This window comes from Bradyrhizobium sp. Leaf396 (assembly GCF_001424605.1).
In the GTDB taxonomy this organism is placed as follows: Bacteria; Pseudomonadota; Alphaproteobacteria; order Rhizobiales; family Xanthobacteraceae; genus Bradyrhizobium; species Bradyrhizobium japonicum_C.
The window spans coordinates 112,530-207,026 of sequence record NZ_LMQJ01000007.1; the positions used below are offsets into that span (position 1 = coordinate 112,530).

The following is a 94,497-nucleotide window of genomic DNA, read 5'->3' on the forward strand; positions in this document are numbered from 1 at the left end:
GCTCAAGGTTAAGGGCTTGCGCGTTTCGCCATCCCCTTTGACTTACCAGAATTCAAATCCAATCCACCTAAAGAGGATGCCGCGTGCAGGTTCTCGTTCGCGATAACAATGTCGATCAAGCCCTCAAGGCGCTGAAGAAGAAGATGCAGCGCGAGGGCATTTTCCGCGAGATGAAGCTCCGCGGCCATTACGAGAAGCCCTCCGAGAAGAAGGCCCGCGAAAAGGCCGAAGCCGTGCGCCGCGCGCGCAAGCTGGCCCGCAAGAAGCTGCAGCGCGAAGGCCTGCTGCCGATGAAGCCGAAGCCGGTGTTCGGCGCTGGCCCGGGCGGTGATCGCGGCGGTCGTAGCGGCCCGGGTGCAGGTCCGCGCGGACCGCGCTGATTTGCCGAAGCTGTAAGACCTCAGTTTCGATGACGCGGGCCCTTGGCCCGCGTTATTGTTTGTGAGCGGTGCCTTTCTGGGACGGGGCACTACAGATGCGGCACCAGCGCGAGCGAACCGTAGATGGTTTCCCCTTTCCCTCAGCGCGGCTTGGAGCGACGACGCCGGATCTGGCGGCAGACGCTCGTATTGGCCTTGATCGGGAGCACATTGTGCGGCTGCTCCTTCGATCTGGGATCGCTGCTCCCGGAGAAGGACAAGCCGCAGGAGGCGCCCAAGACGGCCGCGCCCGCCGAGAGCGCGGTGAGCGCGGGCAACGTCGCCGAAGCTCAGGCTCACACCGCAAAGGCCCAATCCCTGGCGAAGTCAGGCGAGACCGCGGCAGCGCTCGATGAGTTCAATCGGGCGGTCGGGCTCGACCCCTACAACGCGCAGGCATTCTACGGCCGCGCCCTGATCTATCAGGGCAAGAACCAGCACGACTTCGCCATCGCCGATTTCAGCGCTGCAAGCGGGCTCAACCCGCAGAAGGCCGAGCCGCTGCTCGGCCGCGCCATCAGTTATCTCGCGCTCGGCAAGGTCAAGGAGGCCGCAGCCGATCTGGACGAAGCCTCCGAGGCCGATCCGCACAACGCCCAGGTCTGGACCACGCGCGGACAGGTCTATGAGCGGCTGGGCGACAAGGCCAAGGCGGCGGCGTCCTACGCCAAGGCGGTCGCGCTCCGCCCGCGCGATGATGCCGCCCGCAGCGGCCTTGCCCGCGTTGGCGGCTGACGGATGGCGCAGCGAGCGCAGTCTCAGTCGGGGGTGGCGCTCTTCGGCAGAACCGCGTTGAACATCGACTTCATGCCCGACAGCATCTCGTCGGCGACATTGGTCTTCTTCGGTCGCGGCATGGAGGCCCCCGCATCGGCACGCAAGTCGAGCGGCGGTGCGATGACCGGCACGGGAATATCAGCCGGCGGCGTCACCCGGTTCGGATCCTCATTGCTGATCGAGGCCGTGTAGGGTGGATTGGAGCCACCATTGCCGTAGATCTCAGGTGAGGGTGTCGAGACTGTGATCGGCGGCGGCAGCGGACGGACTGTGGCCGGCTCCATGCTAACGACCCGCGGGGCCTCCGGCGTGCGGACGGCTTCCCGCACCGCAGGCTCCGCCGGTCTCTCGGCTGGCTTGGTTTCAGACGTTCTGGTCTCAGGGGACTTGGCCTCGGACCTGCCCTCAGGCGACTTGCGCAGGCGCTCGATCGCAGCACGCACGAGATCGTTGGCATCAGGGGTTGCGGCCGGAGCGGCAGCCGCCGGTGCCGAATTGGCCTCGACCATCGGAGCAGCGGGAACCGCCGGGGCAGATTTGGCAATCACCTTTTCACGGGCGGACGGCTTGGCGCGCGGCCCGGTCTCCGTCGGCGCCACGTCCGGTGCCTTCTCCGCAGCCTTCTCGGCCCCCTTGGGCTCGGCGGCCGGCTGATGATCGGCGGCCGCCTTGTCCGTGACGCTCTTCTCGGAGATGCCCTTGGCCTTGGCGCCGGGAGCGGGGAGGTTGGCGGTATCAGCAGGCTTGCCGTTGTGGCCGGCGTCGGCGGGTGCAACCATCGCCGCGGGCGCATCAGCCGCCGGCTTGGCGTTGATGTAATGATTAACGATGTACGCCCCGATGATCGTCGCGAGCACCGAGGGGAAAATATCCATCGAAATCTTGGCGAGGTATTTCAGCATTCCGACCACTCCCCGCGGGCCTGATGCGGGAACTTTGGGGCATTGTGAGGGATCAACTGCGACGGATCAATGGCAGGCGGGTAACGCCAGCTTACGGCTTTAGCTCAATTTCAAGGAACACGATCTCAGTTGAGGTTTCGTTAAGTACGTCATGCTGGACGCCAGCCTTGCGGAAGTAGGATTTTCCGGCGGAGAGCTGCGCCTTGCCCCGTTCGCCATTGGGCGACACGATCGTCATCTCGCCGGCGACGACGGGAACGATCACATAGTCCATGCCGTGGGTGTGATGTCCGGTCGCGCTGCCGGGCGGAAGGCGCCATTCCGTCACCCGCACCTGCTCGTTGTCGACCTGAACTTCGGACTTGGCTGCAAGCATTGGATCTCTCCTTTCGCGCTTCAGGGCACGAACACCATGAATACGTAGACGGCAAATACCACCATATGGACCAGCCCGAACAGGACATTGGTCCTGCCCGTGCCGAAGGTCAGCATGCTCAGGAAGAAGGTCAGGAGCATGAGCACGCTGCCCTGGGCGTTGAGGCCAAGCTCGAGCTCCTTCTCGAGCGCGTAGGTGGCGAGCCCGACCGCCGGGATGGTCAGCCCGATGGTGGCGAGCGAGGAGCCCAGCGCCAGGTTGATGCTCTTCTGGAGGTCGTTCTTGCGAGCCGCCGACACGGCCGCGACGCCTTCCGGCATCAGGATCAGGAGCGCGACCAGAAGCCCGGCAAAAGCGGGCGGCGCGCCGATCCGGGCCGCGACGGCGTCGACCACCAGCGAGAACTTCTTTGCCAGAAGCACGACCGCCAGCAGCGAGACCAGGAGCAGCACCACGGTAAGGGCGAGCGCCCCGGCCGACCGGTGCACCTCCCCAGCCTCGCCCTCCGCCCGTTCATGAACGAAGTAATCCTTGTGCAGGACGGTCTGAGTGTAGAGAAACACTCCGTACAGCGCGAGCGTGACCACGTCGACGAAGCCGAGCTGAACCGCCGAATAGACCGGACCCGGCGCGGTGGTGGTGTAGTTCGGCAGGATCAGCGTGATGGTCGCAAGCGCAAACAGCACGCTGAGATAGACGTTGGCCCCTGAGAGCTGGAAACCCTGCTCGCGATAGCGCAGGCCGCCGATGAAGATGCAAAGCCCCACGAGGCCGTTGCAGACGATCATGACCACGGCGAAAACGGTGTCGCGGGCGAGCGCCGGGGCAGGCTTGTCGCCCAGCATGATCGTGGTGATCAGCGCGACCTCGATGATGGTCACCGCGAGCGTCAGCACGAGCGTGCCATAGGGTTCGCCGACCCGCTCTGCGATCACTTCGGCATGGTGAACCGCGGCGAACACCGTGCCGAACAGGATGACCAGAAGCACGATGGCAAAGACGAGCCCGCCTAGCGACAGCGTGAACACGTAGTCCGTCGCGGTGACGGCAGCGAACAACAGCACGGCAAGTGCGGGAAACATCCAAGCCGACCGGGGCATCCGATTATGCGCGCTCATCCACCGCTTCCAATTGCCTGGACGAGCAGTAGCAAATCAGGCGCGAGATTCAATGCCAGTGCAGGATCGGCGCGACCGGCAGCAGCGTCAACAGCAGGAACGCGGAATCAGCGCGGCAGAAGGCGGCGAGCGCCCAAATGTAACGTACAAAGAGATTATCAACTGCCGATAAAATCTCTCGCGGTTTCGACCGCACCAAATTGATCGAGATCGTCATGTCCGCCGCCAGCCATGGAAACGAACCGCTTGGGCTCATTGGCGAGTGCGAACAGACGCTCTCCGAACACGATCGAAATGGCAAAATCATTCGTGCCATGCATCACGAGGAGCGGCACCGTGACGCGCGCGATGCGCTCGTCGGAGCGAAACGGATCGCGCATCAAGAGCGGCACCGGAACGTACCAGAACGATGCAGCTGCGATGTCGGCGGTCGATGTATAGGGGGCCTCCAGGATGAGCTTTCCGACGCGACGTTCCGAGGCGAGCGCAACCGCCACGCCCGTCCCGAGCGAAAAGCCCCAGACGGCGATTCGTTCCGCTTCGTAGCGCGCGATGGTGAAGGCATAGGCGGCCTCAGCATCGCGCAGCAGGCCCTGTTCGCTCGGCGCGCCGCTCGAGCCGGCATAGCCGCGATAGGACAGTGCGACGAGGCCGGTGCCGTCGGCGGTCATCGCCTTGAAACGGCTGATCCGGCCGGCGAGGAAATCGCCATTGCCGGGGAAGTAAAGGATCAGGGGACGGCCTGGCTTGGCCGGGACGTGCCAGATGATGACCTTCTCGCCGTCAGACGTGATCAGGACATGCTCTTCCGCTTCCGGAAGGCCCGCGGCATCGGGGGCAGTCCGGCCGACAGGCGGGATCGGAAACAGCATCTCGCGCTGTCGGACGTACAGCACAACGAGACCAGCGAGATAGACGGTCGCGAGCAGGATGGCGGTCCACTTGATGAAGGTCATGACAGGCGGCAGCCTTTCGGCTCACGGCTTGCGATGGCTCCGCAGCAATTTGATGACATCGGGCCGAAGGCTCGCCGGAATATCGCGGCAGCCGCACGCCGCCCTGTGCGCGGCGTGCCAGGCGACGCGCTGCTCGCGCGTCGCTTTGGGCGGCATGGGATGAGACCGGTGCCATTCCTTGTTGATGGCCACGATCCTCGCCTCGCGTTACATCGCCTTGACGATGTTCTCGGTGACCTTCTTGGCGTCACCAAGCAGCATCATGGTGTTGTCGCGATAGAACAACGGATTGTCGATGCCGGCATAGCCCGAAGCGAGCGAGCGCTTGATGAACATCACGGTGCCGGCTTTCCAGACCTGGAGCACGGGCATGCCGTAGATCGGCGAGGACTTGTCTTCCTCAGCGGCCGGGTTGGTGACGTCGTTGGCACCGATCACGAAGGCGATGTCGGCCTGCGCGAATTCGGAGTTGATGTCCTCGAGTTCGAACACTTCGTCATAGGGAACGTTGGCTTCGGCCAGCAGCACGTTCATGTGCCCGGGCATGCGGCCGGCGACCGGGTGAATGGCGTATTTCACCTCGACCCCTTCCTTTTTCAGGACGTCGGCCATCTCGCGCAGCGCGTGCTGGGCCTGCGCCACCGCCATGCCGTAGCCGGGCACGATGATGACCTTGGAGGCGTTCTTCATGATGAACGCCGCATCGTCGGCGGAGCCGAGCTTGGCGGGCTTCTGCTCGCCCGAACCGCCGGCGGCGGCGGCGGTCTCGCCGCCGAAGCCGCCGAGGATGACCGAGATGAAGGAGCGGTTCATCGCGTGGCACATGATGTAGGACAGGATGGCGCCCGAAGAGCCGACCAGCGCGCCGGTGATGATCAGCGCGGAATTGCCGAGCGTGAAGCCGATGCCGGCCGCGGCCCACCCCGAATAGGAGTTCAGCATCGAGATCACGACCGGCATGTCGGCGCCGCCGATCGGGATGATCATGAGGACGCCGAGCGCCAGCGCGATGATGGTGATCATCCAGAAGTCGAAAGCGCCGCCCGTGAGGACGAGACGGACGATGAAGAACACCAGCGCCAGGGCCAATGCGATGTTGATGATGTGGCGGGCGGGCAGAATGATCGGCGCGCCGCTCATGCGCGCGGAAAGCTTCAGGAAGGCGATCACCGAACCTGTGAAGGTCAGCGCACCGATGGCGACGCCGAGCGACATTTCGACCAGACTTGATGCATGAATCGCGCCGGGCTTGCCGATGTCGAACGCTTCGGGCGCGTAGAACGCGCCGGCGGCCACCAGCACCGCAGCCATGCCGACGAGCGAATGGAAGGCAGCGACCAGTTCCGGCATCGAGGTCATCGGCACGCGGCGGGCGATCACCGCGCCGATACCGCCGCCGATCGCAACCGCGAGGATGACCAGCACCCAGGCCATGCCGTCGGCCGGCGGATGGCTCGCCAGCGTTGTGGCGACCGCGATCGCCATGCCGACCATGCCGAACAGATTGCCCTGGCGCGAGGTTGCCGGGCTCGACAGCCCGCGCAGCGACAGGATGAATAGCACCCCCGCCACGAGATACAGAAATGCAGAGAGATTGGCGCTCATCTCAGGTCCCCATTGATCCCTTCAGCCCGAGGTGGCCGCTTACTTCGACTTCTTCTTGTACATCGCCAGCATCCGCTGGGTGACGAGAAAGCCGCCGAAGATGTTCACGCAGGCGAAGATGAGCGCGACGAAGCCGAAGCCGCGCGCCCAGCCCGAGCCGCTCGAAACCATGCCGACGCCGACCGCGAGCAGCGCGCCGACGACGATCACCGAGGAGATCGCGTTGGTCACGCTCATCAGCGGCGTGTGCAGCGCCGGCGTCACCGACCACACCACGAAATAGCCGACGAAGACGGCGAGGACGAAGATCGACAGCCGGAAGATGAAGGGGTCGACGACCTGTGCTGCGTGCTCCATGGCGGGTCTCCTTAAACCTTCGGCTGGAAGTTCGGGTGGATGACGGCGCCGTCTTTCGTGAGCGCGGTGGCCTTGACGAGCTCGTCGTCCCAGTTGACGGCGAGCGCTTTCTCCTTCTTGTCGACCATGGTCTCGATGAAGGAGAACAGATTGCGTGCGTAGAGGCTGGAGGCCGAGGCCGCGACGCGGCCGGCAACGTTGGTATAGCCGACGATCTTGATGCCATCGAGATCGACGACCTCGCCCGCCTTCGCGCCCTCGACATTGCCGCCGCGCTCGACGGCGAGATCGACCAGCACCGAGCCCGGCTTCATCGATTTGACCATCTCGGCGGTAACCAGCTTCGGGGCGGGCCGGCCCGGGATCAGCGCGGTGGTGATGACGATGTCCTGCTTCTTGATGTGCTCGGCGGTGAGCGCGGCCTGCTTGGCCTGGTATTCCTTGGACATCTCCTTGGCATAGCCGCCGGCCGTCTGCGCGTTCTTGAATTCCTCGTCCTCGACGGCGAGGAATTTCGCGCCGAGCGATTCCACTTGCTCCTTCGTCGCGGGCCGCACGTCGGTCGCGGTGACGACGGCGCCGAGACGGCGTGCGGTCGCGATCGCCTGCAGTCCGGCGACGCCGACGCCCATCACGAACACCTTCGCGGCGGGCACGGTGCCGGCCGCCGTCATCATCATGGGGAAGGCGCGGCCGAAGGCCTCGGCACCCTCGATCACGGCGCGATAACCGGCGAGGTTGGCCTGCGAGGACAGCACGTCCATCACCTGCGCACGCGTGATGCGCGGCATCAATTCCATTGCGAAAGCGGAGACGCCGGCATCCGCCATCGCCTTCAGCGCGGCCTCGTTGCCATAGGGATCCATGATGGCGATGACGAGCGCGCCGCGCTTGTACTGCGAAAGCTCGGACGCTTCGGGACGCTTCACCTTGATGATGATGTCGGCGTCCTTCAACGCGTCGGCGCTGACGGTGGCGCCGGCCGCGGTGAATTCGGAATCCGGCAGGCCCGACTTGACACCGGCACCCGGCTCGACGGCAACCTCCGCGCCCAGCGCTTTGAACTTCTTCACCGTATCAGGCGAAGCGGCGACGCGCGGCTCCGACGGATCGATTTCCTTGGCAACGGCAATCTTCATGAGGCCTCCGGCGACGCGGGAAAAAGCGCGCACGCGAACTTAGCGTTACTCCCGCAACGTTGGATACCGGTTTTGGGACCGGCTTGAATGCAAATTTTATGGGCACCGTCGACGCTGGCGGTGCGGCGGTCGACCGATCAGGTGAGGAAGATCGCCATCAGGATCACGATGAGCGCGACCGAGACCGTGCCGTACTTCACCAGCTTGATGAAGCCCTCGTAGGTCTGCTCGTGGGCAACGTAGTCGTTGCCGTCGGCGGTGGTGTAGGCCACTTCGCTATGGTCAGCCATGGATTGTCCCCAGTCGAAAGTCGAATTCCTGGGGTGGATACCTTAAAGATCTGCACAGGGCAACGGCACCGAGGCGGGGTTTTCCCGCAAATCGGGTCATTTAGAATTCCAATTGTCGCGGATCCAGCGCGCCAGAGCGCAGTCGCCTCAGCCAATCGCCTCCAGATCATCGATCATTCCCGAGATGACACTGAGCCCGCCGTCCCAGAATTTCGGATCCTTGGCGTCCAATCCGAACGGGCGCAGCAGCTCGGAATAGTGCTTGGTGCCGCCCGCTGCGAGCATGTCGAGGTAGCGCTCGGCAAAGCCCTCGGCCGCGTTCTCGTAGACGGCGTAAAGCGAGTTCACCAGGCAATCGCCGAACGCATAGGCGTAGACATAGAACGGCGAATGGATGAAGTGCGGGATGTACATCCAGTAGTTCTCGTAGCCCGCCTTGATCTCGATCGCCGGCCCCAGGCTCTCGCCCTGCACGGACAGCCAGATCTCGCCCAGGCGCGTCGCGGTGAGCTCGCCATTCTTGCGTTCGGTATGGACCGCGCGCTCGAACGAATAGAACGCGATCTGCCGCACCACGGTGTTGATCATGTCCTCGACCTTGCCGGCGAGCAGCGCCTGACGCTGCCTGGCGCTCTTGGTCTGTGCGAGGAGACGCTTGAACGTGAGCATCTCTCCGAACACGCTCGCGGTCTCGGCAAGCGTCAACGGCGTGGGTGCCATCAGAGCCCCGTTCTTGGCGGCGAGCACCTGATGGACGCCGTGACCGAGCTCGTGGGCGAGCGTCATCACGTCGCGCGGCTTGCCCTGATAGTTCATGAGGACGTAAGGGTGCGCCGATGGCGTGGTCGGATGCGAGAACGCGCCGGGCACCTTGCCCGGACGCACCGGCGCATCGATCCAGCGATCGGTGAAGAAGCGCTCGGCGATGTCGGCCATTTGGGGCGAGAAGCCGCGATAGGCCGTCAGCACCATATTCCGCGCATCCGGCCAGCCGATGACGTCGGTCGCCGCAAATGGCAGCGGCGCATTGCGGTCCCAATAGGCCAGCCGCTTCTTGCCGAACCACTTCGCCTTCAGCGCGTAATAGCGATGCGACAGCTTCGGATAGGCCGCGCGCACCGATGCGACCAGCGCATCGACAACCTCGCGCTCGACGCGGTTGTTCAGATGGCGGGAATCCGCAACGTCCTTGAAGCCGCGCCAGCGGTCGGAGATGTCCTTGTCCTTGGCCAGGGTGTTGGTGATCAGCGCGAAGGTGCGCTCGTTGGCCTTGAAGGTCTTGGCCAGCGCCTCGGCCGCGCTCTTGCGCTTGGCGCCGTCGCGGTCCTGCAGCAGATTGAGCGTCGGCTCGATCGCGAGCTCCTTGGTGCCGACCTTGAAGCGGAGGCTCGAGATGGTCTGGTCGAACAGCCGGTTGAAGGCGGAATAGCCGGTCTGCGCCTTCTCCAGGAAGAGCTGCTCGAGCTTGTCGTCGAGCTGATACGGCTTCTCCTTGCGCAGATCCTCGATCCACGGACGGTAGTATGCGAGTTCGGCGGCCTGCATCGCGCGGTTCAAAATATCGTCATCGACGCGGTTGAGCTCGAGCGCGAAGAACAGAAGATGCGTCGACGCGGCCGTCAGGCGCTCAGACACGTCGCCGTAAAACTTTGATATTGCGGGGTCCACGCTGTCGCCGGCATGGACGAGGCCGGCATAGGAGCCGAGACGGCCGGCGAGATCCTCAATCGCCTCATAGCGTCGCACGGCCTCGGCGAGCCATTTTCCGCCATCTTCGTTTGCTGTGCCTGAGGCGAGCTTGCCCTTGTAGTCGGTCTCAAAGGCGACGCAGTCGGCATCCAGCTTTTCGAGATCGCGCGCCACTTCCGGCGCATCGATCCCGGAATAGAGATCGGCCAGGTTCCACTCCGGAAGCTTTCCGGTCTTGCTCGCAGGTTTTGCCGGCGAAGACTTGGAGCGCGAAGACTTGGAGAGCGAAGACTTGGAGAGCGAAGACTTGGAGAGCGAAGACTTGGAAAGCAAAGGCTTGGAGGGCGATGCCTTGGTGACAGACTTCTTGCCGACGGATTTCTTCGTGGCAGGCTTGCGGAGTGCAGTCTTTTCAAGAGCAGTCTTGGAGCGCGAAGTCATTGTGTGGGAAACCTGTGTTCAACGAGCACGACGTCGGGCGGGGGCATCAAGGTTTAAGAGTGCGTTAATCGGCTTCGGCCAGAGTGCCCCGATTCGAGACAGATAGTAGTAGCGTGCGGGGAACACCATGGCTGCCAGTATTTTGATCGCCGACGACGACGCTGTAGCCCGCCGGCTGATCGAGAACATGGTGCAGAAATGCGGCTATGAGACGGTCGTCGTGGACTCCGGCGATGCCGCGGTCGCCACCCTCACCGCCCCCGACGCGCCCGCCATCGACGCCGTCATCCTCGATCTCGTGATGCCCGGCCTCGACGGCATGGGCGTATTGGCGAAGATCCGTGAAGCGGGTCTGAGTATCCCCGTGATCGTGCAGACCGCCCATGGCGGAATCGACAACGTGATCTCGGCGATGCGCGCGGGCGCGGCCGATTTCGTCGTCAAGCCGGTCGGCGTGGAGCGCCTCCAGGTGTCGTTGCGCAACGCGCTCAACACCTCCGCGCTCAAGGGCGAATTGCAGCGCATCCGTCACAGCCGCGAAGGCCGGCTGACCTTCTCGGACATCATTACGCGCGCTGAGGCAATGACCCAGGTGATGCGAACTGCACAGAAGGCGGCGAACTCCGCCATCCCCGTGCTGATCGAGGGCGAGTCCGGTGTCGGCAAGGAGATGTTCGCGCGCGCCATCCATGGCAGCGGCGAGCGCAAGGCCAAGCCGTTCGTCGCGGTCAATTGCGGCGCAATTCCCGACAATCTCGTCGAGTCCATCCTGTTCGGCCACGAGAAGGGCGCGTTCACCGGCGCCACCGAGCGGCACATGGGCAAGTTCGTCGAGGCTCATGGCGGCACGCTGTTCCTGGACGAAGTCAGCGAACTGCCGCTGACCGCGCAGGTGAAGCTGCTGCGCGCGCTTCAGGAAGGTGCCGTTGAGGCAGTCGGCGGCCGCAAGCCGGTCAAAGTCGATGTCCGCATCATCTCGGCAACCAATCGCAAGCTGCTGGAGCGGGTGAAACAGGGACATTTCCGCGAAGACCTGTTCTACCGATTGCACGTGTTGCCGCTGACGATCCCCTCGCTGCGCGCGCGGCGTGAGGACATCCCGCATCTGCTCAGGCATTTCCTGGCGCGCTTTGCCGCCGAGGAGAACCGCCCCATCACCGGCATCAGTGGCGAGGCGGTGGCGCATCTCACCCAGCTCGACTGGCCGGGCAACATCCGCCAGCTCGAGAACGCGGTCTACCGTGCCGTGGTGATGAGTGACGGCGACCAGCTCGACCTCGACGATTTTCCCCTGCTTGCCTCGCAGCCGCACGCCACAGCGGACATTCCGACGGCACCGCTGATGATTGAGCCGATTGCTGCGCCTTCCCTCGTATCAGGTAGCGAAATACCCATCGTTCCCCTCCCCGCGGCAGGAACTCTCCCCATGCTGACCGCGACCGGCGACGTCCGCCCGCTGGAGGACATGGAGAACGAGATCATCCGTTTCGCCATCTCGCATTACCGCGGGCAGATGTCCGAAGTCGCCCGCCGTCTCAAGATCGGCCGGTCCACGCTCTACCGCAAACTCGATGAAGCGGGCGTTCCCGGGCATGGCGGCAAAAGCGGCGAAGAGACGCATTGAGCCTGATACAAACGGAGGCTCGCGCGGAGGTGCGGGACCTTTGTAACCCGTTCGCAGCACGACAGAATTCGACTGCGATTTGAACCGTGACCCGGAAGTGACAGACAGAGGGAAAAGCGCGTGGCAGAAGCGCACAATCCGTTGCCAAGAGGCTCCCTTGAAGTCAGTTTGTCGTGAGTTGTCCCGGGTAGCGCTGGCTGCAAAATCGGGGCCTGTATATCGTCTGCGTAGGAATCGTTGCGTGCAGGCGTGCAACTTTCGAGAGGCCGGCGCGGTTTAGCCGAAACTCATTAGGCGATAACGAAGCTGTTCCCCGACGGACAGCTTACCCGAGGGGTGCGACACAATGCGTGACTGTTTGAACCACCGTGTGGGCTTTGACCGTGTCTTGATGACAGTCGCGGCGACCTTCCTCGCGGTGTCGGCCAGCGCGGCTCTGGCGCAGGATCAGGCGCGCAGCAGCGCCGCCGAGCTCGCGATCGAAGCTGCGATCCCGCGCCCCGAGCCGGCCAACGTCCCGCCTCCGACTGCAGCCGACATCAAGCTCGACACCACCGCGACGCTTCAGGACGCGACCAAGGAGCCCGCGAAAACTGAGGCGGCGCCCTCGCCCGAACCCAAGGCTTCGGACGTTGCCACTACGCCTGCCACCGAAGCGCCTAAGAACGATACAGCCAAGACGGAACCGGCAAAGACCGAGCCGGCCAAGGCCGACACCGCAACGACAGCGCCCGCGCCTCCTGCTGCTGCGGCCGCTCCGGCCGCCGAGCCGGTGAAGGCCGCGAGCAGCGTTCCCGCTGCCGACCAGCCGGTTGCCGACAGGCTCAAGGATATCATCGGCGCCAAAACCTCGCGGCACTTCGACCGCAAGAACGAGCGCGCTGCAGTCGAGAAGTTCTACAGCGCACGCGATTTCGCGCCGGTCTGGACCCAGGGCGGTACTCTCACCGCTGCGGCCAAGGGCGTGGTTGCGCGGCTCAAAGACGCGGCCTCCGACGGCCTCAATCCCTCCGACTATCCGGTTCCGGATTTCGCCGCCGCCACGACACCGGATACGCTGGCTGATGCCGAGCTCAAGCTCACCTCCAGCATGTTCGACTATGCACGCCATGCCCAGAGCGGCCGCATGCATTGGTCGCAGGCGAGTGGCGACATTCTCTATCCCGAACATCCGGTCGATCCCAACGAGGTGCTCGCCAAGGTCACGACGGCGGCGGACGCCTCCGCAGCGCTCGAGAGCTACAACCCGCCGCACAAGCTCTACAAGGAGCTGAAGGCGAAGCTGGCCGAGCTGCGCGGCCAGGGCAACGGCCCAGTGATCGAGATCGCCGAGGGCCCGGCGCTGAAATACACCCCGGCCAGCAAGAAGCGGCATGAGATCGTCGTGGAAGATCCGCGCGTGCCGCAGCTGCGCGCCAAGCTCGGCCTGGCCGAGAACGCCGGCGACACCCGCTATGACGCGGCGGTTGCCGAAGCCGTGCGCAAATTCCAGAGCGGCGCCGAGATGAAGGCGACCGGCATCCTCGACGACAAGACGGTCAAGGCGCTCAACACCCCCAAGCGCGACAAGCAGATCGATGTGGTGCTGGTGAACATGGAGCGCTGGCGCTGGCTGCCGCGCGACCTCGGCGCGCCCGCGCTGGGCGACGCTTATGTCATCCTCAACATTCCCGACTTCACGTTGAAGGTGATGCAGCGCGGCCAGCAGGTGTGGACCACTCGCGTCGTCACCGGCAAGCCGGGCAAGCATGCGACCCCGCTCCTCACCGAGACGATGAAGTACATCACGGTCAACCCGACCTGGAACGTGCCGCCGTCGATCGTCTATAACGAGTACCTGCCGGCATTGCAGCAGGACCCGACCGTGCTTCAGCGCATGGGTCTGAGGCTCGAGCAAAACCGCGACGGCTCGGTGCACATCTCGCAGCCACCCGGCGAGGCCAACGCGCTCGGCCGCATACGCTTCAACTTCCCGAACAAGTTCCTGGTCTATCAACACGACACGCCGGACAAGCATTTGTTCGCCAAGGAGGAGCGCGCCTTCAGCCATGGCTGCATGCGCGTGCAGAATCCGGATCAGTACGCCTCCGTCCTGCTCAACATCGTCATGCCGAACGAGAAGTACACGCCGGAGCGCATCCGCAGCATGTACGGCAAGAGCGAGATCGACCTGAAATTCCCGACGCCGATTCCGGTGAACATCACCTATCAGACCGCATTCGTCGATGACGCGGGCAAGCTGCAATTCCGCAAGGACATCTATGGCCGCGACGCCGCCATGATCAACATTCTGAAGAACAGCCGCGGCAAGGACATCGAGAACGTCGTCGCGCACTCGCAGCCGAGCTACTCACGGCCGGCGACGACGCTGCCGGCGGGGGTTGCGGTGGCCAACAATGGCGGCGGCTTCAATGGCAGCGGCTTCGGCTCGTCCGGGCCGAACTTCTTCGAGCGCCTGTTCGGGGCACCAACCCCGGCCGCGCCGCCGGCCCCGGTCGGCCGCCGGCCGCAGCAGCAGCGGGTGTTCACCCGCTGAGGGCGACCCAGCGCACCCACCTCGCGAAATTCGACAATGAAATCAGCGACTCCATCCGCATGGATGGAGTCGCTTAACGTTAACCATTCTCCACCGCGTCCCGCGGCAGCGGGCGTTTTTTTGCCACAGTCAACCGTTTAGGATTGTATTCTGAATTGGTTTGGGGGCGGGAAGGTCAACCTCGAGTTAACCTTCTTGCTTTAAGAAAGCGTTCACCCTCTTTCGCGCTGCTAACGGGGTTGGCGGGAGAGTCCATTTGAACGCTCGTCGACTGGGTGGGCTCATACGTGCTAACTGGTCTCGCACGCCGATTTGCTGTGCTGTCGTTGTCCCATGCGGGCGTGAAGGCCGGATCCCGGATCGGCCTCGCTGCTGCATTGCTGCTTGCGGCCGCCGGCTCGGTTCATGACGCCGCCGCCCTGAACGAGACCAAGACGCTCTCGTTCCACCACACGCATTCCGGCGAAGACCTCACCGTCACCTTCAAACGCGACGGGCGCTACGACGAAGCAGCGCTGAAGCAGCTCAACCACTTCCTGCGCGACTGGCGCACCCAGGAGCAGACGGTCATGGACCGTCGCCTGTTCGACATCCTCTGGGAAGTCTATCGCGACGTCGACGGCAAGCAGCCGATCCAGATCATTTCCTCCTATCGCTCCCCCGCCACCAACGCCATGCTCCGCCGCCGCTCCTCGGGCGTGGCGCGCTCCAGCCAGCATATGCTGGGACATGCGATGGACTTCTATATCCCGGGCGTGCCGCTGGAGCAGATCCGTTTCGCCGGCCTGCGCCTCCAGCGTGGCGGCGTCGGGTTCTATCCGACCTCCGGCTCGCCTTTCGTGCATCTGGACACCGGCAGCGTCCGGCACTGGCCGCGGATGACCCATGACCAGCTCGCCCGCGTCTTCCCGGACGGAAAGACGGTGCATCTGCCGACCGATGGCGTGCCGCTGAAGAATTATGAGCTGGCGAAGGCCGAGATCGAGCGGCGCGGCAGCGGCGACGATGCCGGCAGCAAGCCGAATTTCTTCGCCGCCCTGTTCAAGAGCAAGCCGGCTCCCGCCGCGAGCAGCGACGAGGATGACGAGGGCGCGCCCGCCCCAGCCGCGAAGCCGGCGGCACCGACCGTCGTCGCAGCCGCCGCCAAGCCTGCCGAGCCGGTGCCGACGCCTCGCGCCAAGCCGCAGATCGCCGCCGCACTCCAGCTCGCTTCGGCCGATGCGCAGATCGTTGCGCCGCCCAAGCCGAAGCCCGCGCCCGTGGCTGACAAGCCTGCAACCGGCAAGCTGGAGACCCCTGCCGACATCATCAATGCCCGCGGCTTCTGGGATGATGTCCCGGCTGCGCCGCAGCAGGCTACACCGGCGCAGGTGGCGGCCCTGAAGGCGCGCCAGGCGCTTGCGGCCGCCACCGATCCGCACCCGACCGCGAGCGTCACCAACGCAACTCTGCAGGCGCTGGCTTACGCGCCGGCCGCCTCCCCGGTCGATCGCGCCAACGTCGTCGCGGCATCCGCGCCGATCCCGCGCACCGCCCGCCCCGCGGCGTCCCGCAGCGTCGCTCAGGCAACCGAGATCAACACGGTCGTCGGCAAGAGCATCGACGGCAGGGTCGCGACCGCCACCCGCCTCTCCGCGGCGAAGGGCGAGAGCATCTGGCTCAAGATCGTCATGCTCTCGCCGAGTGCCAGCCACGCGATGTCGGTGACGCTGATGGGCGAGCTCGATACCGCAGCGCTGCGCGGCTTCTTCGTCAAGCCTCATGCCGTGATCGCGATGGGATTTGCCGACGACCCCATGCCGGGCCTGTCCTGCGACAGTTTCTCGGGCAGCGCGACCGCAAAGCTCCAGACGACGTCGTTCGTCGTGCGGACCGCGTCGCTACGCTGATAGAAACGACGATTTCCAGGAAGTCGGTCTGGTGGCCCGGATGGAGCGAAAGCGTAATCCGGGGATGCCGCCCGCGCAGCAAGAGCCCGGATTTCGCTTTCGCTCCATCCGGGCTACGGCAGCGTTGTTGAGACGCGAACGCCTCAGATCATGCCCAGCGCCTGCATGTAGGTCTCGAGGATCGTCTCGGCCTCGGCGCGTTCGTTCGGGTCCTGCTTGCGCAGGCGCACGATGGTGCGCAGCGCCTTGACGTCGTAGCCGTTGCCCTTGCTCTCGGCATAGACGTCGCGGATGTCGTCGGAGATCGCCTTCTTTTCTTCCTCCAGCCGCTCGATACGCTCGATGATGGATTTGAGCTGGTCCTTGGCAAATTTCGTCGCGGGCTCGTCGTCGCGGACGGCGGCGGAGGTGGCCATCTTGTACTCCCAATGGAACTGGCAAAACGAGGTGACGCCGGCATCCCTCACCGCGCGTGCTGGCAGAACCCTTAGGGTTGGCGCCGCCAGCGTTCAAGGCGGCATCGCGCTCGTCCACAGCGCGCCCACACATTCCTGCGGCGGGCGCAAGAAAGCTGTTGTGTGGTGCGACTCAGCAGGCCGCCAGCGCCCCCTCAATGGCCGTGGGGATGGACCTTCTTCATCGCCTCAAGCTGCTCAGGCGTGGCCGCGCCCTGATATTTCGATTTCCAGGTCTCGTAGGGCATGCCGTAGACTGCCTCGCGGCTCTCGTCCTTGCTCAGGGCGACGCCCTGGGCGTCGGCGGCGTCCTTGAGCCAGTTGGACAGGCAGTTGCGGCAGAAACCCGCCAGGTTCATCAGATCGATGTTCTGGACGTCGGTCCGCGCCTGCAAATGATCGACCAGGCGCCGGAAAGCGGCGGCCTCGAGCTCCGTTCTGGTTTTGTCGTCGATTGGCATGGCTGAATTCCTCAAGGCTCGTCCCGATGGTGGTCACCCTTACGGGATCAGGTGGGTGCTGTCACAGATTTTGCCATATCGCGGCGCAAAGGGGCAAAAGCCCGGCTACCGAGCGCCGTCCCGGCCCAACGCCAAATCGTCAATGATCTGGTATAGCTTCCGCGACAATGATTGCCGAATCTCTCCGCTCCCCGCTTCGCCTGCTTGCCCGGTCGGTCCCGGTGCTGGCGGTCGCCTTGCTGTGCCTTAGCGCCAGTCCCGCCTCCGCCGATTTCCGTCTCTGCAACAACACCTCAAGCCGGGTCGGCATTGCGCTCGGCTACAAGGACGCCGAGGGCTGGACCACGGAAGGCTGGTGGAACATCTCCTCGCGTTCCTGTGAGACGCTGCTGCGGGGCACACTCGTCGCGCGTTACTACTACATCTATGCCATCGACTACGACCGCGGCGGCGAATGGTCGGGTCAGGCCTACATGTGCTCGCGGGACAAGGAGTTCACCATCCGCGGCACCGAGGATTGCCTCGCGCGCGGCTATGACCGCACCGGCTATTTCGAGGTCGACACCGGCGAGCAGCGCGCCTGGACGGTGCAGCTGACCGACGCCAACGAGCAGCCGGCACAACAACGTGTACCTGGCTTGCCCGGGCCGGTTGGACCTGGTGGCGGCGTTCCGGGTTTGCCCAATGGTCCGTCCGGTGGTACGCCCCCCGCCGCGCTCCCGCCCGCGCCCTCGCCCCCGTCTGGAAACAAGCCATGAGGCGTCTCCGCCGTATCAAGATTCTCGCAACCCTGGGGCCGGCCTCCTCAGACCTCGCGATGATCCGCCGCCTGTTCGAGGCCGGCGCCGACCTGTTCCGCATCAACATGAGCCACACCTCGCACGACAAGATGCGGGAGCTGGTGGCGACGATCCGCAACGTCGAGAGCAGCTATGGCCGGCCGATCGGCATCCTGGTCGACCTTCAGGGTCCCAAGCTCCGGCTCGGCGCTTTCGCCGAGGGCGCGGTGCAGCTCCAGAACGGCCAGACCTTCACGCTCGATTCCGACAAGACGCCGGGCGATGCCACGCGCGTCCATCTCCCTCATCCGGAAATCCTGGCCGCGCTGCGGCCAGGCCATGCTCTGCTGCTCGACGATGGCAAGGTGCGGCTGATCGCGGAGGAGACCTCGAAGGAGCACGCGGTGACGCGGGTCGTGGTCGGCGGCAGGATGAGCGATCGCAAGGGCGTCAGCCTGCCCGACACGGACCTGCCGGTCTCGGCGATGACGCCGAAGGACCGTGCCGACCTCGAAGCCGCGCTCGTCACCGGCGTCGACTGGATCGCGCTATCGTTCGTCCAGCGCGCCGACGACGTGCTCGAAGCCAAGAAGATGATCCGCGGCCGCGCCGCGGTGATGGCCAAGATCGAGAAGCCGCAGGCGATCGATCGCCTCGCAGACATCATCGAGGCGTCCGACGCGCTGATGGTGGCGCGCGGCGACCTCGGCGTCGAGCTGCCGCTGGAGCGCGTGCCGAGCCTGCAGAAGCAGATGACGCGGATGGCGCGCCGCGCCGGCAAGCCCGTGGTGGTCGCGACCCAGATGCTGGAATCCATGATCCAGTCTCCGGTGCCGACCCGCGCCGAGGTCTCCGACGTCGCCACCGCCGTCTATGAGGGCGCCGACGCCATCATGCTGTCGGCGGAATCGGCGGCCGGCAAATTCCCGGTCGAGGCGGTCTCGACCATGAACCGCATCGGCGAGGAGGTCGAGCGCGACCCCACCTACCGGTCGGTGATCACAGCCCAGCGCCCGGCGCCGGAATCCACCGCAGGCGACGCCATCGCCGATGCCGCGCGGCAGATCGCCGAGACGCTCGATTTGCCGGCCTTGATCTGCTGGACCTCGTCGGGCTCGACCGCCGTGCGCGTGGCGCGCGAACGGCCGAAGCCGCCGATCGTGGCGATCACCCCGAACATCACCGCCGGCCGCAGGCTGGCCGTCGTCTGGGGCGTGCATTGCGTCGTCGCCGAAGATGCCCGCGACCAGGACGACATGGTCGGCCGCGCCGGCCAGATCGCGTTCCGCGACGGCTTCGTCCGCGCCGGTCAGCGCGTCATCATCGTCGCCGGCGTGCCGCTCGGCATCCCCGGCACCACCAACATGGTACGCATCGCCTCGGTCGGCCCCGAGGGCGATGCAAACATGTAGGCCCGCCCGCGCGGCCAAAGCAAAAAGTCGAAAACAACCCCATGCACAGTAGCCGGCCGGAGCCGGCGGACTTGCTCGGATGTCACGAAAAGGCCCGCGTCGGCAATGACGTCGGCGCGATCAGCGCGCCACCTCGCCGCTGAGGCGGTCTTACGCTCCAACCAAAGCCTTGGTCGTCGGCAGCAGCGTCTGCTGCACCACCAAGCCGCGGGCACGGGCATCCATGACGCCGACCGCGCGCAACGCCAGCAGAGTCACCGTCTGCACCGCATCGCGCATCTTGACGGGATCATCGAGATTGTCGGGCGCGAGCGGGCCGACGAGAGCCTCATGCAGGGCGCCGAGCAAGGCGGTGGCGGCGAGCGCGGTGTCCTGGGCCGGCAAATGGCCGGCACGCACGGCCGCGTCGATCCGGCCAGCGATTTCGCCGGCGATCTCGCGCCTGCTGGCCAGCCTGGAGGCGCTGACATCGACATCGACGGGCTCGGCCAGGATGCCCCAGGCCAGCCGGCGCTGCGACAGCGTATGGACCGCCACGGTCGTCACGGCGGCCGCCAGCGCCGAGGAAGGGCCCGGCGCGGCATCGGCCGCCCGCCGGATCGCCGCGAGCTCGTCGCGGGACACCTCGGCAATGAGCTCGGAGATCAGGTCTGCCTTGGATGGGAAATAGCGGTAGACCGTGCCGGCCGCGACATTGGCCCGGACTGCGACCGGCGCGATCTGCACCGCGGCCATGCCGCCTTCTGCCGCCGCCTCCCGCGCCGCCGCCAGAATCGCGCTGCGCCGCGCCGCAAGGCGCTTAACCACTTGATGCGTCCGCCGATAAACCATGGCGCGCTTCCTGTCCCACACGCCAGCCGCACGCCCTGCGGCCGAACGCTTCTCACGTCGAAAGATGCAAATCACCCCGCAAGGACTGAACAACTATTCAGGGTGAATGACAAGATGCAAATGCGTGAAGCGTCATGAGGCGGATTGGGGCGCCAAGCCGTAACAGGCTGCGCGTTCCAGACACTTAAAAAAGAACGCTCTGTGGTTGTATAATCAATAACCACACATCTTACCGCGATCTTAACACGGGTCCGTAACTGTACGGAGGCAATGCAATTCCACGCGCTTACACCCATGCTCGACACGGACTCCCGGACCGCCTGGCAGCTTTTTCACCTCAATTGGCTTCCGATCCTCGGCATGGGAATCCTGCTCGCGCTCGGCCTTCGCGCCACGGGACTGAGGCTCGAGCCGGTCGCCTACGGCGTCGCCCTGGCGATCGCCACGCTGCTGCTTGTGCTCGCCTATGGCTACCGAATCGCGAAAGGCGAGCTTGCGGATCCGAAGCTGGTGTTTTCGCTTGGCACCATCGGACAGGTCATTCTCACCTGCGCAATCGTCGGGCCGCTGAGCTACGTCGCGGGCAAGCTGAACTGGCCGCTCGAGGATCAAGCATTGCTGGCGATCGACCGCACGTTGGGGCTCGATCCGGAACCGATCGCACGCTACGTCAACAACCATCCATGGCTCGCGAGAACCCTCGCGAGCGGCTACGGACTGATCAAGTTTCCGCTGCTCGGCGTTCCCATCGTGCTGGCACTGACGGCACGGTATGTGCGGCTGCAATTGTTCATGCTAGCGATGAGCCTCGCGCTCGCAGTCACGATCGCGATCTCCGCGATCGTGCCGGCGATCGGCACCTATTACGCACTGCAGCTGCCGGCCGCCCATCTGCCGGAGATCAACACCACGGTCTACGCCGGACAGCTGCGGGACATCCTCGCGCTTCGGGACGGCAGCCTGCGTGAACTCCGGCTGTTCTCTCTGTCAGGCATCGTTTCGTTCCCGAGCTTTCACGCGGCATCGGCCGTGCTCTACATCTGGGCCTTGTGGCCGGTACGCGGCATCGGCGGCATCGCAGCCGCACTCAGCCTGCTGATGATCGCAGCAACCCCGGTGATGGGCGCGCACTACATCGTCGACGTCCTTGCCGGCATCGCGCTCGCTATGGCCTCGATCTGGGCCGCGAAGCTTTATCTCGGCCGGAGCCGTGCGGTGCGCGGGTCTGCCACGCCGGCTTCGTCAGCAGCGTGCTGACGTCGCCCCAAAAGCAAAGAGCCCCGCCGAGGACGGGGCTCTCGAAACTGTCAGATCGTGCCGGCCTTACTTCAGGCTGGTCGAGATCGAGGTGAACTTGGTGTTCAGCGTGGTGCCGAGGTTGTTCACGACGGTGATGATCGCCAGCGCGATGCCGGCGGCGATCAGGCCGTATTCAATGGCGGTGGCGCCGGATTCATCCTTCAAGAAACGCGCAACGAGGTTCTTCATAGAGTGCTCCAAATGAGTACACGAGGCTACAACTGATCTGGTCTTTTCGGCTTCCCAGCGCCGCCCGACCATGGAACCGGAACGTAGAGACAAAGAATTTCGCCGCAGTTAATTCGACTGCGTAAACACCGGGCGGTTTGCGAGTATTCGCCCATGGTAAATCGAATTCCAAAACAATCCGTTAAATTGTCGGCAACATGAAACCGGCTGTCGCTGCCGGTTTACCCGAAGTTATGACCGCCCGTGATCCAATGCCGCCCGCAGGGGCCGGCGCGCGATGAGATGAATCATTCATCGCGCATCAGGTGATTGCCTGGGCATGATCTTCTCGGAGGACCGCATGTGCTGACGCGGTCGTCCGGGTCCGGATCATGCTCGATCGCGAACAGCAACAGGACGACGAGCCGGCATGTCTTTATCCCTTGCCAACAGCATCGCGGTGCAGGACCGCGCGCGGGCCCTCGTGCCATTGTGCGCCGGCGCCGGCGCCTACCTGTTCTTCCTTTTCCTCGGCGACACGCTGCTAAGTGACTCCGACTCGTTCTGGCAGATCAAGATCGGGCAATGGATCCTCGACCACAGCGCCATGCCCACCAACGACTTCTATTCGTTCACGCGAGCGGGCGCGCCCTGGATCTCGACGTCTTGGCTGTCGCAGGTCGCATTCGCCTTCTCCCAAGCGCAATGGGGCTGGGCCGGCCCCGTCATTCTGACGGCCGTCGCCTTCGCGCTCGCAATCGCGATCTTCGTCTATCTGCTCGACGTGCAGATCGAGGCGCCGCGCGCGGTGCTGTTCGCGATGCTTGCAGTGCTGCTGTCGCTGCATCACGTGCTGGCGCGTCCCCATATTCTCGCGCTGCCGGTCATGGTGGCGTGGGTCGGGCTGCTCATGGCGACCGCTGACCGCAGGGGCGCCCCCTCCTGGCATCTGCTGCCGTTGATGGCGCTGTGGGCGAACCTCCACGGCGGCTTCGTGCTGGGCCTTGCGCTGATCGGCCCGATCTCGCTGGAGGCGGTCGAGCATGCCGAGAAGGGACGGCGGCTTGCCCTGTTCATGCGCTGGGTGCTGTTCGGAATCGCCGCGCTGATCGCGAGCTGCTTCACGCCGTACGGCTGGCGAACGTTGCAGGGTGCGACCAACATCCTCAGCCTCGGCGAGTTGCTGTCGCTGATCTTCGAATGGATGCCGGCGAACTTCGCCACGTTCACCCCGTTCGAGGGCGCCCTGCTCGCCTTGATCGCATTCGGCTATTATCGCGGCCTGGTGCTGTCGGCCCCCCGGATCTTCCTGATCCTGTTCCTGACCTGGAGCGCGCTGACCCACGTCAGAAGCATCGAAGCCTTTGCGTTCCTCATACCGCTGGTGCTGGCAAAGCCGCTCGGCGCGATGTTTCCGCGCGCGGTCCCCGAGGCGGTCGGCGCCGACCGCTGGCCGGCTCACTACGTCACCGCGCTCGGCGCGCTGATGATCGTGGCGGCAAGCTGGACCTCGACGTCGCTCTACATGGGACACCACCGCTTCACCTTCACGATGACGCAGACGCCGGTTGCGGCAGTCGACCTGCTCGAGCAACGCAAGGCACAGCGCATCTTCAACGCCTACCAGTTCGGCGGCTATCTGATCTCGCGCAATATTCCCGTTTTCGTCGACGGCCGCGCCGAGCTCTATGGCGAGAAGTTCGTGATGGACTTCTTCAAGGCCACCGAGGGCAAGAAGCCCGAGCTGCTGCCGCGCCTCTTGGACGAATACAAGATCGACGCGACGCTCCTGGTCGCGGACGCGCCGGGGCCGCAGATCCTCGACCAACTCAAGGGCTGGAAGCGGATCTATGCGGACGACATCGCCGTGGTCCATGTGCGCGAGGACGGGCAGAGCGCGGGCGGCAGGTCAATGCCCGCTGCCTCGAATTGAGGCGCAGGGCGATGTCGTCCCTCGTGCTACCGACCGAACAAGGATCCGATGCTGCGCCCAACCCTGCGATCGTGCTGACCACCGCCTGGGCGGCGATTGTGATGGCGCTCGGATTTCCCGCGATCAAGACGGGCGTTCTCGACAGCCTGTCGACCGACGACCTGATGCGGCTGGTCGAGGTGCGCGATCTCCTGGCTGGCCAAGGTTGGTTCGACCTGATTCAGTACCGGCTCGACCCGCCGGGACTTGCGATGCACTGGTCACGCGTCGTCGATGCGCCCTTGGCCCTGCTGATTGCGTTGTTTCGTCCTCTCCTCGGCCAACACGCTTCGGAAGCGCTCGTGCTGGTCGCGTGGCCGTCGATGCTGATGGCCGTGGCGCTCTGGCTCTCAGCGACCATCGCAAGTCAGGCAAGCACTCCGGCCGATCGCCCATGGCTACATTTCGCCGCGGTTCTGGTCACGGCCCTGTCGATACCCGCCCTGATCCACTTTCGCGCTGGCGCGATCGATCATCATAGCGTCCAGATCGTGCTGCTGCTCGGCTTCATGCTCTCCATCACCAATCTCGAACACTCTGCAGCCAGGGCGGCTCTGGCCGGAGGTCTCGCGGCGCTGTCGCTGGCAATCGGACTGGAAATGCTGCCTGCGATCGCCGTGGCGAGCGCGGCGGTGATGGGGCTGCTGATCTGGAAGGGCGCCGAGGCCCGGCGCTCCGCCTGCGCCTTCGGAGCCGGCCTCTCTGCGTCGTCGCTGCTGCTGGCACTGCTGCTGCTTCCGATAAACAGTCTCACGCGGCCCGTCTGCGACGCCTTCGGCGGCCCCGTCCTTCTCTTGTCGGCGGGCGGCGGCGCCGCGCTGCTCGCGGTAGCCGGCGTCAGCCATCTCGGCCGCTCCATCTGGACGCGGCTCGGTTCGGCCGCGTTTGCCGGTGCGCTCCTCCTGGGTGCGTTCTCCAGATCCTATCCGAACTGCGTGGCCTCGCCATATGCGCAAGTCGATCCCCTGCTTGTAAGCTTCTGGCTCGATCGGGTCAGCGAGACCATGCCAGTGACGGAGCTGGCGCGGGTGCAACCGCAGAAGCTGCTCGGATACTATGCGTTTCCATTCCTGACGCTCGGCCTGTGCCTCGCGGCGACGATTAGGAACAGACCGCAGACGCGCTTTCTCTGGATCGTTTCGACCTTCACGCTCGCAGCGCTGTTCGGTGTCAGCCTGTGGGAACTGCGCGGCGCCGCCGCTGCCAACATCGTTGCGGCTCCGCTCAGCGTCATGGCAATCTCGGTCTTGCGCACGCGTGCCGCGACCGATTGGGGGCTGGTGCGTGCCGCACTGCTTGTATCGCCAGCCACTCTCGGCGGCGTCGGCTTTGCAGTTTGGCCTGTACTCGCCGGCGGGACGAGTAGCCATGAGATCGCGACGCCTGAGCGCAACGTGTCCTGCCAGACCATCTCCAACGCCGCGCCGCTCGCTGCTCTGACGCCCGGTCGGGTGATGGCGCCGATCGACTCGGGTCCTTCGATCCTGGCAGCGACCGGTCATTTCGTGTTCGCCGGCCCCTACCATCGCAACAACGACGGCAACCTTGCCATGGTGCATGCGATGACGGCGACACCGCAAGCCGCGCGCGCAATACTCACCTCGCGGAAGGTCGATTACATCATCACGTGCAACGGCTCTGCCGATCAGGAGGATCTGGTCCGCATCGCGCCCGAGGGCCTCGCCGCAAGGCTCGGCCGCGATGAGGCGCCAGATTATCTGGAGCGAGTCGAGACCGTGTCTCGAGCCGGCATGACTGTCTGGCGCGTGCGCAAGTGAGGGCGCGAACCGCGCCTGAAGCCGCAGATGGAACGTTTCGCCAAAGACGAGGACCGCCATCGCGGCGCCTGGCTCGTCCGCCGAAACGCGAAGGCGCGCACTATCCGAGGAGGTCGATCAGGAGCAAGGCGGCGCTTGTGAGCAGTCCTGCAATAGGCACCCAGATGGGCACGACGAACACGCCGGCGGGAGGTTCGGATTCTCTCGTCTTGATGCGAAGAAGCGCCAGGTTGACCAGGACGAAGGCCCCGAGCGTCAGGCGTGAGGTCCATTCGGCCAATCCGGTCAAGGGAATGCCAAGGGCGAGGATCAGGATGGCGCCCACGCCGAAGAGGGTTGCAACCATCGGCGCGCCGCTTCTCGCGTTCACCCTTGCGAGAAAGGCCGGAAGGCTGCCTTGGTCCGCAAGCCCGTACAGCACACGTCCGATCATCAGCATGTGAACGATGATTCCATTGACCGTCGCAACGATCGCGATGACGCTCAACACCGAGAGCGGAAGACCGGTCAACCGCTGAAAGACCAGTGCAAGCGGAGCCGAGGAGTGCGCGAGCTCGGCCGGGGGCACCGCGACCACCGCAACCCAGACGACAGTCATGTAGAGGAACGCCGTCACGCCGAGGGTGATGAAGAGCGCCCATGGCAGCGTCCGGGACGGATTCTTCATTTCCTCGGAGATGTTCACGAGGTGCTCGAACCCGATGAATGCGAACACGGCGAGCAGCGACGTCTGTGCGATCCCGGTCCACGCCGCCTTGTCGCTCAGGGGAGCTAGCAGTTCGGGCAGCCGGGAGACCAGGGCGTCGCCCTGAAACAGCCCGGCCCCGACAATGAGGACCAATCCGCCGATCTCCACGACCGTCATCAGGCCGGCGAAGCCGATGGACTGAACCGCGGACAGGCAGGCGACCGCTCCCATCGCAAGCACGACGCCGGCGATGATCCAGGTGGCGGGCAGCGGCAGGAACACGCCGATGTAGCCGGCGCTCCCCACGGTGATGGTCGCGCCGGAAATCGTCGCTGCGGCCACCACGAGCAGCCCCGTGGCACCGCTGAGCCATTTTCGATGAAACGCGGCCTGGACGTAGGCAGCCTCGCTCGCCGCAACCGGCCATCGCGTGCCCAGTTCGGCAAAGCTCCCGGCCGTCACGCCCATCACGACCGCGGCAGCGAGGAACGCCAGGGGCGCATGCATCCCGCTTCGCGCAGCGGCCGCTCCCACCAGGACGTAGATTCCGGCGCCGATCGTCACGCCGAGCCCGTACAGCACGGCGTGCGTCAGCGTGAGCGACCTGATCAGCCTGGTGGACCCGAGCGACGCGGCCTCCTGCATGACCAAGCGTCAATGCGAGAACAGAATCGGGACCGGCGGCTTGGACAGCAGCCCCCTGGTCGCGCCGCCAAGCACGAATTCCCGCCACCTCGGCGTTCCGTACGCGCCCATCACGAGGACGTCGATGCCATGGGAGAACACGTAAGATGTCAGGACCTCGTCGATCACCTTGCCCGCGGCGTCGATCTCGTCGCACACAACCTCGATGCCGTGACGAGCGAGGTTCTTCGCCAGCTCTTCGCCGGAATGCTTGGAATCCAGGGCCTTTTCGTTCGTGACCGTTACGACCCGCACGCTTCCTGCGCTTTCGAGCAAAGGAAGCGCATCGGAAACCGCTCGCGCAGCGGTGCGGCTGAAGTCCCAGGCCACGCAAACAGCATCGAGCTGGAATGGACGCGATCGGGGAGCGGCGGGCAGGATCAGCGTCGGCCTGCCGGATTCGAAGATCACCTCTTCTGCGTACCATCGATCATGGGAGTCCGGCACCGCCATGATCGTGAGATCGCGAAGCCTTGCATAGTCTGCCAGCAGCGCGGCCTCGGTGGCGGTTGCACATTGCTCGAAGATGGTCTCGTGCCGGACGCCGGATTTCGCGGCCGAGGCTTCGAACGCCGCAAGCAGCGCCTTCGCATTCTCGCGGCTCTTGGCGGCCTCGCGCGCAACGAGTGCGGGTATGTCCAGGATGGCATCCCCGAGCAGGCTTGCGCGCACTTCCGCATGGACTTCGCACGAAATGGCCGCGATGTGCGCGTCCAGGACGGCGGCGACCGAAACGGCATCGTCGATCACCGAAACCGGCGTCGGTTCCGGATAGCTCGCCAGGGTCAACAGAATATCCTTGAAAGCCATGTATCCCTCCTTTGACAAGTCGAAGCCTAACGCCGTGGAGGTGCTCTTTCTTGATCGACCGCAACCGATTCAGCCGCAATGGCTGTGGCAAAACGGCCTAGGCCCGAACGGCGACGGCCGGAACAGAAGCGCTCTGCTTCGGCGGTGCTCGCATTGCCGGAAGCAGCCATCCCGATGCCGGCGCAAACGCGCGCTCGCATAACAAAAAACGCGGCGTTCCCGCCGCGTTTTTCAATTCGGTGTGCCGCTGATCGGTTACGCCTGCGGCTGCGGCTCCAGGCCGGGATCCGGATCGGGCCGCGGGCGCGACTTGCCGGCCGGGGGCACGGCGGAGGCGCGCGGCGCGGTGGGCTCGAGCACGGACTCGCGGTTCGGCTTCTTGCCCTTGAGCAGATCGACGATCTCCTCGCCGGTCAGCGTTTCGAATTCGAGCAGGCCCTTGGCGAGTGCTTCGAGGTCGGCGCGCTTCTCGGTGAGAATGCGGGTCGCTTCCTTGTAGCCCTCCTCGACCAGACGCTTGATCTCGGAGTCGATCTTCTGGACGGTCGCCTCGGAGGCGTTCTGCGTCCGCGACACCGACATCCCCAGGAACACCTCGTCCTGGTTCTCGCCGTAGGAGACCGTGCCGAGCTCTTCCGACAGGCCCCAGCGCGTCACCATCATGCGGGCCAGGCGCGTCGCCTGCTCGATGTCGGAAGCAGCGCCCGAGGTCACCTTCTCGCGGCCGAATATCAGCTCTTCGGCGACGCGGCCGCCCATCATGATGGCGAGGCGCGAAGTCATCTGCTCCAGCGACATCGACAACTTGTCGCGCTCCGGCAGCTGCATGACCATGCCGAGCGCACGGCCACGCGGGATGATGGTCGCCTTGTGGATCGGATCGGTCGCGGGAACGTTGAGGCCGACGATGGCGTGACCGCCTTCGTGGTAGGCCGTCAAGAGCTTCTCTTCCTCGGTCATGACGAGCGACTTGCGCTCGGCACCCATCATGACCTTGTCCTTGGCTTCCTCGAACTCGGCCTGCGTCACCATCCGCTTGTTGCGGCGGGCGGCGGTGAGCGCAGCTTCGTTGACGAGGTTCATCAGGTCGGCGCCTGAGAAGCCCGGCGTGCCGCGCGCGATGGTCTTGAGGTTGATATCCGGCGCCAGCGGCACCTTGCGGACGTGAACCTTGAGGATCTGCTCGCGGCCGACGACGTCGGGATTGGGCACCACGACCTGACGGTCGAAGCGACCCGGACGCAGCAGCGCGGGATCGAGCACGTCGGGACGGTTGGTCGCGGCGATCAGGATCACGCCCTCGTTGGCCTCGAAGCCGTCCATCTCGACCAGCAGCTGGTTCAGCGTCTGCTCGCGCTCGTCATTGCCGCCGCCGAGTCCGGCGCCGCGGTGACGACCGACGGCGTCGATTTCGTCGATGAAGATGATGCAGGGCGCGTTCTTCTTGGCCTGCTCGAACATGTCGCGGACGCGGCTCGCGCCGACGCCGACGAACATTTCGACGAAGTCCGAACCGGAGATGGTGAAGAACGGCACGTTGGCCTCACCCGCGACCGCACGCGCGATCAGGGTCTTGCCGGTGCCGGGAGGGCCGACCAGCAGCACGCCGCGCGGAATGCGGCCGCCGAGACGCTGGAATTTGCCGGGGTCGCGCAGAAATTCGACGATCTCCTGCAGGTCCTGCTTGGCTTCGTCGACGCCGGCGACGTCCTCGAAGGTGACGCGGCCATGCGCTTCGGTGAGCATCTTGGCGCGCGACTTGCCGAAGCCCATCGCCTTGCCGGCGCCGCCCTGCATCTGCCGCGACAGGAAGATCCACACGCCGATCAGCGCGATGAAGGGCAGCCAGGAGACCAGGAGCGAGACGAACCAGGGCACGTTGTCGCCCGGCGGCTTCGCAGTGATCTGCACCTTGCTGTCGTAGAGGCGCTTCACCAGCGTCGGATCGTTCGGCGCATAGGTCTGGAAGCTCGAGCCGTTGGTGAAGGTGCCGTGGATGTCCGGCCCCTGGATCACGACGTCGCGCACATTGCCGCGGTCAACCTCGCTCAGGAGCTGGGAGAAGGCGATGTCCTGCGAGGACGCCCGCTGACCCGGATTCTGAAAGAGCGTGAACAACGCCAACAGCAGCAAGACAATGATGACCCAGAGGGCGAAATTGCGCAGATTGGCGTTCATCGATCTTCCTTCGTGGTCGCGCGGATCGCGGCCGTGATCCTTGGGCAGTTGATTTGGTCAATGCGAGGAAATCCCAAGGAATCCTCATCGTTAGACGGATACAATTTAGGTGCCGTCCCGGTCGCTGCCAAGAGAACGAGATGGGACTATTTATCCCATCCTAGAGCGATTCCCGCGGAAATAATGGCGCCCTATGGCGGGTTTTTCCGGCCTGGTTAAGGTGGCCTGACGGCGTGGATGCGAAACCGCCGGTGCCATGATCCGCCGCATTCGCGCTCATCGCCCGGTGCGCCGCCGGGCCGGCGCCGGCGCGATGTGGATACGCCCGCCGGCAAGGCTGATCAAGGCTCCTGCAAGGGTCTGCTTCAGGGCCGGCCGGCCGGCGCGGGCGCGCAGACTTGCGGCCATGGCCTCGTCCAGTGCGGACACCAGGGTTTCGACCTTGCCGAGTTCCGCCGGTCCCTCATGTCCGAGCGCGTCGATGGCCCGCAGCAGAAGCCGCAGCCGGACCTCCTCCGGGAGGGCGGCAAAGGCCGAAGCCTCGAAGCTCCGGACGCCCGCCTGCGGCGCATCGCCGCGATCCCGCAAACGGAGAAAGCGCTCGGCGCCGTCGGCCAGCACCTCGACTGCCGCATTGGCGCGCGCCAGCCTTGCCGCGAGCCGCGCCAGATTTCTGCTGTCGCCGCCCTCGGCGGCGAGAAGCGGCAGCAGCGCGCGCAGCCGCGGCCGGGTGAAGGCGGTGTCCCGGTTGGTGGGGTCGTCGACGAAGCCGACCTTCGCCCGCCTCAAGGTTGCGATCAGCTGCGATTTCGGAACATCGAGCAGCGGGCGCGCCAGGACGATGCCGTCGCGCTCGCTGAGGGGCGCCATGGCCGACAACCCGGCAAGGCCGCTGCCGCGCAGGAGGCGCATCAACAGGGTCTCCGCCTGGTCGTCGCGGGTGTGGGCCGTCAGCACATGGCTCGCACCCGCGGCACGCGCGGCCTCAGCGAGCAGGCGGTAGCGGGCCTCGCGCGCTGCCGCAGGCAGCCCGGTCTTCGGTTTCGCACCGCGCCAGCGCGCGGTCCGGTGCGGCAATCCGAGCTCGGCGGCGAGCCGCTTGACCTCGCGCGCCTCGCGGGCCGCTTCCGGGCGCAGGCCGTGATCGACCGTGACGACGGTGAGTTGTGGACCCCGCGCAAGGCTGCGCTGCCAGCGCGCAGCAAGCCACATCAGCGCGACGGAGTCGGGGCCGCCGGAGACGGCGAGCACCAGCGCCGGCGCAGCTTTCAGGCCGGCGAAAAGCCGCCTCGCCTCGCGCGCTGAGATCGGTGAATTGTCGTCGTCTGACATGACGCGGCCCTGACACTCGCCGACGGACGGTTGCGTGTTTAGCGCAGCGCACTCCGACTTGTCATGCTTGTCATGCCCCTGGAGGTCAGCACTTCACCCGCTTCTGCTCGCGATCGACCGCGGCTTTGACGCCGGCGGAGGCGCGCGGATATTTGCGGCCGACTTCGCCGAAGGCGGCGCAGGCGGCCTCCTTCTCCTTCAGCGCGGCAAGCGACTGGCCGAGCCGCAGCAGCGCATCCGGCGCCTTGGCCGATTTCTCGTATTTGGTGGTGACGGCGAGGAAGGCTTCCGCGGAATCGCGATATTGCTGGCGCTGGAAATAGCTCTCGCCCAGCCAATATTGCGCGTCTCCGATAAGCGGGTCGCTCGGAAATCTCTGCGTGAAGTTCTTCATGGTCTGCTCGGCCAGGGCATAGTCCTTGCGCTGCATGTAGCCGATGCCGAGGTCGAACTCGTCGCGCGGCGTTGCCGACGGCGGCAAGGTGGTCAAGCCGGCGCCGCCGGCCGGCGCCGGATAGCCGGATTGCGCCGGCGGGTAGCCGGGCTGCGCTGCTGACGGCACACCTTGCTGGTAGCGGGGGCTGGTGTTGGCGAGATCGAGCGGCTCGCCGGCATTGCGGCCGCCGGGCGTCCCGCTCGGAGCTCCTGCCGGCATCGGCTGCTGCCCGCCGCCGAGCGCGCGGGGCGCACCGGGCGCATTTGGATTCTGGTTCGGGTCGAACGCATCGCCACGGCGGCGCGTGCCGGGAGCGCCGGGCGCCGGCTGCTCCTGAATGATCGGGGCGGGAGATGCGATCTGCGGCTGCTCGTAGTTCGGCTGCACCGGCGGCTGCCGATGGCCCGGCGCGGCTTGCCCCGGTGCAATCTGGCCCGGCGCGATCTGCGCGGGCGGCATCGCCGCGACGTTGGGCGCCTGTCCGGGGGCGGCCTGCGCGCCGCCTTCGAGCGCCCGCAGCCGCTCCTCGAGTTGCCGGTTGCGGTATTGCAGCTCCTCGTTCTGGCCGGTGAGCTGGCGCAGCCGATTCTCCAGCCGCTCGATCCGCAACTCGGCGTCGCCATCGTCCGACTGCGCAAAGATCGACTGCGCAAACGCGGGCGAGCACAAGGAGAGCAGCGCGACGGTCGCCACGGTACCGCCAAAGACCTTAAATCTGGATGACATCTTGCCCTGACGACAAAAGCGGAATGGCCTGCGACGGAACGTTCGACGCGCCACACATCGAAGTGCAGTACGCCAAAAATGTGACTGGTACAAAGGGGTTTCTGTCACAGAATGCTGAAACGAAACCGGCGCCCGAGAGGGCGCCGGCATCATCCAATTCGAAAGCTGAACGGCGCCTGACTGAACTGCCAGAGACCTGACCGAATATCAGGAGCTCGCGTTCAAGACGGTGACGGCGCGACGGTTCTGCGACCAGCAGGAGATATCGTTACAGACGGCAACCGGCCGCTCCTTGCCATAGGAGATCGTGCGCATGCGGTTCGGATCGATGCCGCGCGAGGCGAGGAACGAGCGCACCGACTGGGCTCTCCGGGCGCCGAGCGCGATGTTGTATTCGCGGGTGCCGCGCTCGTCGGCATGACCTTCAATGGTGAAGCTGTAGCGCGGATAACTCTGGAGCCACTGTGCCTGCTTCTCCAGGGTCACGATCGCCTGCGGGGTCAGATCGGTCTGGTCGCTTTCGAAGAAGACGCGGTCACCCACGTTGACGACGAAATCCTGCTGGCTGCCCGGCGTCGCCGCATTGGCCATCGCATCCGTCGCGGCATTCTTGTTGGCGCAGGCGCCCATCGACAGCGCGACGGCGAGCACCGCGGCCAACTTCAATCCCTGGAGGATACGCATAGGATGTTTCATTCCGGAGCCTCCACGCTCACGTTAGTCCACTGCTGTCCGGTCTACAGGGGGTTGGTTAAGCGAACGTTCCGTCAACCTTGACGGAACCTTGCCGCAGCCAGTCAAATGCCCCCAACCAGCGAAAAGCAACCGTGATGGTTAATGATTTGTAAATGTGGCGCCAAGGTGAAGGCAAGCGGGTTGATGACGAAAACCCCCGTTCCGCCAGGATAGCCTGGCGGCCAGGGCGGCTGAAGTCCCGCTCACAGACCGAGGATTCAGGCCTGCGCGGCTGCGCCGGCAAGGCGAATCGGTCGCGCAGGGGCGATCCGCTGCGTGCTGCGTTCAAACAGCATCCGCCGCTCAAACGCACTCGATCGCATGATGGGGAAACGCGTCAGGATCCTGTCCCGGACCTTAGGGTAATCCGAGGCCATCAGGACCGCCTTCTTCGTCGGCCAGCCTGGAAAGGAACGCGGTTCGGTGAGCGTCTCGGACAGGAACACGCGGCGGTAGAACGCCTGATGATCGGTTCGCACCATCGAGAGCCCGACATCGGCGTTGAAGTGTTCGCAGGCCACGAAGGGAAGCCGCACCGTCAGATAAGGCAGTTCGGGGAAACGCTGCTGCATTTCCGGATCAGCAACGAATCGACATGGGTCGATAAAGACCTCGCCTCGGTCCAGGCGGGGATGCAGCACGTCGCCGAACACCTCGGTCGTGTAGGACATCCGCCATTCGGATGTCAGAACGTGGATGCGGACGGAACTGCAGAGTTCGTTGTCGACGTAGACTCCGAAATTCCAGACGTTGGGCGCGTCGTCGAAACGGTCGGTCACCCGCTGCGATTCCGACGGCGGAATCAGCCCGGCCTGCAAATAGGCCCGGTAACGCATCAGATGGAGGCGATCCTTGTCTTCCGGCGTTTCGATGAGCCGATAATCGAGACGCTCAAACAGCGCGGCTCCGCGTGGAAGAAGCGCCGTCTGCGGTTCGGCCCCGGACTTCATCTATAACCCCTACGCTGCTAGCAACTTCCGCGAGTGAGCGTAGATTAATGGTTCCTTAACGCAATTGCAAAGTGTTAGAATTGTTAGGGTTAACCTTTTGGGCCCGTAAGAACCCGGCAGAGACCTTGAGAAGTCGATGGAGGGTCAGGCGATCGATCGCGCCGAGGCTGCGACGGCCTGATCGTTGCCGCCGCGAACGCCGTAGGAGGCATTGAGTAGCTGACGAATGCGCACGGCCGGGACAGGCCGGCTGAACAGATAACCCTGAGCTTCGGTCACCGTCCCGTCGGCATTGATGAGTTCGAGTTGCTCGTTGGTCTCGATTCCTTCCACCACCACCGACATGCCCAGGTCGGCGGACAGCCGCGCCACACCTCGGAGCAGTGTGAGCGGACGGTCCGAGTCGATGCCTTCAAGGAAGGAGCGGTCGATCTTCACCTTCTGCATCGGGAAGTTGTGCAAGTAGCTGAGGCTGGAATAGCCGGTGCCGAAATCGTCGAGCGAGATGCGAACGCCGAGCGCATGCAATTGCGACAGGATGTCGTGGGTGAGCTGGGTGTTGCGCAGCAGCGAGGACTCTGTGATCTCGATCTCCAGTCGATGCGCCGGCAGGCCCGACACTTCGAGTGCATAGCGGATCTCGCTCAGCACGTCGCGCTGATGGAATTGCTGCGGCGAGAAGTTGACGGCGACGCTGACGCCCTCCGGCCATTTCATGCATTCCATGCAGGCGCGGCGCAGGATCCAGCGGCCGAGATCGACGATGAGGCCCATGTCCTCGGCGACCGGTATGATGTCGACGGGCGAGACCGTGCCGCGCACCGGATGATTCCAGCGCAGCAGGGCCTCGCAGGTGGTGATCTTGCCGGATTTCAGATTGACCAGCGGCTGATAGAACAGCTCGAATTCCTCGTTGGCGAGCGCCTTGCGCAGGTCGAGCTCGAGAATGCGCCGTGCCTCGACGGTCGCCGCCATCTCGTCGCGGAAGAAGCAATAGGTGCCGCGGCCGTCGGCCTTGGCCCGGTACAGCGCCATGTCAGCATTCTTGAGCAGGGTGTCGGCGCTGGTGCCTTCCGGCGAGGTCAGTGCGATGCCGACGCTGGCGCCGATCTCAACCAGGTGATTGTCGATGCGATAGCGCTCGCTCAGGCGCTCGACGATGCGGCGGGCGAGCGCTGCGGCGTCCTCGGGGGCATTGAGGTTCTGCTGGAACACGACGAACTCGTCGCCGCCGAACCGGGCGACGAAATCCTCCGGCCGAAGCATCTCGCGCAGGCGGTTGGCGACGGCGCACAGGAGCTGGTCGCCGCAGGGATGGCCGAGCGTATCGTTGACCTGCTTGAACTGGTCGAGGTCGATGAACAGCAGCGCGGAGAGCTGCTCCGCGTCGTGTGAGACGGCCAACAGGTGCTCGATCTCGTCGCGGAAGCTGACGCGGTTCGGCAGCGCCGTGAGATCGTCGAAGCGGGCCATATGGCTGATCCTGGCCTCTGCCGTGCGCCGCTCCGTAATGTCCTCGAGCAGCACCACCGCACCGCCATCAGCCATCGGTTGGACGGTCCAAGACAGCGAACGGTTCCTTTGTGGATCGGGGTCGGTGGTAATGATCTCCTTCGCGTGCGCGTTTTCGATGTCGGCAATTATCGCCTGGCCGCTCGCGGCCGAGATCGATCGCGCTTCGACGCATGCGGCGACGACATCGCGCGCAGTCGTGCCGTTTTGGGCGAGATCGTCTGGCAGGCTCATCATGGCGGCGAAGCGGTGGTTCATCACCGCGAGCTGACCGTCGATGCGAAACATGCAGAGCCCGTGCGGCATGTTGTTGAGCGCCGTGTCGAACTGGCCGGCGAGTGCGGCCTCGCGTTCGCGTGCGACAACGGCGCGCAAGAAAATCTTGTGCAGATTGCCGGAGAGGCGCATGACCGAGAAGAGGAACGCGGCGCACACGACGGACATCGCGACGTAGTAAGGCGTGCGGTGCAGCGCCAGCGCGATCACGGCCGGTCCAAATATCAAAGTGGCTTGCAGACGAAATATCGACTGTCGTCCATAAGCTCTTCCGGCGCCTCCCGCCACGATTCCCGTTGTGACCGAGAGCGCAATCATGTGAGCGATGGCATCATCGTTGCTCAACAGCGTCGTGGAACACCACAGACCGATCACAGCGGCCTGGATGAGCGCTCCGATCTGATAGCGCTTCTGCCAACGCGCGGCCTGTTCCGCGCTCAGAACCGATTTCTGGGCCTGGTACCGGCTCAGATCGAAGGCGCGTATGGCGCCCGCAAGAATGAGGAGCGGGACAAAGCCCCAGAGCAGCATCTGTCCGGTCTTGAGCGCCGTCAGGGAGGCCGAGAACGCCGAGAAGACAATGCCGGTAAGCACCGTGCCGGGAGCCTCGAACAGCGAATCGGTCAGCGCCGCCGAAATCGTCGGCGAGGCCTGCCCCTGCTCTCCGCTCTGGCTTGCGAACTGCATTTTGGTTTGTACGCGCGTCCTGTTCAGCGCGTAGTCTTACCGAGCCGAGATGAAGCTTTTCTGAGGGAACATCGTTAAAGTCGAGTTGTTTTTCGGCAATGGCGAAGCTATTTCCGCTTACAAATCAAGCAACTAGGCAAGCTCTGCCGGGCACAGGGTGAAGGAAGTGTTGCTGTTCGCGCGGAACGCGAAAAAATCGGCGCGCTTTTTCGAAAACATCGCGCGTCTGAATGCGCGATGTTTCAACTGCGATCGTCAGCCCGACGTCGAGGACAATAGCGGCGACCATGCGGGATCCGAGGCGAAGCCAGGCGTCGGCACCTTCAGCTCGTTGCGTCCCGAAATGTCGACGGTGTACAGCGACGGTCCGCCGTTGCCGCCGGGATCGCGGAAGAACATCAGCACGCGGCCGTTCGGCGAGAAGGTCGGGCCCTCGTTGTGGAAGCCGGAGGTGAGCAGCCGCTCGCCGGAACCGTCCGGCTTCATGACGCCGATCGCGAACTGCCCGCCGCCCTGCCTGGTGAAGGCGATGTAATCGCCCTTCGGCGACCACACCGGCGTCGAATAGCTGGCATTGGTGTCGTCCTTGGAGAAGGAGATGCGCTGCGCCTGCCCGCCGCCCGCCGCCATCACGTAGATCTGCGACCGGCCGCCACGATCGGATTCGAAGCAGATGCGGGTCCCGTCCGGCGAGTAGGACGGCGACGTGTCGATCGCCGGCGTGTCGGTGAGGCGCGTGGTCGAGCGCGAGCGCAGATCCATCACGAACAGGTTGGAATTGCCGCCCTGCTGCAGGCTCATGATGACGCGTTGGCCGTCCGGCGAAAAGCGCGGCGCAAAGGTCATGCCGGGGAAATTGCCGACGATCTCGCGTTGGCCGGTCTCGATGTTGTAGAGATAAACCTTCGGATCACCCTGGCCGAACTCCATGTAGGTGATCTCTTGCGAATTCGGCGAGAAGCGCGGCGTCAGCACGAGGTCGGAGCCGCGGGTCAGGTAGCGCACATTGGCGCCGTCCTGGTCCATCATCGCGAGCCGCTTGACCCGGCGCTCCTTGGGTCCGGTCTCGTCCACGAACACGACGCGGCTGTCGAAATACCCCTTCTCGCCGGTCATCCGCTCGTAGATCTGGTCGGAGATGATGTGGGCGATACGCCGCCAGTATTCCGGCGAGGTGAAATATTGCTGTCCGGTGAGCTGCTGGCCGGAGACCACGTCCCACAGGCGGAATTCGGCCTTGAGGCGGCCGTCCGGCTGCCGCGTCATGCGACCAGTGACGAGGGCCTGAGCGTTGATGGTTTTCCAGTTCTGGAATTGCGGCGCAACGTCCATGTTGCTGATGCGCTCGATGAAGGCGGCCTGGTCGATCGGAGCGAACAGGCCCGAGCGCTTCAGATTGTTGGTGATGACTTGGGTGACGCCGTTGCCGACTTCGCCATCGGAAGGCGATCCCGGCAGAAAATTGGTGATCGCGATCGGGATCGGCTGGAACGCCGTAGGATCGATGCGGATGCGGCCGTCCTGGCCTTGAGCGAAGACCCGCCCGCCTCCGAGCATTGCAAGCCCCGATCCAGCCAGGGTCATGAAGCGGCGGCGGTTGATCGATCGGACGTCATTCATTGCAAAATTCTTTTGTTCGGATGTCACAACATGTCTTTCAGGCCGAAAGTCATCGGGATGAGCTTCCAGCTCTCGTATTGCTGCTTCGGCATGAACGAATAGACCTGACACTGCACGATGGCGCGCTTGGCACTCTCGGCAATGGCCTGAGCAATCGAGCGCGACGGTCCACGCACTGCGACGACAATCGGCTCCGAAGCCAGCGATCCATCGATCTTCATGGGAATGTCGATATCGGCTTCGTACTGGTCGGCGTCCTGCCCGTTGTATGTGGGTGTGAAGCAGCGCTTGACCGCGCCCTGGAAAGCACCGCGCCAGGTCGCGACATTGCTGGCGGCAGTTCCGGTGGCCGCTCCCAGCGAGGCAGACGCATTCAGCGCGGAGCCGGCGAGCTCGTGCCGGGTCGCGGCGCGCTTGTCGAGGTCGCGCTGGATCTGGGCGGGATCGAAGGTGCGCTCCTTCGGCTTGGGCTGCTGCTGAGGGTGCACCGCCGCAACCTTTTGCTCCACGGGCTTGGGCGGCGGCTTCTTGGTCTCAAGCTTCTTCTGGAGCTCAGCGATCGGATCTTCCTTGGCCGGATCAGGCTTCTTTTCCTGCGGCTTCGGCTCTTCCTTCGGCTTCGCCTCGGCGACCGGCTTGGGGGGCTCGGGCTTCTTCTCCACCGGCTTCTCGGCAGGCTTCGGCGGCGGCTCCGGTTGCGAGTTGGTCTTGATCAGCTCCTTCTTCTCGGTGACCTTGCCGACGGCGTCCTCTTCGGGCTTCGCTTCCGCGATCTTCTCGACCTTCGGCTTCGGCTCTTCCTTCTTTCCGGTCTTCTGCCCCGCCATCATCTGCGCCAGCTGATCGGTGGAAATGATATCGACGGGAAGCGACTCCTCCGGCGCGATATAGGCCTTGCTGCTAAAGGTCAGCAGACCCCATCCCAGCACGAGGACGTGGAGAGCAATCGACGCAACGAGTGTCTTGTCGACGTTCACCTTCACCGGCCTAGGACCCCTGATCCGCTTCTGTGACGAGGGCGAGCTTCTTGAAGCCGGCGCCCGAGAGCTGGCCCATCACCTTGGCCACGGTGCCGTAATCCGCCTTCTTGTCGGCGCGCAGATAGATGCGTTCCTCGAGCCCGCCGCGCGCGTCGGTGATCGCCTTCAGCTTGGGGACCAGCTCGTTGATGGCGATCTCGGAGTCGTTGATGAACACCTTGCCCTTGATGTCGACCGAGAGCTGGATCGGCTTCTGATCACTGTTCTCGATGCTCTTGGCCTGGGTCTGCGGCAGATCGAGCGGCACGCCGACCGTCAACATCGGCGCCGACACCATGAAGATGATGAGCAGCACCAGCATGACGTCGACCATGGGCGTGACGTTGATTTCGGCCACGACGGGCTTGCGCCGGCCGCGGCGTCCGCCGCCTCCGGATGAACTTGCGACGTTCATGCCCATGGTCTGGTGCCCAAATTGCCCTTCACACTATACATGCCGTCCGTCAGCCACGCTCGTCGATCTGACGGGACAGGATGGCTGAAAATTCATCGGCGAAACCCTCCAGGCGCTGGGCCTGCCGGTTCACCTCGGAGGTGAACTTATTGTAGAAAATAGTGGCAGGAATGGCGGCGATAAGGCCGACGGCGGTCGCAAACAACGCTTCCGCGATACCGGGAGCGACCACCGCCAAAGAGGTATTTTTCGACGCCGCGATCGACTGGAAGCTCGACATGATGCCCCAGACCGTGCCGAACAGGCCGACGAAGGGGCCGGCGGAGCCGACGGTCGCCAGCACCAGCAGGCGCCGCTCCAGCCGTTCGACCTCGCGTGCGATCGAGACGTTCATCACCTTGTCGATACGCATCTGCAGGCCCGCGACCGAGCGGGCATGGCTCTCGAAAGAACGCTTCCACTCGCGCATCGCGGCCACGAAGCAGGCTGCCATGGAATGCGTGGGCTTGGCCGAGAGCGTTCGATAGAGCTCCTCGATCGACTCGCCGGACCAGAACGCCTGCTCGAACCGGTCCATCGAGCGCCGGGTGCGCGCATAAAGAAAGATCTTGTCGATCGCGATGGCCCAGACCCAGACCGAGCAGGCCAGAAGCCCCAGCATCACCGCTTTCACGATCCAGTGAGCCTGCCAAAACAGCGCAATCAGCGATACGTCGGCGGAGGCAGCAACCGGGAGGGCTGACTGAGCCACGTCGGCCGGATTCATGAGCAGTATCCTCTCAAGGCGATCGTTACCTATTGTCCTCGGCCAGCAAATCGCCGCCGGTGTTCCCCAACCGCCGCGCTAGAACCGGCGCGGCCGGCAAGCCCGCTCAAAGCCTCGTCTTTTTGGGGTGCAGGGCTCGTCCAAAGGCTCGTCCAAAGCCGGTCGCCTGCATTCCCCGCCAAGATGTCAAAACTAAGGGCCTCGACACGGCTTCGGGCGCGACTGTCCACTCTTACCAGAGCCCGGCGTTGGTTAATGCGGGGTTACCGGCGGCGAATTTGGCTCCGGGAAAGGCAGGCAGCGCAGGGAGATGGGGCGGCCCGCTGCCGCCCGGTCATGGGATTTCAGCCCTGCCGTTCGCGCATCAGAAGGAGAGCGTCCGCCCCGGCGCCGGTAGGAACCAGCCAGAGGGCGGAAAATTGTCTGGGAAACTCACCTTTGGCGAGGTCTTTCCATGAGCATCAACCCCAAGACGACCGCCGCGGTCGGCGATCATCCCCTGCATCCCATGCTGATTCCGTTCCCCGTTGCATGCCTGGTCGGCGCACCCATCACCGATCTCGCCTTCATTGGAACCGACGACGCTTTCTGGGCCCGCGCCGCGATGTGGCTGATCGGCGCCGGCATCGTCATGGCGCTGGTTGCCGCCGCCGCCGGCTTTGTGGACTTCTTCGGCGAACCCCGCATCCGCAGTCTCAACGATGCCTGGTACCACATGGTCGGTAACCTTGCGGCAGTTGTGCTGGCCCTCGTCAATTTCTACCTCCGTTACGCACAAGGTGCGGAAGCTGCGATCAAGCCATGGGGCGTGGTGCTGTCCCTGATCGTGGTCGGCATCCTGCTGTTCACGGGGTGGAAGGGCTGGGAAATGGTGTATCGGCATCACGTCGCGGTGCTGGATGCGCCGGGCCAGACCAGCTCGGAGCCCGTCACGCCGCATCATGGCGGCGAAGGTCGCCGCCGCGCGGCCTGAGCGAGCGGCACGTCAGGCCGCCGAGGCGGGCTCGGGGCAGTTGGTCAGCCGCGCAGGATTGCCGACCGCCGTGCAGCCGGCGGGGACGTCCTTGCTCACAAGGGTGCCGGCGCCGATTTTCGCATGAGCGCCGATGCTGATGTCGCCGAGGATGCTGGCGCCCGCACCGATATAGACGCCACAGCCGATGCGGGGCGAGCGCGCCGGCAGTTCGCTGCTGCGGCCGATGCTGACGTTCTGGAGAATGGTGACGTCATCGCCGATGACGGCGCCGGCGCCGATCACGATGCCGGTGGCGTGGTCGAGATAAACGGCGGATCCGATGCTGGCGGCCGGATGAATGCTGACCTGGAGCACGTTCGACGCCTCGTTCTGAAACAGCAGCGCCGCGTCACGATGGTCATGCCGCCAGAGCCAGTTCGAGACGCGCCAGGCCTGCAGCGCGAGGTAACCCTTGTAATGCAGCAGCGGCTGCAGCAGGCCCGCCGCAGCGGGGTCGCTGCGCGAGACGGCCTGCAAGTCTCGTCCGGCGGCTTCGATCAGGTCCGCCTCGCCGCGAAAGGCATCGCTGGCAAAGGATGTGAAGCGCGTGCGTTCGGCGCCGGCGCCGCCGAGCCGCTGCCCGATCAGATCGGCCAGGGCGGCGGCGAAATCGTTATGGGTGAGGATGGCGCCCGCAAGAGCCCGGCCGAAGACAGGATCGGCAATCGTCGCGCGCTGAGCCTCGCCACGGATCGCCTGCCAGACGGCGTCGCTCGCCAGTGTCGCAACTTGCGCCATCGTCGCCTCCGCTCCGCGTGCATCTGTGGCGGCGAATATAGGCGATCCAGGGCGAGGCGCCAGTCTTGCATCCGGGCGAGCTTTCGCTCGCGAGTCGCAGATGGACGAGAATGCCTGCGAACGAGCTCTGTCTGGCATCTTGGCGCTACAAGCCGAACCGCCCGCCTGCGGGTTGCGCAGGCGGGCGGCTCGGGGCCATCAGGACTTTGGGGGCATGCGCCTGAAGGCTTTGAGAGGTGTCAGCCCTGCTGCTGGTCGGTCGGCGGCGGGGTCGGACGCGTCTTGTGCTGCGCCATGAACTGGTCGAACTCTTCCTTGTCCTTGGCGTGACGCAGACGGGTCAGAAAGTCCTTGAACTCACGCTGCTCTTCCTCGAGGCGCTGCAGCGTCTCGGCGCGGTATTCGTCGAAGGCGCGGTTGCCGGAGGACGGCGGGCCGAAGCCAAACCCGAAGCCGCGACGCTCCATGCGGTCGCGCATGCGGTCCATCTTGTACTGCATCTTTTCCATCTTGTTCTGCCAACGATCCGGATGGCTCCAGCACGACATTCTTCTGCTCCCGAGTGTGAAAAAGAGAAGGGCAAGCCCGATCGGCCACCAGATGATGAACCCGAGAATGGTCACGGCGATCCAGCCCGGATGCCAGGGCGTATCGAGCATGCGGGGACGATCGTAGCGTTGGTATTGGTCCGAAGGGCCGCGCCATCGATTGACATCAGCGGTGTAGGCCATTTCCCTCTCCATCACGGCACCAGCGCCGTTGTGAATGTAAATAACATTTACATAGCTAGACCATCCCGCGATTTTGTCAAGCTGGCCGCCAGACACGCCCGCGTGATTATTTGCGCAATCTTATTTCGGCTTGCCCCAGGGACCGCCCGGCGGCAGGCCCGATCCGGAGGATGCCTCAGGTGGCACGGGCGGCGGCTCGGCGCTCTTGCCTGCCGGACGACGGTCGGTCGGAAAACCGAGGCCGCGCAGATAGATCAGCACCTCGGCCTCCAACAGCTCGTCGGGCGACATCGGCAGCTTTCGTCGGGCGGCGTCGCCGCGGGAAAATAGCGAGGCGACGCCATGCGCCATGGACCAGATGTGAAGCGCCATCATCATCGCCGGCGGCCGAGGCGTGCCCGGCGGCGTCAGGGCCGCGAGCCGCTCGGCCGCAGCGCGAATGATGTTGAAGGCCCGTTCGCTAGCCGCCTGGAGTGCGGGATTCACATCCACCGGCACGCCCGATTCGAACATCGCGTTGTAGAAGGCGGGCTCCTCGCGGGCAAAGGCGAGATAGGCCTTGCCGACGCGTTCGAACGCGGTGACCGTATCGGGGCGACCGTCGTCCCAGGCCGCGCCAAGGCGCGCCTCGAACTGCTCAAAGCCGCGCTGGGCGATCGATGACAACAGTTCGTCTCGGTCGCGGAAATGCCGGTATGGCGCCGCCGCGCTGACGCCGGCCATCCGGGCGGCATCGGCAAAGGTGAAGCCCGCTGCGCCTTTCTCGGCGATCAGGCCGAGAGCGGCCTGCAACAGGGCCTCCTTCAGATTGCCGTGGTGATAGCCGCGCTCGGCGCGGCGCTGCTCCTTGCGCCAGCTCATGTGAAAGAGCTTTACATGAGCCGGACGCGAACGTCACTAGCGCCGATGGGGCGTGATTAACCCGGTATTCTCTGCAGCCACCCGGGGCGATGCGCCAGCATCGAACTACGCTGCGCGCTTGCGAACCTGAGATTCTCGAAATCCGGGTTCGATCCTGCGAACCGCCCGGAATGACAGCCCCTTGCCAACACTACATCTGAGGAACCGGCAGCACGGGCATGATCTCGATCGCCTCGCCGGGAAAGATCGCAAAATGCGGATGGTTCTCGAACAGTCTTGCAGCTTCCTCCTGCGAGGCGGCGCGCACCACGGTGAACCCCGTCAGGGCGTTGCTGACCTCCGTGATGCCATTCGCGTCGATCCTGCGTGTCTTGCCGAGCGGGCCGCCCATCTCGACGATGACGTCCTTGTGCTTCTCGACCCAGCGGTGCCAAGCGGCCATGCCCTCGCGCTCCATTGCCTTCCGTTCCGCCTCGGGCCTCGCATGCCAGGCCTTCATCTTTTCGCCGCTCATGCTGCCGAGGTAGACGGCAAGGAATGTATGTCCGGTGCTCATCGGTCTCTCCCGTGTTGAAGTCTTGATGACGGCCGCGAGCTCATCGCGACCGTGGTGGCTATGCCTTCAGGCCGTCGAGACCCGCGGCGGCCGCCTGCACGTCAGGCGGAAAGTCGCTCATCTCCTGCACCTGCCGGATCTCGATGATTTCGTTCGGCGTAGCCGGGCACTTCGTCGCCCAGGCGATCGCTTCCTCGCGCGAGGCGACCTCGATCATCCAGTAACCGCCCAGCACTTCCTTGGCCTCAGCGAACGGCCCGTCGGTGACGACGGGCACTCCGGTCGCAAACGAGACGCGCGCGCCCATCGAAGGCGGATGCAGGCCGTCGAGCGTGATCAGCACGCCGGCATCCTTCAGCGCCTCGTTGTATCGCATCATCGCGGCAACGCGTTCTGGATCGAGCTGCACGTCCGGCGGTGCGCTCTCGTAGCCGAGCGGGATCATCAGCATCATGAATCGCATGAGTATTCCTTGCCCTCGTCGTCGGGGAGAGCGGCGGCGGAACCGTCCGCCCTCGCCTCCAAGACGAACAGACGTCCAAGGAACCGACATGCGGACGAGAATTTCTGGGACGCAACAGGCTCGGCTGCCCGAAGAAATGGCCCGCCGGCTCGCGACACCAAAGGAATTGCGCCGCGCAACTAGTTCCGGGTCGGGAACTGAGCTGCGAAGCTTATGCCACGAGATTATGCTTGGGCCCAATCAGGCGGCCGCCAGCAATCGATCCTCAGCAGCCAGAGGGTCGAATGGCGCACCTGCAAGGAAAAATAATGCGCGATCCTCCCGTACAACTACCGGTCGCCTTGTGAACGTCATCGTGCATATGGAACGGAAACGCCTGTTAGTTGAATGACTTGGACAACGCACCGTAAAAGCGCGGGCCTCGGCCAAGCGTTCGCAAGGTTTACAGATGCTCAAGAAGAGCATGCAACTTTTTCTTCAAGGAAGCCGGTATCACGGTCCTCCAGTTTGCCAGTAATATTGCGGAGCTCACGTGTTCAATTTCCAGAGCAAGAAGGTCAGGCACGCTATCGCAGAGGTCGAGGCGCTCAACCGTTCGCAGGCCGTGATCGAATTCGACCTCGACGGCACCATACTCGACGCCAATGAGAACCTGCTGAAAATGAGCGGCTACACGCTGGCCGAGATCAAGGGCAAGCATCACAGCATGTTCGTCAGCCCGGCCGAGCGCGAGAGTGCCTGCTATCGCGACTTCTGGGCCAGCCTCAACCGCGGCGAGTTCCAGACCACTCAATACAAGCGCTTCGGCAAGGGCGGGAAGGAAGTCTGGGTCCACGCCTCCTACGCGCCGCTCCGCGATGAAAGCGGCAAGGTCGTCAGCTTCATCAAATTCGCGACGGACATTACGGCGTACAAGATCAAGACCATGGAGGATTCCGGCAAGATCGCCGCCATCAATCGCGCGCAGGCGGTGATCGAGTTCAACATGGACGGCACCATCATCACCGCAAACGAGAACTTCCTGAACGCCATGGGTTACTCGCTCGACGAGATCAAGGGCAAGCATCACAGCGTGTTCGTAACGCCGGAAGACCGCGCCAGCCCCGCCTATGCCGCTTTCTGGGCCAAGCTGAACCGCGGGGAGTACGAGGCGGCCGAATACAAGCGGCTGGGCAAGGGCGGCAAAGAAATCTGGATCATCGCCACCTACAATCCAATCCTCGACGAGAACGGCAAGCCATTCAAGGTGGTGAAGTTCGCCACCGACGTCACCGCCCAAAAGATGAGGGCCGCCGACAATGACGGTCAACTCGCCGCCATCCAGAAATCGCAAGCCGTGATCGAATTCAACATGGACGGCACGATCCGCACCGCCAACGAGAATTTCTTGAAGGCGATCGGCTATTCGCTGGCCGAGATCAAGGGCCAGCACCACTCGATGTTCGTCGAGCCGAATGAGAGGACTTCGGCGGCCTATCGCCAGTTCTGGGAGACCCTCAATCGCGGCGAATACCAGGCCGCCGAATACAAGCGGATCGCCAAGGGCGGGCGAGAGGTCTGGATCCAGGCATCCTACAACCCGATTCTCGATCTCAACGGCAGGCCCTACAAGGTGGTGAAATACGCCACCGACATCACCGCCCAGGCGATCGGCCGCAAGAAGGCCGACAATGCGCGCGGGCTGATCGACGCGGTTGCGGCCGGCAGCGAACAGATGAGCGCCTCGATCCGCGAGATTTCCGAAACCATGGCGAAATCGCGCGAGACCTCCAAGGTCGCGACAGCGCGGGTCGAGTCCGCGGACAGTCAGGCCCAGAAGCTGGCCACGGCAGCACAAGCAATGAGCGGCATCGTGGAGATGATTTCCGGCATCACCAGCCAGATCAACCTGCTCGCACTCAACGCCACGATCGAATCCGCCCGCGCGGGCGAGGCCGGCCGGGGCTTCGCGGTGGTCGCCTCCGAGGTGAAGAACCTCGCGAGCCAGGCCAAGCAGGCGACCGACACGATCACCTCGGAGATCGATGCCCTGAACGTCATCTCTGGCGACGTCGCCGGATCGCTCACGGCGATCAAGGCCGCGATCGCCGGCGTGAACGAGTTCATCGCGTCCACCGCCGCCGCAGTCGAGGAGCAGAGCATCGTGACGGCTGACATGTCAGCCAACATGCAGCGCGCCTCGGCGGAGCTGGCATAGGCGCGACCTTCCGCGATCTCGGCCATTCTTCCGGGACCGCTGAACAGCGGGTGCCCTCAGGGTGACGGTGCAAGCGCGAACTCCGGCATAGGCCCTTCCTCGTCGGGACGAAAGCGAAGTAAAAGGCGCTGGCCGCCCGACAAGCTTCCGTTTCCGCTAGAAGGACAGATCAGCAAATGCCGCAAGCCCCGCACAAAGTCGCCCTCGTCACCGGAGCCGCCCGCGGCATCGGGCTTGCGACCGCGAAGAAATTCCTGGCCGAGGGCTGGCGTGTGGCGCTGCTCGACATCGAGGGTGAACTGCTCAGCCGCGCCGTCGCCGAGATCGGTCAAGGTGAGGCGACGCTGGCGCTGACCTGCGATGTCTCGGACGCAGCCGCATTGAGCGATGCGATGGGGGAGATCGAGGGCCGGTTCGGCCGGCTCGATGCGCTCGTCAACAATGCCGGCATCGCGGTGTTCGCACCGCTGATGGAGACATCGGAGGCCGATTGGCGGAGCGTGCTGGACGTCAACCTCACCGGCCCGTTTCTCTGCACCAAGGCCGCGGTGCCCCTGATGCGCGAGGGCCATGGCGGCGCCATCGTCAACGTCACCTCGATCTCGGCGGTGCGCGCCTCGACGCTGCGCTCGGCCTACGGCACCAGCAAGGCGGGGCTTGCGCACCTCACCAAACAGCTCGCCGTGGAGCTCGCCTCACTCAACATTCGGGTCAACGCGGTCGCACCGGGACCGGTCGATACCGCGATGGCAAAGCAGGTGCACACCAAGGAGATCCGCGCCGACTATCACGACGCCATTCCGCTCAACCGCTACGGGCTGGAAGAGGAACTCGCGGAAGCGATCTATTTTCTGTCCTCGGCAAGCGCGAGCTACATCACCGGCCAAATTTTGGCCGTTGATGGCGGCTTCGATGCGGCGGGCATCGGCCTGCCGACGCTGCGTGGCCAGCGACGGAATGGGTAGGTCTGCAATAGCAGGGTGGATTAGCCGCAGGCGTATTCCACCTCATTGCGATCGCTGGAAAGAGACAGATGGTGGAGTTGCGCCTGCGGCTGACCCATCTACAAGAGCGAGCTGGTGGCTTCATGCGACGTATCACCTGCCTTAAGGCCCTGATGCTCGCATCGGCAATCGCCGCCACGCCGGCCGCCGCCGAGATCCGCATCATCCAGTCTCCGGGCGGGCAGGTCGGCCCATTCCTCGACTTGTTCGAGAAGGTGCGTGATAGCGGCGAGCGCGTGGTGATCGACGGTCCCTGCCTGTCCGCCTGCACGCTGGTGCTGAGCATCGTGCCGGGCGAGCGCATCTGCGTCACCAAGCGCGCCGTGCTGGGCTTCCACGCCGCGCGCTCGGTAGATCGGCGCGGACGTTTCTATGCCGAGCCGGAGGCATCGGTTGCGGTGCTTGCTGCCTATCCCGGCCCGGTGCGCGACTGGATCAGCCGCCGCGGCGGCCTGAGCTCACGGCTGTTGCTGTTGAAGGGGCGCGATCTCGCCGCGATCTATCCGCGGTGCCGGTGACGAGCTCGCCAGCCAGTTCGGCTCTTCGGCCTGGCCTTCCGAGCGTCCGGCTAGTTCCGCCCGCTTTCGCGAGAACCACGTCACGCTATTGTTTCAGAACCGTTTTCAGAAGAGAGTCTGAACCACCGGCCCCAGCTTCATGCTGACGCAGATGAGCATCCCCCAAAGTGCGAAATTGATCTGCAGCGCCGCCGCCATCGGTCGCTCCCTTCCAAGTCGCCCCACCCCAGTTTGTAGCTTTTGTGAAGCACAATTAGCGATTCTGACGCGCGGATCACAGCCCAATATTGCGCCACTTGTTGTGCGGCGCAGTTGGTTTCACGAAGCGGCCTCACTGCGCCCGCAAAGTGATGCGAAGCACGCTCCATTCGGCCATGCCGGCGCATTTGCTTTGTCTTGAGTTCCAACGATCGGACGCGGTGGCGCGCATTTCACGCGGATTCTGCGCGTCCCCTACGTAACAAAGGCGCGGCATGATTCGACACGGCTTCATCTTGCTTATTTTTTGCACAGCGCTGATCGGATGCGCCGACGCTCCAGCCCAGGAACGTCGCTCCATCGCCTGGGACGGTCTTGGCAAGGATCCCAATCGTCCTCATGCCGCGAAGCGGCGCGCCACGAATCACGCGCCCGCAGCACCTGATCCGAATCAGGAGCGGGAAAGGGTGCTCGGCACATTGCGCCCATATTCCGAAGCATGGTGGGCGGTCCATGACGAAATACAGGCGGAGAATGACCGGCAGCTCGGCAGCAAGCTCGTGATCTGTCCTCGCTGCGTGCACTCGTCGCCGCTGCGCGAGGACGTCACCGGTTCAGTCCGTTGACGGCGATCCCCTCTCCCGCGGCATTGGAGAAGCGGGATCGCCGCTCAACGGAATGCGCTCGATCGCGCCCGTCACATTCCCTCCGCCGGGCAGTTCACCATCCAGGGAATGCCGAATTTGTCGACGCACATGCCAAAGCCCCTGGCCCAGAAGGTCTTGCTGAACGGCATGGTGACCGAGCCGCCGTCGGCAAGGGCATTGAACTTTCGCTCGCCATCCGCGGGGTCCGTGACCGTGAGCGAGATCGAGAAACCCTGCGGCTTCTGAAAGTGCTCCGCGGGCGCGTCGGAGGCCATCAGCACGCCGCCGTCGGGGAGTGACATCCGCGCATGCATGATCATCTTCTCACGGCCGGGCGCGGCCGGCACCTCCGGCGGCGCCTCCGATGAGCGCATCATCGCTTCGATCTTGCCGCCGAGAACCTTGGCGTAATAGGTGAACGCCGCTTCGCAGGTGTCCTGGTAGAACAGATAGGGATTGAGCATCGTTTCTCTCCTCTTCGCTTCCAGTGAGGCTTAGTGCTTCTCGGTGAGCTTCTTCAGGCTGGCGAGACCAGCCTCGAAATCCTTGCCGATCATGCTGTCCATGTTGATGAACACCTGCATCAGCTTGGACAGGAACGGGGCCGGACCGTACATCGCCCACGTGACGAGTGTGGCATCGCCTTGCGGCACAAAGGTGAACTCGGCGGTGTTGTGGCCTTCGAACGGCCGCTCGAAATCGAGCTTGATGCGGAGCTTCGAAGGTCCGCTCGCCTCGAGGATCTCCATCCGGCCGGCGCCGACATTGTTGTTGCCGTCCCAGGCATAGGTCGCGCCCTTGCCACCGGCAGGTCCGCCGAACGTCCGCTTCATGGCGGGATCGCGGCTCTCATACGGTGACCAGGCGGTCCAACGGTGAAAATCGGCGACCTGCGGATAGATCGCATCGGCCGGCGCCTTCACTGCCAGGCTTCGCTCGACGCGGAACGTGTCGGGTTTGGTCAGGGCGAAGACGAGGACGGCAGCGACTCCGACGGCGAGGACGATAGCGATGATGGAAAAGACTTTCAGCATGGATGACTCCCCCGATACGGAACTAGGACGAAGGCGAGGAGCCGGGGCCGACAAGGCGACGTGAAATTTTTGGCGCACCGCCCCTCCCACGTCATGGGCGTTGTCCCGGCCATCCGCGTTCTTCAACCTCGATGGCAAGTCGTGGATACCCGGGTCAAGCCCGGGCCTGACGGCGGAGATGGTCTTCGCCTCACTTGGCCTTGGCGCTTTCCTTCTTCGACTGGCTGTCCCGGATCAGGCGATCGAGATGCATACGAATGTGAGCGGCTTCGGCGGAGGTATTCGCGAGCGCGATGGCCCGGTCGAAGGCGACGCGGGCTTCAGCGTTGCGGCCGAGCTGCATCAGGAAGGCGCCGCGCACGCCGTAGAAATGGAAATAGTTGGCGAGCTTCGTTGCCAGCGGCTCGATCAGATCGAGCGCAGCCTGCGCCCCGCGCACCTTGGAGACCGCAACCGCGCGATTGAGCGTCACCACCGGCGAGGGCTGCACCACTTCCAGCGCGCCGTAGAGCAGATCGATCTGCGCCCAGTCGGTCTCTTCCGGCGTCGATGCGCGCGCATGCAGCGCCGCGATCGCGGCCTGGATCTGATAGGGCCCGCTGCGGTGGTGGCGCATCGCCTTGTCGATCAGCGCGAGACCTTCGGCGATCATCGTGCCGTTCCACAAGGAACGATCCTGATCGTCGAGCAGGATCAGCGAACCGTCCGCGGCAAAGCGCGCGGCGCTGCGGGCGTGCTGCAACAGGATCAGCGCCGTCAAGCCCATGATCTCCGGCTCGCTCGGAAACAGCCGCAGCAGCAGCCGCGCCAGCCGGATCGCTTCCTCGCAGAGCGGCTTCCTGATCTCCGCGGTGTCGCCACCCGCCGAATAGCCTTCGTTGAAAATCAGGTAAATCATCGCCGCGACGCCGGCGAGCCGCTCGGAACGCTCGACCGCGCCGGGCGTCTCGAACGGTGTCCCAGCCTCGGCGACCTTCGCCTTGGCCCGCGTAATGCGCTGCTCCATCGCGGCTTCCGAGACCAGGAAGGCGCGAGCAATCTGCTTCACGGTGAGGCCCGAGACGATGCGCAAGGCCAGCGCGATCTGCTGCGTCGCCGGCAGTTGCGGGTGGCAGCAGATGAACATCAACCGCAGAATATCGTCGCGATAGTGCGAGCCGTCGAGGCGCTCGGCCAGCGCACCCTCGGCATCGTCGAGATCGGAGATGGCCTGGTCGTCCTCCGGCAGCGGCTGCTGCTTGCGGGCGCGGCGCACCTCGTCGATGGCGACGTTGCGGCCCACCATGATCAGCCAGGCCGCGGGATCGCGCGGCGGACCGTTCTGCGGCCAGGTCTTCAGCGCGCGCAGGCAGGCGTTCTGAAAAGCCTCCTCTGCGGTGTCGAGATCGCGAAAATAGCGCAGCAGCGCGCCCACCGCCTGCGGTCGCGCCGAGGTCAGCGCAGTCTCGATCCAGGCGGTGTCGGCCTCGCTCACGTTAGATTTCCTCCGGGCCGGAATACGCCCACCGGACGCACCTCATAGGCACCGCCGGGATTGGCTGCGCCCAGCTCGCGAGCGACGTCGAGCGCATCATCGAGGTTCTTGCAATCGACGATGTAGAAGCCGAGCAGCTGCTCCTTGGTCTCGGCATAGGGGCCGTCGAGCACCAGGGGCGGGTCCTCCTTGCGCAGCGTCGCCGCCGCGGTGGTCGGCAGCAGCCGCGCCACCGGACCGAGCCGTCCCTGCTTGGTGAGCTTCTCCTGCACAACGGCGAGCTTCTTCATCACGGCCTCGTCCTGGTCCTTGCTCCAGGAGCCGACGAAATCCTCATCGTGGTAGCAAAGAATGGCGTAGAGCATGGGCGGCACTTTCCTCGTCTGTTCTGAAGACGCGCCAATATGCCCCGTGCCGACAGGACTGCGGAAAAAATTTGCAAGAAAAATCCGGCAGATCGTGCCAAGGAGAGCCTACTCGAGCGGAACCTAAGAGGCACTTCGAATGACCCCGGGCACACTGGCCGTCCTGATCAACAGCACGCAGCAGAACTGGCTGCCGGAGCGATGGAAGGCCCGGTTCGAAACGGTCTGCGGGGACCGCCGAGTGGTGCTGCTGCCCGATGCCGGGCTCGATCCGGCGGAGGTGCACTACGCCGCGGTGTGGAAGCCGGCGCCGGGCGCTCTCGGCGCGTTCCCCAATCTGCGTGCGATCTTCAATCTGGGCGCCGGCGTCGACGCGCTGATGGCCGACAAGAGCCTGCCCGAAGTGCCGCTGGTGCGCGTCGCCGTGCCCGATCTCACCAATCGCATGACCGAATATGTCGTGCTGCACGTGTTGATGCACCACCGCCAGGAGCTGTACTTGCGGGAGTGCCAGCGCGCGAGACGTTGGGAGCCCAGATATCAGTGGTCGGCGAGCGCGATCACGGTCGGCGTCATGGGGTTGGGCACGCTGGGAGCCGATGCGGCCGATGTGCTGCGGCGGCTCGGCTTCCGTGTCGCCGGCTGGAGCCGCAGCCCGCGGACGATCGACGGCATCGAATGCTTCCATGGCGCCGCCGGGATGGACGCGTTCCTGCGCACGACCGACATCCTGGTCTGCCTGTTGCCGCTGACGCCCGACACGCACGGCATCCTCAACCGCGACGTCTTTGCAAAGCTCAACCGCAACAGCCCGCTCGGCGCGCCCGTGCTGATCAATGCCGGCCGCGGCGGCCTGCAGAATGAAGCCGATCTTCTCGCCTGCCTCGACGACGGCACGCTGGGCGCCGCCTCGCTCGACGTCTTCGTGCAGGAACCGCAGCCGGTGGACAGCCGGTTTTGGACCCACCCAAAGGTGGTGCTGACCCCGCACAACGCAGCCGATACCGATGCCGACGCAATATCAGCCTATGTCGCGGAGCAGATCGCGCGGTTCGAGGCCGGCGGGGCGCTGGAGAATGTGGTGGATCGAGCAAGGGGATATTGAAGCTTCGCTTCCAAGCTACCCTTTGGTCCCGATCATCACATCGATCGCACCCTTCACGATCGCCTCCAGCTCCTTGCGCGGCACGCGGGCGCGCGAGCGGATCGCAATGGTGTGAATGGTGGCGGATGCGATCTGCGCCAGCGCGAATGGATCTGCGCTCTCCGGCAACTCTCCCTTGTCCTTGGCGCGGCGGAAGCAACTGGCAAAGGCTTTATCGAGCCCGGTGAGGCCGTCCAGCACCATGGCGCGAATCTCGGGATCGCCGACGGCTTCGGACGCCGCAGTCACGACTGTGAAGCAACCGCGCGGTCCGGTGTCGCCGGACAAATAGATGTCGAGCGCGGCAGCATAGATGCGCTCCAGCCGCTGACGCAGCGGCATCTCCTCGCGGAAGATCGCACCGATGGCCGCGCCCGCCTCGTCGCGATAGCGCTGATAGCTCTTGATGTAGAGCTCACGCTTGTCGCCGAAGGCGCCGTAGAGGCTCGGCCGGTTCATGCCGGTTGCTGCGCTGAGATCGTCGAGCGAGGTGGCTGTGAAGCCTTGCTTGCGGAACAGGTCAAGCGCCTTTCCGAGCGCGGTGTCGGGCTCGTAGCTGCGCGGGCGGCCACGACGCTTGGGCTGGCTGGCAGCAGCTGGCGGCTTCGATTTTTGTACCATCTCGCAAATTATTCCTTGACCGCGGATATATTATGCAGGATGGTACATAAATCAATCTGGCCAGGTTGAGCGACACCCGAAAAGGAATTGCCCAAGGAGGCCCAAGATGGATCTTTATTTCTCGCCACTCGCCTGCTCGATGGCGACTCGCGTTGCGCTGTATGAAGCCGGCGCCGAAGCGAATTATCTCGAAGTCGATCCGCCGACCAAGACGGTGCTGAGCAACGGGTCCGACTTCCGCGCCGTCAATCCGATCGGCTTGGTGCCGACACTGCGTACCGACGATGGCTTGGTGCTGACCGAAAACGCGGCGATCCTGCAATATGTCGCAGATCGCTTCCCACAATCGGGGCTCGGCGCCGCGGTTGGCCTCGAGCGCACGCGTCTGCATCAATGGCTTTGCTTCATCGGCACCGAGCTGCACAAGGGCCTTTTCGTCCCCTTGCTCGACAGCAAGGCGCCGCATGAGGCCAAGGCCTATGCGCTGGAGAAGAACCTGTCGCGGCTCGACTATCTCGACAAGTATCTGAAAGGCCGCGAATTCCTGCTAGACCATTTCAGCGTGGCGGACGCCTATCTCGTCACGGTCATCAACTGGACGGTGGCCACGCCGCCGATCGAGCTTGCGAAATGGCCGAACCTGAAGGCCTATCACGAGCGTCTGCGCCAGCGGCCCTCGATCGCACGCGCGATCGCGGAGGAGTTCGAGATGTACAAGGCCGAGCTCGCGCGAAAGAAGGCGGCGGCGTGAGCCTTGAGCATCGAAAGCCCGTCCCGGCCGCTCAGCCGGGGCGGCGCAAGCCTATCCGTACAGCACACGCGGCAGGACGGTGACGATGCCGGGCCAGAGCGTCATCAGCAGCACGAATCCAACCATGATGATGAGAAAAGGCATCGTCACGCGGGCGATGTAGGCAAGGCTGTTGTCGGTAAGGCCCTGGATGACGAACAGGTTGAAGCCGACCGGTGGCGTGATCTGCGCCATTTCGACTGCGAGCACGAGGAAGACGCCGAACCAGACCTCGTCGAAGCCGGCCCCCTTCACGATCGGCAGCACGATCGGCAGGGTCATCACGATCATCGAGAAGCCGTCGAGAAAGCAGCCGAGCACGAGATAGAAGACGATCAACGCCACGATCAGCATGAATGGCGACAGGCCGAGGGCCTTGACGAAGGCAGCGACCGACTGCGGGATGCCGAGAAAGGCGGCGGCATTGCCGAGGATGGAAGCGCCGAGCACGATCAGCGCGATCATCGAGCAGGTCACGACCGAACCGATCAGGACATCGCGGATCACCTGTTGCGACATCGCCCCTTGCGCCCAGGCCACCAGCCCGGCGCCGAGCACGCCGACGGCGGCGGCCTCCGAAGGCGTCGCGAGCCCGCCATACATCGAGCCGAGCACGCAGGCGATCAGGAACAGCGCCGGGGCGAGGTCCTTCAGCGCGACGAATCGTTCGCCCCACGGCACCTGCGAAAGCCTGGCCTCCGCCTCCGGCACCATCGCGGGATTGAGGCTCGAATGCAGCATCACCCAGGCCATGAAGGTGGCGGCGAGCAGAAAGCCCGGCAGCACGCCGGCCGTGAACAGCTTGAGGATCGAGACGTCGCCGAGCACGCCGTAGATGATCATGATGTTGGACGGCGGGATCAAAAAGCCGAGCGTCCCGGCGCCGGCCAGCGAGCCGATCGCGATGTCGCGGGAATAGCCGCGGCGCAGCAGCTCGTTGAGCGACATGCGGCCGATCACCTGCGTGGTCGCCGCCGACGAGCCCGAGATCGCCGCAAAGATGGTGCAGCCGATCACGTTCACATGCAGCAGACGACCTGGCAGCAGCCCCGCCCAGGGCGCGAGGCCCTGGAACAACGAGCGCGACAGCCGGGTTCGAAACAACAGCTCGCCCATCAGGATGAACAGCGGCAGCGCAAGCAGCTCCTGAGTTGTGAGGATGTTCCAGGCATATTGAGGCAGCAGTTTTTCGAGCGGGATCGAGCGGAACATCGCGAGCAAGAGCGTCGCGGTGAGCGCAAGCGTGAGGCCGATCCACACGCCGCAGGCCAGCAGCGCAAACAGGATCGCGAACAAGGCGAGGACTTCGATGGTCATGCGATCTTGAATCCGGTGCAGAACACGGCGGTCATTCGACGGGAGAGGCCTTCATGCGGTGATCCTCCAGCGGCAGGCCGAGCGCGGCCTGGATCGCGCGCGCCAGGAACTGGAGCGTCAGCAGCAGCATGCCGAAGGTGACGACGGCTTGTGGAAACCACAACGGCGTGTCGCTCGAGGTCGAGACCTGGCCGCGCGTGTACGCAGCAAAGGCGAACCTGGCCATCGCGTAGGTCAGGAACGCCATGAAGGCAAAGCCGGCTGCTGCAGCGAGAATCTCGAGCGCGCGCTGCACCGGCGCCGGCGCGTTCTTCACCAGCAGCACGACGCGGATATGGCCGCCGACGCGCAATGTCATGGCGGCGCCGAAGGTGAAGGACGCCGCCATCAGGTAGGACGAGTATTCCCAGGCGATCGAGATGCTCGGCGGAAAGAACGGCAGGAAGTTCGAGAGGAATCGCGTTGCGACCTCGCACAGCATCAGCAGCGTCAGCATCAAGAGACAGAAGCCGCCGATCCAGCCGTCGAGCCGGCCGAGCCGGTCGATGCCGTCGAGCAGGATACGCAGCGGCGCGGGCGCCGCTGCGTTGAGACTTTGCGGAGCTTCGGTCGAGACGCTCGCCACGCGGCCACCCTCAGCCACGCTTCATTTCGGCCAGATAGGCCCGCACCGGCTTGTCGGCCGCCGGCACGCGCTTGAGGAAAGCGTCGAGCTGCGGCGCCGTCTTGGCGCGGATGTCCGCCATCATGGCTTGCGAGACAGGCACCACCTCCATGCCGCCTTCCTTGAGGCGGTTGAGGCTGTCGACATCGGCCTTGAGCGAGTTGGCCCAGAAGCCCGGCTCCATCTTTGCCGCTATATCCGCAACGAGCTTCTGCTGATCGCCGGAGAGTGCCTTCCAGGCATCGAGGTTGACGGTGAGCATCTGCGACGACCAGACGTGGTTGGTCGGGTAGACGTATTTCAGGAACTCCCAGAACTTGCCGTCGACGCCCGACACCGACGAGGTGGAGACGCCGGCCACCGCGCCGGAGGCGAGCGCGGGAATCGTCTCGCCCCAGGGGATCATCACCGCTGCCATGCCGATCGCATTCAGCATCTCGACCGCGTTCTTGTCAGGCACGCGGATCTTGATGTTCTTCAGACCCTCGACGTCTGCCACCTTCGCCTTCAGATGCAGATACTGCGTCGGCCACGGCACGATGTAGAGGATCTTCTGGTTGTTGCGCGCGGCGATCTTCTCGTATTCGGGCCGCACATATTTGTGCAGCACCTTCAGCTCCTCCACGGAGCCGCAAAGGAAGGGAATGCTCTCGACGCCCATGAAGGGTTCGTCGCCGACCTGCTGGATATTGAGGACGTCGGCGAGCGGCACGAGGCCATCGCGCACGGCGCGCAAGTGCTCGGGGCCCTTGAAGCCGAGCTGGCCGCCTGCCTTCACCACGATGGCGACCGCACCGCCGCTCTGCTTCTTCACTTCCTCCGCGAACGCCATCGCGTTCTGGGTATGGAAATTGCCGTCGGGCCATACCGTCGACATGTCCCAGCTCACGCTCGCCGCCGGTGCGCGAGTGGACATGTGACTTGCGGCAAGCAGCGTCGCTGCGCCCGCGGTGAAGTTTCGTCGCGTGATCATGAACCCCCTCCGTTTACAAGGCGCGTTGACGCTTCAACGCGCGTACCCATAGACCTTGACTGCGTTCTCCGAGGACACGAGACCGCTCGCGACGTCCTCGTTGACGGCCGCACGATCGCGCTCTCTGGGATCGCCGATGCCAGCGCCGCCGGGCGTCAGCACGACCAGGCGGTCATCCGGCGGGACCTGCTGAAAGCCCTTGCCGCGCAGCTTCTTGCCGGACTTCAGCCCGACATAGCCGGCCTCGCCGTCCCCGCCGCCATCCCGCCCACGCGGCGGATGATCGATGCGGTCGAACGCCGCGAGGATGTCGAACGGCGCATCGACGCCGCTGGCCACTTCGATGATCTGGCCGAGGCCGCCGCGGGTGCGCCCTGCCCCGCCGGAATCCGGTCGCAGTTCCTTGCGCCAGAAGATCAAGGGTGTCTGCGTCTCCGCGATCTCGACCGGCGTGCCGCGCACACCGCTGGGATAGGCGGTGGCCGACAGGCCGTCCTTGCCGAAGCGCGCGCCGGTACCGCCATTCGAGGTGACCGCCATCGAGAACCCGTAATTGCCACCGGCGCCCGAGCGGGTCTGGCCACGGACGTTGAGATTCCACAGGCACGAAGTGCCTTCCGCAGGCACACGCTCGGGGATGATCTGGCGCAGGCAGCCGAACACGACGTCGGGCAGCATCTGCCCGATGACGTGGCGCGAGGCGACCGGGGCCGGCTTCGGCGCATTGAGGATCGCGCCCGCCGGCGCCGACACCGTCAGCGGCGAGAGCGAGCCGGCATTGTTCGGGATCTGCGAGGCGACGACGCAGCCGAGGCCGAACACGGTATATGCCGTGGTGTAGGACAGCGGCACGTTGATGCCGAACTTCGAGGCAGCCGAGGTGCCGTCGAAATCGACGTGAATGCCTTCATCCGAGATCGTCAGCGTCGCGGCCAGCGTGACCGGCGCGTCGTAGCCGTCGACCACCATGGTGTTGCGCCAGCTGCCCTTCGGCAGCTTGGCGATTTCGGCGAGCACCGCCTCGCGCGAGCGCTCGCAGATGTGGTCGCCGAGCTCGTCGAGCGTGTCGATGCCGAACTCGGTCATCATCTCGACGAGGCGCTCGCATCCGACATCGTTGCAGCCGGCGAGCGAATAGGTGTCGCCCTCGGTGTCGATGGGCAGCCGCGTATTAGTCCGGATCATCGCCATCAGCGTCTCGTTGACGACGCCCTCGTCGATCAGCTTCAGCATGGGGATGTAGAGCCCCTCCATGAACACGTCGGTGGCGTCGGGCCCGAAGCCGATGCCGCCGATGTCCATGAGATGGCTGGTGCAGGAGAACAGCGCGACCGGCTTGCCGTCCTTGAAGCAGGGCGTGGTGACGACGAAGTCGTTGAGATGACCGGTGCCCATCCAGGGATCGTTGGTGATGTAGGCATCGCCCTCCTTCATCGTCTGAAGCGGGAAGTGGGCGATGAAGTGCTTGACCGATTCGGCCATCGAATTGACGTGACCGGGCGTGCCGGTCACCGCCTGCGCCAGCATGCGGCCCTTGAGGTCGAACACGCCGGCGGAGAGGTCGCCGCATTCGCGCACAATCGGGCTGAACGCGGTGCGGAGCAGCACCTGCGCCTGCTCCTCGACCACGGCGATCAGCCGGTGCCACATGATCTGAAGGTCGATCAGGCTCGCGCCGCTTGCCTTGCTCATGATCAGGCCGCCTTTCGTTCCATGACGATGCTGCCGGCACCGTCGATATGAGCGTCGAAGCTGGTGGACACGAAGGTGGAGGTCTCGTCCTCCGCGATCACGGCGGGGCCCGCAATGGTCGCACCCGGCACCATGTCCTCGCGGCGATAGAGCGGAATCTCGATCACCTCTCCTGCGCGGCCGTCGAAGAACTTGCGGCTCCCGGAGGCCTTGGCCGCGGGCTTGCGTGCGACGGAGGCGATCGCAGGCGGATTGCGCGCCTCGGTGGTGGCGAGCACCGACCAGCTCAAGACTTCGATCGCCGCACCGGGAATCGGACGCTCGAACATCGCGGAGTAATCCGCCTCGAAGTTCCGGCGCAGGCCGGCGAGATCAGCCGAAGTCAGCCGCCGGTTCGGCAACTCGACCGAGATCTCGTGGCCCTGGCCGACATAGCGCATGAAAGCGGCGCGGCGCTCGCGCACCGGCGCACCGGCGGCACCCGGCTCGACCAGCGCGCGCGCCTCGGTCACCATTTCCTGCAGGAGGTCGGAGACCGCCTCGGTGTCGAAATCGTCGAGGCGGACATGGCGGCTGCGCACCAGCTCATAGGCGATGGGCGCGGCAAGAAAGCCGACCGCCGAGCCGACCCCGGCATTCGACGGCACGATCACGCGGGAGACGCCGATCTTCTCGGCGACGCGCGCCGCATGCAGCGGCGCAGCGCCGCCGAAGGCGATCAGCGTATGCTGGCCGACCACCGCGCCGCGCTCGACCGCATGCACGCGCGCCGCGCTCGCCATGTTCTCGCAGACGACCTCATGCACCGCATAGGCTGCGGTTTCCGCCGACAGGCCGAGCGGCTCACCGACATCGCGCAGCAGCGCCTGCTTCGACAGCTCCGGATCGAGCTTGATCGTGCCGGCCGCGAACGCGTCGGGATCGATCATCCCGAGCGCGACGTCCGCATCCGTCACGGCCGGGCGCTGGCCGCCACGGCCGTAGCAGGCGGGTCCCGGCTCCGAGGAGGCGCTCTCGGGACCGACGGTGACGCGCTTCATCGCGTCGACATGAGCGATCGAGCCGCCGCCGGCGCCGATCTCGACCATCTCGATCACGGGAATGCGCACCGGCAGGCCGGAGCCTTTGAGGAAGCGTGCGGCGCGATCGACCTCGAACACGCGCGAGGTCTCGGGCTGGTACTTCTCGATCAGGCAGATCTTTGCGGTGGTGCCGCCCATGTCGAAGGACAGCACCTTGCTCTCGCCAAGACGTGCCGCGATCTGCGCCGCGAAGATCGCGCCGCCGGCCGGGCCGGATTCGACGAGGCGCACAGGAAAGCGCCGCGCCGTCTCGATCGACGTGACACCGCCGCCCGACGTGACGAGATAGATCGCGCCACGGAACTGCTCGACCTGCAGGGCCTCGGCCATGCGGGCGAGATAGCCGTCGATCAGCGGTTGCACATACGCGTTGGCGACCGCCGTGGAGGTGCGTTCATATTCGCGGATCTCAGGGCACACGGCCGATGAGAGCGTCACGGATATGCCGGGTATCTCATCACCGATGATCGCTGCGGCCCGGCGCTCATGCTCGGGATTGGCATAGGAGTGCAGAAAGGCGATTGCGACGCTCTCGACCCCGAGCTCACCCAGCTTCGGCGCGAGCGCGCGCACCGCTGCCTCGTCCAGAGGCAGGCGAACGGCACCGTGCGCATCGATACGCTCCGGCACGGTGAAGCGCAGGCTGCGCGGCGCCAGCGGCTTCGGCTTCTCGATGCTGAGATCATACTGGTCGTAGCGGCTTTCGGTGCCGATATCGAGCACGTCGCGGAAGCCCTCGGTCGCGATCAGCGCGGTCTTGGCCCCTCGCCGCTCGATGATGGCATTGGTCGCGAGCGTCGTGCCGTGAATGAAGACGTCGATGTCGCTGATATGTGCGCGCGCGTCAGCAAGGATGAGGCGCATGCCATCCAGCACTGCCTGCTCGGGCCGCTGCGGCGTCGTCAGCACCTTGCGTGTCTTGCGGTCTTGACCAACGTCCAGCACGATATCGGTGAACGTCCCACCGATATCGACGGCAAGCCGCACCTCGGCTCCCTCAAGCATTCCAAATTCTCCGCGCTGATCGTCAAGACTGAGGTCGAAAGCGCAGCAATTTCCATGCCATGGACGACGAGGACAACGCCACGCCCAGCTATTCTGCTGGGCACCTATGCAATAGGCAAGGTGTGTCCGTCGCGGGCGCAGTCAAAGCAGGAATGCAAGCGCTGCCTCGCAACGCTCCTCGACCTTCAGCGTCAGGAGATCATCGGCGCGGGTGCGGCCCAGATTGACCGCAGCAATCGGAATGTTGCGCTGCGCGGCAGCCTGCACGAAGCGGAATCCGGAATAGACCATCAGCGATGAGCCGACGACGAGCATGGCGTCGGCTCGCGCCAGATGATCCTTCGCGGTGGCGACGATGTCGCGCGGGACGTTCTCGCCGAAGAACACGACGTCGGGCTTGAGGATGCCGCCGCAGGCGTCGCATGCGGGCACTTCGAAGGACGAGAAATCCTCGTGCTCCAGATCCGCGTCGCCATCAGGCGCATCGGCGGCATCGAGCGTCAGCCAAGCAGCATTCGCGCGGCCAAGCGCATGCTGAAACTCTTCACGCTGCATCTTGCGACCGCAACCCATGCAGCGGACCAGATCAAGCCTGCCATGCAGGTCGATCACCTGCCGGTGGCCGGCAGACTGATGCAGCCGGTCGACGTTCTGCGTCAGCAGCATGCCGCACCGGCCGTTCGCCTCCAGCCGCGCCAGCGCATGATGCGCATCATTCGGCCGGGCTTGGCCGAACCGCCGCCAGCCGATCAGGCTGCGCGCCCAATAGCGCCGCCGCGTGGGCTCGTCCGACATGAAGGACTGGAAGTTCACGGGCTGGGTCCGTTTCCAGTTGCCGTGGACGTCGCGGTAGTCGGGAATGCCTGAATTGGTGCTGCAGCCAGCGCCGGTCAGCACGAACAGGCGTTCGTGCCGGCCGATGAAATCCTGGAGCGGTGAGTCTGCAAGCGAGGCCTTTGTCATCGCTCATGATGTAGTTCGGGCGAGCACGTTTTGCCAGATCGCGACAAATCCCGCGCAGAGCGACCGCAGGGCGGTCATCGCGGGGGCCCGCGCCCTGCAAGATCGAGCGGACGAGCTTTCTCGTGTCCCGCAACACGGGCCGCCTGCTGCAGCGTCAGCCGGAACTCGTCCCGCTTCTCGTGCACCGAGGCGATCGCATGCCCAACCGCAACCCCGAGGCCGACCAGCGCGGCTTCGGAGAGCTGCAGGCTTGCCTCGATCGTCTCCGGCACCGCATCGGTTGCGCCGATCGCATAGAGGTGACGGGCATGATCGGCGTCCCGCGCCCGCGAAACGATCAGCACATCGGGCCGCACCGCGCGGATCCGCTCGACGACAGCATCGATCGCTGGTCGCGACTGGATGGTGATGATCACGCCGGTCGTCTGCATCAGGCCGCACGCCTCGAGGAAGCCCGGCTCCGTCGCGTCGCCAAAATAGACCTTGTGACCGTCGCGGCGGTCGCGCGCCACGGCGACAGCCTCGTGATCGACCGCGATATAGTTCAGGCCATGGCTGGTCAGCAGCGAGCAGACGACCTTGCCAACGCGGCCATAGCCGACCACGATGGCTTGCGCCCGGTCGGCGGGCGGCCGAACCGCGAGTTCAGGATCGGGCGCGCGTTCGCTGCTCAGCTTCGCCGCCAGTCGTCGCCCGAGCATGCCCATAAGCGGTATCAACGCCATCGTCACGGCGGTGACGGCCACGGCAAAGCCCGACACGCTCGGCTCGATCATGCCGCCGGCCGCCGCCATTCCAAGGCTGACGAAGGCGAATTCGCCGACAGGACCCAGCAAGAATGCCATCTCGATCGCGGCCGGCCATGACAGCCTGAAGAGGCGCCCCAGGACGATGAGCACGATCGCCTTGCCGACGAGGATGCCGATGACAGCGGCGAGCAGCCAGCCGGGCTCGCGCATGAACACGCGGAAGTCGATGGCCATGCCGACTGTGAAGAAGAAGATGCCCAGCAGCAGACCCTTGAACGGCTCGACGGTGGCCTCGATGGCCTTGCCATACTCGGTCTCCGCCAGCATCAGTCCTGCAACGAACGCTCCGAGCGCCATCGACAGGCCAGCCTGGTGCGCGGCAAGCCCTGCGCCGACGATGACGAACAGGGTCGCCGCGACGAACAACTCCGTTGAATGAGTGCCCGCAACCATCTGGAACAGCGGACGCATCAGCAGCCGCCCGATCAGAATCAGGGAAACGACCGCGACCGTCGCCTTGAGGATCGCGCTGGAAATGTGCGCCACGACCGAGCCGCCACTGTCTGCAGCGAGCAAGGACACGAAGACGAGAATGGGAACCACGGCAAGGTCCTGGGCCAGCAGCACGGAGAAGCTGGCGCGCCCGGCCGTGGTCGCAAGCCGCCTTTCGCTGGACAAAAGCTCAAGCACGATCGCCGTCGAGGACAGCGCAAGGCTCGCACCAAGGATGACGGCGGTATCGGAATTTTGCCCGGAGAGAAGCGCGGCGCCGAATATCAAGGCGGACGTCACGACCACCTGCAGGCCGCCGAGCCCGAACACCAGACGTCGCATCGTCAATAGCCGTCTGAAAGACAGCTCGAGCCCGATCAGGAACAGCAGGAAGACGATGCCCAGATTCGCGATACCCTCGACATTGTGCGCGTCCGTCACCGTGAACCAATACAGGAACGGCATTTGCTGCACGAGCGAGCCGAGCCCGAGCGGACCGAGAATGGCGCCGGCACCGAGATAACCCAGCACGGGATTGATGCCCCAATGGCGGACGATCGGCACCACGACGCCGGCCGTCCCGAGGACCACCAGCGCGTCGCTATAGGCATTGATGTTGATGGTTGTGCTCACGAGCCCGTCATGTGTCGGCGGCTGCCAATGGCGGCAGCATCGTCCACGGTCGATAGCACACGGCGCCGCAGCGTCCCAACCGAAACGCGGGTCCGAAACAACCCCTCAGCTCGCCCAATTCTCCCGGAATTCCGGAAACAGCGTCAGGCCCCCGCAGGCATTGATGGTTTGCCCGGTGATGTAGCTCGCATCATCGGAGGCAAGGAAGGCGAACACGGCGGCGATCTCTTCCGGCGTGCCGACGCGCCCCATCGGAATGTGGCTGGTGACCACCTCGCGCTTCTGGGGATCGCCGGTCCAGGCCGCATTGATTGGCGTGTCGATTGCGCCCGGACCGACTGCGTTGACGCGGATGCCGCGGCCGGCAAATTCGAGCGCCAACGTGCGCGTCAGATTGGCCATGCCGCCCTTGCTGATCGAATATGCGAGATAGCCGGGCTTTGGGATGATCTCGTGGACGCTGGAGCAGTTGATGATGCTGCCGCCTCCGCCGCGTGCGACGAAATGGGCGAGCGCCTTCTGCGCGCACAGCACGGCGCCGTTGAGATTGACGTCGATGATGCGGCGATACGTTTCGACGTCGAGCGCCTCGCTCGGCGATTCCCGCTGGAAGCCGGCATTGTTGACGAGACAATCGAGGCGCTTCCAGCGCGCCAGGATCGTCTCGAACATTGCGGCGATCTCCTGCTCACTGCCGACGTCGGCCTTGACGATGACGTGATCGAGCCCCTCATGGCCGCGAGCGGCGGATCCCGCTCGCGCAAGCGCCAGCGTCTCATCGGCCCCCTCGGGGCTGCCGAAATAGTTGATGGCAACGGCTGCCCCTTCCTGGGCGAGCCGGACCGCGACGGCGCGGCCGATGCCTTGTGAGGCGCCGGTCACCAGGGCGTGTTGACCGACGAGGCGGGAGGGGAACGAGGTTCGGCGGTCGGTCTGCTGCATGTGTTCTCTCCAGGACACCTCTTCATCAGCGGCGCGGGCTTTTTGTTCCATCCCGTCAGCGCATCGCCGGGCGTCATCCCAGGCGGCGCGCCATTGGGGAAGTCAGGACCTGATAGAGGATGATGGCCCCGAAGGTCGCGGTACCAATCCCGCCGATCGTGAACGCGCCGAATCTGAGCGTGAGGTCGCCGGCGCCTGCGATCAGCGCCACGGCGACGGTGATCAGATTTGCAGGATCGGCAAAGTCGACCCTGTTCTCGACCCAGATTCGTCCTGCCATCGCTGCGATCAACCCGAACAGCACGATCGAGAGTCCACCGATGACGGGACCCGGGATCGACAGGATCAGCGCGCCGAACTTCGGGGAGAAACCGAGCAGGATCGACACAACGGCGGCGAAGGCGAACAACAAGGTGGAATAAACCTTCGTCGCTGCCATGACTCCGATGTTTTCGGCATAGGTCGTGACACCGGTGCCGCCGCCAAAGGCCGCTACGATGGTCGCGAGGCTATCTGCGAACAGGGCGCGGCCGAGATAGGCGTCAAGACTGCGGCCTGTCATAGCGCCGACGGCCTTGATGTGCCCGAGATTCTCGGCGACGAGAATGACCGCAACAGGCGCGATCAGGAAGATTGCATCAGCCTGGAACGTCGGCGTGGTGAAATTCGGCAGGCCGAACCATGGCGCGGCCGAGACTTGTGCGAAGTCGATCGGCTTGCCGAGACCGAGGCCGTTCGTGAACAGCCAATACAAGAGATACCCGCCGATTGCGCCGACAATGATCGGGAGGCGGCGCCAAAGGCCCTGCGCGGCAACGGCGACCACGCCGATGATCAGGACGGTGGCGAGCCCGATCCAGGTGTCGAATGCGCCGGCGCTCACCGCCTTGACCGCCACGGGCGCGAGGTTGAGGCCGATCGCGGCAACAACGGCGCCGGTGACGGCCGGCGGTAGCAGCCTTTCGATCCAGCCGACGCCGGACCACATGACGATCAGCGAAATCACGCCGTACAGCACCCCAGCGCCCACGATTCCGCCGAGCGCAACCGATAGGTTCGGGTTCGGCCCTTGTCCGGCATAGCCGGTGGCGGCGATAACAACGGCGATGAACGCGAAGCTCGAGCCGAGATAGCTCGGTACGCGTCCGGCGACGATGACGAAGAAGATCAAGGTGCCGATGCCGGAGAACAGGACTGCAATATTGGGATCGAACCCCATCAGCAGCGGCGCGATGATCGTCGAGCCCGACATCGCAACGCAATGCTGGAGGCTGGAGACGATCGTCTGGCCCCAGGACAACCGCTCCTCCGGCATGATCACGCCCGAGGTCTTCAGTTTCCAACGCGGAAAATAACCTTGCACGTGCTCGTCGGAGCCTGTTGCTTTCGACATGTTTCCCCCGATTGCGGCCCAGTGTTCGATCTTGGTGCTAACAGGCAAAAATGTGATTGTCGCTTCCGCGACGACCATCACATCATGCAAATCAAGCAACGATACGTTTCAGAGCCGACAATACGACATGCGTCGCGATCCAGCCAGCCGTCCTCCGCCAGCATCAGCCCTGGTACAAGATCCTCTGCATCCAGGTCCTGATCGCGGTCACGCTCGACCTCCTCATTGGCTATGCCTATCCCGAGCGCGGTAGCCGTAAAGCCGATCGGCGACGGCTTCATCGCGCTGATTAAGATGATGATCCCGCGGTGATCTTCTGCACCCTGGTGCGGCATCTCCTCGATGGGAAATCTCAACCGTGTCTGCCGCGCCCGGGCTGAAGCCGCTGATTTACTTCGACACGGCGCAAAGATGTTCTTCGGCATCATTCGCATCATCGTTCGCCTCGCGCCGGTCGGCGCTTCGGTGCGATGGCGTTCACGGTCGGGGCCTACGGACCAGGTTCGCTGCTCAACCTCGCCTGCCCTGATCGGCGCGTCCCATTCAGCAGCATCTTGCGGACGGCCCGGTTCCGATGCGGTAGTTTCCCGGAGTAGGAAACCGGCGCGACACGCGTCACAACAGCGGCGTTGGGATCACGGATTGATACTCGTTTTTTCCGCCCGACGCGCTGGGGGCAGGGCGTCGGGCTTTTGAAAATCTCTGCAACAATGGATCGCGATCGATCACGTGATCCTGCCATTGGCGCGCGGCATGCTGGCGATAAGATCTAGCCGCCGCGTGATTCCGATCGCCTGCAGGAATGCCTCATCGTGGCTGACCACGAGCAGCGCGCCGTCATAGGCCCTCAAGCCCGCTTCGACAGCTTCGACCGACTCGATGTCAAGATGATTGGTCGGCTCGTCCAGAATCAGCAATGATGGCGGCGCCGCCCCGCCCAACACGCAGGCAAGGCCTGCACGGAACATCTGCCCGCCGCTCAAGCTTCCAGCCGGCTGTAGAGCTGCGTTTGCACGAAACATGAAGCGCGCCAGCGCGGCATGGCACGCATTGTCACCTGCCGCTGGATTGAGGCGGCCAAAGTTCTCCAGGATCGAGAGAGCGGGATCGAGCAGGCTGACCTTCTGGTCGAAGAAGGCGAAGTCAGGCCTGACCCGAACCGTTCCCGCAATCGGCGGCAACTCACCCGCAATGACCTTCAGCAGCGTGGTCTTGCCGGAGCCGTTGGGCCCGGTCAGCGCCACGCGCTCGGGCCCGACCATGGTGAACGATAGACCGCGCAGCACCGGCTGCTCCGTCCGATAACCGGCGCTGACGCTGTCGAGCCAAACCACTTCCCTGGCTGCCGGCAGACCGGTCGCGGCCAGCCTGATGGAGAGCGGCTGCAGAATCTCGACGCGTCGGCGCGCAGCATCGACTGACTCGAGGGCCTGGGCTCGTCGCCGTTCGCCGATTTGCACGGTCTTGCCGCCGCTGTCCTCGCTGCGGTCCTTGCGGGCCCCCGCCAGGATCCGCGGCATGTCGCCCTTGGCGCGCTTCTTCCTGCCGCCGACGTCCTTGCGCGCCTTCCTCTCTGCAGCCTCCTGTGCCTTCTCGTCGATCTCGGACAGGCTCTTCTCGGCGTGCGCGAGGTCCTGCCTGACGGCGGCGAGTTCGAGGGCCTTTTGCACCTGGTAATGGCTCCAATTGCCACCGTATCGTGTTGCTCCGAGCGACGTCAGTTCAACGATTGCATTCATCGCTTCAAGCAGGTTGCGGTCGTGGCTCACGACGATCGCACCCCCGCGCCAAGTCGCAAGGAAATCGATCACCGCCTTGCGTCCATCCAGATCGAGATTGTTGGTGGGCTCGTCCAGCAACAGGAAATCGGGCTGGGCAAAGAGCAGCGCCGCGAGCCGCACCCGCGTGATCTGGCCGCCGGACAGGCACGAGAGCTCCGTATCGGGCGACAGATCGAATCCGAGGCGCGCCAGGGCGATCTCCAGCCGCCCTTCGAGAGTCCAGTCGATCGCGGCCATATCGTCGATTGATGCGTCGCCGCGCTCGGCACGACGCAGCAATTCCACTGCCGACCGCACGCCGAACAGATCGGCTACGGTCGCTCCTGCAGGCAATTGCACGTCCTGGCGCAACAGGCCGATGGTGCCGTTGATCAGAACGCGTCCGGACTGGGGAAGATGGTCTCCTGAGATTGCCGCAAGCAGCGTCGTCTTCCCGACCCCGTTACGGCCGACGAGACCGGTGCGCTCGGCCCCGAATGTCAGATCGATGCCGGCGAGAAGAGAACGGCCGTCAGGCGTGGACAGCGAGAGGTTCGACAGGATGATGGAAGCAGGCATGGAATTCCCCGTGAGCAAGGCGGATGAGCGTTGCGGTCGGGGTCAAGTCCATGGCTGCGAAGTTCCTGATTGAGAGCCTTTAATTAGTCTTGCAGGAGCGCAAGATCAAGCCGGTGTTCGAGGGAACGACAGCGCGAAGCAGGCGCTGCCGTTCGATCAACGAGCGATCAGCCCTTGAGCGCGGTCACCACCACCTCGATCAGCGCACCGCCGCCGAGATCGGCGACGCCGACGGTGGCGCGGGTCGGCAGATTGTCGCCGAAGAACTCGGTCCAGGCTGCGTCCATCTCCTTCTTCTTGGAGAGATCCGTAACGAAGATCGATGCACTGACGACGCGGCTCTTGTCGGTTCCCGCTTCCTGAAGATAACCGGAGATCTTGCCGAGGATGTTGCGGGTCTGCTCTCCCATGGACACCGACGTGTCGTCGGCGATGGTGCCGCCGAGGAAGACGAAGCCATTCGCCTCGACGGCGCGGTGCATGATGGGTGTGCGAATGCTGCGGGTAATGCTCATGATGTCCTCTTGTTCTGGAGCGTGGAGGGATGGAAGCGGTCAATGCCGAGATCGCTGACGCGGGTCTGGGTGCCGCCATTCACGATCAGCTCCGCCATGACGGCTCCGGCGCCGGGGCCGAGCTGGAAGCCATGCAGCGAGAAGCCGAACTGGTGATAGAGACCCTGGTGACGGCTGCTCGGCCCGAACACGGGGATGTCGTCCTTCATCTTGGCTTCGATGCCGGCCCAGGCGCGCACGATGGTGGCACTGCGCATCACCGGAAACAGTTCGAACACGGTCTGTGCGCTGGTCGCAAGACTTTTCCAATCCAGCACCGTCTCGTTGCGATCCTGATATGGCGTCGCGAGATGACCGCCGCCGATCAGCACGGTGCCGTTGACGAATTGCTTGAAGGACAATTTGCGGCCGCGCAGGATCACGACGGGATCGATGAAGTGGGGCACACGCGAGGTGATCATCAGCATCGGCGCGACGGTTTCGACCGGAACGGGCTCGCCGAGATCAGCGGCGATCTTGCCGGCCCAGGCGCCGGCGGCATTCACCAGCACGGGCGCGGCGAAGGTGTCGGAGCCGACTTCAACATGCCAAAGGCCGTCGCGGTACCGGATGTTGTTGGCGGCCACGCCCTCGCGCACGGTGGCGCCAAGCCGCTCCGCCTTGCGGCGGAATGCAGTGGTCGTCTGCGCCGGATTGGCCGCGCCGTCGCGGCGCGAGACGACGCCGCCGGGACAGGTCTCCGCAACGGCAGGCACGAGGCGCCGGAGTTCAGCCGCGTCGATCAGCTCTTCGTGAGTAAAGCCGAGTCCGTTGAGCTCGGCGACGCGGGCGCGGCAGACCGCGAGCTCTTCCTCGTTCTCGGCGACCAGCACCTGGCCGTGGCTTTCGAAACTGCAATCGTCGTCGACGAGCTCCGCAACCTTCTCCCAGATCCCCATGGAGCGGATCGAGAGCGGAATCTCGGGGATGTGCCGCGCGAGCTGGCGCACGCCGCCGGCGTTCACGCCCGAGGCGTGGCGTCCCGCATAGTCCTTCTCGATCAGCATCGGCTTCATCCCGGCAAGGCACAGGTGCAGAGCCGTCGAGCATCCGTGGATGCCGCCGCCAACGACGATCGCATCCACGTTTTTGGTCATCCGCGGACCACCGCCTTGACGTCGGCCTCGGTCTTCGGAACGGCGGCGAGCTCTGCCAGCGTGATCGGCTTCACCGGCGCGCGCAGCCGGTAATAGCCGATCTCCTGCGGGGTCTTGCCCCGCGCCTGCGCCATCAGTTCGGTCACGGTGAGGCCGCAGAGCCGGCCCTGGCACGGGCCCATGCCGGTGCGGCGGTAGGCCTTGAGCTGGTTCGGCCCGGTCGCGCCGATCGCGACCGCATCGAGAATGTCCTTTGCCGTCACCTCTTCGCATCGGCAGACAACGGTATCGCCCGAGGGAATGCGGAACTGCCGCGCGGGGCGGAACAGCGTGTCGAGAAAGACGCGGCCGCGCTCGGCCTTGGCGAGATCGGTGCGCAGCTGTGCCATCGGCACGAGCTTCGCGGCAGAAGCGGGGGCCAGCGCCTCCACTGCCGCGCGCGCCGCGATGCGGCCGCGCACAACGGCTGCATTTGCGCCGCCGATGCCTGCTCCGTCGCCCGCGATCGCGATGCCCGCGACCGACGAATTCCCGTTCGCATCGAGCACCGGCGACCAGCACAATTGCAGATCGTCCCAGCGATGCTCGACCCCGGCCGCCATCGCCAGATTGACGTTGGGCACGACGCCCTGGTGCAGCAGAAGAAGATCGGCGGGAACGGTCTCGCGCCTGCGGCCGGCGACATAGCTCACGCTGGCGAGCTGGCCATCGCCGGAGGCCGAGAGCTCAGTAACGCCGGAGACGACCTGCACCTTCGCCTTCACCTCGCGCATCATGGCGAGACCCTTGGCGAAATAAGGCGAGGTCAGGAAGGCGAAGGCGTGCGGCAGCGCGGCCAAGTAATTGCCGCGCTCGGTGGTATCGAGAATGCGGTCGATACGGCCGCCGAGGCGCAGAATCTGCGCGGCGAGCAGCCAGAGCAGCGGCCCCTGCCCTGCGATCACGGTACGGCCGTTCGGCACCAGCGCCGAAGACTTCAGCATGGTCTGCGCTGCGCCAGCCGTCATCACACCGGGCAGCGTCCACCCCGCAATCGGGAACGGCCGCTCCAGCGCGCCGCTCGCAATGATCACGCGGTTGGCCTTGACGAAGGCGGACGCACCGCCGATCGAGGCTGCGATCTCGAGATTACGGTCGAGGCTCCAGACGGTGGCACGATGAATCACCTCGGCGCTGCTCGCGCGCAGCACCTGCACGAGATCGGCACCGACCCAATAATCGGCGCCGAGCTGGTTGCGGTCGGTCACCGGCGTGGATGAGATCGCGCGGAACACCTGGCCGCCGGGGCCCATGTTCTCGTCGAGCAGCAACGTCGACAAGCCGGCTTCGGCGGCCGTTGCAGCGGCAGCGAGGCCGGCGGGCCCGGCGCCGATCACCACGACGTCGTAATCCTCGCGCTTGGGAGCCAAAGTCATTTTCCGATCTCCCGCTTGCCCTTCTGGATTTCGACCTGCATCCCGTCGGCGACGGGCACGAGGCAGCCCTGGCGATTGCCGACACCGTCGATCGTGACGAGGCAGTCGAAGCACACGCCCATCATGCAATAGGGCAGACGCGGCGCGCCGCTGACTGCGGTGGAACGCCGTGCGTCAACGTCGGAGGCCAAGAGCGCCGCGGAGACTGTGTCGCCCTGACGCGCCGCGACAGCGACGCCGTCGACGAAGATCTGGACCGGCGGACGCTGGTCGTGTTCGGATCGCCTGAACATGGGGATGCCTCTTGGCTCCTTGCTGAAGAATCTCTAGTAGCCGCTGTTGTTCGCCGCGCCCGCGCCGCCGAAACGGCTGGCCGAGAACGCGCCGACCAGTTCGGGCTCGAGCGCGCCCTGCGCCACCATGCGTGCGACCTCGAAGGCATGGTTCGAGGCGAGCGTCACGCCGGAATGGCAACAAGCGACGAAGGCGCCGGGATGCGTCTCCGACTGGTCGTAGATCGGAAAGCCGTCCTGCGGCATGACGCGAATGCCGGCCCAGCTCCTGACCACGTTGAGCCGCGACAGATGCGGGAACATGCGCTGCGCGCGGTCCGTCATCACGGCGCTGATCGAATGCTTCAGCGCGCGGTCGTCGAGTTCGTCCTCCTTGCTGTCGCCGATCATCACCGTGCCCTCGTCGGTCTGGCGGATCGTGGTCAGCGGATGCGGCAGAAAGGGCATGGTGCGCTCGGTCACGACGATCTGGCCGCGGGTCGGCCCCATCGGAGCAAAGAGGCCGACCATTGGCGCCAGCGCCTGGTTGGCGTTGCCGGCGGCGAGCACGATCCTGGCGGCGCGCAGCTCGCCTTTCGGCGTGGTCAGGCGAAATTCACCGCCGCTCCTGCTGATGGCCGAAACCGGCCGTTCCGGAAGGTAGTCGATCCCGAACGCCTTGAATCCGGTGTGGAACGCGCGAAACGTGCGCAGCGAATTGACATGGCCGTCGAGCGGACAATAGCTGCCGCCGGAGACCTCAGGGCCAATCAGCGGCAGCGACTTCTTCACCTCGGAGGCGGAGAGCATCTCCATCTTGTAATCGGCGGCGCCGACCTGGTTGTGCATGCGCCTGACCAGCTCGGAGCGCTGGCCGAACTCCTCCTCGCCGAGCGTGAGATGGAAGCCGCCATTCTGTTGAAGGCAGACGTCCAGGCCGGTCTGCTGCTTCAGCTCCGAGGCGAGCCGGCTCCAGGCTTCCGCCGCCCGCACGGTCCAGACGGTATAGGCGGGCATACCAAGGCCCTTGCTCTGCACCCAGACCAGCGCGAAGTTCGCGCGCGAGGCGCGCTTGGTGATGTCGCCCTCGTCGAGCACGGCGACTTTCTTGCCGAGCCGGCCGAGGCCCCAGGCGATGGCGGAGCCGAGCAAGCCGCCGCCGACCACGGCGACGTCGTATTCTCCTGACATAGGTTCTCCTATCGTCCCGTATCGCCCTTGCCGGCGAGCACGCGGTCGAGCCCGTAGAAGCGATCGAGCAGAATGAGGGCGCTCATGGTGATCGCGATCACGCAGGCCGAGACCGACGTCACCAGCGGATCGATGTTGTCCTGGATGTAGAGGAACATGCGAACCGGCAGCGTTTCGGTACCGGGCGCGGCGAGAAAGACGGTCATGGTGAGATCGTCGAAGGACTGGATGAAGGCGAGCGCCCAGCCGCTGATGACGCCGGGCAGGATCAGCGGCAAGGTCACCCGGCGGAACAGCGTCCAGCCGCCGGCGCCCAGCGAGACCGCCGCCATCTCGACGGTGCGGTCCATGCCGGTCGCCGCGGCGAGCGTCAGCCGCAGCGCGAACGGAAACACGATGATCACATGAGCGATGATCAGCGCGGCAAAGCTTCCGCCCAGCCCGGCCGACGTAAAGAAGCGCAGGAAGGCGATACCGAGCACGACGTGCGGGATCATCAGAGGCGACAGGAACAGCGCCGCCAGCGCATCGCGGCCGCGGAAACGATAGCGCGCGATCGCGAGCGCCGCTGGCACCGCAAACAGCAGCGCCACCAGAGACGACAGCGCGCCAAGGCCAAGACTGACCCAGAAGGCATGAATGAATTCGGGATAGTTCGCGATAGCCCTGAACCAGCGCAGCGAGAAGCCGTTGGTCGGCAGCGACAAGTATCCCTCGGGCGTGAACGCGACGAGGCACACCACCAGGATCGGCGCCAACATGATGATGACGAAGATCGTATGGAAGATCAGCGCGAGTGGACCGTTCCGTCTCATCGGAACACCTCCGCATAGCGCCGCTCGATCAGCGCGTTGCTGCCGACAACGATCAGGACCAGCGCGAACAGCAGCAACGTTGCGACCGCCGCACCGAGCGGCCAGTTCAGCGTGTTGAGGAATTCATCGTAGGCGAGCGTCGCCGCAACCTTGAGCCGGCGGCCTCCGATGATCGCGGGCGTCGCGAAGGCGCTTGCCGACAACGAGAACACGATGATCGCGCCCGACAGCACGCCCGGCATGATCTGCGGCATGATGATGCGACGGATGATGGTGACGGGGCCGGCGCCTAGCGACATCGCGGCGTTCTCGATCTGCGGATCAAGCCGCTGCAGCGCCGCCCATACGGAAAGCACCATGAACGGCATCATCACATGCGCGAGCGCAACGACCATGCCTGTTTCCGTGAACATGAATGGAATGGGGGAACGCATGACCCCGAGCGACATCAGCAGCTTGTTGACGAGCCCGTTGTTGCCGCCGAATAACAGCGCCCAGCCAAGCGTGCGCGCGACGACGGAGATCAGCAGCGGACCAAGAATGACGAGCAGGAAGAAGCTCTTCCAGCGGCCGCTCATGCGGTTGAGGATGTAGGCTTCCGGCGCGCCCAGCAAGGCCGTGAGCAAGGTGGTCAGGATCGCGATGCGAAACGTCCGCCAGAACATCTCGGCGTAGTACGGATCGGCCGCGATCTCGTACCAGTTCTTGAGGATGAAAACCGGCTCGATGCCCTTGTATTGGCCCCAATCGTGGAACGACAGCATCACGGTCATCGCGAGCGGAATGAGCAGCACGCCGACGAAGAGCATCAAGGCGGGCGCCGTCAGCGCCCACGGCGCACGTGCGCCGCGTTCCTCCGCAACCCCGCTCATGCGCTTTCCCTCGCGCGCGCACTCATGTCCTCGGGTCGCCAGGTGAGGCGAACCGCGTCCCCTTCGGCCGGCTGCGCTTTGCCGTCGTTCTGGCGAATCACGATCGCCGGGCCGCACTCGCTGTCGCACTGAAAGAGCCAGTGATTGCCCTGGAAGATGCGGGTGACGATCCTGGCCGTGAGGCCCGCATCGCCAAAGCCGATTCTTTCAGGACGAACGCTGACGGTGACGGCACCGTTGAAGCCGGCCGGCGCCGGCACGGCCCAGGAGCCGACCACGAGACGCGCCGGTGCCGCTGTCCGATCGATCGTCGCGGCGAAGTCGTTGGTCTTGCCGAGGAATTGCGAGACGAAGGCGGAAGCCGGCTTTTCGTAGGTCTCCTGCGGCGTGCCGATCTGCTCGATCTTTCCCTGGCTCATCACCACGATGCGATCGGACAGCGACATCGCCTCGTTCTGGTCGTGGGTAACGAGGATCGTGGTGGTCCCGACGGTGCGCTGGATCTGACGCAGCTCGATCTGCATCTCCTCGCGCAGCTTCGCATCGAGGTTCGACAGCGGCTCGTCGAGCAGCAGCACGCTCGGCTTGATCACCAGCGCGCGGGCCAGGGCCACGCGTTGCTGCTGGCCGCCGGACATGCGGCGGGGATGGCGGTCTTCGTAGCCGGCAAGGCCGACCATCGCGAGTGCGGCACGGACGCGCTCGGCCCGTTCGTTGCGCGGCACCTTGCGCATCTCGAGGCCGAACGCGACGTTCTCCGCCGCCGTCATGTGCGGAAACAGCGCGTAGCTCTGGAACACGATGCCAAGGCCCCGCCTGGCCGGAGGGATCGCGGTGAGATCCTTTCCCTCCAGCCGGATCGCGCCGCGGGTGGGATCGAGGAAGCCCGCGATCATCTGCAGCGTCGTGGTCTTGCCGCAGCCGGATGGGCCGAGGAAGGAGATGAACTCCCCCTTCCCCACCGACAGGCTGAAGTCATCGACCACAGTCTGCGCGCCGAACTGCTTTGCGACCCGATCGAGCTCGAGATAGGCCATGACGCTGTCTCCGCTGCGACCGATCAGCGTTCGACCTCGCGATTCCAGCGCTTCGTCCACTCCTCGCGCTTCTCGTTGATGACGGTCCAGTCCGGATTATAGAGCTTGGACGCGCGCTCGCCGATCGGCGCCATCTTGCCGAGCTCCGGCGGGATCACCAACGATTTCAGCACCGGACCGTAGCCATAGTCCTTCAGCATCACGAGCTGAATCTTGGGATCGAGCAGCATCTTGACGAAGCTCGCCGCGACCGGCGAGGCGTTCGGCTTGTTGATCGGACATGCCGTCGTCAGCAGCGTCGCCGCGCCTTCCTTCGGGTAAACGAAGTCCACGGGGAAACCGGTGTTGGCAAAACTCTGCACGCGGCCCGTGCCCCACACCGCGATCACGGCCTGGCCCGACTGGAACAGTTCGGTCATCTTGCCCGGCGACGGCTCATAGGCGAGCACGTTCGGATTGATCTGTTCCTTGAAGATCTTGAAGCCGGGATCGACATTGGTCTCGCCGCCGCCGTTCATTTTCGACAGCATCACGAGCGCTTCAAGACCGTAGGTGTTGTTGATCGGCGGGATCACGAGCTGCTTGGCGTATTTCGTGTCCTTCAGGTCGTTCCACGAGGTCGGCGGCGCCCAGCCTTTCTCCTTGAACACCTTGGTGTTGTACATCAGACCTGTCGCGACGATGCCGATCGCAACCGCGCGGTCGTCCTTGAACCGCGCAGTGTCGTAGAGATCGGCCGGCAGGCCGTCGAGCTTGCCGCAGAAGCCGAGCTGAATGGCCTGGTACATCGGGCCGTCATCGACGATGGCCACGTCGATCTGCTGATTGCCCTTCTGCGCCTGAAGCTTTGCCAGCGTGTCGGTAGAGTTGCCGGCGACATACTCGACCTTGACTCCGTTCTCCTTCTCGAAGGCCGGGATCACCTCGTCGCGGATCGTCTTCTCGAACGAGCCGCCGTAACCTGCGACGTACAGCGTTTTCTGCTGGGCCGAAGCGACCGACGGAACGGCAACGAGCGCAGCGATGCTGACCGCTGTCAGAAGGCGAAGTGTCTTCATTTGGACCAATCTCCAATACCGGAATGAGGTGACGTGCCGACAAGTCTCCGGCCGGAGCGCCTTCCGCTTTCCCTTCTGCGCCCCCCCTCTCTGATCAGGGCTCCGGCCCCCGGTCGGCGGGTTTGGCGCGATCTGGAGGTTTGAACGCCTCCAATCTGCCGAAAAAGCGGGCTGTCTCCAGCTCTGCCGAAAAAGATCGCAGACCTATACTTCCATCGTCCAATGAATAATGGCACCTTCTGCATGCCGAAATGTTATGATTGGATCGGAGATGGTGCGGATCAATTCGCGGCAGGTGGAAGCCTTCCGCGCGACGATGCTGACCGGCAGTGTCACGGAGGCGGCCAAGCTGATGGTGGTGACGCAGCCCGCCGTCAGCCGGCTGCTGCGCGACTTCCAGGCGCTGCTCAAGATGGAGCTGTTCGAGCGGCGCGGCACCGGTCTGGTCCCGACCGCAGCGGCGATGGCGCTCTACACCGAGGTCGAGCGCTCTTTCGTCGGTCTCGAGCGCATCTCCGCGGCGGCCGAGGAGATCCGCGGCCGTCGCACCGGCTCGTTGCGCATCGCTGCGTTGCCCGCGCTGGCGAACGGCTATCTGCCACGGCTTGCCGGACATTTCTTGATGGAGCGCCCCAACCTCAATCTTGCTTTCTTCGGCGTGATCTCGCCGATCGTGGTCGACTGGGTCCTGAACAACCAATGCGACATCGGTTTTGCCGAGGTGCCGATCGCCCATTCCGGCCTGCCGAGCCTGCGGCTGCCGGCGCTGGCGCGTGTTGCCGTGATGCCGGCGGGGCATCGCCTCGCGGAGAAGGACGTGCTGGAGCCGCGCGACTTCGAGGGCGAGACCTTCATCTCGCTGTCGGCGGGCTCGTCCAGCCGGCATCTCGTCGACCAGGTCTTTCACCGCAACGACGTCCGCCGCGTGCTCAGGGTCGAGACGACGCTGTCGGAGATCATGTGCGGCATGGTGTCGTCAGGACTCGGCGTTTCGATCTGCGATCCCTTCACCGCGCAGGAGTTTGCCACGCGCGGCGTCGTGGTCCGACGGTTCCTGCCGCGCATCGATTTCGAATTCTCGGCGGTGTTCCCGGCCCAGCGCAGTCCGTCGCCCGTGGCGCTGGACCTGGTCGAGACCATGCGCAAGGCGCTGCTGGAATTCGAGGACAACCCCGCACGGGATTTTGCGCATGGTTGACTTGGAGGCCCTGTGGCTTCCGCTGTATCCTCTTGGCCTTCACCAGGTATCGCATGGCACGCATCACGATCATCGAGACAGGGCTCGTTCCTCGAGAGCATCGCGAACGCCACGGCTCATTTCCGGACATGTTCGCGCGCATGATCCGTGCGGAGGACCCCACAGCCACGGTCGACGTCGTCAGCATCCCGAATGGGGATGCGCTTCCCGATCCCCGCGAGCTTGAGGCGATCCTGATCACCGGCGCGGCCGCCGGCGTCTATGACGGGCTGGACTGGATCGCGCCGCTGGAAGATTTCGTCCGCAGGGCTTACGCCGACAAGACGCCGATGGTTGGCGTCTGCTTCGGCCATCAGCTGATCGCGCAGGCGCTCGGCGGCACCGTGCGCAAGTCGGACAAGGGCTGGGGCATCGGCCGGCACGTCTATCAGGTGCTGCCGGAAAACGGAGTCCTCGACGGCGAGACGGTCGCAATTCCCTGCTCGCATCAGGATCAGGTGATCGAACCGCCGAACGATGCGCTCACGATCCTCCGGTCCGACTTCACCCCGCATGCCGGCCTGCTCTACGCCAACGGCACCACCCTCACCGTGCAGCCGCATCCGGAATTCGACGTGGAATTCGCGCAAGTGTGCTGCGATATGCGTGACGGCAAGGCGCCGGAGGACGTCGTTGCGACGGCGCGGCAGTCGCTGCAGCAGCCGATGGAAAGCGCGAAGCTGGGTGGAGCGATTACGCGGTTTCTGGCACGCAAATCCATCCCCTCATCCTGAGGAGCGCGCTCGCGCGCGCGTCTCGAAGGATGAGAGGCTCCAATTGGAGGGGCGGGGCCTGAATGGTTCGAGACGCCGATTCGCGGCACCTCACCATGAGAGTTGAGGGTTCAGAACGGATCGGCCCCCAGTCCCGGCACATCCGCCGGCCGCGGCCCCGGCGTGGGCCAGTGAAACCGGCGATCGTTCTCCGCAATCGCGATATCGTTGATCGATGCCTCGCGCCGCCTCATCAGACCGTGCTCGTCGAACTCCCACTGCTCGTTGCCGTAGGAACGATACCACTGGCCGCCGGCATCATGCCATTCGTACTGAAAGCGCACCGCGATACGGTTTCCGTCGAAGGCCCAGAGGTCTTTGATGAGGCGATAGTCCTGTTCCTTTTCCCATTTGCGGGTGAGAAACGCGACGATGGCCTCGCGACCCTGAAACACCTCCGAACGATTGCGCCAGCGGCTGTCCTCGGTATAGGCGAGGGACACGCGGACGGGATCGCGTGAATTCCAGGCGTCCTCGGCCATGCGGGCCTTTTGCGCAGCAGTCTCTTTCGTGAAGGGCGGAAGCGGCGGGCGGGACATGGGGTGCCTCATCGATGGGTTAGGACCGCAATCTATCGCTGCACTCGCCGGAGTCGATAGGGCATCACAAATCGGGCGATCACGAAATCAGATCGGCCTTCATCAGCATGCGGATGGACTTCGGAATCGGCTGGGCACGCCCGCCACTGATGAAGGCGACGCGCACTTCGGCCTTCACCAGCACGTCGCCGCCGCGCCGTACCTCCTGGGCCAGCATGATGGAGGCGCCCTTCACCGCGACGGGCCAGGTCACGATGTCGAGGACGTCGTCCATTCGCGCGGGCTTGAGGAAATCAAGATGCATCGACCGCACGACAAAGGCGAAGCCGGCGCCTTCCGTCTCGGTCTGCTCGAACAGCGCCTGCTGCTCGGCGCCCATCAGCCTGAGATGATTGGTCCGCCCGCGCTCCATGTAGCGCAGGTAATTGGCGTGATAGACGATGCCGGAAAAATCCGTGTCCTCGTAGTAGACGCGGACCTGCATGTGGTGGCGGCCGTCGCGGATCTCGCCATCGAGATGGGCAGTCACGTCACGAGCCTCTTCGCTTGTCGTCACCGGTCCGTTCTGCGCAAAAACAGACCGCGGCGCAAGCGTCGTCAGGACACGAGGTGTCCCGCCCGACCCAGCGTCACCTCGACGATCTCCGGCGGCACGCCAAAGCGGAGCGGCAAGATGCTGCAACCGAGGCCGCCGGAGATGATGACGTCGCATTTCAGCCTGACATGACCATAGGCGAGGCGGACGCCATGCTGCGGCGGCACGGCGGGAGACCAGCCGAGCAGGCGGACTTGGCCGCCATGGGTATGGCCGGACAATTGCAGCGCGACGCGCGATGGCACCCGTGGGGCGATGTGGGGCTCATGCGCGAGCAGGATGATCGGCGCATCGTCCGTGACCTTGGCGAGGGTCGCAGTGAGATCGTCGGCACCGAAGCGCGCCATGGTCCGGAACCGGCGCGCCGGGAGGAACGCGAGTTGATCGCCGAGGCCGGCGAGCCAGAACGGGCGACCGTTCTTCGTGAGGCGCACGACGTCGTTCTCGTAGACGGGGATGCCGGCGGCCTCCAGCGCACGATGCGCGATGGTCGTCCCCTGCCCCGCCCGCTGCACGGCCCTGTCGTCCCAATAATCATGGTTGCCCATGACGGCATGAACGCCCAGCGGCGCCTTGAGGCCGGCCAGCACGCGTGCCCATTCGCTGCATGGAATGAGCCGCGTGACCTGATGCAGGCCGGCGACGTAGTCGCCGAGCAGCACGATGAGATCGGCCCTGAGGGCGTTGGTGCGGTCGACGATGGCCTCGACCCGGTCCAGCGGCATCCAGGGATCGCAGGCATGGAGATCGGCGATGACGGCGATCTTGAGCGGAAGATCCGCCGGCCATTGCCGCGGCGTCGGATGATAGCGGGTGACGCGGAGCCGCAGCATCGGCTCGACGCCGACGCCATAGGCAGCGGTCGAGATTCCGAGGGCGGACAAGCCCCCGATGGAACGGATGAGGTGACGACGCGTGATCATGGAAGCCCGTTTCTGATGCAGCGTCTCGATGCGATCCGATTGAAGCGGAATTGGGGTGCGCCCGTGCAGACCGTCTGCATCTGCGTGCAGAGGCCTGCACAATCGTCACCAGCGGCTCTCGCCGATCAGCGCATCCAGCCGCGTCTTCAATTCCTCGGGCGCGCGGTAGTACCAGACGCCGCCGAGCAGATCGCGAAACCGTTCATTGACACGCGCCTCGCGCTCGATGCGGTCGATCGTCCCGGCACTGATCACATCTTCGAGGGGACCGGCGGCCAGCAGCGACAGCAACACCGGATTTGCCTCGATTTTTAGTATCTCGAGGATCAGGTCGATCATCCGGTCGGGATCGTCCTCGCGCAGATCGCGCTCGAAATCCATGATCGCGAACAGATTGTCGTCCTGATCACGATCGGACTTGGAATACTGCTCGACCCAAGCGCGGGCGAGCGCTGCGGTCGGCATGCTGGCGCAATCGAGCGGCTCGCGCGGCGTGCGCTGGGCCGCATAGTCGGCCTGCCAGGCCTCGCTGTCGGCAAGTTCTGCAATACGCGACATCAAGGGATCGTCGGGCGCAACATGCACGCCGCCGAGCAGCCAGCGCAGCCGGTCATTGTGCGCAGCCTCGTGCTCTATGCGCGCGATCACGACTTCGCCATGCGCATAGAGCAGCGACAGCAGGAACTTGTCGTTGAGCTGCATCACTGTCGGCTTGTCAGCCTCGGTCTTGAGCACTTCCAGCACGAGATCGAGCGCCTGTTGAGGCCGGCGGTGGGGCAGATGATCGAAATAGAGCTTCAGGGCCCAGATGCTGCCGGCCTGGTCGCGCCGGCTGACGCGCTGGAGCGCGCACCACATCGACGCCAGCTCACTGATCGGCATTGGGTCCAGAAACGCCTCGGTCTCATCGGGCGTGCGAAGCTGCGGCGCGGCCGCGATGAGTTCGAGCACTCCTGTGTCGTCCGTCAGCCCCATTCTCCGAACTCCAATCCATCTGCATGAACGGCGGCGTCTTTTGCCGCGCGTTCGGATTAGTGATGGGATTGATCCGGTGGGTTCACCGGTTGCGGCGGTCAGTCTTCGTCGGCCTGATCCGTGCCGAACAGGCCGAACTGGGCGGGGTCGCGGTTGGGTTCGGCGAGACCGAGATGCCGGAAGGCGTGCGACGTCAGCAGCCGGCCGCGCGGGGTGCGCTGCAGATAGCCGCACTGGATCAGGTAGGGCTCGATGATATCCTCGATGGCATCGCGCGGCTCCGACAACGCCGCCGCCATGGTCTCGACGCCGACCGGGCCGCCGCCATAATTGAGCGCGATGGTCGTGAGATAGCGGCGGTCCATGGCGTCGAGACCTGCCGCGTCGACCTCGAGCGCGCTCAGCGCGTGGTCGGCGATCGTGCGATCGATCGTGTCGGCATTGGCCGCCGAGGCGAAATCGCGCACACGCCTGAGCAGGCGGCCGGCGATGCGCGGCGTGCCACGGGCGCGGCGCGCGATCTCGTTGGCGCCATCGGCGCTCATGCCAACATTGAGCACGCGCGCGCCGCGGCTGACGATGCTCTCCAATTCCTCGATGGTGTAGAAATTCAGCCGGACCGGGATGCCGAAGCGATCGCGCAGGGGGTTGGTGAGAAGGCCGGCGCGCGTGGTGGCGCCGACAAGCGTGAATTTCGACAGCTCGATCTTCACCGAGCGCGCCGCCGGTCCCTCGCCGATGATGAGGTCGAGCTGGAAATCCTCCATCGCGGGATAGAGCACCTCCTCCACCGCGGGGCTGAGGCGATGAATCTCGTCGATGAAAAGCACGTCGCGCTCTTCGAGATTGGTGAGGAGCGCGGCGAGATCGCCGGCCTTGGCAATCACCGGCCCCGACGTGGCGCGGAAGCCGACGCCGAGTTCCTTGGCCACGATCTGCGCCAGGGTGGTCTTGCCGAGGCCGGGCGGGCCGACGAACAGCACGTGATCCAGCGCCTCGCCGCGCTTGCGCGCCGCCTCGATGAAGATCGAGAGATTCTTGCGCGCCTGCTGCTGGCCGACAAAGTCCGACAGCGATTGCGGACGCAGCGCGGTATCGCCGACATCGTCGCTGCGGCGCTCGGGCGAAACCATGCGGCTGGCTTTGGGGTCGCTCACTTCGCGAGTTCCTTCAGCCCGAGGCGAATGAGCTGCGCCGTCTCGGCATTCTCACCGGCGCTACGCGAGGCCGATGCAATCGCAGCAGCCGCCTGCGGCTGGCCGTAGCCGAGATTGACCAGCGCGGAAATTGCATCCGCCACCGGGCGCGGCGCGCGCTGGTCGTCGACGGCACCGGCGAGATGCACCACGGCGGGATCGACATTGGCGAAGGCCGGCGCCTTGTCCTTCAACTCGGTGACGATGCGCTCGGCGACCTTGGGGCCGACGCCGGGCGTGCGCGCCACAGCGGCCTTGTCGCGCAACGCGATGGCATTGGCGAGGTCGGCCGGTGCCAGCGTGCCGAGCACGGCGAGCGCAACCTTGGCGCCGACGCCCTGCACGGTCTGGAGCAGGCGAAACCATTCGCGCTCATGGTCGGTGCGGAAGCCGAACAGCTTGATCTGGTCCTCGCGGACATAGGTCTCGATCGACAGCACGGCGGCCTCACCCGGCGACGGCAGATGCTGCAGCGTCCGCGACGAGCAATGCACCTGATAGCCAACGCCGCCGACGTCGAGGATGACGAAATCCTCGCCGTAGGAATCGATCAGGCCCTTGAGCTTGCCGATCATCTCAGGTCCCCGGTCGCAATACACGCCTGTCTTTCGTCATGGCGGGGCTTGCCCCGGTCATCCACGTCTTTGCCCCCTGCAACAAAGAAGGTGGATACCGGGAACAAGCCCGGGCATGACGGCGGTGACAAGCGACGACGGATCATATCCCCGCCACCTTCAGCCGGAGCGCGGTGCTCTGGCGGTGATGGGCATGGGTGATGGCGATGGCGAGCGCGTCGGCGGCGTCTGCTGACGGCGGCTCGGCTTTGGGCAGCAATATCTTCAGCATCATCGCGATCTGTTGCTTGTCGGCGTGACCGGCGCCGACAACCGTCTTCTTGACCTGGTTCGGCGCATATTCGGCGACCGAGATGCCGAACATTGCAGGCGCCAGCATGGCGACGCCGCGGGCCTGGCCGAGCTTCAGCGTTGCAACGCCGTCCTTGTTGACGAAGGTCTGCTCGACCGCCGCTTCCATCGGCTCGTGGCTGGACAGGACGGCCGCGAGTCCTTCATGGATGGCAAGCAGCCGGCTCGCCAGCGGCAGATCATCCGGCGGCTCCACCGAGCCGCAGGCGACGTAGATCAGGCGGTTGCCCTCGGCCTCGATCACGCCCCAGCCGGTGCGGCGCAAGCCGGGGTCGATGCCGATGATGCGAACAGGGCCACGAATCGGGAGCGCGGTCATGGGCCAGTGATAGCGGCTGGCCGGACTGAGGGAAACAGAAACAGAACGGAAGTAACAGGGGAAGTGGGGTGCTTTGAGGAGCGAGGCTGTCCACCACGCGTTCTGCCGTCACACGCCGCAAAGGGGGTATCCATCACGCCGCGTGTAACTGTATCGCTCCGGCGTGCCTGGAATACTGGATCGCCCGCTTTCGCGGGCGATGACAGCCGTGGACCAGACCAGCAGCTGCCTAGCCGCCCATTTTCGCCATCAGCGCGTCCGACACCTCGAAATTGGCGTAGACGTTCTGGACGTCGTCGTGCTCGTTGAGCAGGTCCATCAGCTTGAGCAGCTTCTCGCCGGTCTCATCGTCGACTGCGACGGTGTTCTGCGGTTTCCAGATCAGCGCGGCCTTGCGCGGCTCGCCGAACTTGGCTTCCAGCGCCTTGGCGACGTCGCGATAGCCTTCGGTCGAGGCGTAGATCTCGTGACCGCTCTCGCCCGAGACCACGTCGTCGGCGCCTGCCTCGATCGCGGCATCCAGCATCGCGTCGTCGGAGGCGACGCTGCGGTCGTATTCGATGATGCCGGTGCGGTCGAACATGAACGACACCGAGCCGGTTTCGCCGAGATTGCCGCCCGATTTGGTGAAGAAGGAGCGGATATCCGACGCCGCGCGGTTGCGGTTGTCGGTCAGTGCCTCGACGATGACGGCGACGCCGCCGGGGCCGTAGCCCTCGTAACGGATTTCGTCATAGTTCTCGCCGTCGCTGCCGATCGCCTTCTTGATGGCGCGCTCGATGTTGTCCTTCGGCATGTTCTCCTGCCGCGCTGCGATCACGGCGGCGCGCAGGCGCGGGTTCATGGCGGGGTCGGGCGTCCCCAGCTTGGCCGCGACGGTGATTTCCCGCGCCAGCTTGCCGAAGATCTTCGACTTCTGGGCATCCTGCCGCCCCTTGCGGTGCATGATGTTCTTGAATTGGGAATGTCCGGCCATGCGTGGTCTCTTGGGATGTTCTGGGAATCGTACGCCAATGGGGTGGGAAACGCGGCCTTATAGGCCCCCACCCCACCGGAATGAAAGAGCCTCTGATACTTTAGGGTAATAGCATACGGTTTCATGCCTAGAAGTGAGGCATCGTTAACCGTGACTTCATTCCAGCCTGCGAAAATAACCTCGGCCTGTCCCCCGACAAGAGAGACCTGATGGCGTTCGGACTGTTTCGGAAGCGTCTGCCGGAAATGCCCGCGCCCTTGGCAGCCCCTGAGGCTGCGCTTTCGGCGCCCCATTCCGAACCCGCCCCCACCGAAGGCGATTCGGCCCGGGAGATCCTGGAACTGCTTGAGCTCGAGCTCGGCGGCATGATCCGCCAGCTGGAGCGCGCCGCCAATTCGGTGGCCGGCGGAGCCGAGGCGACCGCGGCGACGCTGGCCGCCATTCGCGACCGCACCGACGCTCTGACCGGCCGGACCAACGCGGCGCAATCGACCGCATCCACCTTCGCCGATGCCGCCGACAAATTCACCCAGTCCGCGCAAGGCATCGGCGCGCAGGTCCGGCAAGCCGGCAAGCTCGCCGACGAGGCCAGCACCGCGGCGCAGGAAGCGCGCGCCAATGTCGACCGCTTGCGCGAGTCGTCCGCTGCCATCGGCAACGTCGTGAACCTCATCGCGCAGATCGCGCGGCAAACGACGCTGCTCGCGCTCAACTCGACCATCGAGGCCGCGCGCGCCGGCGCCGCGGGAAAGGGTTTTGCGGTCGTCGCCACCGAGGTCAAGGCACTCGCGGTGCAGACCCAGAGCGCGACGGAAGAGATCACCAAGAAGATCGATGCGCTGCAACGCGATGCGGCCGGATCGGCGGACGCGGTGCATCGCATCTCGCAGGCAATCGAAGCGATCCGTCCGGTGTTCGACACCGTCAACGGCGCGGTCGCCGAGCAGAACGCCACCACCAGCGAAGTCTCCGGCAATGCCGCCAGCGCTTCGGAATTCATCATCTCGGTCGGCGAGAGCGCGGCGGAGATCGACGCGGCAACCAAGGCGGCCGAAACCCACGGCGAGAACGTCGCCAGTGCCGGCAAAGCGGTCACCACGTTTGCACAAAAGCTGAAATCGCGCTGCGCCGTGCTGCTGCGCCAGAGCGAGCATGCCGACCGGCGCAAGACCGAACGGCTGCCATGCCACCTCAAATTCGAGACCACGCGCGGCGTGATGCCGGTCTATGAGATCGCGATGGACGGCGTGCTGATCGGCGGCGCCGATGCCGGCCGGCTCGCCCCGCAAGCGACGATCGAAGGCAGCCTCGAAGACATCGGCACCTGCCGCCTGCGGGTGGTCGAGCAATCGAAGGCCGGCGCCCGCGCGCAATTCGTCAATGCCAATGCCGCGCTCAGCGAGAAGATCGAGGACAAGCTCTGGTCGATCCATGAGGAGAACACGGAGTTCGTCACCCGCGCCATGGAGGCCGGCAATGCGCTGACGAAGATATTCGAGCAGGCGGTTGCACGCGGCGAGGTCAAGATGGAGGATCTCTTCGACGTCGACTACGTGGAAATTGCAGGCACCAATCCGCAGCAATATCGCACGAAATATCTGGACTGGGCCGACCGTGCGCTGCCGCCCTTCCAGGAGACGTTCCTCGCCAAGGACCCGCGCATGGCGTTCTGCGCCATGGTCGACCGCAACGGCTTCCTGCCCGTGCACAACAGGATCTATTCGCACCCGCAGCGGCCGGGCGACGTCGCCTGGAACACGGCGAACAGCCGCAACCGGCGCATGTTCAACGATCCGGCGGGGCTGGCTGCCGCCCGCAACCTGCGCTCGTACCTGGTCCAGAGCTATGCGCGCGACATGGGCAACGGGAACACGGTGATGATGCGCGAGATCGACGTCCCGATCCGCGTCCAGGGCCGGCACTGGGGCGGATTTCGCACCGCCTACAAACTGTAGTGCACGCTCAGGCAAGACACCGGCTGCGAATCACCCTCTAAGCCGAGCTGGAATGGGAATGCCGCCGAGAGCCGATCAACGGCCCTGACTGGAGAGAGCCCGTACATGTCCCAGGCACAGCTTGCAGTAATGGACACCGGATCGAACCGGACGCTCGCCGAGCGACTGATCGACCAGCTCGCCGACCGCATCGGCGGTCTCGGCGTGGAGCTCGCCGACATCGCCGGTAACGTCCAGGAAGTCGCAAACCGCGTCGCGAACCAGTCGGAACGGTTCCATCATCTGCAGAAGACGGCCGAGACGATGGTGTCGGCCAACCATGACATCGCCAATGCCTCGCAGGCGGTGCAGACGACCACGTCCGCCGCGGTCGGCGAGATCGCCCAGTCGCGCAGCGCCGTCGATAACGCGGTCAGCCACATCTCGGAGCTCGTCGCAGCCGTGGAGCGGATCGAGGCGCGCCTGAGCGCCGTCGGCTCGGCGCTGGCACAGGTGGCGAAGGTGTCCGGCTCGATCGAGGCGATCGCCAAGCAGACCAACCTGCTGGCGCTGAACGCCACCATCGAAGCCGCGCGCGCCGGCAATGCCGGCCGCGGCTTCGCGGTGGTCGCGAGCGAAGTGAAGAACCTGGCCGAAGCCACGCGCCAGGCCACGCACCAGATCTCCGACACCGTGCGCGATCTCGACGGCCAGATCGAAGGCCTGATCGGCGAGAGCAGCGACGCCTCGCAGCGCGCCAAGACCGCCGGCGAAGGCGCGCAAGCGATCTCCGGCATCATCTCGCGCGTCCAGCAGGGCTTTGCCTCCGTGGAAGCGGAGATCGACAGCGTCGCGCGCGCGGCAACCTCCAACCTCGGGCATTGCGACACCGTCATCAGCGAGCTCAACGAGCTCGCCAAGGGCGTCGACCTGTCTTCGCGCGACCTCAAGCACGCCGATGAGCGGGTGGCGAAGCTGCTCGACACGTCCGAGGGCCTGATCGCGCTGATCGCCGACAGCGGCGTGGAGACATCCGACACACCGCTGATCCGCACCGTCGTCGAGACCGCGAAACGGATCTCGACGGAGTTCGAGGCCGCGATCGATCGCGGCGAGATCACTCTCGACCAGCTCATGGACGAGACCTACCGCGAGATTCCCGGCACCGATCCGAAGCAGTACCTGACCAGCTATGTCGAGTTCACCGACCGCGTGCTGCCCGCGATCCAGGATCCGATCCAGAAATCGGATCCGCGCATCGTCTACTGCGTCGCGTGGGCGAGGAGCGGCTATCTGCCGACCCACAATCCGAACTACCGCCTGCCGCAGGGCAAGGACCCGGTCTGGAACAACGCCAATTGCCGCAACCGCCGCCTGTTCACCGACCGCACGGTGAAGAAGGTCGCAGGCAGCACGAAGCCCTTCCTGCTGCAGACCTACCGCCGCGACATGGGCGGCGGGCAGTTCGTGCTGATGAAGGACCTGTCCTCGCCGATCATGATCCGCGGCAGGCACTGGGGCGCCTTCCGGATGGGCTTTCGGCAGGGGTGACCGACCTTTCGGGCTCGCGCGCCGCCCCCGCACAACAAAACGCGAAAACAACCCCATGCACAGTAGCCTTGGCGGGTGGCATCAATGGCCTGCGCCGAGCAATGGCCCGTTTTGACTCGTCGGGCAAAACAGGGGTAGACTGCCAATATTCCGAAATCACGAGGACGGCGCCTCCCCGCACCTGCCGAGAGCATCGAAGCCGCCTGAAATGGTGCTGCGGCCGATGTTGCCCTAGAAATGCCGCAGCGCGTTCGAGGCGCGAACCCTAACACAATCAACCGGTTTTCGATGTCCCTTCCACCCGCCCAAATCGGCGCGCCGCTCTCCGAGATCGATACACCGGCGCTGATCATCGACCTCGACGCCTTCGAGCGCAACCTCGAGACGATGGCGGCGGCGGTCGGCAAGCTCGGCGTCCGGTTGCGGCCGCATGCGAAGACCCACAAGTCGCCGATCATCGCGGCCAAGCAGATCGCGCGCGGCGCGGTCGGCATGTGCTGCCAGAAGGTCGCCGAGGCCGAGGTCCTGGTTGCGGGCGGGGTGAGCGACGTGCTTGTCAGCAACGAGGTGGTAGGCCTGCGGAAGCTGGAACGGCTCGCTGCGCTGGCGCGCCACGCGCGCATCAGCGTTTGCGTCGACGATGCGATCATGGTCGAGCAATTGTCGCACGCCGCGGAGCGGGCAGGATCGCAAATCGAAGTCCTGGTCGAAATCGACGTCGGCGCCGGTCGCTGCGGCGTCAGGCCGGGGCCGGCGGCGGCCACCCTGGCGCGGCAGGTGGCGGCATCACGCTTCCTGTCGTTCGGCGGCTTGCAGGCCTATCACGGCTCTGCCCAGCATTTGCGCACGCCGGAGGAGCGCCGCGCGGCCATCGCCGGTGCCGCGAACGCGACCGCGGAGACACTGCGCGTCCTCAAGGACGCGGGCTTTCAGTGCCGGACGATTGGAGGTGCGGGAACCGGCACATTCGAGCTCGAAGGCGCGAGCGGCATCTGGAACGAATTGCAGGCGGGCTCCTATATCTTCATGGACGCCGACTACGCCAAGAACCTCGCCGACGGGGCGCACAACGCCAATCTGTTCGAGCATGCGCTGTTCGTGATCGCGACGGTGATGAGCACCGGCGCCGGCGAACGCGCGGTCATCGATGCCGGCCACAAGGCGCTGTCGAACGACAGCGGATTTCCGGTCGTGCTCGGCCGGCCCGACCTGCGCTATCATCGGCCCTCCGACGAGCATGGCCTGCTCGATTTCGACAGCGCTTCGTCGCGGCTCGCGCTAGGCGACAAGGTGACGCTGATCCCCGGCCATTGCGAACCGACCGTCAATCTCTACGACTGGTATGTCGGCGTGCGCGGCTTCCATACGCCGAATGCCCGCGTGGAAGCGCTTTGGCCGATCGCGGCGCGCGGCGCGGTCACCTGAGATCGGCGCGTGATGGCGCGTCGATCTCCACCGTCGTCGCGGACAACGAAGTGCAGATCCGAGACCCATATGCCACAGCATTGGTTGGGCGAGACGCGGAGTGACAAGCTTTGCGAAGCAACTACGCGCTTGGGGTTATGGGTTCTGCCCCCTCGTTCGCAATTGCGGGCCAAGGCGTACACTCATGATTCGGGACTGCCCGTTTCCAAGGGACGAGCAGACGTGGCCTGTCCGGCTGGGAACGTGTGCAAATGACCCGAAGCGGCCCACATCGCATTCCGCGAGCCTTGATCAATCAGCGCAGGTCGGATTAACGGTTGCAGCAGTAAACAGCATTGTGCCTAATCAGTCATTCGCGCCGATATCCGTGAAAAGGAAGCCCGCCGGCGTCTTAGTGAAGACGAAGATGAGCTGGCCGCAGAAGACTGAGTAATAGTCATTGTTCTGTTGATCGCGATCGTAGAAGGCCTTGCCGCGCTGGATACACGCGCGATTCTTCGCCGTGAACGAAGTCGGATAGATCTTGGTACGGAATTGCGCGGCGTCGCGAATTGCGTTGTCATTCATGAAGGGCAATTGCGTCATACCGGCAACGGCGGCGGAGTCGTTTGCGCTCAGCGCCGCGCGAAACTTCTCCATGAAGCCATCGAATTCCTTCTGTAAGGCAGGAGAAGCGACGGGGCCCTTCGGCGTCGCGGCGATGGCCGGCGCAAGGTTCACGATGGCGATTGCAAGCATAATTCTCAACAAAAGGCGCACGGGCAGGCTCCGTTAGTCTACCAATCAAAGGTGTTCCGCATCCATGGTGTTCTGTCGCGTCCAGCACCTTCTGGTTCACCAGCGCAGGGTTGACCTGCCCCACGCGTGAAGCGACAGCGTTCTCCGAGATCCCCCGCTTATCATGAATGAATGCCGGACAGGCTAAAGAGCCTGGAGCAGATACCAGACGAAGTACGCAGGAAACGAAGCGGCAGAACGCCCCGGGGCCGGCCTGTTACTCGAAACGGTCCGTAAAGAAGTGAGGCCGTCTCAGTTGGTGGTCGTTTTCGTTTTCAGTCCCATTGACTTCCGCTGCTGGCCCGATTGCGAAGTTCGGGCGGCGCCCACAATTGTCGGCTCATCGAGGTAGACCGGAAGCAACCGGCCTATCTTCCAAGTTGGCCCTCGTTGTGCATCGGCGTGGGCTCTCAACCATGATCGGCGCGGGGTCCCACCACTCCATTTCATTCAATTCAATGGTCTGAAGGGCACATGGCGACGCCAATTAGGCGTCCCTATTCGATCAGCATTCGCAAGCCTCGCGCAGCGCCTTGTTGCGCCTGGCCCCGGTAAGATTTCCAGCACTATTCTTCCCAGCGGTCTTCCCATTGCGGAGCACCGTCATCAAGTGTCGCGTCGATGTCAGTGCCATCCGGGACGTTCACCTTGAGATCGTGCTTGGCTATCCTCGGCCTGTTGCTCATGATGTCGGCGCACTTCATCATCTGCCCCTTCCAGGACGCGCCGGCGAGCCGCCGATGAAAGCAACGAGTTGGAGGCTGGCGCGCTTTGGCAACTGGATGAGCGTCCGCCAGAATCCTCACCGGGTCGTGGAACACAGTGAATGATCCGACACCACCTCAAATCGCGTCGCCCGCCGGCCAGTCGGTGATGCCGTTCTTGATCGTCCATCCGAGATTGTCGATCGCCGCTCGCATGGCGTTGAGCTGGGCGTCGTTGCGGGTGTTGGCGAGGATCGCCCAGCAGAAGCCGTCGGAGGTCCGGACCAGTTCGCTGATGGTGCCGGCGAAGTCGCCGAGATGCCACCAGTTGCCCGCGCTGTTCACGGCCCAGCCCTTGGCGTAGTTGGCGGCTCCGCCGCCTGCAGCCGGCGCAGTGGTGGCGGTCGCCATGGTGGCGACGGTCGTAGACTGGAGCAGGTCCGGCCTCGACGGGAAGCCGTCGAACCGGAGCGCGATGCGCAAGAGGTCGGTCGGGTTGGCGATCCAGCCGCCATGGGCATCCATGCGAGCGACGGGCAGGGCGTAGGGGTTAAACGTTCCCTGCTGGGTGTAGGTGACCTCGTTCGAACGGCGCTGAGCCAGGGTGTCTCCGGCGATGTGCATGTCCGTCACGCCGCAGGGCGCGAGCACCCGCTGTCGCACGAAGTCGGCGTAGCTCAAGCCGGACACCTGCTCCAGCACGCGGCCGAGCACGCAATAGCCGAAGTTCAGATAGTCAAAGATCGCACCCGGGTTGTTTGCAAGCGTGAGGCCAACCATCTGGCCGATCAGATCCGCGTGTGTGGCGCTGGGCTGGCCGAACATCGGGTCCTGCGCGCCGCTCCAGCCGCTGGTGTGCTCAAGCAGATGCTGCACTGTGATTTGCGTGACCCGCTGATCCGGATAGGGCAGTGTCCCGAACTGCGTGCCGAGGATGCCGCCCTGCCCGAAGACCCGATCGGTGAGCGCCAGCAATCCGGCTTCGATCGCCCGGAAGACCGCCATCGAGGTGATCGGTTTTGACACGCTAGCGATACGAAAGAGGTGGCTTGGCAGGACCGGCGTTCCGGCGCTATCCGAGTTGCCAAAGGCGCGTGCGAACATCAGCGCGCCGTTGCGGGTCATCGCGATCGAGACACCGGGCACGTTGTGAGCGGTCATGAAGTTCTGCACCGCCTGGCGGATCGTCGTCTCATCACGATCCGACAGGAAGGGCTTGTGCCAGATCGAGGCGTAGTGAACCGTGCCGCCCTCGGGATACCCGTTTACCTTGACCAGCCGATAGCCGCGATTCACCAGGGCGTTGAATTCCGTCTGATGTTGCGCGGCGTCGATCCCGTGCCGGGCCTGCCAGGTCAGGTCCGGTCCGCGGCTCCAGAGTGCCGCGTAGCGGGTTTGCCCGCCGTCCAGGTAGCCGCTCACCCGGTGCAGGATGAAGCCGTGGGTGGCCCAATGATTGAACTGCTGCTGGTATTCTCCGGCCGTCATGCCGTGGCGTGCCACCCATTCCGGCGTCGTTGTCCGCTCCCATATGGAGGCGAAGCGCACTTGGCCGGCTTCGGTGTAGCCACACAGGTCCACCGGGCGGAAGCCTTCGTTCGGAAGCGTGTCCACCTGGTTCTGCCATTGTGCCGGGGTCAGGCCATGCCGCGCCCTCACTTCCGGCGATGGGATGGCCTGCCAGATGGAGCTGAAGCGTATCCCGCCTGCCGTGTCATGACCGCTCACTGCGATCGGGCGGAATCCCTGGGCGGGCAGGGTCGTGAACAGCTGCTGGTGCGCGGCTGCGTTGATGCCGTGGCGTACCTGGGTTGCGGGTCCCGGTGATTGCTCCCAGACGCCGGAGAACCGTTCGACGCCGTTGGCGCTGCCGCCATTTACGTCGATGGGACGAAAGCCCTGGTTCTTCAGAAGATCGAATGCGCCTTGATAATCAGCGCCCGAGAGGTTGTGACGGGCCTGCCATGCGGGGACCATGTGCGCCTCTTGCTTGCCGATGTTGCGACTGATGCTTCAACAGACAGAGCGACATCTGGCTCAGCGCCTCGTTCGCTCTTCGTGAATGACGTGCAATACGGTCCAAGAGTATGGGCTTTCGGAGAGCGGCGGTGTGAGCTCGCTCACGTTCTGCAAAAAATGGCGGCGTCATGAGAGTCGCATGGGGCTGTGTTTCGGCGCAGGGTCTCGACCATGATCGGCGCACGGGTCCCGCCGTACAATTCAATGAAGTCAACGTCCTGAAGGGGTTCGACGCCGCCGATGGGGGGCAATGTTCATTGAGCATTCACATCTTCGAAGACCGCGCACAAAAGTGCGGTGGTCGCCGTGTCGAACATCAGATGCCCCCAACAAGGGAAAGTAGGATCTTAGCCGAATTTTCCCGGTTTTGGATTCAGGCATGTTAATCCGGAAATGCGGATCTGAGGCAGCAACGGATTTGAACATTCCGAGACGCAGGGCAGTCAGCTTCGGCTTCCAGACTTATTGCGGACGTCCCGCCAACCGCATGTGAAGACCGCTAGTGACCCAGATGTATGGACCGGCTGCGTTTCGCAATAGAGATCGTGCGTAGGTTTCGGAAGTCGCTGATATGTATCCGGCCTGTCTGATCGGCTCGCGGGCCGTGGCC

General features: G+C 64.7%; 89 protein-coding genes. 22 read left to right on the forward strand and 67 right to left on the reverse strand.

Annotated features, from left to right (window positions below; translation table 11 throughout):
• The first annotated feature begins 83 nt into the window (after positions 1-83).
• Positions 84-380 (forward strand): 30S ribosomal protein S21, encoded by a 297-nt coding sequence (gene rpsU / locus ASG57_RS09285; protein WP_014492442.1) that lies wholly within the window; start codon positions 84-86, stop codon positions 378-380.
• Positions 381-503: 123 nt separating this feature from the next.
• Positions 504-1,154 (forward strand): tetratricopeptide repeat protein, encoded by a 651-nt coding sequence (locus tag ASG57_RS09290; RefSeq protein ID WP_057196121.1) that lies wholly within the window; start codon positions 504-506, stop codon positions 1,152-1,154.
• Positions 1,155-1,177: 23 nt separating this feature from the next.
• Here the strand turns inward: ASG57_RS09290 and ASG57_RS09295 are convergent, their stop codons facing one another.
• The 10 genes from ASG57_RS09295 to ASG57_RS09335 form a co-directional block, all read right to left on the reverse strand.
• A complete protein-coding gene (locus ASG57_RS09295; protein ID WP_057196122.1) occupies positions 1,178-2,098 on the reverse strand; it encodes a hypothetical protein in 921 nt (306 codons plus the stop codon).
• A gap of 91 nt (positions 2,099-2,189) precedes the next feature.
• Positions 2,190-2,474, reverse strand: a complete 285-nt coding sequence (locus ASG57_RS09300; RefSeq protein ID WP_024337654.1) for a cupin domain-containing protein — start codon at positions 2,472-2,474, stop codon at positions 2,190-2,192.
• 20 nt (positions 2,475-2,494) lie between these two features.
• Positions 2,495-3,592: a calcium:cation antiporter gene (locus ASG57_RS09305; RefSeq protein ID WP_057196123.1), complete on the reverse strand. Its 1,098-nt coding sequence runs from the start codon at positions 3,590-3,592 to the stop codon at positions 2,495-2,497.
• 158 nt (positions 3,593-3,750) lie between these two features.
• Positions 3,751-4,548 (reverse strand): alpha/beta hydrolase, encoded by a 798-nt coding sequence (locus tag ASG57_RS09310; RefSeq protein WP_024337652.1) that lies wholly within the window; start codon positions 4,546-4,548, stop codon positions 3,751-3,753.
• 21 nt (positions 4,549-4,569) lie between these two features.
• The gene (locus ASG57_RS38595; RefSeq protein ID WP_196232339.1) at positions 4,570-4,740 is read right to left on the reverse strand and encodes a hypothetical protein; all 171 of its coding nucleotides are present in this window, start codon (positions 4,738-4,740) and stop codon (positions 4,570-4,572) included.
• 15 nt (positions 4,741-4,755) lie between these two features.
• Positions 4,756-6,153, reverse strand: a complete 1,398-nt coding sequence (locus ASG57_RS09315; protein ID WP_024337651.1) for an NAD(P)(+) transhydrogenase (Re/Si-specific) subunit beta — start codon at positions 6,151-6,153, stop codon at positions 4,756-4,758.
• Between the two features lie 39 nt (positions 6,154-6,192).
• Complete coding sequence (locus tag ASG57_RS09320; protein ID WP_024337650.1) at positions 6,193-6,510, reverse strand: proton-translocating transhydrogenase family protein; 318 nt, start codon at positions 6,508-6,510, stop codon at positions 6,193-6,195.
• Positions 6,511-6,521: 11 nt separating this feature from the next.
• Positions 6,522-7,649 (reverse strand): Re/Si-specific NAD(P)(+) transhydrogenase subunit alpha, encoded by a 1,128-nt coding sequence (locus ASG57_RS09325; protein ID WP_024337649.1) that lies wholly within the window; start codon positions 7,647-7,649, stop codon positions 6,522-6,524.
• Positions 7,650-7,786: 137 nt separating this feature from the next.
• A complete protein-coding gene (locus ASG57_RS09330; protein WP_008546229.1) occupies positions 7,787-7,939 on the reverse strand; it encodes an aa3-type cytochrome c oxidase subunit IV in 153 nt (50 codons plus the stop codon).
• A 147-nt stretch (positions 7,940-8,086) separates the two neighbouring features.
• Positions 8,087-10,069, reverse strand: a complete 1,983-nt coding sequence (locus tag ASG57_RS09335; RefSeq protein ID WP_057196124.1) for a M3 family oligoendopeptidase — start codon at positions 10,067-10,069, stop codon at positions 8,087-8,089.
• 127 nt (positions 10,070-10,196) lie between these two features.
• Here ASG57_RS09335 and ASG57_RS09340 point away from each other — a divergent pair, with 127 nt between their 5' ends.
• The 3 genes from ASG57_RS09340 to mepK all read left to right on the forward strand — a co-directional run bounded on the left by ASG57_RS09340 (position 10,197) and on the right by mepK (position 16,118).
• A complete protein-coding gene (locus tag ASG57_RS09340) occupies positions 10,197-11,693 on the forward strand; it encodes a sigma-54-dependent transcriptional regulator (RefSeq protein ID WP_057196125.1) in 1,497 nt (498 codons plus the stop codon).
• Between the two features lie 346 nt (positions 11,694-12,039).
• Positions 12,040-14,229: a L,D-transpeptidase family protein gene (locus tag ASG57_RS09345; protein WP_057196126.1), complete on the forward strand. Its 2,190-nt coding sequence runs from the start codon at positions 12,040-12,042 to the stop codon at positions 14,227-14,229.
• 275 nt (positions 14,230-14,504) lie between these two features.
• A complete protein-coding gene (gene mepK, locus ASG57_RS09350) occupies positions 14,505-16,118 on the forward strand; it encodes a peptidoglycan L,D-endopeptidase MepK (protein ID WP_024337645.1) in 1,614 nt (537 codons plus the stop codon).
• 143 nt (positions 16,119-16,261) lie between these two features.
• Here mepK and ASG57_RS09355 read toward each other — a convergent pair whose 3' ends face one another.
• Positions 16,262-16,534 (reverse strand): DUF2312 domain-containing protein, encoded by a 273-nt coding sequence (locus ASG57_RS09355; RefSeq protein ID WP_008546273.1) that lies wholly within the window; start codon positions 16,532-16,534, stop codon positions 16,262-16,264.
• Between the two features lie 194 nt (positions 16,535-16,728).
• Complete coding sequence (locus tag ASG57_RS09360; protein ID WP_024337644.1) at positions 16,729-17,034, reverse strand: DUF1244 domain-containing protein; 306 nt, start codon at positions 17,032-17,034, stop codon at positions 16,729-16,731.
• Between the two features lie 167 nt (positions 17,035-17,201).
• Between ASG57_RS09360 and ASG57_RS09365 the strand changes: the two genes are divergently transcribed.
• Both ASG57_RS09365 and pyk read left to right on the forward strand, forming a co-directional pair.
• Positions 17,202-17,792: a DUF1036 domain-containing protein gene (locus ASG57_RS09365; protein WP_024337643.1), complete on the forward strand. Its 591-nt coding sequence runs from the start codon at positions 17,202-17,204 to the stop codon at positions 17,790-17,792.
• The gene (pyk, locus tag ASG57_RS09370; protein ID WP_024337642.1) at positions 17,789-19,225 is read left to right on the forward strand and encodes a pyruvate kinase; all 1,437 of its coding nucleotides are present in this window, start codon (positions 17,789-17,791) and stop codon (positions 19,223-19,225) included. Before ASG57_RS09365 ends, pyk begins: the two co-directional genes overlap by 4 nt.
• Positions 19,226-19,375: 150 nt before the next feature.
• On the opposite strand, the gene ASG57_RS09375 is transcribed toward pyk, so the two are convergent.
• Positions 19,376-20,056: a TetR/AcrR family transcriptional regulator gene (locus ASG57_RS09375; protein ID WP_024337641.1), complete on the reverse strand. Its 681-nt coding sequence runs from the start codon at positions 20,054-20,056 to the stop codon at positions 19,376-19,378.
• A 294-nt stretch (positions 20,057-20,350) separates the two neighbouring features.
• On the opposite strand from ASG57_RS09375, the gene ASG57_RS09380 reads away from it, so the two are divergent.
• The gene (locus ASG57_RS09380; RefSeq protein ID WP_057196127.1) at positions 20,351-21,313 is read left to right on the forward strand and encodes a phosphatase PAP2 family protein; all 963 of its coding nucleotides are present in this window, start codon (positions 20,351-20,353) and stop codon (positions 21,311-21,313) included.
• 66 nt (positions 21,314-21,379) lie between these two features.
• On the opposite strand, the gene ASG57_RS09385 is transcribed toward ASG57_RS09380, so the two are convergent.
• Positions 21,380-21,544 carry a Flp family type IVb pilin gene (locus ASG57_RS09385; RefSeq protein WP_028145764.1) on the reverse strand — a complete coding sequence of 55 codons (165 nt, stop codon included), beginning with the start codon at positions 21,542-21,544 and terminating at the stop codon, positions 21,380-21,382.
• Positions 21,545-21,953: 409 nt separating this feature from the next.
• Here ASG57_RS09385 and ASG57_RS09390 point away from each other — a divergent pair, with 409 nt between their 5' ends.
• Positions 21,954-23,456 (forward strand): hypothetical protein, encoded by a 1,503-nt coding sequence (locus ASG57_RS09390; protein ID WP_057196128.1) that lies wholly within the window; start codon positions 21,954-21,956, stop codon positions 23,454-23,456.
• 11 nt (positions 23,457-23,467) lie between these two features.
• Positions 23,468-25,273: a hypothetical protein gene (locus tag ASG57_RS09395; RefSeq protein ID WP_057196129.1), complete on the forward strand. Its 1,806-nt coding sequence runs from the start codon at positions 23,468-23,470 to the stop codon at positions 25,271-25,273.
• Between the two features lie 100 nt (positions 25,274-25,373).
• On the opposite strand, the gene ASG57_RS09400 is transcribed toward ASG57_RS09395, so the two are convergent.
• From ASG57_RS09400 to tolQ, 12 genes are all read right to left on the reverse strand, one after another.
• A complete protein-coding gene (locus ASG57_RS09400) occupies positions 25,374-26,606 on the reverse strand; it encodes an APC family permease (RefSeq protein WP_057196130.1) in 1,233 nt (410 codons plus the stop codon).
• A gap of 9 nt (positions 26,607-26,615) precedes the next feature.
• Positions 26,616-27,455 (reverse strand): universal stress protein, encoded by an 840-nt coding sequence (locus ASG57_RS09405; RefSeq protein WP_057196131.1) that lies wholly within the window; start codon positions 27,453-27,455, stop codon positions 26,616-26,618.
• Positions 27,456-27,710: 255 nt separating this feature from the next.
• Positions 27,711-29,633, reverse strand: coding sequence for an ATP-dependent zinc metalloprotease FtsH (gene ftsH / locus ASG57_RS09410; RefSeq protein ID WP_024337633.1), 1,923 nt, complete (start codon positions 29,631-29,633; stop codon positions 27,711-27,713).
• A gap of 276 nt (positions 29,634-29,909) precedes the next feature.
• Entirely contained in the window at positions 29,910-30,965 is a 1,056-nt protein-coding gene (gene tilS, locus ASG57_RS09415) for a tRNA lysidine(34) synthetase TilS (protein WP_024337632.1), read from the reverse strand.
• 85 nt (positions 30,966-31,050) lie between these two features.
• A complete protein-coding gene (ybgF, locus tag ASG57_RS09420; RefSeq protein WP_024337631.1) occupies positions 31,051-32,127 on the reverse strand; it encodes a tol-pal system protein YbgF in 1,077 nt (358 codons plus the stop codon).
• A gap of 207 nt (positions 32,128-32,334) precedes the next feature.
• Positions 32,335-32,823 (reverse strand): peptidoglycan-associated lipoprotein Pal, encoded by a 489-nt coding sequence (pal, locus tag ASG57_RS09425; protein ID WP_024337630.1) that lies wholly within the window; start codon positions 32,821-32,823, stop codon positions 32,335-32,337.
• Between the two features lie 257 nt (positions 32,824-33,080).
• Positions 33,081-33,812: an N-acyl amino acid synthase FeeM domain-containing protein gene (locus tag ASG57_RS09430; protein ID WP_024337629.1), complete on the reverse strand. Its 732-nt coding sequence runs from the start codon at positions 33,810-33,812 to the stop codon at positions 33,081-33,083.
• 144 nt (positions 33,813-33,956) lie between these two features.
• Positions 33,957-36,287, reverse strand: a complete 2,331-nt coding sequence (locus ASG57_RS09435) for a putative bifunctional diguanylate cyclase/phosphodiesterase (protein ID WP_024337628.1) — start codon at positions 36,285-36,287, stop codon at positions 33,957-33,959.
• Positions 36,288-36,542: 255 nt separating this feature from the next.
• Positions 36,543-37,907 carry a Tol-Pal system beta propeller repeat protein TolB gene (tolB, locus tag ASG57_RS09440; protein ID WP_029673942.1) on the reverse strand — a complete coding sequence of 455 codons (1,365 nt, stop codon included), beginning with the start codon at positions 37,905-37,907 and terminating at the stop codon, positions 36,543-36,545.
• A 23-nt stretch (positions 37,908-37,930) separates the two neighbouring features.
• Positions 37,931-38,890: a cell envelope integrity protein TolA gene (tolA, locus tag ASG57_RS09445; RefSeq protein WP_024337626.1), complete on the reverse strand. Its 960-nt coding sequence runs from the start codon at positions 38,888-38,890 to the stop codon at positions 37,931-37,933.
• Between the two features lie 4 nt (positions 38,891-38,894).
• Positions 38,895-39,347 (reverse strand): protein TolR, encoded by a 453-nt coding sequence (tolR, locus tag ASG57_RS09450; RefSeq protein WP_057196132.1) that lies wholly within the window; start codon positions 39,345-39,347, stop codon positions 38,895-38,897.
• A gap of 43 nt (positions 39,348-39,390) precedes the next feature.
• Positions 39,391-40,107 (reverse strand): protein TolQ, encoded by a 717-nt coding sequence (gene tolQ, locus ASG57_RS09455; protein ID WP_014492404.1) that lies wholly within the window; start codon positions 40,105-40,107, stop codon positions 39,391-39,393.
• A gap of 454 nt (positions 40,108-40,561) precedes the next feature.
• On the opposite strand from tolQ, the gene ASG57_RS09460 reads away from it, so the two are divergent.
• A complete protein-coding gene (locus ASG57_RS09460; RefSeq protein WP_024337624.1) occupies positions 40,562-41,080 on the forward strand; it encodes a DUF2231 domain-containing protein in 519 nt (172 codons plus the stop codon).
• Positions 41,081-41,092: 12 nt separating this feature from the next.
• Here ASG57_RS09460 and ASG57_RS09465 read toward each other — a convergent pair whose 3' ends face one another.
• The 5 genes from ASG57_RS09465 to ASG57_RS09485 all read right to left on the reverse strand — a co-directional run bounded on the left by ASG57_RS09465 (position 41,093) and on the right by ASG57_RS09485 (position 44,471).
• Entirely contained in the window at positions 41,093-41,860 is a 768-nt protein-coding gene (locus tag ASG57_RS09465) for a serine acetyltransferase domain-containing protein (RefSeq protein WP_024337623.1), read from the reverse strand.
• A 239-nt stretch (positions 41,861-42,099) separates the two neighbouring features.
• Positions 42,100-42,591, reverse strand: a complete 492-nt coding sequence (locus ASG57_RS09470) for a DUF2852 domain-containing protein (protein WP_024337622.1) — start codon at positions 42,589-42,591, stop codon at positions 42,100-42,102.
• Positions 42,592-42,711: 120 nt separating this feature from the next.
• Entirely contained in the window at positions 42,712-43,452 is a 741-nt protein-coding gene (locus tag ASG57_RS09475; protein WP_024337621.1) for a TetR/AcrR family transcriptional regulator, read from the reverse strand.
• Between the two features lie 190 nt (positions 43,453-43,642).
• On the reverse strand, positions 43,643-44,008 hold the full coding sequence (locus ASG57_RS09480) for a YciI family protein (RefSeq protein WP_057196133.1): 366 nt from the start codon (positions 44,006-44,008) through the stop codon (positions 43,643-43,645).
• Positions 44,009-44,066: 58 nt separating this feature from the next.
• Complete coding sequence (locus ASG57_RS09485) at positions 44,067-44,471, reverse strand: YciI family protein (protein ID WP_024337619.1); 405 nt, start codon at positions 44,469-44,471, stop codon at positions 44,067-44,069.
• Positions 44,472-45,003: 532 nt separating this feature from the next.
• Between ASG57_RS09485 and ASG57_RS09490 the strand changes: the two genes are divergently transcribed.
• The 4 genes from ASG57_RS09490 (at position 45,004) to ASG57_RS09505 (ending at position 49,014) form a co-directional block, all read left to right on the forward strand.
• Positions 45,004-46,668 carry a methyl-accepting chemotaxis protein gene (locus ASG57_RS09490; protein ID WP_057196134.1) on the forward strand — a complete coding sequence of 555 codons (1,665 nt, stop codon included), beginning with the start codon at positions 45,004-45,006 and terminating at the stop codon, positions 46,666-46,668.
• 176 nt (positions 46,669-46,844) lie between these two features.
• A complete protein-coding gene (locus ASG57_RS09495) occupies positions 46,845-47,633 on the forward strand; it encodes an SDR family NAD(P)-dependent oxidoreductase (RefSeq protein WP_057196135.1) in 789 nt (262 codons plus the stop codon).
• Between the two features lie 122 nt (positions 47,634-47,755).
• Complete coding sequence (locus ASG57_RS09500) at positions 47,756-48,190, forward strand: hypothetical protein (RefSeq protein WP_024337616.1); 435 nt, start codon at positions 47,756-47,758, stop codon at positions 48,188-48,190.
• A gap of 473 nt (positions 48,191-48,663) precedes the next feature.
• Complete coding sequence (locus ASG57_RS09505; RefSeq protein ID WP_057196136.1) at positions 48,664-49,014, forward strand: hypothetical protein; 351 nt, start codon at positions 48,664-48,666, stop codon at positions 49,012-49,014.
• Positions 49,015-49,085: 71 nt separating this feature from the next.
• Here ASG57_RS09505 and ASG57_RS09510 read toward each other — a convergent pair whose 3' ends face one another.
• The 4 genes from ASG57_RS09510 to ASG57_RS09525 form a co-directional block, all read right to left on the reverse strand.
• Entirely contained in the window at positions 49,086-49,499 is a 414-nt protein-coding gene (locus ASG57_RS09510; RefSeq protein WP_024337614.1) for a VOC family protein, read from the reverse strand.
• A gap of 30 nt (positions 49,500-49,529) precedes the next feature.
• On the reverse strand, positions 49,530-50,069 hold the full coding sequence (locus ASG57_RS09515) for an SRPBCC family protein (protein WP_024337613.1): 540 nt from the start codon (positions 50,067-50,069) through the stop codon (positions 49,530-49,532).
• A gap of 190 nt (positions 50,070-50,259) precedes the next feature.
• Positions 50,260-51,543 (reverse strand): RNA polymerase sigma factor, encoded by a 1,284-nt coding sequence (locus tag ASG57_RS09520; protein WP_024337612.1) that lies wholly within the window; start codon positions 51,541-51,543, stop codon positions 50,260-50,262.
• Positions 51,540-51,908, reverse strand: coding sequence for a YciI family protein (locus ASG57_RS09525; RefSeq protein WP_024337611.1), 369 nt, complete (start codon positions 51,906-51,908; stop codon positions 51,540-51,542). Before ASG57_RS09525 ends, ASG57_RS09520 begins: the two co-directional genes overlap by 4 nt.
• A 139-nt stretch (positions 51,909-52,047) precedes the next feature.
• Here ASG57_RS09525 and ASG57_RS09530 point away from each other — a divergent pair, with 139 nt between their 5' ends.
• Positions 52,048-53,013, forward strand: coding sequence for a 2-hydroxyacid dehydrogenase (locus tag ASG57_RS09530; RefSeq protein WP_024337610.1), 966 nt, complete (start codon positions 52,048-52,050; stop codon positions 53,011-53,013).
• A gap of 15 nt (positions 53,014-53,028) precedes the next feature.
• On the opposite strand, the gene ASG57_RS09535 is transcribed toward ASG57_RS09530, so the two are convergent.
• A complete protein-coding gene (locus tag ASG57_RS09535) occupies positions 53,029-53,673 on the reverse strand; it encodes a TetR/AcrR family transcriptional regulator (RefSeq protein WP_057196137.1) in 645 nt (214 codons plus the stop codon).
• Positions 53,674-53,779: 106 nt separating this feature from the next.
• Here ASG57_RS09535 and ASG57_RS09540 point away from each other — a divergent pair, with 106 nt between their 5' ends.
• Positions 53,780-54,424: a glutathione binding-like protein gene (locus ASG57_RS09540; RefSeq protein WP_024337608.1), complete on the forward strand. Its 645-nt coding sequence runs from the start codon at positions 53,780-53,782 to the stop codon at positions 54,422-54,424.
• Between the two features lie 51 nt (positions 54,425-54,475).
• On the opposite strand, the gene ASG57_RS09545 is transcribed toward ASG57_RS09540, so the two are convergent.
• The 20 genes from ASG57_RS09545 to ASG57_RS09640 all read right to left on the reverse strand — a co-directional run bounded on the left by ASG57_RS09545 (position 54,476) and on the right by ASG57_RS09640 (position 77,018).
• Entirely contained in the window at positions 54,476-55,780 is a 1,305-nt protein-coding gene (locus tag ASG57_RS09545) for a TRAP transporter large permease (protein ID WP_057196138.1), read from the reverse strand.
• Positions 55,781-55,811: 31 nt separating this feature from the next.
• Positions 55,812-56,405, reverse strand: a complete 594-nt coding sequence (locus ASG57_RS09550) for a TRAP transporter small permease subunit (protein ID WP_024337606.1) — start codon at positions 56,403-56,405, stop codon at positions 55,812-55,814.
• A 10-nt stretch (positions 56,406-56,415) separates the two neighbouring features.
• Entirely contained in the window at positions 56,416-57,417 is a 1,002-nt protein-coding gene (locus ASG57_RS09555; protein WP_024337605.1) for a TRAP transporter substrate-binding protein, read from the reverse strand.
• 33 nt (positions 57,418-57,450) lie between these two features.
• Positions 57,451-59,109, reverse strand: coding sequence for a hydantoinase B/oxoprolinase family protein (locus ASG57_RS09560; protein ID WP_024337604.1), 1,659 nt, complete (start codon positions 59,107-59,109; stop codon positions 57,451-57,453).
• Positions 59,110-59,111: 2 nt separating this feature from the next.
• On the reverse strand, positions 59,112-61,196 hold the full coding sequence (locus ASG57_RS09565) for a hydantoinase/oxoprolinase family protein (protein ID WP_057196139.1): 2,085 nt from the start codon (positions 61,194-61,196) through the stop codon (positions 59,112-59,114).
• A 141-nt stretch (positions 61,197-61,337) separates the two neighbouring features.
• The gene (locus ASG57_RS09570) at positions 61,338-62,159 is read right to left on the reverse strand and encodes an NAD-dependent protein deacetylase (RefSeq protein ID WP_024337602.1); all 822 of its coding nucleotides are present in this window, start codon (positions 62,157-62,159) and stop codon (positions 61,338-61,340) included.
• A gap of 74 nt (positions 62,160-62,233) precedes the next feature.
• A complete protein-coding gene (locus tag ASG57_RS09575) occupies positions 62,234-64,033 on the reverse strand; it encodes a cation:proton antiporter domain-containing protein (RefSeq protein ID WP_024337601.1) in 1,800 nt (599 codons plus the stop codon).
• A 105-nt stretch (positions 64,034-64,138) separates the two neighbouring features.
• The gene (locus tag ASG57_RS09580) at positions 64,139-64,975 is read right to left on the reverse strand and encodes an SDR family oxidoreductase (protein ID WP_024337600.1); all 837 of its coding nucleotides are present in this window, start codon (positions 64,973-64,975) and stop codon (positions 64,139-64,141) included.
• A 73-nt stretch (positions 64,976-65,048) separates the two neighbouring features.
• Positions 65,049-66,368: a solute carrier family 23 protein gene (locus tag ASG57_RS09585; protein ID WP_024337599.1), complete on the reverse strand. Its 1,320-nt coding sequence runs from the start codon at positions 66,366-66,368 to the stop codon at positions 65,049-65,051.
• A gap of 77 nt (positions 66,369-66,445) precedes the next feature.
• The gene (locus tag ASG57_RS39945; RefSeq protein ID WP_155248261.1) at positions 66,446-66,796 is read right to left on the reverse strand and encodes a hypothetical protein; all 351 of its coding nucleotides are present in this window, start codon (positions 66,794-66,796) and stop codon (positions 66,446-66,448) included.
• Positions 66,797-67,093: 297 nt separating this feature from the next.
• Positions 67,094-68,707 carry an ABC-F family ATP-binding cassette domain-containing protein gene (locus ASG57_RS09595; RefSeq protein WP_057196141.1) on the reverse strand — a complete coding sequence of 538 codons (1,614 nt, stop codon included), beginning with the start codon at positions 68,705-68,707 and terminating at the stop codon, positions 67,094-67,096.
• A 167-nt stretch (positions 68,708-68,874) separates the two neighbouring features.
• On the reverse strand, positions 68,875-69,222 hold the full coding sequence (locus tag ASG57_RS09600; RefSeq protein ID WP_024337596.1) for a RidA family protein: 348 nt from the start codon (positions 69,220-69,222) through the stop codon (positions 68,875-68,877).
• Positions 69,219-70,358, reverse strand: coding sequence for an NAD(P)/FAD-dependent oxidoreductase (locus ASG57_RS09605; RefSeq protein ID WP_057196142.1), 1,140 nt, complete (start codon positions 70,356-70,358; stop codon positions 69,219-69,221). The genes ASG57_RS09600 and ASG57_RS09605 overlap by 4 nt, the downstream gene beginning before the upstream one ends.
• The gene (locus tag ASG57_RS09610) at positions 70,355-71,773 is read right to left on the reverse strand and encodes an FAD/NAD(P)-dependent oxidoreductase (protein ID WP_024337594.1); all 1,419 of its coding nucleotides are present in this window, start codon (positions 71,771-71,773) and stop codon (positions 70,355-70,357) included. Before ASG57_RS09610 ends, ASG57_RS09605 begins: the two co-directional genes overlap by 4 nt.
• Positions 71,770-72,066, reverse strand: coding sequence for a (2Fe-2S)-binding protein (locus ASG57_RS09615; protein ID WP_024337593.1), 297 nt, complete (start codon positions 72,064-72,066; stop codon positions 71,770-71,772). The genes ASG57_RS09610 and ASG57_RS09615 overlap by 4 nt, the downstream gene beginning before the upstream one ends.
• A gap of 33 nt (positions 72,067-72,099) precedes the next feature.
• Positions 72,100-73,236 (reverse strand): NAD(P)/FAD-dependent oxidoreductase, encoded by a 1,137-nt coding sequence (locus tag ASG57_RS09620; protein WP_024337592.1) that lies wholly within the window; start codon positions 73,234-73,236, stop codon positions 72,100-72,102.
• Positions 73,237-73,244: 8 nt separating this feature from the next.
• Entirely contained in the window at positions 73,245-74,051 is an 807-nt protein-coding gene (locus ASG57_RS09625) for an ABC transporter permease (protein ID WP_024337591.1), read from the reverse strand.
• Positions 74,048-74,923, reverse strand: a complete 876-nt coding sequence (locus ASG57_RS09630; RefSeq protein ID WP_024337590.1) for an ABC transporter permease — start codon at positions 74,921-74,923, stop codon at positions 74,048-74,050. The genes ASG57_RS09625 and ASG57_RS09630 overlap by 4 nt, the downstream gene beginning before the upstream one ends.
• The gene (locus ASG57_RS09635; protein ID WP_024337589.1) at positions 74,920-75,960 is read right to left on the reverse strand and encodes an ABC transporter ATP-binding protein; all 1,041 of its coding nucleotides are present in this window, start codon (positions 75,958-75,960) and stop codon (positions 74,920-74,922) included. The genes ASG57_RS09630 and ASG57_RS09635 overlap by 4 nt, the downstream gene beginning before the upstream one ends.
• Positions 75,961-75,983: 23 nt before the next feature.
• Positions 75,984-77,018, reverse strand: a complete 1,035-nt coding sequence (locus ASG57_RS09640) for an ABC transporter substrate-binding protein (RefSeq protein ID WP_024337588.1) — start codon at positions 77,016-77,018, stop codon at positions 75,984-75,986.
• 271 nt (positions 77,019-77,289) lie between these two features.
• Here ASG57_RS09640 and ASG57_RS09645 point away from each other — a divergent pair, with 271 nt between their 5' ends.
• Positions 77,290-78,216, forward strand: a complete 927-nt coding sequence (locus tag ASG57_RS09645; RefSeq protein WP_024337587.1) for a LysR substrate-binding domain-containing protein — start codon at positions 77,290-77,292, stop codon at positions 78,214-78,216.
• Between the two features lie 53 nt (positions 78,217-78,269).
• Entirely contained in the window at positions 78,270-78,989 is a 720-nt protein-coding gene (locus ASG57_RS09650) for a type 1 glutamine amidotransferase (protein ID WP_057196143.1), read from the forward strand.
• Positions 78,990-79,099: 110 nt separating this feature from the next.
• On the opposite strand, the gene ASG57_RS09655 is transcribed toward ASG57_RS09650, so the two are convergent.
• The 8 genes from ASG57_RS09655 to ASG57_RS09690 all read right to left on the reverse strand — a co-directional run bounded on the left by ASG57_RS09655 (position 79,100) and on the right by ASG57_RS09690 (position 85,477).
• Positions 79,100-79,567, reverse strand: a complete 468-nt coding sequence (locus ASG57_RS09655; RefSeq protein ID WP_024337585.1) for a nuclear transport factor 2 family protein — start codon at positions 79,565-79,567, stop codon at positions 79,100-79,102.
• Between the two features lie 79 nt (positions 79,568-79,646).
• Positions 79,647-80,096: a tol-pal system-associated acyl-CoA thioesterase gene (ybgC, locus tag ASG57_RS09660; protein WP_024337584.1), complete on the reverse strand. Its 450-nt coding sequence runs from the start codon at positions 80,094-80,096 to the stop codon at positions 79,647-79,649.
• Positions 80,097-80,164: 68 nt separating this feature from the next.
• Complete coding sequence (locus tag ASG57_RS09665) at positions 80,165-81,085, reverse strand: metallophosphoesterase (RefSeq protein WP_057196144.1); 921 nt, start codon at positions 81,083-81,085, stop codon at positions 80,165-80,167.
• Between the two features lie 105 nt (positions 81,086-81,190).
• A complete protein-coding gene (locus ASG57_RS09670; protein WP_057196145.1) occupies positions 81,191-82,060 on the reverse strand; it encodes a DUF6869 domain-containing protein in 870 nt (289 codons plus the stop codon).
• A gap of 98 nt (positions 82,061-82,158) precedes the next feature.
• On the reverse strand, positions 82,159-83,193 hold the full coding sequence (gene ruvB / locus ASG57_RS09675) for a Holliday junction branch migration DNA helicase RuvB (protein WP_200948541.1): 1,035 nt from the start codon (positions 83,191-83,193) through the stop codon (positions 82,159-82,161).
• Between the two features lie 20 nt (positions 83,194-83,213).
• The gene (gene ruvA / locus ASG57_RS09680) at positions 83,214-83,831 is read right to left on the reverse strand and encodes a Holliday junction branch migration protein RuvA (RefSeq protein ID WP_057196147.1); all 618 of its coding nucleotides are present in this window, start codon (positions 83,829-83,831) and stop codon (positions 83,214-83,216) included.
• 142 nt (positions 83,832-83,973) lie between these two features.
• Positions 83,974-84,501, reverse strand: coding sequence for a crossover junction endodeoxyribonuclease RuvC (gene ruvC / locus ASG57_RS09685; RefSeq protein ID WP_024337579.1), 528 nt, complete (start codon positions 84,499-84,501; stop codon positions 83,974-83,976).
• 229 nt (positions 84,502-84,730) lie between these two features.
• Complete coding sequence (locus tag ASG57_RS09690) at positions 84,731-85,477, reverse strand: YebC/PmpR family DNA-binding transcriptional regulator (protein ID WP_024337578.1); 747 nt, start codon at positions 85,475-85,477, stop codon at positions 84,731-84,733.
• A 209-nt stretch (positions 85,478-85,686) separates the two neighbouring features.
• Here ASG57_RS09690 and ASG57_RS09695 point away from each other — a divergent pair, with 209 nt between their 5' ends.
• The 3 genes from ASG57_RS09695 (at position 85,687) to ASG57_RS09705 (ending at position 90,387) form a co-directional block, all read left to right on the forward strand.
• Complete coding sequence (locus ASG57_RS09695; protein WP_024337577.1) at positions 85,687-87,432, forward strand: methyl-accepting chemotaxis protein; 1,746 nt, start codon at positions 85,687-85,689, stop codon at positions 87,430-87,432.
• 105 nt (positions 87,433-87,537) lie between these two features.
• Entirely contained in the window at positions 87,538-88,962 is a 1,425-nt protein-coding gene (locus ASG57_RS09700; protein ID WP_057196148.1) for a methyl-accepting chemotaxis protein, read from the forward strand.
• Between the two features lie 288 nt (positions 88,963-89,250).
• Entirely contained in the window at positions 89,251-90,387 is a 1,137-nt protein-coding gene (locus ASG57_RS09705; protein WP_057196149.1) for a DSD1 family PLP-dependent enzyme, read from the forward strand.
• A gap of 345 nt (positions 90,388-90,732) precedes the next feature.
• On the opposite strand, the gene ASG57_RS09710 is transcribed toward ASG57_RS09705, so the two are convergent.
• From ASG57_RS09710 to ASG57_RS09720, 3 genes are all read right to left on the reverse strand, one after another.
• On the reverse strand, positions 90,733-91,146 hold the full coding sequence (locus ASG57_RS09710; protein ID WP_024337574.1) for a hypothetical protein: 414 nt from the start codon (positions 91,144-91,146) through the stop codon (positions 90,733-90,735).
• Positions 91,147-91,730: 584 nt separating this feature from the next.
• Entirely contained in the window at positions 91,731-91,985 is a 255-nt protein-coding gene (locus ASG57_RS09715; RefSeq protein WP_057196150.1) for a hypothetical protein, read from the reverse strand.
• Between the two features lie 21 nt (positions 91,986-92,006).
• A complete protein-coding gene (locus tag ASG57_RS09720) occupies positions 92,007-93,845 on the reverse strand; it encodes a serine hydrolase (protein ID WP_057196151.1) in 1,839 nt (612 codons plus the stop codon).
• Positions 93,846-94,497: the final 652 nt, after the last annotated feature.

Excerpts from the sequence above, each read along its gene's own strand:
- ASG57_RS09290 (WP_057196121.1), top strand. The coding sequence starts at position 504 with ATGGTTTCCCCTTTCCCTCAGCGCGGCTTGGAGCGACGACGCCGGATC.
- ASG57_RS09295 (WP_057196122.1), bottom strand. The coding sequence starts at position 2,098 with ATGCTGAAATACCTCGCCAAGATTTCGATGGATATTTTCCCCTCGGTG.
- ASG57_RS09300 (WP_024337654.1), bottom strand. The coding sequence starts at position 2,474 with ATGCTTGCAGCCAAGTCCGAAGTTCAGGTCGACAACGAGCAGGTGCGG.
- ASG57_RS09305 (WP_057196123.1), bottom strand. The coding sequence starts at position 3,592 with ATGAGCGCGCATAATCGGATGCCCCGGTCGGCTTGGATGTTTCCCGCA.
- ASG57_RS09310 (WP_024337652.1), bottom strand. The coding sequence starts at position 4,548 with ATGACCTTCATCAAGTGGACCGCCATCCTGCTCGCGACCGTCTATCTC.
- ASG57_RS09315 (WP_024337651.1), bottom strand. The coding sequence starts at position 6,153 with ATGAGCGCCAATCTCTCTGCATTTCTGTATCTCGTGGCGGGGGTGCTA.
- ASG57_RS09320 (WP_024337650.1), bottom strand. The coding sequence starts at position 6,510 with ATGGAGCACGCAGCACAGGTCGTCGACCCCTTCATCTTCCGGCTGTCG.
- ASG57_RS09325 (WP_024337649.1), bottom strand. The coding sequence starts at position 7,649 with ATGAAGATTGCCGTTGCCAAGGAAATCGATCCGTCGGAGCCGCGCGTC.
- ASG57_RS09330 (WP_008546229.1), bottom strand. The coding sequence starts at position 7,939 with ATGGCTGACCATAGCGAAGTGGCCTACACCACCGCCGACGGCAACGAC.
- ASG57_RS09335 (WP_057196124.1), bottom strand. The coding sequence starts at position 10,069 with ATGACTTCGCGCTCCAAGACTGCTCTTGAAAAGACTGCACTCCGCAAG.
- ASG57_RS09340 (WP_057196125.1), top strand. The coding sequence starts at position 10,197 with ATGGCTGCCAGTATTTTGATCGCCGACGACGACGCTGTAGCCCGCCGG.
- ASG57_RS09345 (WP_057196126.1), top strand. The coding sequence starts at position 12,040 with ATGCGTGACTGTTTGAACCACCGTGTGGGCTTTGACCGTGTCTTGATG.
- ASG57_RS09355 (WP_008546273.1), bottom strand. The coding sequence starts at position 16,534 with ATGGCCACCTCCGCCGCCGTCCGCGACGACGAGCCCGCGACGAAATTT.
- ASG57_RS09360 (WP_024337644.1), bottom strand. The coding sequence starts at position 17,034 with ATGCCAATCGACGACAAAACCAGAACGGAGCTCGAGGCCGCCGCTTTC.
- ASG57_RS09365 (WP_024337643.1), top strand. The coding sequence starts at position 17,202 with ATGATTGCCGAATCTCTCCGCTCCCCGCTTCGCCTGCTTGCCCGGTCG.
- pyk (WP_024337642.1), top strand. The coding sequence starts at position 17,789 with ATGAGGCGTCTCCGCCGTATCAAGATTCTCGCAACCCTGGGGCCGGCC.
- ASG57_RS09375 (WP_024337641.1), bottom strand. The coding sequence starts at position 20,056 with ATGGTTTATCGGCGGACGCATCAAGTGGTTAAGCGCCTTGCGGCGCGG.
- ASG57_RS09380 (WP_057196127.1), top strand. The coding sequence starts at position 20,351 with ATGCTCGACACGGACTCCCGGACCGCCTGGCAGCTTTTTCACCTCAAT.
- ASG57_RS09385 (WP_028145764.1), bottom strand. The coding sequence starts at position 21,544 with ATGAAGAACCTCGTTGCGCGTTTCTTGAAGGATGAATCCGGCGCCACC.
- ASG57_RS09390 (WP_057196128.1), top strand. The coding sequence starts at position 21,954 with ATGTCTTTATCCCTTGCCAACAGCATCGCGGTGCAGGACCGCGCGCGG.
- ASG57_RS09395 (WP_057196129.1), top strand. The coding sequence starts at position 23,468 with ATGTCGTCCCTCGTGCTACCGACCGAACAAGGATCCGATGCTGCGCCC.
- ASG57_RS09400 (WP_057196130.1), bottom strand. The coding sequence starts at position 26,606 with ATGCAGGAGGCCGCGTCGCTCGGGTCCACCAGGCTGATCAGGTCGCTC.
- ASG57_RS09405 (WP_057196131.1), bottom strand. The coding sequence starts at position 27,455 with ATGGCTTTCAAGGATATTCTGTTGACCCTGGCGAGCTATCCGGAACCG.
- ftsH (WP_024337633.1), bottom strand. The coding sequence starts at position 29,633 with ATGAACGCCAATCTGCGCAATTTCGCCCTCTGGGTCATCATTGTCTTG.
- tilS (WP_024337632.1), bottom strand. The coding sequence starts at position 30,965 with ATGTCAGACGACGACAATTCACCGATCTCAGCGCGCGAGGCGAGGCGG.
- ybgF (WP_024337631.1), bottom strand. The coding sequence starts at position 32,127 with ATGTCATCCAGATTTAAGGTCTTTGGCGGTACCGTGGCGACCGTCGCG.
- pal (WP_024337630.1), bottom strand. The coding sequence starts at position 32,823 with ATGAAACATCCTATGCGTATCCTCCAGGGATTGAAGTTGGCCGCGGTG.
- ASG57_RS09430 (WP_024337629.1), bottom strand. The coding sequence starts at position 33,812 with ATGAAGTCCGGGGCCGAACCGCAGACGGCGCTTCTTCCACGCGGAGCC.
- ASG57_RS09435 (WP_024337628.1), bottom strand. The coding sequence starts at position 36,287 with ATGCAGTTCGCAAGCCAGAGCGGAGAGCAGGGGCAGGCCTCGCCGACG.
- tolB (WP_029673942.1), bottom strand. The coding sequence starts at position 37,907 with ATGAATGACGTCCGATCGATCAACCGCCGCCGCTTCATGACCCTGGCT.
- tolR (WP_057196132.1), bottom strand. The coding sequence starts at position 39,347 with ATGGGCATGAACGTCGCAAGTTCATCCGGAGGCGGCGGACGCCGCGGC.
- tolQ (WP_014492404.1), bottom strand. The coding sequence starts at position 40,107 with ATGAATCCGGCCGACGTGGCTCAGTCAGCCCTCCCGGTTGCTGCCTCC.
- ASG57_RS09460 (WP_024337624.1), top strand. The coding sequence starts at position 40,562 with ATGAGCATCAACCCCAAGACGACCGCCGCGGTCGGCGATCATCCCCTG.
- ASG57_RS09465 (WP_024337623.1), bottom strand. The coding sequence starts at position 41,860 with ATGGCGCAAGTTGCGACACTGGCGAGCGACGCCGTCTGGCAGGCGATC.
- ASG57_RS09470 (WP_024337622.1), bottom strand. The coding sequence starts at position 42,591 with ATGGCCTACACCGCTGATGTCAATCGATGGCGCGGCCCTTCGGACCAA.
- ASG57_RS09475 (WP_024337621.1), bottom strand. The coding sequence starts at position 43,452 with ATGAGCTGGCGCAAGGAGCAGCGCCGCGCCGAGCGCGGCTATCACCAC.
- ASG57_RS09480 (WP_057196133.1), bottom strand. The coding sequence starts at position 44,008 with ATGAGCACCGGACATACATTCCTTGCCGTCTACCTCGGCAGCATGAGC.
- ASG57_RS09485 (WP_024337619.1), bottom strand. The coding sequence starts at position 44,471 with ATGCGATTCATGATGCTGATGATCCCGCTCGGCTACGAGAGCGCACCG.
- ASG57_RS09495 (WP_057196135.1), top strand. The coding sequence starts at position 46,845 with ATGCCGCAAGCCCCGCACAAAGTCGCCCTCGTCACCGGAGCCGCCCGC.
- ASG57_RS09500 (WP_024337616.1), top strand. The coding sequence starts at position 47,756 with ATGCGACGTATCACCTGCCTTAAGGCCCTGATGCTCGCATCGGCAATC.
- ASG57_RS09505 (WP_057196136.1), top strand. The coding sequence starts at position 48,664 with ATGATTCGACACGGCTTCATCTTGCTTATTTTTTGCACAGCGCTGATC.
- ASG57_RS09510 (WP_024337614.1), bottom strand. The coding sequence starts at position 49,499 with ATGCTCAATCCCTATCTGTTCTACCAGGACACCTGCGAAGCGGCGTTC.
- ASG57_RS09515 (WP_024337613.1), bottom strand. The coding sequence starts at position 50,069 with ATGCTGAAAGTCTTTTCCATCATCGCTATCGTCCTCGCCGTCGGAGTC.
- ASG57_RS09525 (WP_024337611.1), bottom strand. The coding sequence starts at position 51,908 with ATGCTCTACGCCATTCTTTGCTACCACGATGAGGATTTCGTCGGCTCC.
- ASG57_RS09530 (WP_024337610.1), top strand. The coding sequence starts at position 52,048 with ATGACCCCGGGCACACTGGCCGTCCTGATCAACAGCACGCAGCAGAAC.
- ASG57_RS09535 (WP_057196137.1), bottom strand. The coding sequence starts at position 53,673 with ATGGTACAAAAATCGAAGCCGCCAGCTGCTGCCAGCCAGCCCAAGCGT.
- ASG57_RS09540 (WP_024337608.1), top strand. The coding sequence starts at position 53,780 with ATGGATCTTTATTTCTCGCCACTCGCCTGCTCGATGGCGACTCGCGTT.
- ASG57_RS09545 (WP_057196138.1), bottom strand. The coding sequence starts at position 55,780 with ATGACCATCGAAGTCCTCGCCTTGTTCGCGATCCTGTTTGCGCTGCTG.
- ASG57_RS09555 (WP_024337605.1), bottom strand. The coding sequence starts at position 57,417 with ATGATCACGCGACGAAACTTCACCGCGGGCGCAGCGACGCTGCTTGCC.
- ASG57_RS09560 (WP_024337604.1), bottom strand. The coding sequence starts at position 59,109 with ATGAGCAAGGCAAGCGGCGCGAGCCTGATCGACCTTCAGATCATGTGG.
- ASG57_RS09565 (WP_057196139.1), bottom strand. The coding sequence starts at position 61,196 with ATGCTTGAGGGAGCCGAGGTGCGGCTTGCCGTCGATATCGGTGGGACG.
- ASG57_RS09570 (WP_024337602.1), bottom strand. The coding sequence starts at position 62,159 with ATGACAAAGGCCTCGCTTGCAGACTCACCGCTCCAGGATTTCATCGGC.
- ASG57_RS09580 (WP_024337600.1), bottom strand. The coding sequence starts at position 64,975 with ATGCAGCAGACCGACCGCCGAACCTCGTTCCCCTCCCGCCTCGTCGGT.
- ASG57_RS09585 (WP_024337599.1), bottom strand. The coding sequence starts at position 66,368 with ATGTCGAAAGCAACAGGCTCCGACGAGCACGTGCAAGGTTATTTTCCG.
- ASG57_RS39945 (WP_155248261.1), bottom strand. The coding sequence starts at position 66,796 with ATGATGCCGAAGAACATCTTTGCGCCGTGTCGAAGTAAATCAGCGGCT.
- ASG57_RS09595 (WP_057196141.1), bottom strand. The coding sequence starts at position 68,707 with ATGCCTGCTTCCATCATCCTGTCGAACCTCTCGCTGTCCACGCCTGAC.
- ASG57_RS09600 (WP_024337596.1), bottom strand. The coding sequence starts at position 69,222 with ATGAGCATTACCCGCAGCATTCGCACACCCATCATGCACCGCGCCGTC.
- ASG57_RS09605 (WP_057196142.1), bottom strand. The coding sequence starts at position 70,358 with ATGACCAAAAACGTGGATGCGATCGTCGTTGGCGGCGGCATCCACGGA.
- ASG57_RS09610 (WP_024337594.1), bottom strand. The coding sequence starts at position 71,773 with ATGACTTTGGCTCCCAAGCGCGAGGATTACGACGTCGTGGTGATCGGC.
- ASG57_RS09615 (WP_024337593.1), bottom strand. The coding sequence starts at position 72,066 with ATGTTCAGGCGATCCGAACACGACCAGCGTCCGCCGGTCCAGATCTTC.
- ASG57_RS09620 (WP_024337592.1), bottom strand. The coding sequence starts at position 73,236 with ATGTCAGGAGAATACGACGTCGCCGTGGTCGGCGGCGGCTTGCTCGGC.
- ASG57_RS09625 (WP_024337591.1), bottom strand. The coding sequence starts at position 74,051 with ATGAGACGGAACGGTCCACTCGCGCTGATCTTCCATACGATCTTCGTC.
- ASG57_RS09630 (WP_024337590.1), bottom strand. The coding sequence starts at position 74,923 with ATGAGCGGGGTTGCGGAGGAACGCGGCGCACGTGCGCCGTGGGCGCTG.
- ASG57_RS09635 (WP_024337589.1), bottom strand. The coding sequence starts at position 75,960 with ATGGCCTATCTCGAGCTCGATCGGGTCGCAAAGCAGTTCGGCGCGCAG.
- ASG57_RS09640 (WP_024337588.1), bottom strand. The coding sequence starts at position 77,018 with ATGAAGACACTTCGCCTTCTGACAGCGGTCAGCATCGCTGCGCTCGTT.
- ASG57_RS09645 (WP_024337587.1), top strand. The coding sequence starts at position 77,290 with ATGGTGCGGATCAATTCGCGGCAGGTGGAAGCCTTCCGCGCGACGATG.
- ASG57_RS09650 (WP_057196143.1), top strand. The coding sequence starts at position 78,270 with ATGGCACGCATCACGATCATCGAGACAGGGCTCGTTCCTCGAGAGCAT.
- ASG57_RS09655 (WP_024337585.1), bottom strand. The coding sequence starts at position 79,567 with ATGTCCCGCCCGCCGCTTCCGCCCTTCACGAAAGAGACTGCTGCGCAA.
- ASG57_RS09665 (WP_057196144.1), bottom strand. The coding sequence starts at position 81,085 with ATGATCACGCGTCGTCACCTCATCCGTTCCATCGGGGGCTTGTCCGCC.
- ASG57_RS09670 (WP_057196145.1), bottom strand. The coding sequence starts at position 82,060 with ATGGGGCTGACGGACGACACAGGAGTGCTCGAACTCATCGCGGCCGCG.
- ruvB (WP_200948541.1), bottom strand. The coding sequence starts at position 83,193 with ATGGTTTCGCCCGAGCGCCGCAGCGACGATGTCGGCGATACCGCGCTG.
- ruvA (WP_057196147.1), bottom strand. The coding sequence starts at position 83,831 with ATGATCGGCAAGCTCAAGGGCCTGATCGATTCCTACGGCGAGGATTTC.
- ruvC (WP_024337579.1), bottom strand. The coding sequence starts at position 84,501 with ATGACCGCGCTCCCGATTCGTGGCCCTGTTCGCATCATCGGCATCGAC.
- ASG57_RS09690 (WP_024337578.1), bottom strand. The coding sequence starts at position 85,477 with ATGGCCGGACATTCCCAATTCAAGAACATCATGCACCGCAAGGGGCGG.
- ASG57_RS09695 (WP_024337577.1), top strand. The coding sequence starts at position 85,687 with ATGGCGTTCGGACTGTTTCGGAAGCGTCTGCCGGAAATGCCCGCGCCC.
- ASG57_RS09700 (WP_057196148.1), top strand. The coding sequence starts at position 87,538 with ATGTCCCAGGCACAGCTTGCAGTAATGGACACCGGATCGAACCGGACG.
- ASG57_RS09705 (WP_057196149.1), top strand. The coding sequence starts at position 89,251 with ATGTCCCTTCCACCCGCCCAAATCGGCGCGCCGCTCTCCGAGATCGAT.
- ASG57_RS09720 (WP_057196151.1), bottom strand. The coding sequence starts at position 93,845 with ATGGTCCCCGCATGGCAGGCCCGTCACAACCTCTCGGGCGCTGATTAT.